Below are 112152 nucleotides of genomic sequence, written 5' to 3'. Positions count from 1 at the left end.
ATGATGCAGGTCAACCCTTTTTTTTGAGATTGAATTTCAGGATGCTGTATAGATTGGCATATCACATGTGTTGACTTATAGTTTTTGTTACATATGTAACAAAATATCAATTTCGAACTACTTAAATTTAAACTATTCGCGACATCAGAACCGGCAAGTACATTCAATTATCAAGAACTTAATTTTTAACCTTAGGAATAAAATTATGAAAAAGATAGGCATTGTCTTAGCAATAGCAGCTATTGTCATCTCTGCAAAGGGCTTTACAGAAAAAACACCAGTTGAAGGGGTCATCTATTATCAGGATGGAAATGATGTATGGATGGCATGGGATGGAATTGTTCAAGCCCCAGGTTATTGTTCTTATGCAGACAGGGATCCATGTACCATTACATTTCTTGATGAAAGTATCCTATTGGAATACCCTTGCTATTTTACGAAAGAAGATCTGTACTCTGGAAACCTATTGGCGACATACGAAGGTGTAGGCTCAGTAAGGCATTACAGGGCAAAACTCTAGATTAAAATGATTGCATTAAAATGAGAGCGGCAGGATCATTTTGCCTGCATGACTAGAATACTTCTTCCATCAATTTTGAACTTTAAATCACCTGTTGCCTCTAATGCAGTTAATAATCCGGAAACTTTATCATATCTGGATACGAAACCACTAAATACCTTGTTCCGAAGACCCTGATCAGTATATATCACCTCTACATTATACCAACGTGCTACTTTCCGCATGATGCTTTCCAGCTCTTCATTTATAAAGAAAAACTCCCCATTCTTCCAGGCAATTAAATCAGCCGGATCAACAGAACGCACATGTAGGCCAGCTGAATTGACTACGGATTGTTGATTAGGTCTTAAAATCACGGACTTTGTAGGGGTACCTACAGATTTAAGAGGGGAAACTTTTACGCTCCCCTCTATTAAGGTAGTCATAACTGAGCGTTCATCTTTATAAGCGGATATGTTGAAATGAGTTCCCAGCACCTCTAGCTTTTGTTTTTCTGTAGTCACAATGAAGGGATGTTGTGTATCTTTAGCTACCTCAAAATAAGCTTCGCCTGAAAGCTCCACATTGCGGGTCCGTTGCTGTTCATTTGAAGCTGGATCATAGGTTAAACTCGAGCCGGCATTCAGCCAAACCTCCGAACCATCAGGCAGGCGTACTTTATAAGTCCCACCCATAGGCGTTGAAATGGTAAAACGCTGAACTTTTTCCTGATTGATCAAACTCCCATCATCATAAGTTAATTTTGTTTGGCCAACGACCACACCTGCTCTGTCATCACTCAATTGAATTTTTTTGCCATTTTCTAAAGTGATGGTTGCTTTATTGCCACCTGGCTCAATAGTATTTGCATATCGTTCTTCCCGCGCTGAGTCAGTTCTTTTTAAAAGGACAATGGAAAGGCTACCAATAAGAATAATTAATGCCGCAGCGAGGAAGATTCTTAACCGCCAATTCCATTTGATCTTCCTTGGCGCTTGCTCTTTTTCGGAAATTAAAGTCTGCAGGAAACGCTCTGTATCATCTTCCCACATATCATCCCTCAATACCGGATCTGAATTGGTATTCGCCTTCTCGCTATACCATTTTTCCAGCTGCTGCACTTCTCCTGGACTACAGGTCCCTTCCAGGTATTTTTTACATAAAGCTTGAAAAGCTTGTTCAGTTTCCATCATCAATTTGGGAATATAACCTTAAGACGATTCAGCAAGTGTTTTACACTACGGCATTTTCGTAAAAACTCAATTCTTTGTCAATACCTCCATCAACATTAAAAAACACAGACCCGGTTGAGCATGTAAGAGTTCATTCTCACGTAATTTCTTCATCGCTTTCTGGATTTGATTGTTCACCGTATTCTCGGAAAGGTTGAGCTTTTTAGCGATCTCCTTCTGAGTAAGAAACTCTTTACGACTGAGTTCAAAGACTTCACGCATTCTGGGTGGCAACTTTTCGATTTCAGATGCAATTGCCTGCGCCAACTCCTTTAAACAGACCTGTTCATCAGCTAATGCAGTGGTGCTTCTGGTAAATTTATAAAAATCCTCGGCATAGTTCAGTTTCACTTTCGAATGCTTGAGGTTGTCAAATACCTTATTACGCACTGCCCTGTATAAATAGGAAGAAAGGGCGGTATTTATTTGGATCAGTTTCCTCTGCTGAAAGAGCCAGGTGAAGATTTCCTGAACCATATCTTTGGCCAGTTCCGGATCACCCATCATCCGCTGAGCATGCAACACCAACGGTTTTCTATAACGATAATAAATAGCGGTATAGGCATCAATCCCCTCTTCTTCTAACTTCATTAAGCCCACAAGTTCCGCATCCGGTAATTCCAAATAACTATTCATAAGCCCAGGGATTAGATGAATTGAAATTTTGTTCAATGCAATCCTGGAGAGCGCATAGTATAAGTTTAAAATTTGGGCAAGGCAATGCCCTAACGATGAATTGTGTTCGTTTTTTCATGAATTTGGGAAGTTTAGTGGTGATGGATGTAAACTACTGGTCTCTTAAATAATCATTATACGTGCTAGATACGTAAAAATAATTGCCCATGGTTTTTATACAAAATTGACAAAATGCGTGAGAAAAAAATTTCGAATACAGTCCACACAAATCCCTAGCGAACAATTTTGTATGATTCAAATATAAAGCTGAAGTGAGGGGACATCCTGAGATTTACCTTGTTCATTTTATTCATTTTACCTATAATTATCATTATTGGATAAAAAATATCTCTTTCAAAACCGAGCTGTTTAGATTATTCCTAATTCGTTAATAAGCATCAGAACGCTGGTTTTATGCAAAAAAAATACCCCCAGAATCATTAAATTCTGAGGGTAATTGCTGTATTTTATGTGCTTAAACGCCCATCCAACCTTTACGAACGGCAACTTGTGTTGCGCTGGCATTCGGATCGATCTCTGCGATTAATTTAATGTTTGGATTCGCCTTTATGGTTACTTTGAAATCACGTATCTCACCATCTCTTTTCACTCTCACTGTGATCACATCACCGACATTGCTTCCGGAAATGACAGGCATACGCTCTAAAGCCGCTTCAACTGGAATGTTGTTTACGCTGATCACCTCATCATTTACATTCAGGCCATCTACCCATGCTGCAGAATTTCTGGATACCGCAGAGATATAGATCTTGCCTTCCGTTTTCTTGGAAGCCACACCGATATAAGGGATTTGTTTTCCTTCGTTTTCATTTTTAACCTTGATACCTGCATAACCCAGGTATTTATCGTACTCCAAAGGATGCGTACCTGTAACATATTTAGCCCAGAAATCAGTAAAGCTTTTTCCACTGATTTTTTCTACCATGGCCTTAAATTCAGCATCAGTATATCCTCTGTTCAGTTTTTTTCCTTGCAGGTACATTGCCTTCATCACATCGTCCAGACTTTTTGCTCCTTTAGTCGCATTGGAAATTTCGATGTCCATTAACAAACCTACTACTTCACCTTTGCTGTAATAAGATACACCGGTGTTGTTAGAATTTTCATTTGGCCTGTATCCTTTGATCCAGGCATCATAACTAGATTCTGCTGCAGATTGCACCTGAGCACCCGGAGTATTCGATACATTTGCTACTGCAGTCACCAATCCATCTACAAAGGCAGGCTGATCAATAAAACCAGCACGCAGTACCAGCTTATTCTCATAGTAAGACGTAAAACCTTCAGATACCCATAGGTTGGTGGTATAGTTTTCATTGTCGTAATCAAATGGACCTAAAGCAATAGGGCGCATTCTTTTCACATTCCATAAATGGTAATATTCGTGCGCCACCAGGTTCATGAATCCCAGATAACCAGCGGTAGTATTGTAAGCATTACGGGAAGCACCAAGAACTGTAGAGTTTAAATGCTCTAAACCACCACCACCTTTTTCGAAGTTATGGACAATAAAAGTATAATGCTGATTTGGATTCTCACCGAAAATGGCAGTTCCCTGCTCCACAACTTTGGCCATATCTACTTTTAAACGTTCTTTGTCGTAGTTACCACCGCCAAACATCGCTACCGTATGTTTCACACCTGAAGCCTCAAAATCAAAGACATCCTGATTTCCTACTTCAATAGGACTATCAAACAATACATCAAAATCTGCTGCTTTATAAGTGAATGGCTTTCCAGCCACAGGCTCTAAACCGGTAGACACCTGGCTCCAGCCTTTATAAGGGATCACTTTTACCGTACTAGGCAAGTTCAACATCCCATCAGGATACATGAAAATTCCTGTACTCGACAAGAAAGCATGGCGATCGTCGATAAATGAAGTACGCACCGAAACCTCAAATGCATACACCCTATATTTAATTTTAATATCTTTTGCCTTTGCGGAGTAGATTCTCCATGCGTTTTTTCTTACTTTCTCAAATTTCGCAGGTTTCCCATTCGCTGTTGCCCTAAAATCTTCTACACTTTTCTCAAATTCGCGAATCAGGTAAGAGCCTGGTGCCCAAACCGGCATTTTCACATCTACATAGTCTTTGCTTAATCCGGAAATGTTCATTTCCATCTCTACATAATGTGCCTGTGGTTCGATAAAGCTCACCTCGAAGCCTACTTTAACCTGCGATTTTGCGGTCATACCTAATGATAGTAAAATTACTAATCCTGTTAATGTCTTTTTCATTGAATTGTTTTCCTGCTTGTTTTAATATGCCCCGACCTTTAATACCAGATCAACCTCCCTATAGCTCACATTTATTAAATTAATAAGAACAGTGCTAAACCATCTGCCTTTTTCATGGTCATACTATTTCGCAAATTTATAATTTATCCTTTTCGCTTGCCTCTAAATTGGCAATTAAGCTGTAACATACTTAATACAAGCTATTAGAGGCGGTTTAATTAAATATTTTTGCTTGTTATATTATCCTATTCACCACACAAATATGAAACTAAGGTACATTATCTATACCCTCATTGCATTAGGCATCGCCTATTTAGTCTACTATCGAATTTCTGTAAATAAGAAAATAGCCGGCGAGGGTCCCGGAATGTCAAAAGGAAAAGGTGGTCCTGCAAAGGGATTACAGGTGAATGGTATGGTAGTAAGTACCGGAGATTTCAGCAGCAATCTGGACATTACCGGAACATTGGAAGCCAATGAAACCGTAGACCTTCGTTCAGAGGTATCGGGTTTGGTTACCAAAATCAATTTTAAAGAAGGTTCTAATGTCAGTAAAGGAAGTTTATTGGTCAAAATCAATGATCGCGACATACAGGCACAATTACAGGACGCGCTAACCAAAGAAAGGCTGAGTGCCACCAATGAAAACAGATCTAAACAACTATTAGATAAGGGCGCAATCAGTCAGGAAGAATATGACACCTCGCTTGCCAGCCTGCAATCGCTGAAAGCACAAACACAACTGGTTAGGGCACAACTAGCCAAAACCGCTATATATGCCCCATTTTCCGGAAAAATTGGTTTACGTTCTATTTCTGAAGGAGTATATTTAACCCCTACCATGGTGATCGCCAATTTATCCAGCATCAACCCTTTAAAACTTAGCTTCTCTGTGCCTGAGAAATACATCGGGCAAATTAAATCAGGTGCAGACATTTCTTTTACTACCGACGGGTATCCAAAAACTTTTACCGGAAGGGTGTTTGCGATAGAGCCAGGCATCAATACCGCCACCAGAACCTTACAGATTAAAGCCCTGGTGGCCAATCCGGATCAGGAACTTCGTCCGGGTTCTTTTGCGAAAATCAAACTCGCACTGACCACTACCAAAGATGCCATCCTGATTCCAAATGAAGCCATCATTCCGGTATTAAAAGGAAAAACGGTATTCATCAGCAAAAATGGAAAAGCTCAGCAAATTCCTGTGGAAGCGGGCACCCGTACTGCGGAACATATCATGATCACCTCTGGATTAAGTGTGGGAGACACCGTGCTGACTACTGGTGCAATGGCCTTAAAACAGGATGCTCCTGTGAAAGTAACAGTGGTTAAAAATTAAGTTTAATTTATGAGTATTTCTACCACCAGTATAAAAAGGCCCGTTCTGGCCATTGTAATGAACTTAATGATCCTTCTATTTGGAGTGATCGGCTATAATTTTCTTGGTGTTCGGGAATACCCAAACATCGACCCCACTGTTGTCTCCGTAAGAACCTCTTATCCAGGAGCGAATTCAGACATTATTGAATCTCAGATTACTGAACCTCTGGAGAAATCCATCAACGGGATCGACGGAATCAGGAACATCTCCTCTTCGAGTAACCAGGGAAGCAGTAACATTACCATAGAATTTAACCTCAATAAAGACATTGATGATGCGGCAAATGACGTCAGAGATAAGGTTTCTCAGGCTGCAAGAAGCTTACCAAAAGACATTGATGGAAATCCGGTGGTAAGTAAGGCGGATGCCAATTCAGATGCGATCATCACCATGACCATTCAGAGTGATAAGCGCAATGTAATGGAGCTGAGTGATTATGCAGAAAACGTAATTGCCGATCGCCTGCAAACCATTACCGGTGTTAGTAGCGTACAAATCCAGGGACAACGTAAGTATGCAATGCGCATCCGGATTTCTCCGGATAAGCTGGCTGCTTACGGTTTAACCACACAAGATATCGTGACGGCACTCAACAATGAAAATGTGGAGCTGCCTTCCGGAAAAATTACCGGTGCAAATACCGAGCTGATTGTAAAAACACTCGGTAAGCTGACAAATGAAGAAGAGTTCAACAACCTGATTCTGAAAAATGATGGTGACCATGTAGTTCGCCTAAAAGACATCGGCTATGCCGCCTTGGGTTCTGAAAACGAAGAAACCATTTTGCGGGAATCGGGAAAACCCATGGTTGCGGTAGGCCTGATTCCTCAGCCCGGAGCCAATTACCTGGAAATCTCCAAAGAATTCGACAAAAGGTTTGAGCAGTTAAAAAAAGACATCCCTGAAGACATCAAGCTCAATATCTCTTTAGACAACACAAAGTTCATCAAGATGTCGGTAACGGAAGTTGCAGAAACGATTATGCTTTCCCTGATTCTGGTGATCCTCATCATCTACCTTTTCTTCAGGGATTGGGCAATTGCTATCCGTCCTTTACTGGACATTCCGGTATCCTTGATTTTCACTTTCTTTATCATGTACATATTCGGTTTTTCGATCAATGTATTGTCGCTCCTCGCGATTGTACTTGCAACCGGATTGGTGGTAGATGATGGTATTGTGGTCACAGAAAATATCTTTAAAAAAGTGGAGGAAGGTTATTCTCCTTTCGAAGCTGCCATTAAAGGCTCCAATGAGATTTTCTTTGCCGTAATTTCGATCTCGGTAACTCTGGCTGCAGTATTCCTCCCAGTGATCTTTCTGGAAGGATTTGTGGGCCGGCTCTTCCGGGAGTTCGGTATTGTAATTGGTGCTGCGGTCCTCATCTCTGCATTTGTATCTCTGACCTTAACACCGATGCTGAATGCTTACCTGATGAAAAAAACAGGGCATGAAAAATCTAAGTTCTACAACCTGACCGAGCCTTATTTTGTCCGGTTAAATGAAAGTTATGCAGAAAACCTGAATAAATTCCTGGATAAAAAATGGCTGGCCATTCCAATTATTGTCATCTGCGTAAGTATCATCGGCTTGTTCTGGCAACTGCTTCCAAAGGAAACAGCGCCTTACGATGACAGAAGTGCCATCAATATGAGAATTACTACACCAGAGGGTTCTTCTTTTGAATATACGGATCGTTTCATGATGAAAATCCAGCAGATGATCCAGGATTCTATCCCTGAAAAAAAGGTAAACATTACCATCACTTCGCCTGGTTTTGGAGGAGGAGCAACCAATAGTGGTTTCATCCGCATGGGCTTAACCGATCCAGGAGATCGTTCCATGACACAAGACCAGATCGCTGCTAAGCTGACTAAAATTACCAGAGGCTATACCGAAGGAAAAGTAGTGGTGACACAGCAACCAACCATCTCGGTAGGCCGTCGTGGAGGATTGCCGGTGAACTATATTATCCAGGCACAAAACTTCGAGAAGTTGCGCGAGAAAATGCCTTTATTTATGGATGAGGTGTCTAAAGACCCTACATTCACGACTTCTGATGTGGACCTTAAATTTAACAAACCGGAAATCGATTTAACCATCGACAGAGATAAGGCAAAAAACCTGGGGGTATCTGTTTCCGATATCGGCCTTGCCTTACAACTGGGATTAAGCGGACAACGGTTCTCTTATTTCTTTATGAATGGAAAACAATACCAGGTAATCGGGCAGTTTGAAATGGACGATCGTAAGGATCCTTTAGACCTGAGTTCTGTATATGTACGAAATGATAAAGGAGAACTGATCCAGATCGACAACCTCGTGACGGCAAGGGAGAAAAGTAGTCCGCCTCAACTGTATAGAAATAACCGGTTCATTTCCGCTACCGTATCTGCAGGTTTGGCGCCAGGTAAAAGTATTGGCGAAGGTATTGAAGCCATGGACAAAATTGCTGCAAAGATCCTGGACGAGTCCTTCTCTACAGATCTGGGCGGTGAATCCAGAGATTTCAAGGAAAGTTCTTCTAACACCATGTTTGCCTTTGGCCTTGCCTTATTACTCGTTTACCTGATTCTGGCTGCACAATTTGAAAGCTTTATTGATCCGGTCATCATTATCCTAACCGTGCCAATGGCGGTTGCCGGTGCATTTTTATCGCTCTGGCTGTTTGGCCAAAGCTGGAACATCTTTAGTCAGATTGGGACCATTATGCTCATTGGACTGGTGACCAAAAACGGGATTTTGATCGTCGAATTCGCAAATCAACTGAAAGAAACAGGAAAAAGTGTACACGATGCCATTCGGGAAGCTTCCGTTTCCAGGTTAAGGCCAATTTTAATGACCAGTTTAGCCATTGCCATTGGTGCATTGCCGATTGCCATGGCCTTAGGAGCTGCAGCAAAAAGCAGAATGGGTATGGGGATTGTAATTGTTGGGGGAACTTTATTCGCCCTGATCTTAACTTTATTCGTGATCCCGGCCATTTATTCTTACTGGTCAAAAGAACACAAAGCAAATACAGATTTAGAACTTTCTTTAAAAGCCGCATTGGCCGAAGAGGAAACCGAAAAAAAAGCTAAAAAATCATGATCCAGTTTTCATCATATCAGCTCCTGAAAAGCAGGAAGCTATTGTTCGCCACTGCCTTACTGCTCCTTTGCAATACGGGCTTTGCACAGCAAAAATTGAGTCTGGAAGAGGCCATCAGTACTGCTTTAAAAAATAATTATGACATTAAGCTTGTCAACAACGATATCCGTATTGCGAAAAATAATGTGAATCCCGGAAATGCAGGTATGCTGCCACAACTGACGGCTGATTATAGTAAAGGAGGCAGCAAACAAAACACCGTTCAAACTGCCGCTACCGGAGTAGAAAAAAAGTCGAACGGCGTAAGGAGTACCAACCAAAGTTATGGGGCTTCATTAGGCTGGACAGTTTTTGATGGTTTCCAGATGTTTGCCAATTACGATCGCTTAAAGGAGCTGCAAAAATTGGGGGAGGTAAATGCTAAAGGAACAATTCTAACTACGGTAGCCGATGTCATCAGTGGCTACTATGCGATCGCCAGACAGCAACAATTGGTGATGGCAGCAGATACTTCGCTCGATATTTCTAAAATGCGTTTAACCATTGCACAAAATAAACTGGCCATTGGAAGGGGATCGAAGCTAGATGTCCTCTCTGCAACTGTAGATTACAATGCGGATACTTCCGCTTACCTGCAACAGAAAAATTTGCTCAGAAATAGCATTGTCAGCTTAAATCAGGTGATGGCCCGTGATCTTAACCTCGTATTTGAAGTGGATGAGGCAATTAACATTACTCAAAATCTGGATTATAACCAGTTGCTCGGATTAACGGAACAATTGAGTCCAACTTTACAATCCGCTTTCATCAATAAGAAAATTGCAGAACTGAATTTAAAGCAGGTAAAAGGACAACGCTATCCTACGGTTGGCCTGAATAGCGGCTATGAATTCTCTAATAGCACGAGTCCGACGGGATTTAACCAGAAGTTCCGCGCACGTGGTTTCACCTATGGCGTAACGGCGAGTCTGAACTTGTTCAATGGTTTTTTACAACGTCAGAATGAACGCAATGCCAAAATACAGATCAATTCTTCAGAGCTTAGTCTGGAAAAAACGCGACTGGATCTGAATGCCCATTTGCTTGCTGCTTTTCAAAATTACCAGACCAATCTGGATTTATTAAAAGTAGAACAGCACAACCTGGATATCGCCAAACAAAATCTGGACATTACCCTGGAAAAATACCGTTTGGGTAGCATTGCCCCATTAGAGCTCAGAGAGGCGCAAAAGAATGCTATAACTGCCATTACCAGGCATCTTGATGCGCAATACCAGGCTAAGCTGACAGAAATTAGCTTAAAAGAAATCAGCGGAACGTTAAATATTCAATAAGATTGTTATTTTTATCGAATGATATTAGTAGCAGACAGCGGTTCTTCTAAAACGGATTGGATGGGATATACCCCGGAAGAAACCATTAGCTTTAGCACTCAAGGCATTAATCCTTATTTTCTAAATGCTCATGACATTTTTAAACTTTTTTCGAAAAAGAAAGAAATTGCCGCTTATGCAGATCAGGTGAAGGAAATTTACTTTTTCGGTGCAGGCTGTTCCTCTCCGGATAAAGTAGAGGTCATTTCTAATGGAATTTCCTCTTTCTTCACCCAGGCCTATGTTTCTGTAGAACACGATTTGATTGGTTCAGCCTATGCTACTTGTGGGGATCAGGAAGGATTAACCTGTATTTTAGGTACAGGTTCCAATATCGCCTACTATGATGGGACTACGGTACACAGTGGCCGCCATGGATTGGGCTATGTGCTGGGCGACGAAGGCTCAGGTACCTTTTTTGGCCGCAAGATGATTACTGGATATCTTTATGCGACCATGCCGGCAGAACTACGTACAGCTTTCGCTCAGAAATATGACCTGGATAAAGAAACGGTAGTCACCAATTTGTACCAGAAACCTTCCCCAAACACCTATCTTGCCTCCATCAGTCGCTTTATGGCAGACCATACAGATCATCCATATATTCAACAGATTTTAAGAGATGGTTTTCAGGAATTTGTGGACACCAATATCAAAGAATACAACAACTATAAAAACCTCGATTGCCATTTTGTGGGTTCCATCTCCTTTTATTATCAGGACATCCTTCGGGAAATCTGTGCAAAGAACCACATTCGGGTAGGCAAGATCTACCAGAAGCCCATCACCGGAATTTATAACTATATTTTACGAAAAGAAGGCATTACAGTTTAAGTAATAGCCGCAACATATCTTTATGCTGTATGCCATCTTCAAAGATGGCTTCGCCATAATTTAAGAGAAAAAAATCCTTGTCAATGCGGTCAACCCTGAATCCTGCACGCTGATAAAAGCTCAACTGGTACCCAAAAGTACCGGTTCCAACTTCGACAGACTCACCTTTTAATTCTTTCACTGTTTCGATCATGTGGTTCAATAGCTTTGTTCCTACACCTTTTTTTTGATGCCCCACATTCACAGCAATATTTTTAAGCTCATAGCGATCATGACCTATGATGACCAGGATATAGCCCCCTATAATTTCATCAGCTATTTTGGCGATATAAACTATGGCATTATGTATATATCCAAGAATTTGGGCTTCCGATGGATCTGCCAGGAGAAACAAGTCCATAGGAATAGACTGCTCTGTCCTTAAGATTTTCATAAGATTCCGATTCTCTTATTCATTTCCAAACGCACCATCATCGCCATTTTTTCCAACTTCTTACGGTCTTCTTCTGTGAACACGCGGGGCTTTTTATCAACGATACAAACTGCGCCTACTCTAAATCCCTCATTAGTGGTAATGGCTGCCGCAGCATAGAAACGCAATCCTGACTCGCCAACATAAATTGGATTGGAAAGCAATGTGGGATCCTGGACTAAATCTTCAAACACAACAACACTGTCATTTGAAATGGCCAGCGAACAAAGGCTTCTTTCCCGATCCATCGCATTTCCACTTTCCCCGTGCTGATCTGCTTTTGTCCAGACCACATCTCTATCCACAAAGTTGATCATCGCAATAGGCGTATTCATCATCGTTGCCGTAATGGCCGCCAGCTGATCAAAGATAGGCTCAGTTTTGGTGTAAAGGATTTTGTATTTCTTTAAGTTTTCCAACCGTGCCTCTTCATCAGTAGAAATCAAGACACCCCCCGTAATATTTTCCAATTTTTTATGATCTAGTTATATACCTTTAACAATTACCATACCCACAGGCATGGCGTATCTCTATGGTACACAGAAGAAAAACACATTATAGATGAATCATAGTCCCAATACCGCTCTGCGCGATTATTCACTCAGATTGGGCATATACCGGCCATCGCTCGTACTCCAGCCAGTTCAAAAAAGGCAGTAAGAATCCCTTTAAACTGGGCACTTATTACTCAATTTGATGATTTTACAGCCTATTTTACTACGCTGTGGTATTTATAAAGTGTTTATAATCCTATATTTAAATAGAGGTGCCCTCACACCAACTCAGCTATCGTACTGAATATCAACCAAAAATAAGAAAATTATCGGTTTTTGTTGAAAAAAAATAATTACAACATTTTAACGACTAACTTTTTTAGATTTGCTAAATTCCCATGCATTTTTAGCAGATTTTAGGTATTCTACCATATAGCTCTCATTAGGGGGTAAAGTGAAGTGAAAAACCAGGATGGTTTCATTAGGATCTTTGGGGATAAAGCCGGGAAGTAAAGTATCCGCAACCATTTGTATGTGACTTTCTGGGTAATTCATATGCAAATTTAAGGATAGAAATTTGCATCGGGTTCATGATCAGTAAAATTTATCTTAGGATTGCAAAACCCCGGTTCATCAGACCAACATGAGCGGGTTTGATGAACCGGGGTTAATTGCAGGATCTAAACGATCAACTTATAACGAGCATACTTGCCTTTAATGATTTATTTCTTCATCACCTTAAATTCGGTACGTCTGTTCAGCGCTCTGCCTTCAGGATTGTCTTTCCCATTCGGTAATTTATTAGGTGCAATTGGCATACTCATTCCATAACCTTTGCTGGTCATACGGCTTGCTGGTATGCCACGGCTGATTAGAAAATCGACACAGGATTGTGCTCTTCTATTGCTCAAATCCAGGTTATATTCAACCGTACCTTTACTATCGGTATGGGCACCCAATTCAATCTCAATAGTTGGGTTGTCTATCATCACGTTATACACATATTCCATTTTCAGTTTAGAATCTTCAGTCAGTTCGGCTTTATCAAACTCATAAAGTACATCCTTTAAAACGATCGGAAGATCAATCGGGTCCAGACAAATGTCTTCTGTAAATAAAGTATCTTTCTGAGCGAGCTGATCATAGGAATACGACAGTTTCTTGGTCAGGTATTTTTCTTTCTCCGCAGTGATTTTTAGCTGGCGGTTGGTATTTAGTTTGAAATTGTATTTTCCATCCGGGCCAGTGGTAAACTTATATTCCTGCAAGGAATCCGAGATGGACACAATTGCATTTTCCAATGGCTTCCCATTATGGCAATCCAGTATCCGTCCTCTGATATTCAGGAATTCGCGTTTGAGGTGAAAGATTTCCAGGCAGCATAAAGACGACCTGTCGGAACTGATATACCCTTCTACATCTTCTGCATCAACTGGCGTGAAATAAAGATCATCTTTAGAGGAATTAAACGGAAAACCAAGGTTACGTGGCTCCGACCAGCTGTCGAAATCCCCTTCACTTTCATAAAAATCAAACCCACCAAGCCCTATTTTACCATTACTGCTGAACAGCAGTTTTTTTGTTTTCACATTATAGTAAGGCGCTTCCTCATCACCGGCCGTATTGACCACATTGCCCATATTGACCGCCTGTCCAAGAGATCCATCTGAACGGATGGCGCAATACCATAAATCATATTTACCAAAGCCACCTGGACGATCTGATGAAAAGATCAGGTATTTTCCATTTCCGCTGACGAAAGGCTGCATGGCATTGAAACCGCTAATGTTCACATTTCCGCCCAGCTCTACTGGTGCAGACCAATCCTCATTGCCTGAAGAATTACGGCTACGTTGATAAATCTTTCTAGTGTCTTTTGCGGTCCAAATCGTTAAATACATCGTTTTCCCATTTGGAAGAAAGGCTGCTGCAGCCAATTCCTTTCCTTTAATCGCAGCAGGCAGCTGGGTAACCCTGATCTTATCCTCCAAAGGACTTCCTGAAACTTCATAGATAGCATTGACATATGGACTTTGCTTTCTAGTTACCCTGGTATTACTTTTATCGTCGGTTAAGACCACACTTTTACCTTCGCTGCCAATCGGCCTGGAAGAAGTAAAAATAAACGTATTTCCTCTCCATACCGGTGCATAATTTGAACCTCCTTCATTCAGGTTATTCTGGACTCTATTTACAGCATAAAGCCTTGGATGGCTCACTTCATACAGTGCGAACTGACAGGAGGCCAGTTCTCTTTTCGCTCTTTCCAGATACTCATCATTTCCTTTATTCTTCTGTTGAAAAGTCTTAAAAGCAACGATGGCCTCATCATAATTCTGGTTTGCCCTTAAACATACGCCATACCAGAAATTAGCCAGGTTATATCTTGGGTTATCAAATCCTATAGCAATGGAATACCATCTTTCCGCATCCTTAAAGTTTTTATATTGCCTTAAGGATTCCGCAAGCCGGTAAACTCCATATTCATAATCATCCTTCTTTGGGCTTTCCTGTTTGATTTTAGTTTCAAAGCCATAGGGCACTACAAAACCGGCGCTATCCGGAGAAATCAGCAGCGATTTTTTATAATATTCTGCCGCGGCATAGTATTCTTTATTTTGATAATATACGTCGGCAACCCTTTTACTATTGGTTACAAACTGAGCAGAAGCCATACTGCCAAGCAGCATAAATACGAGTAATATTTTAAGTTTCATGATACGTAGGGTTATAATCTTGGACAAAAGAAATTAGGACCAACAATTCCTTTTCTTCTGGTGAAGGAGACCGATAATTCCAATCCCCCCTGACCTCTGCTGGCTTTATTGAAAGTTGAGGTATTGAAATCATAGCTCAATCCAAACACCATATTTTTGATGTTCAGACCAAAGAAGGCAATAGCGGCATCATCGAAGCGATAGTTAGAGCCAAACATCAGATCTGCCTCTGTATTGAGCATCACTTTGGCATAGGCTCCAACAGAAGTTTCACGGGCTGTTCCTTGTTTCATATATAAAGCATTAGGAGTAATGTCCAACATATCGGTTACCTTTACTCTTGCCCCACCGTGAACTGCGTATCGAATGGGCATTTTGACATCTGTTCCCAAAAATTTATCTACTGGCCGGGTCAGGTGGGCAGCCATCGCCCCTCCAAAAACATTGACAGACTGGTTAGGATTTCCATCAAAATACATGAAACCCACATTCACATCCGGTACAAGGGAATTGGTGGCCGAATAATTTTCATTGATACCGAAGCCCGGATCGAAGCCGGTTACCGGATTGAACTGACTACCGAGTGTAATTTTGGAGGCATCAAAGCTCTTGTTCAACACCCCTGCCTGTACACCGAAATTGATCATATGCAATCCCGTTTGTCCAAAATGAATACGGTAAGCCGCTGAGACCAGGGCCGATAAATTATTGTAACCAATGTCTCCCGCATTCTGATTTAAGACCATTGCTCCAAAAGCGAGGTTTTTAACGGGGGCCATATCAAATGACGCGCCCCCGGTTAAAAACGAATTAGAAACAGTCCCCCACTGTTGCTTTGCATTGATAGAAACTCTGTAGTCTCCATCAATTACCCCTGTTAATGCAGGGTTTAACCATAAAGGATGGGCGTAATATTGTGAGAAGTGAGGGTCTATCTGTGCGACAACCCTTTCCACTCCTAAGTTTAAAAACGCGCTTACTATAATAATTCTTACTAGGTTCTTCATAACAAATGTGTTTTTAATTATCTCAATAGGGTTATTGTTCCTTTTTTAGTTGTTTTGGTACCATCATTTAAGTCGGCTTCAAATTGGTAGACATAAACTCCATTCGGCTGTACTTCGCCTTTGTAAGTTCCATCCCATCCATTCTGAATATTATTGGACTCGAAAAGGAACTGTCCCCATTGGTTATAGACGCGCAGCTTCATTTTCGCAATTGTATTTCCATACACATAGAAAACATCATTTTTACCATCATTATTTGGCGTGAAGGTATTTGGGATAAAGATTTGATTCCCGATCGGATTATCCGATTTGGAACCCAATGAACCTGCATCACTCAGCTGACATGCCAGCTGTCCTAGAGCCCTCACTCTAATATTGACGATCTGATCAGGTTTCAGGTTTTCAATACGGTGCGTAGTTCCGGTTGCACCTGAACTAGGTGTAATCCAGGTGATCGCCCCATCCACAGAAAGCTCGTAACCTGTTGCGCCTGTTACTGCAGCCCATGCAAAAGTGACGCTAGTTGCAGTGGCAGATTGTACCGTAACTACAGGAGCGCTAAGTTTTGGAAGGATAGTTACCGTTACTGCAGTACGGGTATTGCTCACACATCCGCTAAGCGTGTTGATACTGGCTACATAATAAGTGGTGGTAGCTGCTAACACAGGTGTAGTAAAGCTGATTCCTTCAGCCAATTGAGTACCTCCACTTTCTGCATTGTACCAACGGTAGGTCAAGGCAGGATCTGGATTATTTACCCTTAATACGCTGGTATTTCCAGAACAGAAAGGATCTGTTGCACCTGAAATTGAACCTGGAGCTGTTGGTAATGCAGCTGGTGTTACCACTACTGCTGTACGGCTATCACTGGTACAGGTGGCTGTAGCTGCTTCTGCATAGAAGGTAGTGCTACTGTTAATCGGACCTGTAGTAAAATTAGCTCCAGAACCCAAAGCTGTACCACCTGTAGCACTGCTGTACCAATTGTAAGTAATTCCATTTTGAGGACTGGCAATAGAGAGCACTGCCGAACTTCCAATACAGGCATTTACAGCAGCGGATACTACCAGAGGCACATCTGGTTTCACATTCACTGTTACCGTTACTTTGATTCTTCCCGTTGCCAGACCACATCCCGAAGCGTTGCTGGCCAGCAGATAGAAATCCGTAGTGCCCATTAATACACCAGTTGGTAAACTGGAACCGCTGCCTAACAAAGTACCTCCTGTTGCTGCATCATACCATTGGTAGACGGTCCCTGTTCTTGGACTTTGTACAGATAAAGTCGTGGCTCCACCCGCACATAATCCAATGCTGGCTCCATTCACAATCACCGGTACTTCTGGCAAAGCATTCACAGTTACAGTGACTACTTTAGCAGTTCCAGGTAGATTCTCACATTTATTGGCTCCTTTAACTGTTACATAGTAGGTGGTTGTACTGCTGAACACTTTTTGCAATACCGGACCGGTAAACACTGCATCCGTTAGTGCTGCATCACTGTACCAGGTAAATACCGGGCTCGTAATGGTAGTATTACTTGCTGTTAATGTAACTGAAGTATTTTCACAAACCGGCGTCTCTGCACCTGACACGATCAGGTCTGTCACCGTTGCGGGATTATTGACTATCAGGGTTACGACTTTAGCATCTCCCGATACATTCTGACATTTATTGGCACCAGATACGGTTACATAATAAGTCGTCGTACTGGTCACCACTGGCTCGAATACCGGACCATTGGCAGCTACAACTGTAAGTGCCGCATTGCTATACCAGGTAAATACAGGGCTCGTGATCTTATCACTGCTTGCGGTAAGCAAGGCTTTAGTGCCATTACAGAATGGAGCATCGTTACCAGCAATGGTTATATCGGATGCAAGTGCTGACGGGTTTACCACGATGGTCACCACTTTGGCTCCTCCTCTTACATTCGCACATTTATTACTACCGCTAACAGTTACATAATAAGTAGTGGTGGCATTTAATACTGGTTCAAACAAGGGACCGCTAAAAGCTACATCTGTCAGATCCACATCATTGTACCAGGTAAACACCGGACTATCTACAGTAAAACTGCTTGCGGTAAGACTTACTTTTGAGCCTTTGCAGTAGTTCCCATTATTGCCCGCGATATTGATATCAGCAGCGGTTGCCGGTGTATTCACCGTAACAGTAACCACTTTTGCATTTGCCACATCGTTAACACATTTGTTATCACCACTAACAGTGACATAGAAATTAGTAGTTAAAGTAACAATCGGTTCATAAGTTGCACCTCTGAATACTTCCTGAGTTAAGGCCGCATCACTGTACCAGATAAACTGGGGTTTAACCACGCTGATACTGCTGGCTGTTAGTGTTGCTTTTGAACCTGCACATAAAGGAGCACCATTTCCAATCACAGTAATATCCGCAGCAGTAGCAGGTGTGTTTACAGTAATTGTTACTGCTTTACCTGTATTTGGAAGATTTGGACATTTATTAGTTCCAGTCACACTCACATAGAAGGTGTTAGTTGCATTCACAATAGGCTCATACAATTCACCTCTGAACACTTCAACAGAAAGTGCTGCATCACTATACCATATAAATGTAGGGTTGATTACTGTAGTACTCGCAGCCCTTAAGCTTGCTCTTGTTCCTGCACAGAATAAACCATCAGCACCAGAAACAGTTATGTCGTTAGCCGTTGCAGGAGGATTTACCGAAATGCGGACTACTTTTGCATTTGCAGCATTACCCAGACAAAGATTATCTCCAAATACGGTTACATAGAAAGTGGTATTGGCGGTAATAATAGGTTCATACACTGCAGTGCTTGCTACCAGTTGTGTTAAGGCAGCATCAGTATACCAGGCAAATTTAGGGTTGTTTACTAAATCGCTGGATGCTGTTAGGGTAGCCTGCGTATTGTTACAGAAAGCAAGATCTGCTCCTGTTACTTTAATGTCGGCAGGTGTTGAAGAAGGGTTTACTGTAATGCTGATTTTTGTCCTGGCCAGCGTACTGATACAAGAGTTTGCATTTACAGCCTCCACGTAGAAATCATGGTTACCCAGGCTGAGGTTTGCAGCAGTGGTATAAGAACTCGTATTTGCTGCCAACTGGTTTCCTCCGGTTAAGGCATTATACCAATTATAAGTTACCCCTGCTTCTGCCGTTACAGCGAGGGTAACCGGTACATTCGGACAGGTAGTTTTAGGATTTCCTTCTACTGCTACCGGCGCAACTGGTGCTGGGAGTATTGTCACATTCACCTTAGTTTTTGCACTTTCACAATTGTTGCGCGTCGCGGTGACATAGTAATCATAGCTACCCACTGCAAGCGTAGTTTCGGTCGTAAAAGTTGTCTCTGTTCCTGCCGGAGTAGTTGCTGTTCCCTTATACCATTTATAAGTGAAAGCAGCATCAGGGTTTTGTATGCTTAGTACTGCAGCTGTACCTACGCAGGCAGTGGCTGTCGCATTTGCTACTTTTGGTGCCACTTGTATACGTTGAACATAGTTAAGATCTACAGAGCTCAACACTGCTGCCAGTCCAGATCTCAACCTCAACTCTACCCCATCAAATTGCTTTTGAGGTACAAAGGAAATAATACGATCTCCGTCATTGCTCAAAACATCAAGTATAATTAAAGGATTGCTCGCTGTCATCATATCGTTATTACTCACCAGGTTATTATAGGTGGTCAGTTCGATTGAAGAAAGTACAGCAAGATTCAGGAGTTTACCTGGAGATGTCAGACGGATACGAACCGTATCTCCGATAGAAGATAATGTAGTAAAACCTACTGTTTGATAAACAGAGGCACCTAAAGCACCTACTGGCATCACCAGTGAAGAAGCACTGTTTGCATCATTATCAACTGCTTTTTCAGGATTAAACACACCTGTAAGAATGGCTGCACCATCTACACCTGACCTAAGTTGAACTGAAGCGAGCTCACAAGGTCCATCTATTGGAGTTCCAGCAGGTAAAACGGTTACCTCAACTTTGGTTGCTGAAGAAACACATCCACCTGGAACGGAGGCAGTCACATAGTAATTAATGATCAGGTTCGTTGCTCCATTATTAATTAAAGGATCAGTCTGGAAAATACCATTACCAGATATCTTATTGATTAAGGCAGGATCTTCATACCAGCTAAACACTGCACCTGAAGTACTTGAAGTCGCATTCAACACTGCCGGAGTACCGGAAGCTACGGTTAATGAGGCCGGGATAACGATAGGGTTATCTAAAGTACCTAATGTAATTGTTGCCGGAGTTTTTGCTGCTGACACTGTACCGCAGGCCGTTAGCGAGGCTTCTACTGAATAAGTGGCAGGAGCCGTAACTGATAGCAGGGTCAAAGTAACTCCATCCCTACCTATCATATAATCACCATTATTGTCGTACCATTTGTAAGTCACACCTACTATCGGGTCTTTTACAGTAAGTACCACATCACTTCCTGGACAGGTATTGACATTACTCGCCAATAATGTAGGGTTAGCAGGAATCGGAGTGACTGTTACTGCCACTTTAGTTTTATAACTGGTACAGGTAGCTGTACTCGCCGAAACATAGAATATCGTGTTGGCGTTTACAATGGGACTGTAGCTTGGGCCGGTGAAAAGCACCGTTGCTCCCGTGGCATCATACCATTTATAAGTAATTGCCGGATTTGGATTCTGCACATTTAAGGTTAGGGCCTGACCAGCACAAGCTTTTGGATTTGGAACCATTAATGTTGGTGCCAATACGATTCTTTGTGCATAATTTAAGTTAATGCTAGTCAATACACCAGCAAGACCACCATTTAGACGGACTTCTACCTGATCAAAAGCAGCGGTAGGCACAAAAGTAAGGAGGGCTTGCGTATCACCACTTAACAGTTCCAGACTAACTAGGTTATTATTGATCGAAACTGCATCATTGTTACTAATAGCCCCATTGTAGGTTCCGATCTGAACATTCGACAACAAACCAAGCGTAAGCAATTTACCTGGCGCATTCAATAATACCTTAACAGTATCTCCAATGCTGGACATACTTCCAAAATTCAATCTCTGATAAACGGAAGCACCTAAAGCAGCTACCGGCATGACCAGTGATGCCCCTGTCTGGGTATCATTATCAATTGCCAATTGTGGGTTGAACACCCCAGCAAGCAAGGCAACTCCAGTTACACCATTCGTCTCTGATAATGCAGCTTCACAAGGCACTGGATTTGGATTCCCTCCATTGTTAACAGTTATTGAAACCTGAACACGAGTAACAGAAACACAACCAGTTAAGTTCGATTTTGCTTCTACATAATAAGTAGAATTAGCCAATAGTGGGGCTGTAACATAGGTTGGACCGGTATAGATCGGACTGGTTGCATTTGGAGCATTGAACCAGTTGTAAGTAATACCTGTTTCTACCGGGTTTACGTTTAAAATAACTGTTTGTCCGGCGTTTACTGTTGTTGCAGAGGCTTGAACCTGTGGGAGGTTGACGATCGGGTTGACCGTTATCGGCACAGCAGTACGGCTAGAGCCAACGCATCCAGGGCTCATTGCTTCTACATAGTAAGTGGTATTTGCCAATAAAGCAGGACTGGTAAAAGTTGGCCCTGTGAAAACGGATGTACCTCCGGTTGAGGAAGTATACCAGTTATAATTTAAACCGGCAACCGCATTGTTGACGGTTAAGCTCGCATTACTACCATAGCAAACTGGCAATACAGTAGCCAACACCGGCGCTTCAGGTGCTGAAGTTACTGTTACTATAACCGGAATACGTTCCGTATTGGCACAGGTTCCTTTACTTACCTCAATATAATAAGTGGTTGTTGCATTTAAGACTGGTGTCGTAAAAGTTGGACCAGTTGCTAGTACGGTACCGCTGTTTGGAGTAGCATACCATTTTAAAGTTGTTCCTCCATTAGCAGTGGCAGTCAAGGTAGTAGCACTACCCGCACAGGTCGTTTGTCCTGCCGCAGCTACTGTTGGGTTTGGATAGATCACTGTAGCACCATAGATATTCATAGTGCTCAATGAAGATACCAGGGCAGCCAAACGAATTTCTACACGGTCATATATACCGCCGGCAACAAATGTCGCCAACAGTCTCGATGGGTTTAACAAGTCAAGATTGATTAATGCCGAATTTAACGGCTTGACATTCACTATTGTCGATCCGTTATACACAGTTACAGTAGCACCACTTAACACGCTAAGATCAGCAATCCCAACCGGGAAACCCAGATCCAGTCGGATGCTATCTGTAGCTGTACCAGGATTTGCAAAAATCAGTCTCTGGTAACCAGTTGCTGCTACACCAACTGTTAAACGAATACTGGTAAAAGTTGCAGGGTCTGCATCTGTAGATGCCCCTGCATCGGTGATTCCACACAACAGGCAAATGCCATCAATTGCAGTCTGCTGACCGGTTGCTGCATTACAGTTTACATTGCCTGGTAAACCAGTTACAGTTACGGTGACCGGAACTCTGCTGATGCTTACGCAACCAGATGTATTTTGGGTTTCAATATAATAGGTGGTTGTGGTATTTAATTGCGGGGTAGTAAAACTACCGCCGGTTGCCAGAGCAGTACCTCCAGTAGAGTTGCTGAACCAACTTATGGTATTTCCAGCGTCAGCAGTAGCTTGTAAAGTTGCCGTTTGTCCAGCACTGATGATTTGATTTACTGTCAGCACCGCTAGATTTGGAGCTGGCTTAACCGTCACTGAAACGGCTGTACGGTCACTAACTTCCGTCCCAGAAACTGCTTCTGCATAGTAAGTGCTATTGTTCGTTAATATAGGTGTAGTAAAAGTATTGCCTGTAGCCAAAATGGTATTTCCAGTTGCACCATACCAATTATAGGTAACATTTGGCAGAAGATTACTGACCGTAAGCGTCGCAGTTGTTCCTGCGCAGATGCTGTTAGAAGCGACGATGGGTTGACCTACTTTAACTTTAATGACAAAATCTGTTGTGGTGGTATTATTGGAAGCATCTTTTGCAGTCAGCTGAAAGGTGAATATCCCCCCAATTCCTGGTGTTCCTGAAAGACTTCTTGTAGCTGGGTTAAAGCTCAGGCCCAAGGGTACATTTGCTGAGGTATAAGTATACGGCCCTGTCCCCCCGGTTACCTCAGGTAGAGTTACTGCAGGATATGTAGTGCCTACGGTTCCATCAGCTAATGTTGCAGATGGTAAAGAGAGCGCACCAATTACTCTTAAAGCATAAGTATTGCTCGCTTTAGTACCCACATTATCGGTAACAGTTACCCCAATGATATATAATCCAGATTGTGCTGGAGTTCCTGAGATCACCCTTGTAATTGGATCAAAACTTAGATTTAAAGGCAGATTAGTAGCCACATAGGTATAGGGAGAGGTTCCACCTGTAGCAGCAGGAATAGTTTGAGGGGTATAAGCCACGTCAACATTACCGTTTGCAAGTGTAGCTGGCGGAAGCACAAGCGCAGAGCCGATCGTTAGGGGATAGGTATTGCTTGCCGTTTTACCTTCGGAATCTGTTACCGTTACCAGTACTGAATATGGACCAGCTGAGGTAGGTATTCCAGTGATTTCACGGGTACTCGTATTAAAATTATGTCCTGGAGCAAGACCTATGGCAGTATAAGTATATGGTCCGGTTCCCCCTATTGCTTCCGGAATTTTCTGTGCGGGATAATTGATACCTACCGTACCATTCGCCAATGTTGCCGGAGGTAGTACCAGCAGGTCTTTGACTACAATAGTATAATTCTGATTGATGGAATTTCCGTTGGCATCAGTTACCATTACGTTTACAGGGTAGCTGCCTGCGAGTGTTGGTGTACCGGAAATTCCTGGATTCGTTTCATTAAATATTAATCCCGGAGGCATATTTGTAGCCACATAGGTATATGGCCCCGTTCCTCCTGTAGCTACAGGAAGAACCTGATTAGGATAGAGAACAGTTACAGTTCCATTAGGAAGCGCAGCTGGAGAAAGCGCTAATGCCGGCGTTACCTTTAAAGTAAAGGCAGTAGTAACACTACATCCCTTACTGTCTTGCGCCTGGATTGAAAAAGTGTAATCGTTAGGAATTGCAGTTGGCGTTCCAGTGATCAATCCTGTGGCCGACAAGCTTAGACCAGTAGGCAGGTTACTTCCCGGACTTAGGCTATAACTAAAAGCAGGTGTTCCACCGGAAGCCGGGTTAATTTGTTTTGAATATACCGAAGCCAGAGATGCATTACTTAAGGTCATACTTGCAAATACAATCGCAGGGTTTACATTTACGGTAACTGGTACACGTGTAGTATTAGCACAACCACCCTTGCTTACTTCTACATAATAAGTTGTACTTGTAGTTAAGCCAGTTGGCGAATAGGTATTCCCAGTGGCTAATGCCACTCCTCCAGTTGAATTTGCGAACCAACTCAGTGTAGTACCTGCAACAGGTGTTGCGGATAAAACAGTACCCGCTCCAGAACAGACATTAAGTCCGGTAGTTGCAATCAACGGGTTTGGATAGATCACCTCTGCATTGTAAACATTCAATGTGCTCAGTGCCTGTACTACTCCTGAGACTCTCAGCTCTACCCTATCGTAGACCGCTCCGGCAGGAATCGTAGCACTCGCCGTTCCACCTTGTAACAACTTCAGATTAATCAAACCCGAATTCAATTGGTAAGTACTCACTATATTATTGCCATTCATGACATTAGCGGTTACTCCACCTAACACGGCCAGATCAGTCAATCCACCCGGTATACCTAATATTAAACGTATACTGTCTGTCGCAACACCTGTTGCTGGAAAAATCATGCGCTGATAGGCAGCAGCAGCTACATTCACTGTGACGCGAATTGAGCTGAAAGTACTTAAATCTGCATCTACAGCTTGAGTTGGATTACTTACACCGCAGCCAATACACAATAAGCCATCCACACCGTTAGTTTGTGCATTTGCACTTTTACAATTCAATGGTGGGATTCCATCAGTTACGGTTACAGTAACAGGTATGCGGTTTAAACTCAAACAACCACCAATTCCCTGCGTTCCCACAAAATAAGTAGCATTTGCGGTTAATGGCGGAGTGGTGAAACTGTTTCCAGTGGCAATAGGAACACCTCCATTCAAAGTGGTAAACCAATTAATAGTACTTCCTGTTGTAGATGCAATGGCATTTAAAGTTGCGGTTTGTCCGCTGGTAATCGTGACATTGTTAGCAGAAACCTGTGCATCAGCAGGGATTCCATTCACCGTAATCGTGACTGGAGTACGAGTTGCACTGATACACGTACCACGTACACCTTCCACATAATATGTCGTATTTTGTGTTAAGGCACCAGTGGTAATGCTATTGCCGGTAAACACCGGAGCACCTCCGCTGGAAGCAGTATACCAATTGTAGATCACCCCAGTTTCGGCATTTGTCACTGTAAACACACCAGGTGATCCCGAACAAATCTGAGCTGCACTCGCAATGGCCGCAACTGGAATACCCGTTAGAGTTACTGTTGCACTATCTACATCCGACTCCACTACACAACCAGCCTTAAAAGCGGACACATAATAAGTATAAATACCTGGGGTAATGGTTTCTGAAAATACTCCACCAGTAGTTGTATTCAGTAAAATTCTTGAAGCACCATCTTTACGGTACCATTTATAATTAAAGCCACTATTAGGACTAACCACACTTAGATTCACATTATTTCCACAAATTCCTAAAGCCCCGCCAGTAACTCCTGCGAAAGTTGGTTTTGGTACCGTTATTTCTACTTCATGGATATTTAATCCCCCGAGTAAATCATTACCTCCTACGGCGAGTAGATTTCCCAGACTAACTGTGACACGATCAAAAGCTGCCCCTGGTGCAAAAAAAACAGGGACAATTCTTGAATTGGAGAATAAGCCGAGAAGATCCAGTCCTCCCAATAAAGAGCTGGCAGCTACCGGAACACCTACTGGTGTATTTCCGTTGAAAGCCTGAAATTTAACTTCATTAAATAAGTTAAGGGTTAATATACTTGCTGGAACAGATAGCCATATTTTCGCTACTGCATTTAAATCCGATGGATCATTAAAAAAAACAGTTTGAGAAGTGGTATTTCCAGCGCCTACCAATCCAGCCTGAATCTGAGAGAAAGTATTTAAATTATGATCCGCGGCAAAAGAAGGGTTTTTAACGAGTGGGCTTAAACTGACATTTAAACCCGTGCTTTCTCCTACACTAGCGGCGAAAGAAGAACCACAATTTCCAATTCCAGAAGTGGTAAAGGCCTCATAGACCTTCATACTAATGGTCCCATTTAAATTGATATCTAAAAGTTTCGCTTTTAAACTTAATCTAATACGAACGGAATTATAGGCAGCTGTTGAAGTCACCGCAAAATAAGTAATACCCTGATCATCCTGAACAATTTTAGAAGTCACATTTTCAGGGGCCACCAGAGTCCCATTTCCAGCTGCAGACGCACCTGAATAAGCCTCCAACCTCACAATATCTTTTTTAAACAATCCAGTCAGATCACCAACAATTCCCAATACACTCACATTAACGCCTGTTGTTGTGGGTGAATCAAAGCGGATGTAGGTCGTTTTCCCAGCATTTATTGGCTGAGGAAATTTGACTTGCAGCCAAGCCTCCCCCATTGTTCCGGTAACTAAAAGTGCGCTGAAATTTGCGGTAAGCGTTGCGAAAGTCTGATCTCCACCTGTTGCCGCAGCAGCGGGATTGCTGACCAAGCCACCATTGGGATCATCCTTGGGCTGCCCTACACCGAGTAAGCCAAAGTCTGTGGTCATCGCACCGGTTGATGGTGTTATTGTTGCATAATTTTTTGCTTGTGCATACGTTTTGAAATTATTTAACGTTATAAAGGCACAACTTATGAGAATAAAAATTATTACCTTTAACTTTCTAAGCTTTCCTGAGAGAGTAGATGTAGATTTCATAGGAGCGGAATTGGGACGATTAAATTTTACTTTATTGCAATTTTAGTCATACCTGCGTTCCTAAGACCTATTCGAATTGTTCATTTAAGCAAACTTAGCTGCTCGCCTTGTTCATTTTGTTCATTTTATCGTGCACAAAAAACCATCCAGACACAAAGTCACAGGTAATAATCTATAAATCAATCACTTAGATGTAAGTTCTCTATTTATATCATTTTTTACTCTATTCAATGCTGTTCATTATTGTCCTGAAAGCATTATATTCGTTTAGTTGAAGAAATTAACGCCCACTCAGCCTAATTATGGAGGACACATTTACCCTAAACGAAGTGAAGAGTCTGATCCTGCAAAAAACAGGAATTCGAAACATCACTCCTGCTGATTGTAAAAGGATCTCCATTGAAATCAGCAAAACACTCAATAAAAATGTAAGTGAGACCACAATTAAACGATTATTTGGTTTTGCTGTAGTCAAACACAATTTTTCAAAATTTACGCTTACGACCCTTACTGAGTACGTTAATAAAGAAGACGAACAGAATTGGTCAAACACACCGCTGGTCTCCACACAAGCTACAGTACGGAGCTGGTCCGATATCCGAAGAAATGCTAGGAAGATCACAAACTTCATGTTAAAGGGCATTAAGAACAGGTCTGGGATTCCATACGAAATGACCATCAGTAGAAAATTTGCAGAGCAGGATTTTGAGGAATTTTATAAGAGCAAACAAAGTTTTACCTGCTTTATTTCCCAGCCGGGTTATGGCAGAACTATTCTATTAAGCCATTTAGTAGAACATTTTTTCCAAGGTGAAACGCCCGTACATTCAGATTCAACTGCATTATTTATTTCAGCTGTCAACCTCTTCCACCCGGATCAACATCAGCTCAGCTTTGAAGACCGCATAAAGATGCAATTGGGCATCCCGCATCATGAAAGTCTATTGGAATATATTAACGAAAACCATAATGCCAATGATAAAAAATTCGTAATTATCATTGATGGTTTTTCTGAGGTGCTGGTAAAACGCGATTTGAAAAGACATATGTTTGAGAACATCATCAGCTTTATTTGCGCTATTGAACACAATGAGAAGATAAAAGTAGTGATGAGTATGCGTTCTTCGACCTGGATGAGGTTTTATGATTGTATGAGACATTCGGCCTTTTTAAAATCTAAATGGTTTACCGGAAATTATTTCAATCACAATGAGATGTCCAATGTACCACCCCTCACCGGAAAGGAAATAGACCGAATCATTCATCGCATCAACCAATCAGATATTGATGAACTCAACCCGAAACTTAAATCTCAGTTAAAATTTCCTTTATACATTCAGCTTTATTATCAGCTAAAAGAAGAAGATCCTCAATTTAATTATTCCAGCAGCATTACTTTTCATGAACTGATTTCCAGATTCATTCAGGAAAAAATATATAAATCAAATTACTATACGGAGAAAATTTTGTTCCTGAAAAAAGTAATTCAGCTCACTGAATACGGTAAAAGAACAAATGTAGTTCCTAAAGACTTATTGATTGCGGAACTGTCTGCTTTTAAAAATGCTTATATGGAATTGGTTTCTGAAGGTATTTTGGTGGAAGAGAAAAGTCAGGATGATTACCAGCCAAGAGAGTATGTACGTTTTATCTATCCACATATTTTTGAATATTTCTTATTTATAGAGCTTTTGGAGAAATTCCATTTACAGGTAAACTGGACTTTCTTCGAATATATTCAGCGTAATTATGAGAATAGCAACATCCGCTTTCATTTACTACAATGGACCATTCGTTTTATCATCAGGATTGGGGATTTCTCTTCGTTAGCCCATGTTTTTGATTTAGAGCTCAACCATTTTGAACGCAATTATCTCATCTTATTTATTGCAGAAAACCTTCGTTTCCGTGCCAGATACAGTCAAGACACCCTTAAATTACTCTCAGAACATAAATTACATGAGACCCTGATCAAACAACTGATCAATTTCGATTTTGTAGACTCCTGTTATAAGGAGGCGGTCAATGTACTGGCAGACATCGCTGATAATGATGAGAGCAGAGCCATCTACCAGAGCATATTGGTCATTTTTGATGTACTAAGTATGGATCAGGACCAGCTTTCTTTAAGGTTGACAAAAATAGCATCCATAGACCTGATGGGCTGGCCAATCAGTCCATATGAAGTATGCCGGCTGATCTATATGAAACTCAACAACCAGCCAGAAACCGAACACGCCTTAGTTAAAGACTTAGGGCATTTCAATTATCCTTTTCCGGAAACCTTAACTGTATTAGATACCAGACAAGGTGTTTCTTATCTGCTCCTCCTTTTACTGAACACTTTTTATGGTTCGGATGAAGGAACATTAAAAATTATTCACTCCATTAGAAAGCTACACCCGGGCATCTTTTCTAAAAGGACTGCTTTTTCCATATTTATGATGAATGTATTTGGGATTGCCTGCTCAAAGATGAATCCCGGAAAAAAAACCAATCAGTTGGAGCGCATTTTATTTGAAGTTCATCAGCATAAAACCAGGTATAAGCTTACTGAATACTCAGAATGTATGTTTCGAATGATGCAGGCCAATCAGTTGAGGTTACGCCAGGAGTTTGTAAAAGCATATGAATATTCTAATGAGAGTTTACAGATTTTCAAAAGAAACGATCTGAATTTAAACTGTATCATGATCTACGATATCATGATTGCTATTTTTAAGGATCTAAATGATGCTGTCAAGGTGAATGAATATAAGTACGAAAGACTTTGCTTTATGGAGGAAAGAAAAATTCCTCACCGCCTATTGGTATCCACAGGCTAACTTAAAATAAAAAATGGCCTGCTTTTTAAACAGGCCATTTTGATAAAATCGACTAAATTAGTCCTTCCCTCACACATAAACTGATCAGTTCAGAACTGGTTTTTACTCCAGATTTCCTAATGATATTTTTACGGTGAGAATGTACCGTGTGTAAAGAAATAAATAGCGTATCCGCAATTTGTTCACTCTTATAACCTAGTGCAATCAGCTTGATAATTTCCATTTCTCTTTTGCTGAATTGCAAATTTAAGGCATGGCTTTCCGTTTCAGCGCCCAGATTTACTGGCCATACTTTTTTCGTTCCTTTTGTATCTACCAGAGAAGGTATATAATTGTTGACCGAGGTAATGTGATTCACATTTGTATGGATATGTAAAACCTGAGAGATTCTACCGGAATCATCTTTGGAAAGATAAACAGATTCATTATGAAACAATTCATAGCTTCCATCTGCCAGTTTAAACCTAAAACAATAAGAGGTTTTATAATAGCTTTTGATACTTTCCTTGTTCATTTGATCAAGCATAAAGCGGACACCTGCAGATTCAGTTTGAGCCACATAATTGACATCCTCAGGATGTATGAGCCCTAGAATATCATCTACAGTTGCAGTTATAGGATCCAGGCCCAAAACATCAGCAATTCCAGGGTCTATGTACTTGATTTTTTTATCACAAAAATCTACCAGGTAATAAAAGTTTCCTGAGCTAAGAAATGAGGGCAAAAAACGATCTAAATTCACTTCAGGCAAGGCTATAGTCGAACGTGTATAAAAATCACTATACCTGTTCCAGGTATCGTGTATGACGTTGTTATTAGATTCCATAAGGTTAATTAAATAGATTAAAAAAATAAAAAACGTGTTCTTTATCCTTTTTAAAAATGTAAAACATGAAGCGTTGGGAGGTTAAGTAAATACTAACCTCTAGATGCTACCAGATACAATTATTCATTAACAGAATGACATCTAAAGACCGGGCTTTGTAGTGTTGACTGGTTTCGCTGACGACTCGTGAAGCGGAATTTTTAAGAAAATAATTTAACATTGTAAATAGGGATTAGATTAATAATTATGGATTGATTAGATTCATATTTAAAAGGAAATAATTTGTTCTTTTTTTAAGCAGCATCATCTTGATTTAAATCAGAAAGCATCATTTTTACCTGATAAGCACACAAATATATATGACTCATCACAAAGTATCAATAAAGTGACAATTGAAAAACGATTCAAATGGAAGATTATTGCTTTCAATTATGCGCAATAATGATTTGAAAGGATGTAATTTAAAGATGGGCATCAGCATAAACAAAGACAATTTTAATTTAAAAGAAATTCAAATGGTTCACAACCCTTTGGAATGTAATATTCCTAAGGGATTGAATTTCTAACAGCCCATTAACAACAAAAATTAATCCAAGTACCCAAAAAAAGCATCCCTATAACTAGTGATTTTATTGAACATATGCTCAATAAATGAATAACACACAGTTAAAAGGATGCTTTTATAATTATTTATGAAAAATTATCTGATTTTATTCCGAACAATTACAATGTTTCTGAAATATTGTCGTTTATAAAACACTAAAGTTGCATCAAATAGCTGCAAAACTGTAGCAATATCCGACAATCAACACACAAACACGTCATATTCTTATTAAAGAAAATCCATTAGAGAAAATACGATTAAAAATATTATATACTATTCTGAAAAAACGGAAACAAAATAGTTAAATAAAATACACAAAACTTCTCTACTTGATCATTTTCAATAGGTAACCACCATAGCCACTCTTTACCAAAGGTGTAGCGATCTTAGACAACTGTGCTTTGTCAATAAAGTTCATTCGATAGGCAACTTCCTCAATGCAACCGATCTTTAATCCCTGACGCTCTTCTATGACCTGCACAAACTGTCCCGCCTGCATCAAAGAAGCAAAAGTACCCGTATCCAACCAGGCAGTCCCTCTACTCAAGACACCAACTTTAAGTTTACCTTGTTCCAGATAGACCTTGTTTACATCTGTAATTTCATACTCTCCTCTTGGAGAAGGTTCGATATTTTTAGCAATTTCTACCACGGAGTTATCGTAAAAATATAACCCTGGAACGGCATAATCAGATTTAGGCGCGGTAGGTTTTTCCTCTATAGACACCGCATTTTTATTTTCATCGAACTCTACCACTCCATAACGTTCAGGATCTGACACAGGATAGGCAAAAACAACGCCTCCTTCCGGATCTGCGCTACTCTGCAAAAGCTTCGTCATGCCATCTCCATAGAAGATATTATCCCCTAATACCAATGCTACTTTGTCTGTTCCAATAAAATCTGCACCAATCACAAAAGCTTGTGCCAAACCATTCGGTTCATGCTGTACAGCATAAGAAAATTTACAGCCTAACTGACTCCCATCACCTAGTAATTTTTCAAAATTAGGAAGATCATGAGGTGTAGAAATGATCAAAATTTCATTAATTCCGGCAAGCATTAAAGTAGACAGGGGATAATATATCATCGGCTTATCATAAACCGGCATCATTTGTTTACTCATCACCAGGGTTAAGGGATGTAAACGGGTACCACTCCCCCCGGCAAGTATAATTCCTTTCATGTATTCTTATTTTATAGCGTGAATACACTTAACCAAACTGTCTCTCCAATAAGGAATCTCAAGGTTAAATGTAGTTTTTATTTTAGTCTTGTCCATTACCGAAAAGGCCGGACGTCGGGCTTTAGTGGGGTAAGCACTGGTAGGAATAGGATTAACCTTTACTGCTGTTCCACTGATCTCGAAAATTGCTTTCGCGAAGTCGTACCAGGAGCACAGGCCTTCATTGCTATAATGATAAGTTCCGTAAGCAGAGTGATCATCATTTGCAATGAGCATTAAGATGACACCGGCAAGATCTACACCATAAGTTGGAGTTCCCACCTGATCCAGAATGATACTTAACTCCTCTCGTTCTGCCCCCAATTTAAGCATCGTCTTTAGGAAATTTCCGGCAAACTCTGAATATAACCAGCTTGTTCTTAAAATATAATGAGCATCGAGATGTTTAGCGATCTCCAATTCACCCTGCAATTTAGTTTTTCCATAGACATTGATGGGTAGTGCCGGATCAGCTTCTTTCAATAATGCTGGTATATTACCCTCAAAAACAAAATCCGTAGAGATATGGATCAGGGTAGCTTTAAATTCTGCACAAATTTTAGCCAAATTACCGGCGCCTGTACTGTTAATTTTCTCACAAAGCTCATACTCATCTTCGGCTTTATCTACTGCGGTATATGCTGCACAATTGACCACAAAATCAGGCGATTCGGCAACAAACAAAGTGCTTAACAAGTCCATATCCAGGATATTCCCTTCAATTTCATCCAGAAAAACAAAGTCAAGACCTTTACTTAACTTACTAAGACACTGTCCTAGTTGACCTATTCCTCCAAAAACCAGTACCTTTCCTTTAATCTTCATGATATGCATATTGTTGTTTATAATAGTCCTGATAAGTCCCTGAAGTTACTTTTGCTAACCATTCGTCATTTTCAAGGTACCAATCTACAGTTTTAGCAAGCCCTTCTTCAAATTGTAAGGAAGGTGTCCAGTTCAATTCATTCTGTAACTTACTAGAATCAATAGCATAGCGAAGATCGTGCCCGGCCCGATCCGTTACATAAGTGATCAATGCAGCAGATGTTCCGGTTTCACGACCTAATTTTTCATCCATAATATGGCATAGCAAATGAATCAGGTCTATATTTTTCCATTCATTATGTCCCCCGATATTGTAGGTATCACCAGCTTTAGCTTGATGAAAGATTCGATCAATAGCTGCAGCATGATCTTCTACCCAAAGCCAGTCCCGGATATTTTCCCCCTTTCCATATACAGGCACAGGTTTGTTATTCTTGATATTGTTGATGGCTAAGGGGATCAATTTCTCAGGAAAATGATGAGATCCATAATTATTTGAACAATTAGAAATCACGGTATTTAATCCATAGGTGTCGTGATAAGCACGAACAAAATGATCAGAACTTGCTTTTGAAGCAGAATATGGACTATGTGGGTCATAAGCCGTCTTTTCGGTAAACAGACCAGTTTCTCCTAACGAACCATATACTTCATCAGTGCTTACATGATAAAAGCGATGATTGTCATAATCCCCTTTCCAGTTATCCTTTGCAGCATTCAACAGGTTCACAGTCCCAATCACATTTGTCATCACAAATTCCATGGGGTTACTGATGGAACGGTCTACATGCGATTCAGCAGCAAGATGAATCACTGCATCTGGTTGCTCCATATGAAAAAGTTCTGTGATGAATGCCGTATCCGTGATATCTCCTTTGATAAAACGGTAATTAGGTTCATCCTCTAAATCGGTCAGATTTAGCAGATTCCCGGCATAAGTTAATTTATCCAGGTTAATAATCTGGTAATCTGCATAATTCTTAATAAATTGTCTGACTACATGAGAGCCAATAAAACCCGCTCCCCCGGTAATTAAAATCTTTTTCATCATTTTTATTATTAGTAGGCGTTATCCTCTCCTTTGATCATATTGATAACAGTCATAAAGACAATCTTTACTTCCAGCATTGCAGTCCAGTTTTCAAGGTACCAGATATCGTGCTGTACACGTTTTTGCATAGCTCCATCTTCCTTGGTTTCTCCTCTAAGCCCATTGACCTGTGCCCAACCGGTGATTCCCGGTTTCAGGAAATGCCGTACCATAAACTGATTGATAATGGCACGATATTCCTCCGTATGTTTCAACATATGGGGTCTTGGGCCTACTACACTCATACTTCCCATGAGCACGTTGAAAAACTGCGGAAGCTCATCCAGGCTTGATTTACGTAGAAATTTTCCAATATTCGTGATCCGATCATCGTCTTTAGTGGCTTGCTTCTGATCACTATCATTATTCACCTTCATACTTCTAAACTTATAACAATAGAACGGCTCATCATTCCGTCCACTTCTAAGTTGCTTGAACAGTACCGGACCTCTATTTTCCATCTTGATCAGGATTGCAATTATCGGATACAACCAGCTCATCAGGAATACGATCACTGCAACACTAAAAATAATATCAAAAGCCCGTTTTTTAAAACGATTTCCAATACTTTCCAAAGGCTCCTTTCTTAGTGATATGACCGGAAATTCTCCCCCCACATAACTGATGGTATAAGGCGAACTGATGGTTGTAGCCATATCTGGAATAAATTTTACCCGCAGGCAGTGTTTATCTGCTTCCTGTAAAAAAGGCTGTACTAAAGCCATTTTATGTGGCTCTAAAGCCACATATATATCCTTCACTCCATTTAGAGCTGCCTTTCCCATTTTTGAGATAAAGTTTGTAGGTAATAGCCCATTTTCATCTGCATAAATCCGACTGCCATCATCAAGATAGCCATAAAAATCTATATTATATTGACGGTCAAAATAGTGTGCAAGGCGCAGGCCAGTTGGGTTAACTCCAATCAATGCAACCTTCTTGCTCACATTAAATTTATGTACCAGAAGTGATTGAAAAGCAGTACCTAGAAAACGATTCAATACAAAGCCAAAGACTAATAAGGCATAGAATACTACTAAAAAAGTTCTGGAAAATTCAATATCCCTGGAAAACAACAGATATAGTGCAAAGATCACCCCATGCAAGGCTACACTACGCCAGGTTCCCCTATAAATTCTTTCCAGTCTTCTTGATCCATAATCTGTATATAATCCAAAAATTGCAGAGTTAAACAACCACGCAAGGTTACAAACGACCATATAATGCCGCCATAATTCGTAAGAAACGGTTTTTCCAAGATATTCTGTAAGATAATAGGCTAAAATATAGATCAAATTAAGCATTACGACATCCGTAATAGGCAAAATATATCTAAGCAAGTATAAATAACGAGTCTGCATCTGATTTTGGATAAATTAAGATTAAACTATCAACATATTATTAATAAATAATGCTCAAAAAAACGCCAGTGATTAGAAAACAACCACAAACAATTCGGTTATTTTAAAAACACAATAACATTTACCAAAATTAACTCCATTATGGAATAAAAAGCTCCCCACAAATAGGTATTTTAACAAAAACAACAACATTAACAACATCCGCAGCACTTCATTTCGCAAAATGATGGGTATTTTTACAATAAATAAGATTAAAAAAATAAATCATTTATGAAAATCGCGGTAATAGGAACAGGATACGTCGGTTTAGTAACCGGTACATGTCTCGCTGAGACAGGAAACGAGGTGATCTGTGTAGACATTGATCAGCTTAAGGTTGAAAAAATGCAGCATGGGATTATTCCAATTTATGAACCAGGTCTGGACATATTGTTTCTGAGAAACATATCACAAAAGCGACTGAGTTTTACCTCTGATTTGGCCATGGCGATTAAGGAGGCACAAATCATCTTTATGGCATTACCGACCCCTCCAGGAGAGGATGGTACAGCTGATCTTTCTTATATACTAGGTGCTGCAGCAGATGTTTCGAAATTGATCACTTCCTATAAGGTAATTGTAAATAAGTCTACGGTTCCGGTAGGTACGGCAGACAAAGTAAAGGCCGTATTCAGTGCCAATACCGCAATTGAAGTAGATGTCGTTTCTAATCCTGAATTCCTAAGAGAAGGAGTCGCTGTAGAAGACTTTATGAAACCAGATCGTGTTGTGATTGGTACAGAAAGCGAAAAAGCAATGAAACTAATGAGCGAACTTTATGCACCTTATGTAAGGTCAGGCAATCCTATTTTGTTTATGGATGAAAAATCATCAGAACTGACAAAATATGCTGCCAACGCCTTCCTGGCAACGAAAATCACCTTCATGAATGAGATTGCTAATTTATGTGAGCTAGTTCATGCAGATGTTGATGCAGTTCGATTGGGAATTGGTTCAGATGACCGTATCGGAAAACGCTTTTTATTCTCTGGACTTGGTTATGGTGGTAGCTGCTTTCCAAAAGATGTACAGGCATTGTCAAAATCTGCTGAGGAGCACAAATATAATTTCCAGATTTTAAAAGCGGTCATGACCGTAAATGAAAAACAAAAGACAGTATTGGTCGATAAAGTGCTTAAGTACTATAAAGGCGACCTAAAAGGGAAACATTTTGCCTTATGGGGCTTAGCATTCAAACCGGAAACCGATGATATCCGTGAGGCACCAGCTTTATACATCATCAATAGGTTATTACTAAATGGCGCTACCGTAACTGCTTTTGATCCTGAAGGAATGGACAATATTAAGGCTTTACTAGGTGATCAAATCCACTATGCGGCTAACCAATATGATGCACTAAAGGATGTAGATGCCTTATTAATCGCTACAGAATGGTCTGTATTTAGAAATCCTGATTTCGAAAAGATGGAAGAAATCATGACCAATAGAGTGATTTTTGATGGACGCAACCTTTATGATCTGCAAAAAATGACTGACCATGGCTATTACTACAACAGCATTGGAAGGTCTTTAATCACACAAAATACAGCAACTGATGGGACTAACTCCAAAAAAGAAATGCCTACTCCAAACGAGCTTGTGTCTTTATAACTCCTGAAAAACATGAATAAAAACAATTATGTATTGATTATGGCTGGTGGCGTAGGCAGTCGCTTTTGGCCAAAAAGCCGTAATCATTTTCCAAAGCAGTTTTTAGATATATTGGGAACAGGGAAGTCATTATTGCAAATCACTTATGAGCGTTTCCTGAAATTATGCCCGCCATCACACATTTTCATTGTCACAAACAGTCAATACAGAGACCTTATATTAACGCAGTTATCAGGCATATCACCAGATCAGCTCATTTGTGAACCAAGTAGAAACAATACGGCTCCCTGCATTGCGTATGCCTCGTTTAAATTGGCCGCACTTGATCCGGAAGCAAATCTCGTAGTTGCACCTTCTGATCATTTCATTCAATATGAAGGTATTTTTGTAGAAAAAATCCAGGCTGCTTTAGCATATACGGATAGCCATCGAGCATTAGTCACTTTAGGAATTAGTCCAACTCGTCCAGACACCGGATATGGTTACATTCAGTACGCTGAAGAAACTGAAAAAGGAATTTATAAAGTAGAAAAGTTCAGAGAAAAACCAAACCTTAGCACGGCAATGAAATACCTGAAAGAAGGAAATTATCTTTGGAATGCAGGAATTTTTATCTGGAAAGCCCGATCGATTATTCAGGCTTTAAAACAACATGCAGGGAGCATACACGATTTATTTGAAGCTGGAAACACCTATTACAATCAACCAGAAGAACAGGATTTTATTGACCAGCATTACCCGAAATCTCCGAATATCTCTATCGATTATGCAATTATGGAGCAAGCTGACAATATCTACACCATTCCGGCAGATTTTGGCTGGTCTGATCTGGGGACCTGGGCTTCCCTGCATGAATCAGCTGATAAAGATGCTTCAGGGAATGTCGTATCGGCAAAACAGATCAATGTAAAGGAAACCAAAAACAGTATCATTCAAATCAACGAGCATAAACTGGCTGTCATCAGAGGTCTCGACAATTTCATTGTTGTCGACGATGGCAATGCCTTATTGATTTATCCTAAAGACCAGGAACAAGAAATCAAAGAGGTGGTAAAGACAATGGCCGAAACTTATGGGAATCAGTATGTATAAACCGAATAAAACCTAAACACCATCCATATGAATGGCATCCAACAAGTTAAACAAACGCTGCTCCCGACACTATTGCTTTTAACCCTCTCCAGTACCCTTCAGGCACAAAAACCTGAAATCAAATATTCACTGGAGGCACAAGCCATAGGAACGACGAACCAGGTTGTTCCTTTCTGGATGCGATCCAACCAGTTTGGCTCTATCCCTCTTTCCGGCATTTCCGGAAGTTTTATTGGAAAAGCAGAAAAAGGGTATAGCAATTACCAGCCTTCTGACACGCTGAAAAGGAAGCCCCTCTTCGACTGGGGTTTTGGTTTTGAGGCCAGAGCCAATGCGGGTAAGGATGCTAACGTTCAGTTGATTTCCGCCTATGGAAAAGGGAGAATTGGTATCTTTCAACTTAAAGCCGGAAGAGCAAAAGAGGTAATGGGTTTAAACGGGGATACTGTATTGAGTTCAGGTAACTTTTCAGTATCGGGAAATGCCCCTGGAATTCCAAAAGTGGAACTTTCAATACCTAATTATTACAGCTTACCCATATTCGGTGAATTATTTGCTGTTAAAGGGAACTTTGTTCATGGCTGGTTAGGAAGAACAAGAATTCTGGACAGCATCATTGCCGGCCCTACTATTAAATACTACATCAATGATGCAAAACCAATCAGCTATTTTCATCAGAAATCATTGTATGTGAGGCTAGGAAAAGCAGATTGGCGCTTTAAAGCATATGGAGGATTTAATCATCAGGTATTCTGGGGGAATGAACAAGCAGCATATGGAAAAAATTTCAAACTAACGCCCATAAAAACTTTCTGGCATGTGGTAACGGGAAAATCTTACGGTACAAAAGGTGTTCCCACTTCCAAAATAGGGAATCAATTAGGTTCCATAGATCTTGGTATGGAGTACGACTTCAACAATTACAAAATAATGCTTTATCGCCAGACATTTTATGATGTTGGAGCTTTATCCAAGCTAGCCAATATCAAAGATGGTTTAAATGGAATTACGGTTGAGAATAAACGCTTTAAACCAGAAAGCAAGGGCTTTAGCTGGAAAAAGATCCTGGTAGAATTATTCTATTCAAAAGATCAGGCAGGTTATCCATGGTCTACGTTTACAAAGTCCGGGGATGAAGATTATTACAACAACTTTTACTATAAAAATGGCTGGTCTTATCAGGGATTCGGGATCGGCAACCCATTGATCACAACTAGGCATGATGCCAGGCCGGGACAGGCTGTAAAACCCGCAGACTACTTTATCAATAATCGGGTGGTGGCCTTTCATACTGGTCTTACTGGAAGACTTTACAACTGGGACTTCATAACCAAAGTAACCTATTCAGATAATTACGGGACTTTTGGAACCAGCATTTATGGGAATTCTACAGGAAACATCAAAAGTCCGATAAACAATGAAATATTTGAGACTGTCTCTCAGTTTTCTTTCTATCTAGAGGCTACTAAACGGTTAAAAAATGGGTACAGTACCGGTTTCGCAACCGCTTTAGATCAGGGAAAATTACTGAACAATTCTTTTGGATTGATGCTGAAACTGAAAAAAGATTTCCGGTAATAAGGCTTTTCCTTTATGTTATACAGGAAGAGGAATTCCAGGCAGTATTGCAGCGTATTTAATTATTGCTACAATACTGCATCAGCCCCCCGGCGTCCTACAAGTTATCCTTCGCCTTATCTGGTCAACACACCTTTCACCCCTAGAAGATGTTGTTCGTACTGCTCTACAATCAATTCCCAATCGTAGATCCTGGTTATTTTATCGCAGTTATTTCGTCTCATCAATTGATATTTTTCCTGCTCGTACCGAACACTTTTCAAATGATTAGCCACTTCATCTGCCGTTCTAAAATAAATAGCATCTTCCCCTAAGATATATCTGTTAAAAGGATTGTCATTGGCACATATTAAGCTATTAGATGCCATCGCTTCCAATAAGGAAGGATTGGTACCACCAACAGTATGGCCATGAAAATAAATATTGGCGTAATAACGTAGATTATTCAAAATATCGATGTTATAAATGCCTCCAATGAACTTAATCTGCGGATATGAACCAAATTTCTCCTTTAAATAATTACCATATGTAGTCTCGTGTTTTCCTACCACCAGAAAGGGGCGCTTCACATTTGCTTTGGCAACACCATCCAGGATTATTTCAATACTGTTTTCTGGCTCCAATCTGGCAATGAGCATATCATATTGACACGCAAGCAAGTCGTAACTTTTCAGTACCCCAACATTAGGCTGTTCAAACAAGGTTGCACCATAGGCGATAAACGTTGAATCTGCATTGTATTTCTCTTTCAGATAGTCCTGGATCCCAATGGAGTCGGAAATCAGGTGGTCGCTATATTTTACACCCAATTTTTCTGCCCATTGTAAGAACTTTCTTACTTTGTTAGAATATTTAGTACGTTTCCATTCCAGTCCATCCATATTAGTGGTCACAACCACCTTCTTTGGCAGTAACCATCCCCATACTGAACCGCTGGTATAACCCAACTGAAGAATCACATCACATCCTTGTTTCCTGACATCTAGAATACAGTTTAAATCATAAATAAATTGGCCGGCGGTACCAAGTTTGTACTCGGGATCAAAGCAATGACGTAGATCAACCCCCTCCCATTTAGACTCCTGATAGGGGTGATTATGCGAATTGTAAACCAGGACTTCATGCCCTTTTTTCACCAAACCCAAGGCTAAATATTCTGCGCATTGCTCAAATCCCCCATAATGATTTGGGATACCCCGTGTACCAATAATTGCTATTTTCATTATAGTTTACTTAAAAAAGTGTTGTATTTCATTCCAGATTCTATTTGCTATATTTTCCATTCCAATATCCGAAGGGTGCATCCCCACTCCTTGATTCTGATATTCCTGAATGGCTGTATTTTTATCTCTTTCTTTATAAAGCCCCTGAAGATCTACATATATCCAATTGTTGCGGATACAGGTCGCCTGCATAATTTTATCTATATGCTGATTTGGCCAGAAGTTACCAACCAGACAAACTTTAAGTTCTTTTTTTCCTGATAATCCCTTCACAAAACGATCAAGATGTTTACCCAACTGATATCTTACAGCTAATGTATCATTGATGTTTTCTCCTATTTCTAAGACCAAAAGGTCAGGACTCCAATCTTTAAATTTCTTAAAATCCCAATCAGTGTATTTCCAGAATTTTCTTTCAAAGGAATCTGCGATGTTGCCGAATTGAAATGCCGCTTGAGGACTCTTCATCTTTATCCTTGATTGCAGGAGGTGCACAAAATCCTTTTCGGCAGAAGTCGCCGCCATTCCCCAATTGCCACTCCAACCAAGCTCAGGTTTTGCCCCATGCCAGGTAATACTATTGCCTAGGATCAATACTTTTAAAGGAATAGAATCCGATAAATTACGCCCGTAAGCCTTACTATTTAAAGTTAAAATCAGGATAGAAAAAACAATTAATGTTATATTTTTAAATATTGTCTTCTTGCTCATGGTTATTCTTTTAAATATCTATTCTAATCGTAAATTCCTTTAATCACTCGGGCAGGAACGCCGGCTACAATAGAATTTGCAGGCATACTTTTGTTGACCACCGCTCCTGCAGCTATGATTGAATTATCCCCAATGGTGACACCCGCCAGAATGGTCACTTTTGCTCCTATCCAGCAGTTCTCCCCAATAGTAATTTTAGCACGTGTAGTGCCTTGATTTTTGATCAGCCTTGTAGAATCATTGTAATTATGATTTTCTGGATGACAGCTAAAATATTGTCCAATGATTGTATGATCTCCTATAGAAACACCCCCAGAACCACCGATACTGGCAAATTGCCCAATTCCAACTTGTTTGCCTATATGTATAAACTCCCCCAAATTATTAAATGAGGTAGAAATGATCAATTGTGAATACGCACCAATTCCGGAGGAATCCCCAATCATCAGTTTTCCTTTTCCTAATCCACTCAGATATACCCCTGTATCAATTTTAACCCATTTCCCAATACTGATGTGCTGACTATTGAAAGTTCTTACCCCTGGGCCTAAAAATATTGGCTTCGGTTTTTTTAGATGAGAAACCTGGAACAACACTCCCCTTAAAAGCTCAATGCTCTTGCAAACTGCTAGATTGAATAAGGTTCGGCTACTGATGTTCTCATCAAATTTGAAAGCAGGGTTTCTCTTCCTGATGATTGATTGAAATATTGTTTTCATTAACGTATTAGTTTATTAAAGCTCTTTTAACAGCTTCTAAAAGTCCATTTTTATAAGTGACTGATGGGGTTAACCACGCTCCCTCCCCATATTCGTTCCAGGCATACAGAACTGCAATCTGATCATCTGATCTACCAGGATTATTTTCCAGCACCCAATCTTTCAGGCCTTTAACAGATTGAAAAACTGAAGCAGGGGAAAAACCTTTAAAATGAGGTGAAGGCTTATCAATTCTATTCATTTCGTCCCAGGGACGTGGATCCCAGTTCAGGGTACTTACCGGAATATAGGGCATTTCAAATTTTAGAAACTGAGACCATACTGCCTTTTCACGCTTACTCAGTACGGTAATTGGGCTAACAGATTGTCCATTGATTAATGTTTGATCGTGGTAATTATAACCTGTTAAGATGTCAAAGCCACATTGCTTAGCCAGTACGACCTCTTTTTCATCAGGTGTAATACTGATTCCAATACTTAAACCCTTTAAGCCCCTACTTACCGCAGCTGCTTTCAATTGATCCAAAGCCGATTTGATTTTTGCGGCTGAACCAAATGAACTCATGAGCATCTTTAAACTTAGAAAGGTAATCAGAGGTTTCTCATTAAATTTCAAATACGCATCATTTTCAAAAAGATCTAGCCATATTTTTGAAACCTTAGTCCAGTCGGCAGGCCCAATGATATACCCATAATGATTGGCTACAAGCAAATTGAATTTCAACCCTCTTTTATCATTTGAATTGACAAATAGGCGAAGTGCATTATTTCTGGGTTCCTCCAGGTTCTTTTTAGAAAGCTCAGAATAATACCAGCAAAAGGTGAAGAAATCAAGATCAGCCTTTACTGCAACCGCTACCTGTTTAGACATAATTTCAGGAGTACTGGTGATCCAACCCCAAATTGGAGCCCTTTCTTTATAATTTGCTGTTAATGAGCTCGAAATATGGCTTGTTTTACCAGTCCATCCATCAAAATAATAAGCGCCAACTTTCAAATGAGGAGCTGTATTATTTTGCCCAAAAACAACAGTTGCAGGGCTGGTACCTAATGCCAGAGAAACCAAAAAGAAGTAAAAAATTATCTTTTTCATATGATCTTATTTCATTTTCAATGTTGCTGTTTTAATCAGATTTTTTGGCGAACCATTTTAGTTGTACCCGAATTAACAATCAGTTTTAATCTTGAAAAGCTTCGTCTAATTTTTTATGAAATCCGGTTAAAGAGAACTTTTCTTCATAGACCATTTTGGCGTTCTTCCCATGTCTTTTTAACAAGTCAGGATCATTCATATATTGGCTGATTGCAGCAATAAATTCAGCTTTATTATTTGGCTCAAACAAGAAACCACTATACCCATGCTCAATGATTTCTGGCAAGCCACCATGATTCGCTGCAATTACTGGTTTACTTAAACTCATCGCTTCTATTGCAATCCTGCCAAAAGGCTCTGGTCTTGTACTGGGTACAATTGCGACATCCGACCAGTTGTAAATTTCAGCCGTATCTGAAACAAAATCCAAAAACTCTACCTGATCATTTAAGCCCAGTTGATCAACCTTTTTCTTTAGCTCTTGTACCATTTCCTCATTTCCGGCAGAAGTACTGCCAACAATCCTCAATATTACATTTTCATTGGCTAGGGCTGCCAGCGCGGCTATAGCAAAATCTTGTCCCTTCCAGCTATTGATCCTACCAATCAACAACATCTTTAAAGGAGATTTTTTTGGAGGCAATTCGATTTCGGAAGCAGTCAGTGAGACTTCCAACAAACCCTTTGTGGCAAAGCCTTCAAATGCATTATGGATGACCAAACTTTTAGCTAAAGGAGCAAAGCTATTTAAGGTAGACTGAGAATTAAATATGATTTTAGCTTTCGAATATTTCAAAAAGAAAGACAGCAGCTTACTCAAAATACCATTTGGAATTTCCCGGATGTGAATCATTTTCATTTGCTTCAGAAAGGGAGCCAGTAAATAAAAGTCAAGGATAACAGAGGTATTTACATAAACCACATCATACTGATCAAGTAATTTCTTTTTCCTGGAACAGGAAAACAAAGGAAAAATGATCTTTCCCCATTGGAGTTTCATTAAATAGGTCTTACTTAATAAAGAGAGATTCATGAAAAGAATTTCGACATTTAATTTTTCCAGTTCCTTAACTAATGGACCATTTCTAGGAAGAATAACCGTGATTTTTTCAAAATTCGGCGACAGGCTCAGATAATTTACCACCTGTAAAAAACTCCTGTCGGAACCATACATATCAGCACTCTGGTGTAAACAAATAATATTCATGATTTATATTTTAAATGACCTATTTCAATAGTGATCAAGATCCCTCATTGTGGCCAGTACTGTTATTCCGTTCGATGTCTTCATGACTATCAGTATCACGAATACCGATAGTCATGAAGGATTAAAAATTATTTTAAAAACCTCAGATCCTGGTATTTTAGCGCCAGCTTAAAAGACACAGCCATACTATAAAAATAAACGAGCAACCTTGCTACCGGCCTATCTGACAGAATCTTCGGCCATGTACTTTTTAAATTTCTAAAGCGGCCAAGCATCATATCGGCGGAAGGGTTCGACCATAATACGGTATCATGATCAAATTTGATAGGCAATACATACAACTGCTTTTCAAATCTGGAAAAGTTGAGCATAAATGCAGTATCAATTCCGTAGAGGCTTAAGCGTTCATCAAATTTCAGCTGATGGATAGAAAATACCTTAGCAGAGATCACCATGCCACTAGTAATGGCCAATACATTCTTTGATGGAATAACTCCCGTCCTGATCTTTTTCCAGTGTTTTCCTTTGAAATAAACCCATGCTCCAGGACTCACTACTTTTTCTTTATGGAGCACAAGCGGTAAAAACAGCGCCAGCCTGGGAAATTTAAGCAGTGCTTCATTCAGCTTATCAAAATAATAAACTGGTATTTCCGTATCTTGATCCAACAACATAGCATAATCATAAGTATTCATGGAAAGTACCTGATTATAGAGTTTGGATAACCAGGTATTTTCTTCTGTCCAGTGGTATTGGAACTGACCGAAAATCTTTTCCAGCGCCATGATTTCCGCTTCGGAACACTTATTCGGGCTATTATCCCAAATCACTAGTTCCAGTTCAAACAAATGCCTACGCTGTTCCAACAACGTTTTTATTGTTGGAGATTCTGAAATCGTTTTCTTATACAGTACCACCAATACGAGTATTTTTGGTTTAGAAAAGGACTTATTTCCTATCATGAGGTCATGTTTTTGGTGAATCAGGGCCGATTGTTTTTCCATATTTTTCATTTATCTCAATTTGTCTGCTATTCCTGTAATTCCCTTACTTATCCAGGCCATAGAAGTCCTTAATTGTATATAGCCAACCTTTTACTCATTAACTTTTCGTAAGAGTTCTCTTCATTTAAAGAATTCAATGCATTTTTAGCCAGGCAAATGCCCAAACCTTCTGATTCTATCAGCCTGGCTATAGATGAGCTGAACTCCTGCGCTGTATTACCAACTAAACAATCTTTACCATTTTGAAAACACAAGCCCTCCATTCCTACTTCAGTAGAAACAAATGGTATCCCCATGTTTACAGCTTCAATAATTTTCATACGAATACCACTACCAATACGAATTGGAACGATAAAAATGCTATTTGCCAATACTGAAGACAGGTCTTCTACATAGCCCATAAAGTTTATTGATTCCAACTGACGCTCATATTCGGTGATACTATCCTGATGCCATTTTCCGATTACCAGTAATTCCAGCTGTGGATAATTTGATTTCAATTCTGACCAGCAACTCCTTAAAAACCAATCTAGTCCTTCCTTATTCGGAAAATGATTTTCACCACCCAAAAAGACAAGTTTATGGTCAAAAGAATAACTCAATCCTGGGGCTAGAACTTTAATAGGAACTGGAGAAGAAACTAGGCGTGCTTTTTTTAGATCTTTTTCAAGAATCACTTTATCCACTTCTGAAAGTGTACACACCATATCGTATTTTTCCAGAGCAGATAATTCAAACGATTTGTTCTTTTTATAAACCCGATTTAGAAAAGCCGACTGAAAACTAAAAAGCTCTAATTCTCTTTTTTCCCTGACGAACCGCAATTCATGGTGTACAAAAATGCGATAGGAACTGCGTGGTATATATTTCGCAAAAGAGATCAGTTGATGAAACTCCACCTGCACAAATTCAAAATTATTCTCCAGCAACACATTCCTGAAATGATCAATAAATCCAGGGGGGAATCCAAAACTTTTGGACCTGAAAAGTGTCGTATTTAATTTAAGTAAATGGTCCAAATTTGTTTTACAAAGCGCAGAAAACACGCCTTTTCCAATGAATCGATTTAAAAATTCTGAAAATCGATACAGAATAGAACTAAACTTATCCGACAAAGATTGCTCTGTAATCAGATATGGTTTAAATTTTACATTCGGCCATAATACCTTCAACTGCTCCAAATCTTTTTGATCGCTAGCCTTCATGGTAAATGCAATCGTCATATCAAAATGATGGCGCAACTCGTTATCAAATTCGAATTGGGCAATCCTGCCTCCCGAATTTAGAGGAAATGGCATATAGGGGGTAACAATTAATATCTTCCTCATTGTTGTCTATATTTAATTGAAAAAAAGGTGATGAAAAGAAATATGGGTAAAATAGCCGTGGAGAAGGGTGCCCAACCGGTCAGTCCATAAATAATGTAGGCTATAAACAAGCCGATCATACTTAAGGAAAGAATTTCATTATTTCTCTCACTAATTTCTTTTTTAGCTTTGAAGATGTTGCCAAATAAAAAGCCAAGCCATAAGATCATGCCTAAAATCCCGACTTCAGCAAGGACGATCAGGTGAATGTTATGGATGGGATTGACAGCAAAAAAGTCGTCCATGGTGACTTGATTTACGATACCCAAATGCTGAGAGAGATACGAAAGATGGCTATTTAATCCTACACCAATAACCGGAGAGGCATTAAATAAATGAATAGCCATCAACCAGTGTACCATTCTATTGTCATACTGATCGGAAGAATCGCTTCCCATGAAAAGTTCACTCAAAGGAGAATAGACGATCAGATAAACTAGAGCCAATACCGTTGGCAGCACGAATTTGAGAACGTTCCCAATGGAAAATAAATTCTTATGAGCATTTTTATTGAGATAATAACAGGTAGAGAGTGTAATGATCAATGCCAGATAAGAAGTCCTGGAATAAGTTAAAAAAATAATCAGGATGCATAAAATCAACGCTCCTTTACTCGCTTTTTTTCTGAAATCGTATAAATAAGTCGAAAGAAAAAAGGCAGCTGTAATCACCATAAACAAAGCCAGTCTGCCAGGATGATTAAAAAAACCTACTGCTCCGCTTCTCGTATCCAATCTGGTCGCCCAGATCTCTGCTGATTCATGAAACAACTTCGTGACTGCAGAAATACCGAGAACCGGAAAACATAGGGCCAGCAAAAACTGCGCACATGTCAATAGCATCAATCCATCAAAAAGACCATTCAACACATCCTCCATGCTCAAGAAGCTGCTGAGTAGTTTAAACAAGAGGATATTGGACAAGAAGAATATCGCCAGTACCCAGGTACCTGTAGGAAAAGAATTGAAAGGGTTCAGGAAAGATAAAATCAACAGCAGGCCAACACAGTTGACCCAATTATTTGGTTTAAAGGAATACTCCAACCATCTCCTTTTTGCAAAAGGCAATACCGCCACAATCATCCCTATGGTTAGGGAAATGATATAGATGGGCTGCACTGTTCCAGCTATATCATTTATTTTCGGGGTATTTAATGCTTTTCCAAATTCAAATGGAATGCAAAAAATGAAAAAACTAACCCATAAAAATTTCGTGTCCTTTTTTTTTGTTTTAAGAACTACCGATCTAAAAATATAGCAGAAGATGACAAGAAATAATAATATTCCTTTACCCATAGGTATAGTTATTGGTGGTTTCTAATTTAACGCCATTGATATTTTTTTCAACACAGTCCTGAATCGTGGAAAAATTTTGTGTGAATAAGCGAATCTGTTCTTTTGAATTGTCCAGTTTATCATAATCGATCAAACAAAGCTTCGGATCGATTTCGAACAGCTTCACCATACCTTCAAATTTATTGGCATAAGAAACGCCAAACATTGGCTTGCCATAAGTCAGTCCTGATATCCCCAAATGCATTCTACCGGTAATCGTAAAGTCTACTAGAGCCACATAGCCTTTCAGCTCCACCCCATTTTTGATTTGATCGGTATAGAAACAATCTTCTCCTTTAGCCAGGAAATACTCCTCTAAAATGCGACTAATGGTGCTGTCGCTCGCCTCATCACAAATTGGTCTGATGTCATGATAAAGGAAAACAAAAGCATAATTCCCCCTATCCAGAAACCCTTCTAACAAGTTTTTAAAGCCCGAAAGGTAATTGTCAAAACCAATTTTCCTGGCCTGGATTGCATTCGGACAAACTCCAATTATTGTTTTGCCTTTTGCCTTAACCTGCTCTCCCCATGCCTTATATGTTTCATAAGTTTTACTTTGATAAACACCTGGAAGGTCCGGGCAAATAAAAGCGATATCATTGGTTAAGATCAGGCGGTCAGCAGGAATAAAATCTTTCATCCTGACATAGGATTCTACATCTCTGATTTTCAATTTAACATCTTTTGCTACTGATGAAAATTTAGCCTTCACTTCTGGGAGGATATTCTTGCTAACACTAAAGCCGGAGATCTGTGCTTTCACCCCAATTCGATGAGCGAGCTCAATTACCCTCAGACGATTAATAGAATTATGAACGCGATAGGTTCCATCCATAATATCTGCGCCAATCACATACACCAAAGCACAATCTTTGATCAGAAATAACAGTTTAAGAAAATTCACCTTTTCATTAAATCCATCCAGGAATACGACATTATTGTTGATTCTTCGATAGTCTTCCCGGATGATTTTAAAACCATTTAGAATATTTACCTGCGCATCATTTGCGAAGTTATTGATAAAGGAAGTGATCATAATGTCTTCCCCAAAACCACCATTCAAATTCGCTGCAGGAAGTACCAATACCTTCTTTGCCCCCTTTTTACCCTTCACAAAAAGGGAGAAGAAAAGGGCTAAAAACCAGAAAAACTCAACATAAATTCCTTTAAATACTTCTTTTAACTTGTTCATCAATTATATATTAAAAATTAATTTTATTACCTTACTTCAACGATATCTGTTAAAGGTCTGCGTTCCGAAATTGCCACACTGTAATTGTCTTTGAGATGGCCTACCGCTAAAAACATGATCGGTGCACAATCGCTATCCATTTCCATTGAATTTGTAAATGCTTCATATTGCTTTTTAGCATAACTGGTATTCAGGCAACATACCCCTAATCCCTCTGCATGTAACCCCAAAACAATGGACATTGCGAACATTCCTCCATCGATATATACCTGGTTCCGCTCATAAGCAAAAAAAGAAGACAGCTTTCCGGTGATCACAATTAAAGAACTAATTTGCTCGCCAAAACCTTTATTACCATTCTGTACATTTAGAAGTTTACGCTTCAGTTCGACATTAGAGTGTTCGATCACATAGACCTTCCATGACTGCCTGTTACACACTGATGGGGTATACCTTGCTGTATCAATTACTTTCAGTAAGGTTGCTGTTGACACCGGCTCATCAGAAAAATCTCTTACACTATTTCTGGATTTAAAGAAACGTTCAAAATCAAAATCTAAAGCAGCCATAATGTCCTGCTTAGGAACCAATTTTGTCCCTCCCGTTTTATGGAATCTGGATTCATCACAACGCAATAGCAAACGCTCTAGCTTATCTTTTAATCCCGGTGCTACCTGAGCGTGGCCCTCATCAAAATCCAGATATTCACGAAGCGTATCTGCAGTCATATCAGTAATGGCATCTACACCATACTTTGTCAAATAATCTTCCACGATATCAGCTAATGCCCCAATCCTTGGCCCCCCAAACCCCGGACGCGGTTCAGACAAAGCCAGTCCCTTTTCCACAGCATGATATTCCTTCAGGATATAGGCCTGCATCATTTCTTTATTCCTCAACTTGAATGAAGCAGATTCTCTTTTAAACTTCCGATAATCATATACATAATCTCTAATAATCGAAAACTGAGTTTGCTTCGATCTGTAAAGTCTTTTAGCTGATTTTGGAACGATTTTCTTAATTAAATTTTTCATCCGGAGTGTTATTTTTTAATGTTGCTTTTACTTAAATGCGCCGAAATCTTTATTTTTCGGCGCGGGTTAAGTTCATTCTCTGTTTATATTTGGTTGGTTTTATATGTGTTTCAATTGTTTCTTTGTATGCAGCTTATCCAGAAAGCCAGACATCATCTTCTTCAGGAAGAATTTCTCATCCTCACATAATCCGAAAAGGTAAATGCTTGTTGCAAAGACCAGAACCCCAGCGGCCCCTGTAAAGAAAAAACGGAACTCAAAATGGAGATAAGAAACCGACAAATAGCAGGTTAGTATCAGTAAACAAAGGGGGACGATGATCTTATAGATGACATTTGAGAAGTAGAGAGAAATGGAAAGTCCTGCAATACTTTTCAAGAAAAACAACCTCAATGTGCAGGCGATCAATTCTACAAAACAGTAACCTACGAAGACATAATATGGAGCATACCCAAGTTTTAACAGCAGATAAGCCAGTGGTAACGCAAGGAGTAAAACAGAGCCGACGACCATCTGATAAGCTTTCACCTTTCCTGTAGCCTGTACTGCCGACTGCAAACCAATGGTAAGTTGATTAATTAAAGTAGCACACAACATTAAGGAGCAAAAAACCACAGTATATTCCGGAACTTTTGTTAGCCATAACCTAAGAATGGCATTCATTTCGAAAATGCAGGGAACAGCAACAAAGGCCAATAAAAAAAAACCGAATTTGCTGCCGATCATCGATAGTCTCAACATTTTTTCACGATTGGCAGCCCCTTCGCTTTTCATAATCTGAGGATTGATCGCCCGAAGCAGGGTAAAGGAAAAAAAATTCAATTGGGCCGCCACTTGATTGGCAATTCCAAAAGCAGCATTTACTATCGTTCCTAAAAAGATATTCAATAAAATTGCCAGGCCTTCTGCTCTTCCCAATGCACACAATGAACCGAATAGATTCCAACCGGCAAAAGAGGTCAACTCTTTTATCAATTTAGTATCCACAGAAAATATGCCTTCTAAGGTACAGTCGGGGTACTTCCGGAAGCAATAAACAGCATACAGTAAAAAACTAACGATACTAATTCCGGCAGTCAACAAGCCATAAACGGCTAGTTTATCCTCGGATACTAAATATAATAGATAAGCAATCCCCAACTTTAAAAGCGTCTCTACCACATTCACCACTGCTACCCAAAGCATGTTTTCATGTGCAACCAGGGAACCGGTAAAAGGAACCGCAATCACTGTAAAGAAAACTGTTAAAGACATAAAATGATAAATCATCTGAGCAATATGAATTCTGTCCTGAGGAATATTTAAAAAGCCATCGAACAAGAATAAACCTGCAATTTCCAGACCTGCAACAATCACAATTCCAATTCCCAAATGCAGGATCAGGCTATTTGAAAAAACCTTTTTCTGCATGCCAAGATCATCTTTCCCCTGATAAAAGGAAAGAAACCTTTGGGTAGAAGTTGCCATAGCGGTATTCAAAAAGGAAAGCATCGCAATCAGTCCCGCAATCAGGTTAAAAAGCCCATAATCTGCTGCACCCAATGCTGTTAACACTAAACGTGTAGCATACAATGAAATCCCCATGGTAATCAACATTCGGGCATACAAAACACCCATGTTCATCACTACCTTATTTCCTGATTTCATTTGATCTGATGGTTATTTTGTTTTAAATAATTTGTTAAAAAAGCCTGTTTTCTGGGGATTGGCCCCATAGTCACCATAACTATAACCATAACCATATCCTTTGCTGGCCTGTATATCGTTGATCACTATACTTAAGTTTTTCATTTTCTGACTCTTAACCAGGTCCTCCACAATAGTCAATTGTTGTTTCAAGGTGTAATTTTGCCTCAGCACATAAATGCAGACATCCGCGTAAGAAGCCATCAACTGTGCATCCGTTACAATGCCGATCGGAGGTGCATCAATAATGATGTAATCAAATTGCTGTTTCAACTCTTCCATCAGCGACTGTGTCCGTTCACTGAGTAATAATTCTGCCGGGTTTGGGGGAATCGGGCCTGAACTTACCATAAACAAGTTTTCCTGAATTTTCAATGGCAAGATGATATCTGCTGTTTTTAGCTCAGGATTAGCAATATAATTGGTGAATCCAACGGTACCCGGGAGCTTTAACTTCGCAGAAAGACCCGGTTTACGTAAATCCAACTCCATCAATAGCACCTTTTTATTGGCCAGGGCAAGAATATGTCCAAGGTTGATGGCAATAAATGATTTCCCTTCTCCAGACATACTACTGGTCAGCAGAATTACTTTCTCATTTTTGTTTTTGAAGAAAAATGAAAGATTGGTTCTCAATGCCCTGAACTGTTCAGAGATAACTGAACGCGAACTGTTGGCAATAGCCATATCCTCGTCCTGGTGACTGATTTCTCCGATCACTGGTGCATTTGTAGCCTTAGTAACATCTTCTTTAACTTGTACCTTATCATTCAAAAGATCTTTCAGGTACATCAATCCTAATGGGATAGCCAACCCTGCAATTAACCCAAACAGATAAACAAAGGCTTTTTTAGGGCTGAAAGGTTTGATTTCAGATTTAGCCGGATCTATAGTTCTTGAATTTGCAATATTAGCTGTTTTTGAAATCGCCGTTTCCTCACTTTTTTGCATCAGGAAGATGTACAATTCCTGTTTGATCTGTTGTTGCCTGGCAAGATTTAGGTAATTCCGCTCCATCTGGGGAACATTTCTCACCTGAGCTTCTGCCTTTTTCATCTGCTCATTAATCCGGTTTCTTGTAATCTGAAAACCATTTAGCGTACTGGCAATATTAGTTTCAATATCTGTTCTTGCATTGCCAATTTCCTTATCCAGTAATTGGATACTTGGGTTGGATTCTGTAACACCGATCATCCTTCTTGCCCTTTCCAAAGTCAAAGCATTGTATTTCTCTACCACTCCATTGAATACCATATCAGTAGGAATCAATGAACTTGGCAACACTTTTTTATTCTTCCCTTCATCTTTCAAATAGTCTTGGAGACTACTTAAAACACTAATCTGAGTTTCTATTTTCCCCAATTCATTGACGTATTGCCCGGTAGTCTGCACCAATAATTTAGACTGTTCCGACATGTCTGCGAGGTTATTTTTCTGCTTGAAGTTTTGAATATTTCCCTCAAGACCACCTAGCTCACCACTGATATGTACCAAACGATTTTGAATAAATTTCACAGTACTATCGGCCACTTCATTTTTATCCCTAAGGTTGGCCTCCACATACTTTTCTATCAGTTTTCCTAAAATATCCTCTCCTTTTTTAGGAACCGGATGATTCAGAGCAAGGTCAATAATTGTCACCTGTTTATTTTTCACTTCTACAGTTAGGGCAGTCATCAGGTCAAGCACCCTGGCATCAACAGACATAATTTTAAAGTTGTAATGCTCATTACCAGGAGAAACCCCTGGATTTTTCAGGATCTGAACCAAACCTACTTCTGGAATGGTAAAAGAATGTTCAAACGCAACCAATGTATCCAGACCGTCTGCAGCAATTGCTACTTTTCCATTTTCCACAAAGCTCACCTGTACTTCGGTAGCCTTAATGGTATCCAGAGGTGTGATCACTTTCAGTAAATAAGGAGATTCATATAATTCTACGTTCTTAATGGCCCCCTTTCTAAAATAGGTAACGTTCAGGTTCATATCCTTAACTACCTCTTCCATCAGATCTCTGGTTTTAAGGATTTCAGCTTCATTGTCTACCGTACTCTTCGTCCCTAATAGTCCTCCAATGTCGCCCAATAGATCTCCGCCACCAGATAGTCCGGAGCCTTTTTTCTCGTCGTTTACCAGTACCCTTGCCGAAATTTTGTAATAGGGTGTTTTATACTTTCCATATAAATAAGAAAGCGCCAGACAGAGGAATACGGATAACGCAATCCAATACCAATTGTCCAATAAGCGTAGTAGGAGTTGTTTAACATCCAGGCCATCTGAATTTTCATGCGCGGTTTTATCTTCAGAATTTATGTTCTTCATCTATAATAGTCTAGCGGTTAATAAAGTAATGGGGGGTTAAAGCCTCGAGAACAACACAATTAAAACGGACAATGCAGTTCCAATAACCGCAAAAGTTTGTGTTCTTGCCTGGTTTAATGAGGCAGCTTTTCCCTTGTTAGGCTCCACATAGATCACATCATTTTGTTTCAGGTAATAAAATGGGCTGTCAAAAATCCTGGAGGAATTGAGGTCTAAACGAGCAAATTCCTTTTTTCCATCATGATCTCTGATCAATAGAACATTCTCTCTTTTCCCAAAAATAGTGAGGTCACCAGCCATTCCGAGTGCATCCAGTACGCTTACCTTTTCATTTGGCAGGATATAAGAAGATGGTTTTGCGACTTCGCCCAACACTGTTACTTTGAAGTTTGCATACCGAACCTGCACATTAGGATCTTTATAAAAAACAGCAGCTTTAGTTTTTAGGAGATCACGTGCCTCGTATGTGGTTAATCCGGCCACTTTCACTTTGCCAATAATAGAAAGGTCTATTTCTCCGTTTTTATCTACAAGGAAACCATTGGAAGCAGAAGTACTACTACCAGCGGTAGCCACTGCAGCAATTGCATTGCTATTTGCCTGCTGACTTGCCAATTGATTCACTGGCATACCAGTCGTTGGATCTACAGTAACCAGTAAAATGGATAAAATATCATCAGGATCAATAGTTAATCCCTTAAAAGCTGCAGTATTTTGAACTTCAGAGCCACCATTAGCAGTTATATCCTGAAAATAAGGAACTTTTTTTGTCGTAGAACAAGAATTCAGTAAAATAATAGAGAAAATAGCCAAATAATTCAGGTATTTTCTTGACAACAAAACTTTAACCATAGTAATTTCGATCTAAAAAACGGCTTAATCACCAGAATCACGTGAAAGCAAAAATAATCGTTTTAAATTTCAATTACACCTAGCTACAAATGGGTATTTAGCTAAGAAAACAGCTCCATATTCCTAAAACAGACATTTTCAAGCTTGGAAAATAAACGTCCGGAACGAATCTCAGTGGTCAAAGCATTTAAATGTTTGTCATGATGCAAATCAGTTCCTGCTAAATCATAATATTTTTTCTGGAGCAGGTATTCTGCAAGTCTCTTCACTTCTTTTCCATAATAACCAGAAAGAGAAAGCAGGTTCAACTGGAACAATACGCCCATTTCTTTGAAACGATGAAAACGCTGATGTCTATCCTGATAAAAGCTATAACGTTCCGGATGTGCCAGAATCACCACATAACCTTTTACCTGAAGGTTGAATATGACCTGTTCAATATTTAGAACTTCTGAAGCATAGGACATTTCAATTAAGATGTGTTTATTAGGCAGACATACCAGGTCATTTGTGATTTCAAAATCTTCATTCACCATATGCTCTGCAGCAGCTCCCACTTCTATTTGTAGAGATGCATCGGATAAGGCTTTTCTGGTACTCTCCAAGGTGTTTGATATAATCCGCTGATCATTTGGATACAGTCCGGCAAAAATATGAGGTGTGGCCAGCAATTTTTTAAAACCTAATTCCTGTAAACTTTTCATAAAATTTATAGCCGAGTCCATATCTTTAGCACCATCATCAATAGCAGGTAACCAATGTGCATGCATATCTACACCTAACCACTCCATATGGTCGATGTGCGTTTTTTTGTTAAAAAAAGAAAACATCTTAGAATTTTTAATTTTTTTGAAAAACAAGCCTGCATTTCATAACCCCATACAAAATCTGCCTGTCATTTTAACAAAAATACAATAGCGATAGATTATCTACGTTATATTTCATTGATTCAGCTTACAATTAAGGAAATATACCCAATTATAGGTAGTTTTTTCAGGCAAAAAAATAGCCTGGCATCTATTGATGTCAGGCTATTTTTTTTAGAACTACTACTGAGGTAGAGAAAACAGATTTAATTACTTCTTATATTCAGCAGCTAGTTTAAGCGCATTATAGGCATTAACAACACCTCCACTAATACAAAGGTCTGCAAAAGGAATCTCCTTCACCACATCGCCTTGTTCGACCTTAACTACCTGATCAACTTTTACCACAGACTTCATAATAATGTCTTTCACTTCCGAGGCACTTAATTTTGGGTAGTAAGAACGGATCAGACCTGCCAGACCTGCTACAACCGGAGCGGCCATACTTGTACCATTCAGTTTCTGATATTTAGAATTCGGAGTAGTTGAATTGATATTTACCCCAGGTGCAAATACATCCACTTTGGTCTTTCCATAATTAGAAAAATCGGCTTTTATGGTTTCGTCATTTTTCCAACCTGAAGCTCCCACAGTAATCCAGGAAGCAGCAATACCACCATCCTGATATTCAGGATTAGGGAAATTCTGAGCATCATCCAGATTTTTATTATCATTTCCCGCTGCATGAACTAAAAGCACATCTTTTGATACTGCATACTTTACCGCATCATCCACTACTTTTTTATCCCAAGAATAACCTTTTCCAAAACTCATATTGATCACCTTAGCGCCGTTATCAACTGCATAGCGAATACCATTGGCTACATCTTTATCACGCTCATCACCATTTGGAGTATTACGAACCGGTAAAATCACCACATTATCTGCTACGCCATTGATCCCAATTTTGTTATTCCTTACTGCGCCAATAATTCCAGCAACATGGGAGCCATGTAATGCATCTGGTCCGGCCACATCGTTATTACCATAAAAACGGTCTTTCACATCGTTAGGATCATCTCCTACTATAGATCTTGGATCGAAATCAAGATTCAGATTGTATTCTACCTGAGTTTTGAAGTGGTCAACACCGTCTACGATTTGTTCCGCGTAAAAATCCTTGAAATTGGTATCCTGCAATTGCTGAACCAGAATTCTCTGTAGGTTTTTTTCCATATCATTGGCTGGGACAAAATTCTGGAAGTCGGCCAAAGTAGGATTTTCCTTCCCAATCTTTTTAACCAGCTCATCAATCGCCATTTTCAATCCAGAATAACGTACCAGATTATCTTTGGCCTCTGCCAGTTCTTTTTCGAATTCAGCTTTATTCTTTTGATAAGCTTCAAAAGCAGCAAGATCTGCTGGTTTGATTGCAGCCAGGTCCAGGTTAGCAAATTTTGCATTGTCTCTGCGCACCAAACGCGTCAATTCTAAAGTTTCATAATTGATAGAACCTTTATCAGAACCTAAAAAACTCCAACCATGAACATCATCAATATATCCATTTCCATCATCGTCTTTTTTGTTTCCGGCTTTCTCTTTTTTATTTAACCAGATGACACTTTTCAAATCTTCATGATTAATATCCACTCCCCCGTCCAATACTGCAACAATTACAGGTTTAGATTTCTTTCCTTTTAACAATTCGTTATAAGCTTTCTCAGTACTGATTCCAAAAGTGGTATCTGTTTTAAGATCCAGATTTTGCCAGTTTGGTTTTTGGGCTACCGACACAAATGGAACGATCGCCAATAAAGACAAACTTAATATTCCACGATAGCAAAAGCTCGCTTTCTTCTTATTCATATGATATAGATATTTTGTACAAAGTTAAATAATAAATAAGGAATGGCGTTCGTATCAAATATGCGACGATCACCTATCCACTCCCCATAAACGAAAAAAAGCCAGATAGAGATATCTGACTTTTATTAAAGATGAAAAATTGATACTATTTTGACTACTCCATTGCCATCAACTCGTAGAAGTTTTTGATCCTGTCGAAAGAAGGATGCAAAGAAACCACATCTCCAAAGACCAATAAGGCAGGAGCCGAAATAGAGTGGTCTTCAATCAATTCGGCAATCGTATCAACTACCCCAATTTTGATATTTTCATTCACAGAAGATCCATTTTCAATAACGGCAACAGGCATTCTGTTTTTTCCTTCCCGCTGAAAGACAGCACTGATTTCTCTAATTTTTTCAATCCCCATGAGTACCACTACAGTTGCATTGGATTTTGCCGCAACTTTCAAATCCGGAGAAAGTTCTCCTGCAGCATTTGTACCACTCAGGACCCAAAAACTTTCACTAAGCGGACCGAAAGTCATTGGAATTTTATGTAAACCAGGGACGCCCAAAGCACTGGAAATCCCTGGGATGATTTCTGTTTGAATATTATAGGATTCTGCATAATCAACTTCCTCAAATCCACGGGCAAACACAAAAGGATCACCACTTTTTAAGCGTACCACATGGCCAAAGTTCAAAGCGTAATCGATCATTAACTTATTGACTACATCCTGCGAGAAGGATTCATCATCAGATTTACTACCCACAAATATTTTGATTGCTTTTTCAGGTGCATGATTTAACAAAGCTTCATTCACCTGTGCATCATACAACACTACATCGGCTGTGTTGATGGCTTTTACTCCCTTTAAACTGATCAGTTCAGGATCACCCGGACCAGCGCCTACTAATGTAATTTTAGGTTCTTTTACACCACTTTCAATCTTATTTAAAATCATAGTCTTAGGTTTAAAGGGATTATATATTTGTATTAATGATACAAATATATAAAAAGACTATAGAAGTAGTAGACTTAATTTGAGATTATTTATTTACTCCATGAAATTGCCATCTGATTCACGTGCAATTACATCAGCAATAGAGGTTTGGGCCAACACTTTCAGTGTAGCATCGCGGACATCGATAAAAGTTTTTCTAATCCCACAAGTGATTTCATCGTGGCATTCATCACATTTACGATAAAATTTAAGACTAGCACAAGGTACCATGGCAATAGGCCCATCGGTGATACGAAGAATATCTGCCAGATAAATATCACCCGGTTCTTTATTCAGGCTATATCCCCCACCTGCACCTTTCTTACTATATAGATATCCTGCATTACGCATATCCAATAGAATCTGCTCTAAGAATTTACGAGGGATCATTTCCTGTTCTGCCAACCTTACGATTTGCATAGGAGGATTTCCAGCATTTTTTCCGAGCGCAACAAGTGCCTTTATTGCATATTTAGTCTTCTTAGATAGCATAAAGCAAAGTTAAGAAAAATCCATTACTTTCTCAGCAGGTAATCATTTGTCAGAAATAGGGAGTAAAACCTTGCTTTAAATTCAAATTTGCATTTACTATACCTTATACTAGCAGCTTCAGCTATTAGTTTCCCTTGTATCTTTTGGCCACAAATTGTGGAATAATGCAACAGTCCTGATTTTAGCAAAATCTAGCTAAACACTGTCTGAAAGCGCTTTAACTTAAATTCAAGGATTCTGGCACCATTATGAACCTGATCTAATCGTATTTGAAACAAAAGAATTTAAATTAAAATAGAGAGTTATGAAAAAGATCATTTTATCAGCAGCATTTTTAGCATTCGCAGGATTAACACAAGTAAAAGCAACTGACCTTAAAAACCCAGTTATCATCAGTGTAAAACAAGATAGCACTACAAAAACTCCGGTTGAATTGAAAGATCTTCCAGATGCAGTAAAAGCAACATTGGCTTCCGACAAATACAAAGAATGGACTCCAACAGCTGCATTCCATATCGTAAATGCAGACAAATCTGAATTCTTCCAGGTAGATGTTAAAAAACAAGAAGAAACCGCTTCTTTAAAATTAACTAAAGACGGTGCTATTATTGAGTAACCATCAATAAATAACAATTAATATAGTGTACGAAAGCCGGATGTCCCCCGGCTTTCGTATTTTTGCTATAATTACAAGCGAGATTCTTATGGCAAAAATACTGATTATTGAAGACGACCTTACCTTTTCGCAAATTCTTGAAGGCTTTCTAACCAAGCACGGTCATGAGCCTAAAGCGGTTAACGAGGTCAGGAAAAGTCTGAAGTTAACAGAAGAACAAAATTTCGACCTATTTCTTGTAGATTACCGCCTTCCGGATGGAACAGGTCTAGATGTACTTTCTCATATCCGCGGAATGGGTATGATTCAGCCAGTCATCATTATGACCAGCTTTAACGATGTCAGAACCGCCGTAAAATCCATCCAGTTAGGAGCTTTCGATTATATTACCAAACCGGTAAATCCTGATGAATTGTTGATGATCATCAACAATGCTTTAGGTAAAAAAGAAAAACCAGGCAGCAGCAATTCTATCGAACATGCAGATGCTATCAAAGGAAAAAGCAGTAATGCTGATAAATTATACGAACACATTAATCTGGTTGCACCAACAGATATGTCGGTCATCATTCAAGGTGAAACCGGAACTGGGAAGGAATATGCAGCCAGAGCTCTGCACATGCACAGCAAGCGTAAAGACAAACCTTTTATCGCTATAGATTGCGGAGCCTTATCAAAAGAATTGGCGGCAAGTGAGTTGTTCGGTCATGCCAAAGGTGCCTTCACTGGCGCACTAAATGATAAAAAAGGTCAGTTTGAAGCAGCGAATGGGGGCACCTTATTTTTGGATGAGGTAGGAAACCTGAGTTACGAAGTACAGGTGAAAATGCTAAGGGCCTTACAGGAAAGAACCATTCAACCATTAGGCAGTACAAAAAACATTAAAGTAGATGTCAGGATCATTACTGCAACCAATGACGACCTTAAAAATAGTGTCAGCAATGGTGATTTCAGAGAAGACCTTTACCACCGTCTAAATGAGTTCAAAATCCAGCTATCCCCACTAAGAGAGAGAGGAAAAGATGTAGAATTGTTCATCAGCCATTTTATCAAATTATCAAATGAAGAGCTGAACAGGAATGTTCAACACCTTTCTCCTGCTACAAAAGACCTGTTACTTCAATACGATTGGCCAGGCAACCTCAGAGAGCTGAAAAATGTGATCAAGAGAATGGTCTTATTAACCCCAAATGAAACTGCAGAAATTGAATCTTTGCCGGAGGAAATGATCATTTCCATTAACCAGGTTCCTAAACCTCAGGGCTCCGACCTTAAAGCCATCAATGAAATCAACGAAAAAATGTTGATCATGGAAACACTGGTTAAAGTAAAGTACAACAAATCAAAGGCGGCTAAATTACTGAACATCGATCGTAAGACACTATATAGTAAAATGGAACGCTATGAAATAGAATAGGGCGATGCGCTACGACTGAATTTGCCCAATCAGTCTTTTTAGATTTTCGGAGAGTTTCATTAAAGACTGTTTGCTTTTTTCATCAGGAACATCTTGTTGATGAAACAAAAGCTCCATCTGCCTGAAATCTGCAGCCAGTTTTCTGGCACCAATCTGTGCAATACGTCCAGCCAGTCGATGACTCAATAAAGCGAGTCTTGAAGCATCCTCTTGTATTGTCGCTTGCTTCAGCTCCAACAGGTCATTTTCACAATCGGTTATAAATCGGCTTAAAATCTTCTTCAGTTGTGCTTCATCATCAAAAGTCATCTTCCGCAATGGACCAAGATCCAATTCAATTTCAGGCTCGATATTTTCTACGACTTGGTTTTGATCTTCTGCATCAGACTGAGTCTCTTTTGAAAAGGAATCCGCGTCCAGTTCTTCAGAAAATACTGCCAGCAATTCATTTTCACGGAAAGGTTTCATCACCAGGCCATCAAAACCATTATTCAACAAAAAGTCTCTTTCATCAGGTAATACCTGTGCGGTAATGGCAAAAACCTTAATGCTCCTTCCCAGCTTCTCCCTTAAAAGCCGACAAAGTTCAACACCATTCATTTCCGGCATTCTCATATCCAGAAGTATATATTTCAGGTCTTCAACTGAAGCTGCTTCTTTGAGCAATTGTACAGGAGAATGAAAACTTCTGTAATCTATATGATTTCTTTCAAAAATAATACTACATAACTCTAAAATTAGTGGATCATCATCTACCACCCATACTTTAAATGGCTTCCAGCTCAATCGATCTTTTGATTGCGACAAAGCCTCTTCTATTGGTTTTTCAGCAATTTGAAAAGTCAGATAAACCGTAAAAACACTACCTTCTCCTTCCTTACTCTTCACATAAATACGTCCGCCCTGATTCTCCACTAACGATTTAATGATCGTTAGACCTAATCCGGTTCCAGATTGATGTAGCACTTCCTGATCATTGGCATTTACCTGCTCAAATTCATTAAATATAACTGCCTTTGAGGCTTCAGAAATTCCAATTCCAGTATCTCTTACCATAAAAGTAAAATGAAGATGATCACCTTGACGTTTGTAAAAAACCGAAAGGACCACCTCTCCTTCATGCGTGAATTTAATCGCATTGCCCAATAAATTATAAAGAATCTGCTTTAGTCTAAAAGGATCTCCACTCACATATTTTGTCCCATGCAAGGAAATTTCTGTTTGCAGATTCAGAGATTTCCGTTCTGCCTGAGGTCTCATCACAAAGACCACTTCATCCAGTAATTTCGCAATATCAAAAGGTTTTTCCAGGAAGGTAAACTTCCCGGAGATGATCCGATTATAATCCAACACCTCATTTACAATCTGCAACAAATGTTCGGAAGAATGATAAATGGCATCAATGTCTTTAGCTTTAGGCTTTTCCTCCTGACGAATCAGCTCAGCATAACCAATAATGGACTGCAAAGGAGTTCTTATTTCATGACTCATATTAGAAAGAAAGCGCTGTTTCGCCATCCCATGGTATTCTGCCAAATCTCTGGCTTGCTCCAGTTCGTTCTTATAGCGATTACTTCGGGTAATATCAATCAAAATAAAATAAAGCATCAACAGCATTAACAGGAAAAATACCAGCATGATGATACTGATGGTAGTGATTCCAGTGTTTACCACATGCTTGGCCTGAATGCCGTTAAGTTCGATCTGTGTGACTACCTCAGTTTCTACCTTACGGAGAATATCCAACATCTGATTGATCAAAAGATTGTTGGCATTGGCCAGCTCCGCTTCTTTATCAAGAAAGCGGGCACTGTTTCTACGCTGTTCTTTTTCGATATTCCGAAGGGTCTCCTCCAGACTTTTAGAAGTTTTATCCTCATTTGAAAGCGAAATGGTGTCTACTTTCAAATTCTTTTCATTGATAATTTTATAGGATTTATTGTCCTCACTATCTTTCTTCTTGCCAAACAAACGACCAAAGAAACCCCTGTTTTTATCCTCTGAGGAGTAAATAGTGGTGGTAGAAGTTTGTAACTGAGAAGCCAGAACAGTACTGTCGTTCGCAGATTTGTTCACCAATTCACTCAGATTTTGTACCTGAGTTGAAAAAGATTTGTTGTTCACCAGTCGCTCTCTTACCTTCAGATAATTGACAAACTGATTATCACGCTCTTTCAGTAATTTCTGAATGCTACTGATCCGCTGCAATTGCACTGAATCCTTCGCATATAAATGGGATAAAGAATCCAGGGAAGCACGTAGTTCCCTGGACTCTTTTAACAGCTTACTATAATTTTTTGGATCATTGGAGGCTTGCGTTTTCTGCAACTGATCCAATCTACTGATTCGTAAAGAAATCAGATTTACCAGCCTCAATCGCTCACTAGGTGTGGAAATGTTCTCTACTGTAGTCAGCATTTCATTAAAAGCTACTTTACTTACTGCCCAGGCCATGATCAGTGCGAAACAGGCGAGTAACAAAGCTATAATGACTTTTCCTTTTATTGCTTTAAATAAACTTTTCTTTGGGGCATCACTCATTTTAACAAACAAATCTCAAATGTACAGATAACCATAGCAAGGAACCTGCCATGATCTCTGAATTCAAAAATTTTAAGGATCCCAACAAAGAAACTAGCTGCTTCCGAATAAATAGAAAGCGATAACCAGTGTAATGATGACATTGAACAATTGAGCAATCAGAAAAGCATATAATGGTTTTTTACTCTGGTTCCCAAATAAGTCTTTAAAATTAGTTTCCAGACCGATACTGGTAAATGCCAAAGCAAACCATGCGCCCTGCAGATTTTTCAAGCTGTCTTTGACATTGGCAATCGTCTCCTGTGGCAGGAAAAACGAAAACAATAGAGAAGCACCAATGAAACCCAATACGAATTTAGGAAAGCGCTCCCATATTACTCCAATCGTTGGTTTCACTCTTTCTCCATTTTCATCTTTATGGTTGGTATAAGACCAATAAATACTAATGGCAAAAGCCGCGATTCCAAGCAATACATTTTGAGAAAACTTAACAATGGTACTGATCTTTAAGGCCTCTTCCCCTACTAAACTCCCTGAGGCAACCACAGCACCTGAGGTATCAATACTTCCGCCCAGCCAGGCACCGGTTACCGCCTGTGGAAAAGAAAAATAATTTGCAATGTATGGCATAAAAATCATCATTGGGATGGCGGTAATCAATACCATAGAAATCACATAAGAAAGCTTTTTAGAATCCCCCTTGATTGCTCCTGAAGTAGCGATAGCAGCTGAAACACCGCATATAGACACCGCACTGGAGATCATCATCGTCAATTCATCATCCACTTTTAATTTCCGGCACAGCCAATAGGCAAAATACCATACAGAAACCACTACCACCAATGCCTGAATTAAGCCCAGGGAGCCTGCTTTTAAAATATCTGCAAAAATCACGGTTGTTCCTAATAACACCAAACCGATCTTTACAAAAAGTTCTGTCGATAAAGCCGATTTAAACCACTGTGGAAGCGTAAAAAAATTGCTGATCGCCAGACCAATCATCAGGCTAAAAATTACGGCTTCCAGATTTAATGCCCGCATACCGGAACTTCCTGCAATTAACAGGGCAACGATGGTGAGTATATAGACCACCGGGAAGCCAAATAGAAAATTCTTGACGGATTTCCCCATAATGAAGGCACCTATTGCGCCAATGATACACATAAATACAAACTGAATCAGCATCGCAATTAAATTATCCAACTGAAAAATTTTATCAGTTAAACTGGCGGTATCTTCCCATTTAAAAACAGGAATAGGTAACAGGAAAAAGAAAAGACTACTAAAGACAACTAGTGTCCCCAGAATCACGACAGCCCAGTCTTCATGAATTTGAAGCTTGCTGACTTTGGTTGAATTTTTGGTCATTTTTAGGTTCATTTATATGTGTCCCGTAAATTAATAATTAATTCTATAATGATTCATCCTAAAAAAATGAACCGTTAAAGGTCGGACATTTAAAAAGCCAGGTCATCCAACCTGGCTTTTAACCAAACAAAACTTAGATCTAACCAAACATCTAATATTTTTAAAGCATCAGTCCGGACGACTGAGAATCAAATTCTTAAAGCTTTCTGAGTTCAAATATAATAAAGTCTACTAATTTAATAGAATATATTTAAAAATAGTTCTATCAATCTGGAATAATAGCCTTAAACAGTTATAACAGGGCATATCAAACCTTTTTCGCTGACTGATAATGATAGAATCACTGATGATTTAGTCAGACAAACTGAATGATTAGTCTCGGATTCCCATAAAAAACAGAAAAAAAAAGCCGCGAAATCAAATGGTTTCCGCAGCTTCATTATTAATTCTGACTTAGGCTTATTTTTTACACTCCACAGGTGCAAAAGTAAACCTCCCTTTATCGAAAGAAATTGGTTTTCCCTTCACAAAATACGATCTGCCAACAGAAGTTTCAATCTGCCCAACACCTAAAATCAGCTTACCATCTTTCTTTAAAAATGCCAATGGGTTCTTATAAATAGTTGGATTAGCCGTACCTATTTTGAAAGTATAATCAACAAATAAGGTATCACCACTAAATTTCCCGGCAACTTCCCCAATATTATCTCCTTTATCCTTGTAATTGATTAGCAGATGCCCGGTAATTTTCCCTGCTGCACTTGTATTCAGGTGAAGATCCGCAGTATCCAAAGCATCAATTGCTACATAGCATTCGCTACTCACTGTCGTATCTGCCTTTGCAACGGCCTTTTTTTCAGAATTGGTACAGCTATATACCAAGGGTACTGCCATACAAGCTAGATAAAGAATTGATTTTTTCATGTTAAAATGATTTCGATAAGTAAATAGTTAATGCCTAATATTAACTCAATATAATGAATAATTATTTTTAATGAAACCACTTACTTTAATAAATAGCAGATTCATTATCGAAACAAACAAGAAAAGGATAGTATTGTTCTATTTTTTTAAAGCAAAAAGCGCCCAGCTGATCACAAAGAAACCAAGACCAGTAATTACCGGTGGCAACATGAATTTTGGTCCGGATAATCCGACAAAAATAATCGCGATACCTAAAATGATCAATAAAAATGCAGAGATGCTTAAAATGGTTCTTTTTTCCATGGCTTTTTGAGTCAGTTGGCAATATATTGAACTTTTATGAAGATGAGGGAAGCATTTTTTTCAATGGAAATGGTATTAAAGCAAAAAACCTCCCTACAATCGTAGAGAGGATCTGTAGTCCGTAGGGGAATCGAACTAAATTCGCAACCTATTAGTAGTACAATTTGGAATAAAATAACCAAATCAACTTTTAATAATGCTGTCTTTGCCTATAGTTATGCACATTATTTACGGTTTTGGCATAGCAGAATACCTAACGGCCCCAATACATACCGATATTTTTCAATGAAGAAAATTCACTACTTCCACCGTTTAGGAAGGAAGCCATATCTTGAAGGTGATTACTCATTTTGATCCGCGATTTTTATTGCCTTTTCTAATATTTCATCTCTCCCTTGAGCTAAACCGCTCTTTGTAACTTGTACTTCAAAATCTGGCTTTATGCCAATCATATGATTCTTTGTCCCATCTGGATTGGTAACCTTTGTACCACTATAAAAAACCCTGAAGTCATCAAGTAAGTAAATATTCTGCATATCGCCATTTGCTCCTGAAGTAGGCCGACCAACAATTAAACCAAGTTTTAAGCCTTTGATATACCCTAATATACTCTCTGCGTAACTTTGTGAGCATGCATCCGAAAGAAAAATGATTTTTCCCTTTAAAAAAGGATTTATCGGGGATAAATCCCAGCCACTGCTAATATTAGCATTTGCTTTTAATGGGTCTTCAATAAGGGGTATATTCATCCACTTTGTATGCTCTACGCACTTAAGCAGATGACCAATTATGTTATTGATATTCTCTGCGGGATAACCCCTCATGTCGAAAATAATGGCTTTTGCTTGAGAAAGTGTTGTAATTGAGTCTTCGATTTTTTTAAGGACTGAGTCTTTGGTTAAATTATAGTAAAAAACTCTTTCTTTAATTAGGCCGTCCTTTGGAACATATTTATCGAGCGCCTGTGGCCTATATTCCAACTGCTCCGAGCTGCGGATTCCTTTTATAATTTCTCTTTTATTATTATTCCTGACAACTATCGAAACAGAATCTTTATCACTATCAAAGAACCCCAGTAGCACTTTGTAATTTCTCCATTGTGGCGACCCAGAAACTAACTTATATCTCCTGGCATAAATTGCGTCGGCCGGCTCTCCATCTATTGAATCTATTATGATTCCGCTGGTCAACTTTTTGAACATAGGGTCTAATACATGTTTAACCACTATCTCATTATCTATTTTTTCCAATGAAACAGAGATCGACTTTTGCTTTTTTCTATCATTTCCAGAATAACTTACAAACATGTGTCCGTCATTCATTTTAGACGCAGTTGTTTGTAGTGTATTCAGAAAATCTTCGTTAGTTTTATCCAACATCGCTTTTCGCATAAGCTCTTTATAAACATCCTCATAGTCTCCACTCACATCGTCCCAGTAAGGAAAGCCGTACCGCAAAACATTAGACAGGACAATCGCGTTGCTTATTCTCGAGGCTGTTTTATAATCATCATTTTTTGTTCTATAAAACGACCTGAGCCTATTAATAAAAGAACTAACCACTGCAGTATCTAGATGAGGATATGTTTCCTTCCCAACGGCATATAGCGTTTTAGGTACGGTGCAGAAAACACCCTTAATCAGCTGACGATTAATCATATCTTCAATTTTTGGATCTTGCCCGCGAAATAAAATACGATCACCAACATCTATGAAAATCCTGGAATTTGTGTGGGTAATCTTCGAGTTACTTACAGCTTGGTCAAAAGTTAGTGTTTTTTTCGCGCCGGCTATTGAAAAAGTGATTTGTGGTTTTTTTACGCTAACTCGACGAGTTTTAGAAATCCTTAGAATAATATTTACAGTGTCTTGCTGAAGGGGTATTTTTCCACTAAATTTAAAAACAGAGTTCTTCTCTGGGAGGTATTTTTGTACGCTTACAAACTTTATAGCATTGTCTGGATGTACAATGTTTATTGGGAGGGTATTGGTAAAACAGTCTGAAGAATCCCCTTGCAATTCTATACTAAATTCGAAATCCTTACCGCGGTAGTTCTTGAGGGATAGAGCCGCAACTGGATATTCATCAAAATCTTTCTCGAGAGTATCAATGTTCAATCTTTGGCTCTTATAAATTGGGATTCCATTGGGTAGTGCAAGGCCCCTGTTTATGAGCTTGGTTTTCTTATAAGTGATCAATTCTCCAGGAGTTATATTTTGTATTATTAAATTGTTTTTGACTGGCTGTTTGCCAATATAAACACTTGGAGAAATGTACTTAAATAAGTCTTTCATAATGACGATCAATGAATCATTATTTTTTGCTTGTAAAACTTTATCAGTACCATAAAGGGTAAATAAACTCCAGTTTATCCGCTGGCTTTCGCTCGATGGATGGAAAAACCTTACATAACCACAAAGCTCCGTAAAAGCTTTTACATTTTTTTTCCGCTGCTCCAAATTTTGGGCGGATACCATTGTGGGTAAAATAATCATGAGGAGGCTTAAAGCAAAGAAAATAGGATTAACGATTTTTAAGAATCTAGTGTAACCGGTAACGCTTGTTTTCATGGTCATAGTTTTTAAAACTTAATTGTTTTTTTATAAATCTGGAATGATGCTCTCTCCCCCAAAGAATTACTCTCTTCTATTAACGTTTTCTCTTTGTCGAGATTATTGAATATAAATAGGAAATTATCTAAAATATACCAGATAAAAAAGTATAAATACCTTTGAATAACTAGATATCTACTTTTCGCCATCAATCCCTACCGCGATTTCAGATCGTCTTAATTTTTTAACATCCTATCGCAACCTTTTTATAGTAAACTTTTTGGCTATAATGTTAGCTAGCTCTTCTTGAATAAGATAGGCGCGTTCCTTGGCTTCACTTACAATTTGCCCGTAAATAATGTCCAAAATTGTTAATGAAAGCATAATTCAGTTCATAATCTCGATATCATCTTTGGCGTATTGTTTCCGAATGAAATCGATGAAGTGTTTTTCAGAAATAATGTAGCCTTTTAATGTATTGGTTTCAAAGACATCCCCGATGAATTCTTTTAACCTCGAATTATGTTCTGCAAATATCCTCATTAAATATTTGCAATTTTTGCGATTTGCTTTAAAGTGAACAAAAATAAGGCAGCAGCTTTTCGCATCTAGATGTGTAATGGCTGAATATATTGGTGTTCAATTTGTTATTGAGAATTCGGTGTATAGTGTTTTCCCTTTTTAGATCCGCAACGAAATACACAATTTTTATTGTGATTTGATGTAAATATTAGGTTTTTGACATCAATAAAAAACCCTGCAAATATATGATTTGCAGGGTTTTAAGATCAATTGATATTGATTTTTGTAGCCCGTAGGGGAATCGAACCCCTATTTCCAGAATGAAAATCTGGCGTCCTAACCGGTAGACGAACGGGCCATTTAAGGTTGCCATCAACTTAACGTTGACGAACCTCTTTGGTAGCGGGAACCAGACTCGAACTGATGACCTTCGGGTTATGAGCCCGACGAGCTACCAACTGCTCCATCCCGCACTCTATGTTATTACTATCCTACCACTGTAGTCAAGTTTGTTAATCTTCGCCTTACAAGTAAGGAAGATTGTAGCCCGTAGGGGAATCGAACCCCTATTTCCAGAATGAAAATCTGGCGTCCTAACCGGTAGACGAACGGGCCATTTAAGGTTGCCATCAACTTAACGTTGACGAACCTCTTTGGTAGCGGGAACCAGACTCGAACTGATGACCTTCGGGTTATGAGCCCGACGAGCTACCAACTGCTCCATCCCGCACTCTATGTTATTACTATCCTACCGCTGTAGTCAAGTTTGTTAATCTTCGCCTTACAAGTAAGGAAGATTGTAGCCCGTAGGGGAATCGAACCCCTGTTTCCAGAATGAAAATCTGGCGTCCTCACCCCTAGACGAACGGGCCATTTTGATTGCCTTCAACAACGTGTTGACGAATCTTTTTTTGGTAGCGGGAACCAGACTCGAACTGATGACCTTCGGGTTATGAGCCCGACGAGCTACCAACTGCTCCATCCCGCACTATATACAATTCCGATTGTGTTAATTAATTGGTTAACTCTTCCTCCGAATTGGAATGCAAAGATATAATTCGTTTCTTTGTGGTGCAAATTTATTTCAAAAAATATTTTCATGTCACATAAAGCAGGTTTTGTAAGTATAATTGGTAAGCCCAATGCGGGTAAATCAACGTTAATGAATGCCCTGGTGGGTGAAAAGCTTTCTATCATTACTCCGAAAGCTCAGACTACCCGTCACCGTATTCTGGGAATTGTCAATGAAGAAAATTATCAAATCGTATTTTCGGACACGCCGGGAATCATAAAACCACGTTATGGTTTACAAGATTCTATGATGAGTTCTGTAAAAGGAGCACTTACTGATGCGGATCTGATCCTATTCGTTACTGACATTAACGAAACACATGATGAGAATGATGTATTGGATAAGATCATGGATACGACCATCCCGATGATTGTCCTGATCAATAAAATCGACAACGCCACACAAGAAGAAGTGGAAGCGAAGATGGCTTTCTGGCAGGAGAAATTAAATCCTAAACGTATATATGCAATCTCTGCATTACACTTATATAACTTAGATGGTATTATGGAGGAGGTATTAGCGTACCTACCTGAACATGCGCCTTTCTATGATAAGGAAGATTTGACAGACCGTACACAAAGATTTTTTGTTTCCGAAATCATCAGAGAGAAGATCTTCAACAACTACCAGAAAGAGATTCCTTATAGTACAGAAGTAGTGGTTACTTCCTTTAAAGAAGAAGAAAAAATCACCAGGATCAGCGCAGAGATCATCGTAGAACGTGATTCTCAGAAAAACATCCTGATTGGTAAAGGTGGAGCAATGCTTAAAAAGGTTGGTACTGAGGCCCGTAAGGATATTGAGAAATTCCTGGATCAAAAAGTCTTTTTAGAGACCTTTGTAAAGGTGGTTCCAGACTGGCGCAGTAAAAAGAACTATTTAAAAAGTTTCGGGTACGAAAATTAAGCTTACCTTTGCAACCCCTTAATAATTAATACAATTCATAAATACACATGAGCAACATTATCGCAATCGTCGGAAGACCAAACGTAGGCAAATCTACCCTATTTAACCGCTTAACAGAGAGTCGTAAAGCCATTGTTGATGATTTTAGCGGTGTAACCCGTGATCGTCATTACGGATCGGCAGAATGGACTGATAAGCAGTTTACTGTTATTGATACCGGAGGCTATGTAGCCAATTCCGAAGATTTATTTGAAGCAGCTATCCGCGAACAAGTGGTAATTGCAATCGAAGAAGCAACTGTATTGTTGTTTATGGTGGATGTCGTAACCGGCATTACCGACCTGGATGACGAAATTGCACAGTTACTTAGACGCAGCAATAAACCTGTATTCATTGTTGTAAATAAAGTAGACAATACTCAATTACAAAATGATGCTTCCGTATTTTACGGATTTGGTTTAGGTGAGATCTATCCGATCTCTTCTATGACTGGTTCTGGAACAGGTGATTTATTAGATGATGTAATCAAACACTTCGAAGATGTAGTAGAAGAAGAGAATACCTTACCTAAACTCACTATTGTTGGCAGACCTAACGTTGGTAAATCATCACTAATCAATGCACTGATTGGTAGAGAAAGAAATATTGTAACCCCAATCGCTGGAACTACAAGAGATTCTATACATATCCACTACAATCAATTCGGACATGAATTCATGTTCATCGATACTGCAGGTCTTCGTAAAAAGACTAAAGTAAAAGAGAATATTGAGTTCTATTCAGTAATGCGTACCATCAAAGCTTTGGAAGAAGCAGATGTCGTGATCTTAATGATCGACGCAATGGAAGGGTTAGAATCGCAGGACGTTAACATTTTCCACCTTGCAGAGAAAAACAAAAAAGGTATCGTGATCCTGGTGAACAAATGGGATTTAGTAGAAAAAGACAGCAAAACCACTAAGATTTTTGAAGATCAGATTCGTACAAAATTGCAGCCATTCACTGATGTGCCAATTGTTTTCACCTCAGCATTAACAAAACAACGTATTCACCAGGCTATTGAAACTGCTTTGGAAGTACACAAAAACAGAGCGAAGAAAGTTCCGACCTCTAAATTAAATGATGTGATGTTGCCGATTATTGAAAAATATCCGCCACCAGCATTAAAAGGAAAGTACATCAAGATCAAATACATTACGCAAATCAATGGTACTTCACCAATGTTTGCTTTCTTCTGTAACTTACCTCAATATATCAAAGAACCGTATAAACGTTTCATTGAAAACAAGCTACGTGAAAACTTCGACTTTAGCGGAGTACCAATCCAGATCTATTTCAGACAGAAATAATCTATAAATTACTGCAAACTGGATAATGCCTGTTTGACCATCGCATCATTTAAATTGAGTGCTTTGTAATAACCGGCATCACCCAGGTGGTATTTACAAAGCAAAACTTTAACATCATTCAGGATCAAAGGTTTCGCTGCCTGTAGTAATTTAGGCTCTATGACAATATTCCTACTTTGAATATATTTAATCAAATCCTTGTAATCTGTATCATTTATGGTAAAGGTTGCAAGGTTTTGTTCTATAAAGGAAGAGGTGTAACGGTTGCCCAATACGTCATATACGAAATCAAACAAAACTTTCTTTGCTATCAGCTTGGCATAAAAACCATTAAAACCACTGGTATCCATTTTCACATAGATATCCGGCTGGATGCCACCTCCTAAAAAGGCTTTCCCTTTCTTTAGGCTATCTTTAACACTTACTGAAGTCAACTCTCCATCATTAAAACGGTCTTCAATCTCATTCTGATAAGCATTGTAACCTTTCTTATAAGACTTCTGGATACTTCTTCCTGATGGGGTATAATATCTGGCAATCGTTAAGTTCAGGGCAGAGCCATCTAAAAATGGGAATTGCTCCTGCACTAAACCTTTCCCAAAAGAACGACGTCCGATGATGATCCCACGGTCCAGATCCTGCACAGCACCTGCAAGAATTTCACTGGCAGAAGCAGAGTTTTCATTGATCAATATAGCCAGCTTACCCTGTTCAAATTCTCCACCACCAGTACTAAAGTAATCCGTACGTGGCTCATGTTTTCCCTGGGTGTAGACGATCAGTTTATTTTCTGAAAGAATCTGATTGGCCAGCCCTGTTGCCGCAGTCAGGTAACCTCCCCCATTGTCGCGAAGGTCCAAAACTAACTTTTTCATTCCCTTTGTTTTCAGGTTACGCACAGATTCTACGAAATCTGAATCCGTATCTGCACCGAACTTGCTAATACGCAGGTACCCGGTTTCCGGATTCAGCATATAAGCCGCATCAATACTGCTTACTTTTACACGGGCACGGTTTACACTCAGCAATACCGGCAGAGGGTTTCCAGGATGCAGAATAATTAATTTTACCGCAGTCCCTTTCTTACCCTTAATTTTACCCACCATTTTCTCTCTTGGCAGCTCCCTGCCACTCACAAACATGGTGTCTATTTTAAGGATTTTATCACCCTGACGAATCCCGGAAAGAAATGCCGGACCATCTTTCACTACATTGGTCACCAATAAGGTATCATTCAAAATGTAATATTCGATACCAATACCCTCAAAATTACCCTCTAGTGTTTCTGCAAATTCATTGGCTTTAGCCGGTGGTAAATAAACACTATGCGGATCCAGCTGATGCAGCAAACTATCAATCGGTAAATGATGCATACTGTCTGCATTTACCTCATCAACGTAGTTTTTATTGATAATATGAATGATTTCATCCACCTTCCTGCTGCTATCCGCAGCATATGCCAATGGCTTTTGAAGCTGATAACCCTGATCTTTTAAGAACTTATACCCAACAAACATCCCCCCTATTAAAGTTAAAGAATAGGTAAGCGCGAGTAACAGGTGGTTGCGGGTGGTCTTTTTCATGGTTTATTGCTGCGTAAAGTTATAAAATAACCCTATCATTTAGTAAATTAAGTCCTAATCATTGACAATTGTTTACGCTTTATAGGAATTAACAAGAATGTTGCAACTTTGTTCCTCTAAAAGCCATATCAAAGGCAAATATTTCGCGTTTAAAAAGATAATACCCAATTTTAACAAAAAAAACATGATCAGAGTAACCGAACAGGAATCAACATACCACCACATCGATCAGATGTCTGTCCTTGAAATTCTTCAAGGCATCAATAAGGAAGACCAGACGGTTCCTTTGGCAGTCGAAAAAGTGATTCCAGAGATAGAAAAACTTGCGATTGCAGTGACAGAACGCATGAAAAATGGCGGGCGCCTATTTTACATTGGTGCAGGAACCAGTGGCAGACTGGGTGTAGTCGATGCCTCAGAATGTCCGCCAACATTTGGTGTGCCATTCGACTGGGTTGTGGGGATCATTGCCGGAGGTGATACCGCCATCAGAAAAGCTGTAGAGAATGCGGAAGATGATGCAAAGCAAGCCTGGATCGACCTTCAAGCATATCAGATAAATGAAAAAGACTGTCTAATCGGATTGGCTGCATCGGGTACTACACCTTATGTAATTGGCGGATTAAATACCGCGCGCCAGCATGGCGTCCTGACCGGATGTATCGTTTGTAATGCAGGCGGTCCTATTGCTGCAGAAAGTGATTATCCTGTAGAAGTTGTCGTAGGCCCGGAATTCCTGACCGGCTCTACCCGCATGAAATCCGGTACCGCCCAAAAACTGGTGTTAAATATGTTAAGCACCACGGTCATGATTAAACTCGGACGTGTAAGAGGGAATAAAATGGTGGATATGCAACTGACCAACCATAAACTCGTAGATCGTGGCACACAAATGGTAATGGAAGAATTAAACATTGACTATGCAAAAGCAGAAGACTTGCTGCTACGTTACGGCAGCGTACGTAAAGCAGTTGAAGCTGGCCATAAATAACAGCAATTATTATGCACGAAATCGAACCTTTCTACCTCTGGCGGGATGATTACATCGCAGCGGAAGATGAACGTTCCCCCTTTTATGATACAGAATATTCAGAATTCTATTTTGACAAACAGCTGTACAATTTCCTGATCCACCCGCAATGGGATGATTTTGGATCCAACACGCTATACCTAAAAGTATTGTATGCGGATTACGACAGGAATTATGCCATTATCGAATTCATTGGAGAGTGGAATGATGCCATAGATAATGATATCATGCTACTCAAAAGAGAGATTCTGGAGCTTATGATTGATGAAGGCATCAACAAGTTTATCCTGATCGGAGAAAACATCCTCAACTTCCATGCTTCCGAAGACAGCTATTACGAGGAATGGTTCCAGGATGTGGAAGATGGCTGGATTACTGGCATCAATTTCCAGGAACATGTGATTGAAGAATTCAGAAGCGCTAATCTGGATTATTACATCAATTTTGGCGGTCAGCTTGACGATTTGGCATGGAGAACTTTAAAACCACTTCAAATTTTCAAGAAAGTAGAGGAAACGCTGACAAAAAGGCTTGGGGCATAAGTTTTGTAAGAACATAAACTAATTAGTATCTTTATATATAAAATTTAATAGAAAAATGGATAACAACAATAATTACGAATGGGCACACAAAACCGTATTTGTGGAGCAGCAAAGAGGCGTCGTTGCTAAGAAATTCTTCGCAAATGTATTCCTATGGATGTTCATTGCCTTAAGTTTATCGACTTTATCGGCATTGTATATCGCAAACTCTCCTGCAGCTTTGAGCCAAATGATCAATCTTGAAACAGGAAAAAGTACCATCCTTGGGTATATCGCGATGTTTGCCCCGCTAGGTTTAGTGATGATAATGGGAGCCGGATTTAGCCGTCTTTCCTATTCTGCGCTATTGGGTGTATTCGTGCTATTCTCTATCTTATTAGGGATCAGCTTAAGTTATATCCTATTGATATATACCGCCGGATCAATTGTAGCCTGTTTTGGTGCTGCGGCTGGTATTTTCGGAATCATGGCCTTTTTAGGTTATACTACAGAATTAGACTTAACGAAATTTGGTCCCATCTTAGGTGTAGGTGTGATTGGTTTATTTATCGCCAGTCTTATCAATATGTTCCTGGGTAGCCCAACTTTCAGCTATGTGATGAGCTTCTTTGGTGTAGCTATCTTTACTGCTTTAACTGCTTATGACGTTCAAAAACTGAAACGCATCGGTGCAGGTCTGGAAGAAAGTGGTGACCCAATTGTACAGGCTGATGGTAAAAAATTAGCGATCATGGGTGCATTGTCACTATACCTTGACTTTATCAATATCTTCCTGTTCTTATTGAGAATCTTCGGAGATAGAAAATAAACAAGTATAAAATTATAATACGAAGGGCTGTCAAAAATTTGGCAGCCCTTCTTGCTTTCTGATACTTTCCTAAACTTCCCTGAAATTCACCTCCCTGTTCTACCCTAAAGTAATTTGTATTTGCACACAAACCCGCAGATATTCAGAATATTATTCCGAAGCACTCTTCAATTCAACCAAGTATTGCAATATTATATGCTTTAAGTGCTGTTTTTTTGGAAATGATTTTTCTTTGTTGCACTTTTGCAGAGCTTATAGAGAAAGACGGAGGGATTAGACCCTGCGATGTCTTAGCAACCTGTGCTTACAAGGTGCTACATTCTACTGGAACCGAACCACTGGCTCCCGAAAGATAAGTTAAAGTCGACCCAATACCGGACTTTTCAATAAGCATTTTAACTGCGTATAAAGCTGAACCAAAAGGGCAGTCCCTTCTGGAGATAAAAGACTTACGCGTTACCGGAGAAATAAAGAAAATGGATATTAGAGCAGAGTTAGAAAAACGCATATTAATTATTGACGGAGCCATGGGTACCATGATCCAGCGTTACGTTCTGACAGAAGAAGATTTTAGAGGTGAAAGATTCAAAGATCACCCTTGTGATGTAAAAGGCAATAACGATTTGCTGAACCTTACCCGTCCAGATATTATTAAAGCGATACATACAGAATACCTGAAGGCTGGTGCAGATATTATCGAAACCAACACCTTCAGTACACAACGCATTTCCCTGGCAGATTACCAGATGGAAGAGCTGGACTATGAGATGAGTTTTGCCGGTGCCAAAGTGGCGCGTGAGGCAGTAGACGAATTCATGGCGGCAAATCCAGACAGGAGATCTTTCGTTGCAGGTGCTGTTGGGCCAACTAACAGAACACTTTCCCTTTCACCTGATGTAAACGACCCTGGATACAGGGCGCTCACCTTCGATGAACTGGTGTCTGCTTATGATCAGCAGGTACGCGGATTGGTAGACGGTGGTTCTGATGTGTTATTAATTGAGACCATCTTTGATACACTGAATGCGAAAGCAGCCATCTTCTCGATCAAAAAATACGAAAAAGAAATTGGTAAAAAGATAGAGATCATGATCTCCGGAACCATTACCGATGCTTCAGGCAGAACCTTATCCGGTCAGACAGTAGAGGCATTCTTAAATTCTGTGATTCATGCCGACCCGATCAGCATCGGTTTCAACTGTGCTTTGGGTGCAAAAGACATGAGACCTCACATTGAAGAACTTTCTGCAAAAGCCACCTGTTATGTATCTGCCTATCCAAATGCTGGCTTACCTAACGAGTTTGGTGCATACGATGAAATGCCTCATGAAACGGCCCACCTGGTAGAAGATTTCATCCAGCATGGTTTCGTAAATATTGTAGGTGGATGCTGTGGAACTACGCCTGAGCACATTGCCTGTATCGCCGCTAAAGCCAAAAAAATCAGCCCAAGAAAGATCCCTACTGTACCTCCATATTTAAGATTAAGCGGATTAGAAGCGGTAACCGTTACTCCGGAAAGTATTTTCGTGAATATCGGAGAGCGTACCAATATCACGGGATCTCCCAAATTCTCCAAACTGATTCTAGGTGGTGATTATGAAGCCGCTTTAACTGTTGCCCGTCAGCAGGTAGAAGGAGGTGCTCAGATCATTGACGTCAACATGGACGAGGGGATGTTGGATGGCGAAACGGCTATGGTGAAATTCCTGAACCTGATTGCTTCGGAGCCCGACATTTCTAAACTTCCAATCATGGTCGACTCCTCAAAATGGTCGGTGATTGAAGCCGGACTAAAATGCCTGCAGGGAAAAGGGATTGTGAATTCCATTTCCTTAAAAGAAGGCCCGGAAAAATTCATTGAGAGTGCTAAAAAAATCATGAATTATGGCGCCGCTGTAGTAGTGATGGCATTTGATGAACAAGGACAAGCGGATAACTTTGAGCGCCGAAAAGAAATCTGTAAGCGCTCATACGACATCTTGGTGGATGAAGTAGGCTTCCCTCCTCAAGACATTATATTTGACCCGAATATCCTGACCGTTGCAACAGGTCTGGAAGAACATAACAACTATGCAGTTGATTTTATCAATGCAACACGTTGGATTAAAGAAAACTTACCTTACGCCAAAGTAAGTGGTGGGGTATCTAACATTTCCTTCTCTTTCCGCGGAAACAATACCGTGAGGGAAGCAATGCACTCTGCCTTCCTTTACCATGCCATCAAAGCAGGCCTGGATATGGGGATTGTAAATGCCGGGATGCTGGAAGTCTATCAGGAAATTCCTAAAGAATTGCTGGAACGTGTAGAAGATGTGCTGCTAAACCGCAGAGAAGATGCAACCGAGCGTCTGGTAGAATTTGCAGATACCATCAAATCTAAAGGCAAAGAGATTGTCAGAGATGAAGAATGGAGAAAAGGCACTGTAGAAGAAAGACTATCCCACTCTCTGGTAAAGGGGATAATTGAATACCTGGATGCCGATGTAGAGGAAGCCAGACAAAAATACCCAAAACCAATCCATGTGATCGAAGGTCCTTTAATGGATGGGATGAACATCGTGGGAGACCTGTTTGGCGCCGGAAAAATGTTCCTGCCACAGGTGGTAAAATCTGCAAGGGTCATGAAAAAGGCCGTAGCCTACCTTCTTCCGTTCATTGAACAGGAAAAACTCGACAATCCAGATGGGAACACCAGCTCTTCAGCAGGAAAAATCCTAATGGCTACTGTTAAAGGGGATGTTCATGATATCGGTAAAAACATTGTAGGTGTAGTACTGGCCTGTAACAACTTCGAAATCGTAGATCTTGGAGTAATGGTACCCGCACAAACCATCATTCAAAAAGCAAAGGAAATCAATGCTGACATCATTGGATTGAGTGGTTTAATTACCCCTTCATTAGATGAGATGGTGCATTTTGCCAAAGAAATGGAGCGTGAAGGATTTACCATTCCTTTAATTATTGGTGGCGCAACAACTTCCAGAATCCATGCCGCTGTAAAAGTAGCGCCAAACTATTCCGGCCCTGCTATCCACGTATTGGATGCTTCAAGAAGTGTAACTGTTTGCAGTACCTTAATGAACCCGGATACCAGAGATGCCTATATCGATGGCATCAAACAGGAGTATGATAAAGCCAGAGAGGCGCATTTAAACAAGCGCTCTGATAAACGCTATAAAACATTGGAAGAAGCCAGAAAGGATCAGTTTCAAATCGACCTGGATCAGGTGGCTCCTGCCCCTGCCTTTACAGGTACGAAAGTATTTGAAGATTATCCACTGGAGGATCTTGTTCCTTATATCGACTGGACGCCTTTCTTTCATACCTGGGAGTTGCGCGGCAGTTATCCGAAAATTTTCAGCGACAAATCCGTTGGAGATGAGGCAAAAAAACTATTCGATGATGCGCAGACCTTACTAAAACGCATCGTAGACGAGAAATTACTAACAGCAAAAGGCGTGATCGGATTCTGGCCGGCAAATACGGTTGGGGACGATATCATTCTCGATGTTGAAGGCAAAGAAGTCACCATTCACACTCTTCGCCAACAAGCGGAAAAAGTGGCTGGGGAACCTTATTATGCACTATCCGACTTTGTGGCACCAAAAGAATCAGGTGTAGCAGATTATTTCGGCGGTTTTGCCGTAACCACCGGTATTGGTTGTGATGAACTGGTGGCAGAATTTGAAGCCAATTATGATGATTACAACAGCATTATGGCAAAAGCATTAGCCGACAGGCTTGCTGAAGCTTTCGCTGAAAGAATGCATGAACTGGTACGTAAAGATTACTGGGGTTATGCCAAGGACGAGCAACTGAGCAATGAAGACCTGATCAAAGAAGAGTACGCAGGTATTCGTCCGGCACCGGGTTATCCTGCCTGTCCGGAACACAGCGAAAAAGGAACACTTTTTGAATTGCTGGATGCCGAAAATAGAATCGGACTTCGCTTAACAGAAAGCTTTGCCATGTACCCTACCGCTGCGGTAAGTGGTTTTTACTTCGCCCACCCACAGTCGAGATACTTCGGATTGGGAAAAATCACCAAAGATCAGGTGGAAGAATATGCCAGCAGAAAAAACATGCCACTGGAAGAAGTGGAAAGATGGTTGAGCCCTAACCTGGCTTACTAATTAACAGATAACGACACCTAACAAGCAATATTTTAATGAAGATCGTAGACCACATCAGTAACGCAAAAGGAAAAACCCTTTTCTCATTTGAGCTCCTGCCACCTATCAAAGGACAAAGTATTAAAGGCATTTTTGATGCCATTGATCCTCTGATGGAATTCAACCCTCCTTTTATTGATGTGACCTATTTGAGAGAAGATTACATCTACAAACAACATGCGAACGGCCTGTTGGAAAAAGTTGCTTACCGGAAACGCCCGAGTACCGTAGCCACTTGTGCCGCGATCATGAACAAATATAAAGTAGATGCAGTTCCTCACCTGATTTGCGGAGGTTTTACCAAAGATGAAACTGAAAATGCATTGATCGATCTTCAATTCCTGGGCATTGATAATGTCCTGGTATTACGAGGTGATGCCAGAAAAAGCGACAATGCTTTCATTCCTACTCCGGATGGTCATGCCTATGCTTCAGAATTGTTACAACACGTAGTAGACATGAACAATGGCCGCTACCTGCATGATGATATGGAGAACTCCGAGAAGACAGATTTCTGTATCGGCGTTGCCGGATATCCGGAGAAACATTATGAATCGCCAAACCTGGATACCGATTTCAAATACTTGAAACATAAGGTAGATTTGGGGGCAGATTTCATCGTAACTCAAATGTTTTTTGACAATAAAAAATACAAGGCATTGGTAGATAAATGCCGCGAAAACGGGATTAATGTCCCTATTATCCCGGGATTGAAGCCAATTACCAGCAGCAAACAATTGATCAGTTTACCAAAAATTTTCCATTTGGACATTCCTTTGGAACTGAGCGAAGCCATCCAATCCTGTAAGTCTGAGAAAGACGTAAAAGAGGTGGGAATTGAATGGATGATCCATCAATGTAATGAGCTAAAAGAAATGGGTGCACCAGTTCTTCACTTCTACACCATGGGTAATCCAGAGCCGACCAAGAGGATCGCAAAAGCTGTATTTTAGGCCTTCCTGATAGCCGATTGGTATTTTTTGGAATACTCTTTGTACCTTTCGGCTATCATTAAAATCATAAGGCTATGAAAAGAATAATCCTACTGGCAATCGTCATGACCAGCACTTTCGCTGCGTGTACCACTCTAAAACCTGGATCAATAGGGAATGGTGGCTTGTCTGAGCTGGGAGGAAGCTGGGAGCTGAACTACATCTCCGGCCCTAGAATAGCCTTCAACGGTTTGTATCCGGCAAAAAAACCTACCCTTACGTTCGACATTACGAATAAGAAAGTAAGCGGTTTTACCAGCTGTAATTCATTTTCCGGCAGCTTAGTGGCGGATGATAGCACCATCAATTTCACCCATCCAATGGCCATGACAAAAATGGCCTGTCCCGGTGAAGGAGAGGCCACTTTTATGGAAATGCTAAGAAAAACCAGTAGTTATTCAGTAAGTGACAGCACACTTAACTTTATGATGGGTGACATAGCTATTATGCGTTTTCATAAAATCTAGCCAGGTAATTCTTAAAAGAAGCAAAAGCTGTATCCATTTTCTCTGCGTATTTACCTTTAAGTGCCAAGTCCTGAACGGATGCAGGAATCTTCATCTTTGCGGACAGTTCTGCTGGAAATACATCTGGAAATTTGCAGGCATGAGCAGTAGATAAAAATACCCCCGCAGCCTGTTCTTCCGGATTTTCCTTTTTATAGTCGGCCAGCGCCAATGCCGCTATCGCGGTATGCGGACAAGCGATATAACCATATTGATCATAAATAGACTGTATTCCTGCCAAAGTTTGTTCATCGGTGTAGGTATAACTTTTCAATAGTTTTTTTAAGCTTTCCAGATCCTGATTAAAAAGATCCATAATTCGTACCCAATTACTTGGCGCACCTACATCCATGGCATTTGCATAGGTCTGCACCGATGGCCTGCTCTCATATACACCGGTATTCAGATAACGCGGAACTGTATCATTTACATTGGTAGCAGCAATAAACTGTTTCACCGGTAAGCCCATTTTATAAGCCACTAAGCCCGCAGCGATATTTCCAAAATTACCACTGGGTACAGAGAAGATCACTTCTTTTCTGCCAGCTCTACGCAACCTCGCCCAGGCATTGAAATAGTAGAAAGTTTGGGGAATGAGTCTGGCAATATTGATAGAATTTGCCGAGGTTAACCGTAGTTTTTCATTTAAATCCGGATCTGCGAAAGCCTGTTTCACCAAATGCTGACAATCATCAAAAGTCCCGTCAACTGCTATTGCATGGATATTATGTCCATTCGTACAAAGCTGTAGTTCCTGAATCTCACTCACTTTTCCCTTCGGATAAAGAATAGTCACCCTGGTGTTAGGCACCCCAAGAAAACCCAAAGCTACTGCACCTCCGGTATCACCCGAAGTGGCCACCAATACATCCAGCATTTGCTCCCCATCCTTGAGAAAATAAGCCATCACCCTGCTCATGAAGCGTGCTCCAAAATCCTTGAAAGCCAAAGATGGCCCATGAAACAACTCCAAAACATAGGTGTTCTCTGCCAGCTCCAGCACCGGTGCATCGAAACTAAGGGTATCATCTACAATCTTCTTCAGATCATCCGGCGGAATCGCGCCATCCAATAAAGCAGAGGCCACTTTAAAAGCAATCTCAGGTAAACTGTATTTATGGATATTCTGAATAAACTCTTCTTCCAATAAAGGAATATTTACCGGCATGTATAAGCCCTTATCAAGAGGCATACTGTTAAAAACAGCCGTTGGGAAATCAACGCTTAAATCGTGGTTATTCGTACTGTATAATTTCATCGTTCTTAATCTAAAATAACAGGTCCTTTTTCATTTACAGAGGAGACAAAAGAAAGGCTGTTGATGCCAATTCCTTTTAAATGCTGCTGAAGTTTCTGGCTGATCATGCTGGCCGTCGCTTCGTCTTTTGTTAAAGCAAAGACTGAAGGTCCAGAACCAGATATTCCAAATCCAATGGCTCCGGTTTTCAAGGCCAGAGCCCTCATTTTGTAAAAATCCGGAATCAGAATAGAACGGGTAGGTTCCACTAAGATATCAGTCATGCTCCTTCCAATCAGCTCATGGTCTTTTAAAAACAAACCACTCACTAAGCCGGCTACATTCCCCCATTGCGTTACTGCATCTTTCAACAGCACCTTGGAACGGATCATTTGTCTGGCGTCTTTCGTTGGCACATCTACTTCAGGATACACGATTGCGGCATACAAGTCTTCCGGATGTGGTAACCGGATAATATCTAAGGGTTCATAACTTCTGATCAGTACAAAACCACCCATTAAAGCCGGAGCCACATTATCTGCATGACCATAGCCACAGGCCAGTTCCTCCCCTTTCATCGCAAAAGGAACCAGCTCTTGGTTGGTCAACAATTGATCAAACAGGTTATTAACGGCAAACAATCCGGCAACGGTACTGGCAGAGCTGGAACCCAGGCCACTCCCAATAGGCATTTTTTTATGGAGTTCAATTTCTATTCCGGTATCTGGTTTTCCGATATGGTTTAAATAATGTTGTACACTGGCACTTACCGTGTTTTTTTTCGGATCTAATGGCAGACGGCCATCATCACCCGTAATTTTTGTAATGGTGATTCCTGAACCACCTGTTAATTTCATGATCACTTCATCACCCGGCTCATTGACCGCGAAACCCAGCACATCATATCCACAAACCACATTAGCTACTGTAGCCGGGGCAAAAACTTTTATAGAATCTTTCATCGTTTACCAACGTTTATAATATCAGCGAAAACACCTGCAGCAGTCACCTCTGCCCCGGCACCAGGACCTTTAACCACTAGTGGACGGTCTTTGTAACGATCCGTCGTAAATGAAATGATATTGTCGCTACCCGACAGCATATAAAACGGGTGGTTATCATCCACCATCTGTAAGGTAATTTCCACCTTTCCTCCTTCCAGTTTCCCGATATATCGCAATACTTTTTTATCCTCAGCCGCCTGTTTTTTTAACTTTTCAAAATAAGCCCTATTGTTTTCCAGTTCCTGATAGAAATCGGCTACAGTAGCCGCAGCCAGACAGGCAGGAGGCAGCATACTTTCGATTCTAATGTCGCTCTCTTCCAAAGGATACCCTGCATCACGCGCCAGAATCAACATTTTACGCATAAAATCTTTTCCGTTCAGATCATCTCTGGGATCTGGTTCAGTATAGCCCTTATCCTGGGCTTCCTTCACCACTTCATGGAACAGCTTATCGCCATTATAATTGTTAAAAATATAGGAAATGGTACCTGATAAAATCGCTTCAATGCGGTGAATCCGATCGCCACTCATCATCAGATCCTTTAAAGTACGGATGATTGGCAAACCGGCACCAACATTGGTTTCATAATGAAAATCTACACCATAAGTCCTTGCCGCCTGTTTAAATGCAGCATATTGCTCATAATCCGCAGAGTTGCCAATCTTATTACAAGTCACCACAGAAATACTCGATTGTAACACATCTTTATAAAACTGGATGGGATTATGACTCGCGGTATTGTCCACGAACACACAATTAGGCAGGTTCATCGCCTTCATTTTCTTGATGAAAAGTGGTAAATCTGCGGGCTCACCGTTACGGTCCAGGTTTTCTTCCCAACTGCTCAAGGCAATTCCATCTACATTCTGGTGCATTTTACGGGTATTACAGATCCCCATCACCTTTACCTGAAGATCGTTATTGCTTGCCAGGAAGTTCATTTGTGCTTCCAGCTGCGCGAATAAAGTCTTTCCTATATTTCCGGTACCCAGACAAAAAACATGAAGTGTTCTTTTGAGATCCTCGTAAAAAGCATCATGCACCGCATTTACGGCTTTCGATAAATCTGGTTTAGAGATGATCACAGAGATGTTATACTCTGAGGAACCCTGGGCAATTGCCCTTACATTGACCCCGTTTCTACCTAAAGCATGAAACAACTTTCCTGACATTCCAGGGGTACGTTTCATGTTTTCGCCAACTATCGCCAATGCCGACAAGCCATTCTCCACTTCCGGATACTCCAGTTTCCTGGCTTGTAATTCCAATTCGAATTCTTTATTGATCAAAGACAAGGCCTTTAAAGCATCGCCTGGCTTTACCGCGAAAGTAATGCTGTGTTCGGAGGAAGACTGTGTAATGAGGATTACATTGATCTGCTCCCGGGAAAGCATAGAGAACAATCGACCACTAAAACCCGCCTTTCCTACCATTCCGCTACCGGAAAGGTTCAGCACACTGATCTCATCAATAGAAGAAATTCCTTTGATGGGCAATTTTGAATGACCCGCACCATGCTTGATATAGGTACCAGGAAAATCTGTATTAAAAGTATTTTTGATGACGATAGGGATACGCTTTAGAAAAGCAGGAATCATCGTAGGAGGATAAATCACCTTCGCACCAAAATAAGAAAGCTCCATTGCTTCTGTATAACTCAATTCAGCAAGAGAAAAGGCTTTTTTCACAATTCTTGGATCAGCAGTCAGCATTCCGTCAACATCTGTCCAGATTTGAATTTCGGAAGCATTCAGTGCAGAACCCCAGATTGCAGCGGTATAATCACTTCCACCCCTTCCTAATGTGGTCATTCTACCTTCCTCATTGCTCGCAATAAAGCCTGTTACGAATAACAGTTTGTCGACATTTGCCTCCTGAAAATCTTTGATTAAAGATTCTGTGAGATAGGTATTTACTTTTGCCTGTCCGAAATTATGGTCTGTTTTGATCAGTTCAGAACCATCAACGTACACTGCATTAGGGAAAGTTTGTCTGGCAATATGACTCACCATGACGGTCGAGCATCGCTCTCCATAACTTAGAATCAGGTCTTTCGTTTGCAGGCTCAGTTCTTTCAGGTTGTAGACCGACTGCAGAATATCTTCCAGTTCATTAAAATAGATTTTCAGTTTGGTGAGTACCGGGTTTTGGGCAATGGCCGGCAATAAGGCACGAATCACCTCAAAATGCTTTTTTTCAATAGCCAACATTCCCTCCGCATAACTCTTCCCTTTTCCTGCGTTTTCTGCCATATCAATCAGGGCATTCGTCACCCCGCTCATGGCAGATAAGACGACAATGGGATTTTCAGCGCTTTGCTGCTCCCTTAGGATACCCAGCAAAGCAGTAATGCTTTCCAGAGAACCGACTGATGTACCTCCAAATTTTAGTATGTTCATAGTTTTAGGTTAAAAAAAAAGCGCCTTCCCCGATTAGAGGAAGGCGCTTTTTGTGGTTTTTATTTTTTAGTATTTTATACCCATTAGCTATCCTCCCTCCGAGATATCCCGGTGGTAATAATAATGGAAATAATGGTTGAATTATTAAACATTGTAATTTTTACACTTAGTGCTGTATGCTGTAAAGTAAAGTTATATTTTTCTAATTAACAAATGATTACATAAATATTTAAGAGAATTTTAAAAAAATCACGATTAAAGGCAATTGAAGAGGTTTTTTTCAAAATCACCAGATAAACCACTCATTTTCAATATCAAAAACCAGAAAGCATTAAAATTGAGCGCTGTTTTTTAGAAAGCGATCGCGAAGCGATGCAAACCCTCAATCCGGCCAAACATTTTCTTACCTTTACACCATCATATGCAAGGATTAGTCATAAAATCAACAGGAAGCTGGTATCAGGTACAAGCGGAAGACGGCAACAGATACGACTGCCGTATTAAAGGTAAGTTCCGGATCAAGGGCATTCAAACCACCAACCCTATTGCCGTAGGCGATCAGGTAGAATTTGAGCTGGAGCCCAATTCAGAAAACGGCGTGATTCATAAATTACATGAACGCAAAAATTACATCATCCGTAAATCCATCAACCTTTCCAAGCAGGCGCAAATCATTGCAGCCAATATGGATCAGGCATTTTTAGTCGTGACCCTGGTTTCTCCAAGAACCTCTTTAGGTTTTATTGACCGTTTCCTGGCCACTGCCGAGGCCTATAGCATTCCTGCTGTACTGATTTTCAATAAACTCGATTTGTTCAATGAAGACGGACTGGCAGTCTTAGAAGAATACAAGCATATCTATGAAAACATAGGCTATCCTTGTTATACCGTATCTGCATTGGAAGGCACTAACATTCCGCAGATCGAAAGCCTATTGAAAGACAAAACCACCTTATTCTCAGGACACTCCGGTGTAGGAAAATCAAGTCTGATTAATGCTTTACTTCCAGACAGAAACATCAAAACCGGAGAGATTTCAGAAGCGAGTGATAAAGGACAACATACCACTACTTTTGCGGAAATGCATACCCTGCCTTTTGGTGGCTACCTGATTGATACCCCAGGTATCCGGGAACTGGGTATCTTCGATATCAGACCAGAAGAATTGGGCCATTATTTCAGAGAAATGCGTGCTTTGATGAACGAGTGTAAATTCAACAACTGCAGACACGTCAATGAACCTGGCTGTGCCGTCATCAAAGCGGTAGAACAAGGTGAAATTGAAATCAGCAGGTATGAAAGTTACCTGAGTATTTACCATGGTAATGAAACCCGCGCTTAATCCAGCTTTTAATCCTTTATGAGAGCAATTATACAAAGAGTTACGGCTGCCAGCTGTGTAGTAGACGGCCAGACTACCGGCAGCATCGACACTGGTTTTCTGGTATTGTTGGGCATTGAAGATAGTGATACCTCTGAAGAGCTCGACTGGCTCAGCCAGAAAATCGTCAATATGAGGATCTTTGGCGATGAGAATGGCCTGATGAACAAATCCTTATCGGATGTAGATGGTAATATTCTCCTGATTAGTCAGTTTACCCTCTTCGCAGCTACGAAAAAGGGCAACAGACCTGGGTTTACGAGAGCAGCCAGACCTGACAAAGCCATTCCCTTATATGAGGAAATGATTGCTAAACTATCTGCCCTACTTCAAAAAGAAATCAAAACCGGCATCTTTGGTGCAGACATGAAAATCAGCCTTGTCAACGATGGGCCTGTCACCATTATGATGGATACAAAAAACAAAGAATAACATGACCATAGCAGAAGCACAGGAAACCGTAGACCAATGGATCAATAAAACAGGAATCCGTTATTTCAATGAGCTCACCAATACCGCGATCCTAATGGAAGAAGTGGGTGAAGTGGCCAGAATCATGTCCAGAAAATATGGAGAACAGTCTTTCAAAAAAAGCGATGAAGCTGTGGACCTTGGCGATGAAATGGCCGATGTTTTATTTGTACTCATTTGTCTGGCCAATCAAACCGGAATTGACCTGACCAGCGCATTGGAAAAAAACCTGGTCAAAAAAACCATTAGGGATGCAGACCGTCATAAAAACAACGAAAAGCTGAAGTAAACTTTACTTATCCAGGGTGTAGGCCGTATTGTGCTTGATTTCTGTCATCACAAACAAACTGTTTACATTGGCGATATTTTCAATTGCGGCCAGCTTATTCGTTAAAAAATCCTGGTACCTATTCATGTCGTTGACCACTACTTTTAACAAATAATCGTAGGTTCCGGCAACGTGATAACATTCCATCACCTCGTCCAGCCTGGTCATCGCAGCCTCAAACTTCTTTAACAATGGAAGGGAATGTACCTGTAGCGTCACGTTACAAAATGCTGCCAGGGTTTTACCAATCTTTTCGCGATCCAGCAAGGTCACATAATTCCTGATCACCCCCGTCTTTTCAATCTTTTTCAGACGCTCATAGGTAGGCGTTACAGTGAGCCCTACTTTATGCGCAATTTCCTTTGTATTTAACCTTGCATTCTGCTGTAACGCATTTAATATGCGCTGATCCATCTTATCGAACTGTTCCATCTAGTTTAGTTTTTCTGATTTCTGTAGTAATCCCTCTTCATTAAGATCAATAAAACTACAAAAAACCAAAATTAAGTGTTTATTTTCTAATATTAATCATATAAAAGATCAATTGAATGGAGATCTATAGATTTGCAGTCTGAACCACCTAAACAGAACCATGACTACACAACTTTCCAGAGAGGATAACAAAAGATTGTCAGACTTATACGAAAAAATACAGGACAGAACGCGCCTGTTTCTAGGCTACCCGGTAGCTAAGGACTTTGACTATACAGCATTGATGCCCTTTCTTCAATATCCAATCAATAACCTTGGAGATCCTTTTACCGAATCTACGTATGCGGTAGACACAAGAGAAATGGAAAGAGAAGTCATTGCGTTCTTTGCAGGACTGTTCCGTGCGCCGACCGACAATTGGTGGGGATATGTGACTAATGGTGGCTCTGAGGGTAACCTATATGGGCTTTACCTGGCCAGAGAGCTGTACCCAAAGGCTATGGTGTACTATTCTGATGCTACTCATTATAGTGTGCAAAAGAATCTGTTACTGCTAAACATGCCAAATATTGCCATTAGATCACAGGAAAATGGCGAAATTGATTATGAAGATCTGCACAATAGTTTATTGATGAACAGGCATCTTCCGGTAGTGATCTTTGCCAATATTGGGACCACCATGACTGAAGCAAAAGATGATGTGAAAAAGATCAAAGGTATCCTGAAAAACCTGGCGATCAAGAACCATTATATTCATGCAGATGGTGCTTTATCCGGAAGTTATAGTGCTTTTATTGAGCCCAGACCGGCTTTCGACTTTGCCGATGGCGCAGACAGTATAGCCATCAGCGGTCATAAATTTCTTGGATCACCGATTCCATGTGGACTGGTAATTGTAAAGAAAACCAACCGCGACAGGATCGCGCGTGCTATTGATTATATTGGAAGTGTAGATACCACGATTACAGGCTCCAGAAATGGTCATACGCCGTTGTTCCTCTGGTATACCCTCAAAAAACTAGGTCTGCAGGGTTTAAAAGAAAGGGCATTACATAGCCTAAGTATCGCTGCTTATGCGGAAGCAAAACTGAAAGCGCTGGGAATAGAAGCCTGGAGCAATCCAAATGCAATTACAGTGGTTTTCCCTGCCCCATCCAAATGGATTTGTCAGAAGTGGCAACTGGCCTCAGAAAACGGCCTTTCGCACCTCATTTGCATGCCCAATGTGGACCATGCTCAAATTGATGAGCTGATCGCTGATCTGCTTTCCAATCCGGAAGGCATCAATTACAGCTTCCAACAACAAACTGCCCCTACATTTACCCCCCTATAAAAACCGGCTGCCCAGAATTCCTGGGCAGCCTTCATTTTTTGCCCTTAAGAAAAGAAGAATTCAAGTCTGAATCTCATCTGTATAAACGCTGAAAAAAATGCCAAAATCGTCCTGACAAAGTCTCGGGTTCGGTAGGTCTTGAGTAGGAGTTCAGAAGGAGTTCAGTTAGTCAAACCCTACACCAACCCTACGGCAACTCCTGGGCAACCCCTGCTGAACCCCTACTGAACCCGCAACTCTTCCCGAACACAACCCCTTCTCATTCCAAATTCATTTTCAAAAAAAAAAGGGCGCCTAAAGACGCCCTTTTTTTGGGTATACACCCCAGTCATTTATCTATTAAGCAGTAGTCTCATTCAAGGCTGCTTTGATCTTTAATGCGGCTTCCGCCAATTCTTCCTGTGAGGGCTTCAGTTTTTCTTTACTAAAGTTCATATCATTCACTGCATTCATAGGGATCAAATGGATGTGTACATGTGGTACCTCCAGGCCGATAACGGCTACGCCTACTTTTTTGCAAGGGAATGCTTCTTTTAACCCTGTTGCCACAATTTTAGCAAACATAGTTAGTCCAACATAGCTTTCCTCCTCCATATCAAAGATATAGTCAATTTCCTTTTTAGGAATCACCAGGACATGGCCCATGGTCAGGGGATTAACATCTAAGAAAGCCAGGAATTCGGTGGTTTCTGCAACAATGTGTGCAGGGATTTCACCAGTTACTATTTTTGAAAATATACTTGCCATGGAATGGGGAATTAAATTGTTATCGTGTAATCTCTAATATTTCAAATTCAATCATTCCGGCAGGAACCTGAATTTCAATTTTATCACCTACTGATTTACCTAATAATCCTTTGGCAATCGGTGATTTTACAGAGATTTTTCCGGTTTTAAGATCAGCTTCACTTTCTGCTACCAACTGGTAAGACATCGTTGCACCGTTCTTTACATTTTTGATCTTAACTATAGATAATGCCAATACTTTAGAAGTATCCAGCTTTGATTCATCAATTAATCTGGCGGTTGAGAGCGTAGTTGCCAATTTTGCTATTTTAGCTTCATGCAAACCCTGCGCTTCCTTCGCTGCATCATATTCCGCATTCTCGGAAAGATCACCCTTATCTCTTGCTTCGGCAATTGCCTTAGAGATTTGTTGTCTTCCGGTCGTCTTCATATGATGTAATTCTTCCTTTAGTCTGTCTAAACCATCTTGGGTATAATAGGTAACCTCTGTCATAGCTCAATTTATTTTATGTAGTACTATAAAAACAAACAAGACTATATAGGCTGTTAAGCCTACATAGTCTTGCTTCAATAAAAACGAAGATAATGTGGTCTAGCCACAAAAACAAATTATTTAATTTGATTTTCGGCAGATGATCTAAAATGTCAGCTTAAATGATAGCAGAAAGCTTTTCTGCTAAAACCTCAGATATTTTGCGATAAGATTCAAAGGTCCAGCCCCCAACATGCGGGCTCAGGATCACCTTCCCGGATGATTTAAGCGCCTCAAACCAGGGGGTATTTTGCAAAGCCGGAAATTTCTCTACCTCCAGCACGTCTAAACCTGCGGCCAGAATTTTACCCGACTGGATGGCTTGCAGAACGGCTGTGGTTTGAACAATTTCACCCCTGGCAGTATTAATGAAGAAAATAGGCTTACGGAAATGGAAGAAGTACTCTTCATCTACCATCTGACGGGTTTCAGGGGTCAATGGAATGTGCAGACTCAATACATCGCTGTATTTCACGATCTCTTCCATGCTCACTTCTTTGGCATAAGCATCGCTAAAGCCAGTCTTATATTTATCATAAGCAATCACGTTTACCTCAAATCCGGCCAGTTTCTTTGCGAAACTCCTGCCCATAAATCCGTAACCGATGATGCCTACCGTTTTACCTTTCAGCTCATAACCGCGGTTGCCTTCTCTGTCCCAGCTGCCATTACGGACTTCCTGATCTGCATTTCGCAAATTGTTCATCAAAGACAGCAGCATTCCTGTTGCATGCTCTCCTACCGCATCCATATTGCCTTCCGGCGCATTTAACAACTCGATGTTACGACTCCTTGCGTAATCCACATCTATATTGTCTAATCCTGCACCTGCTCTGGCAATAAACTTTAGGGTAGGCGCTGCGGCCATCAATTCCTGATCTATTCTGAATTTTGTTCTTACCGCGATACCCTGATAGCCGGAAATTGCAGCTAATGTTTGTTCACGTGTATACAATGGCTGATCCTCCACCTCATATCCTAAAGCGATGGCGCGTTCCTTGAAAACAGGATGCAACTCATCCACGATTAAAATTCTTCCTTTACTCATATAGTGATTGCTCAATTATTCTTTTTACCTGATGATCTTTTGGGGTTCGGTTTAGGCAGTAAATTTTATTGCGAAAGCTGGCTCAGATGTTGGGTCAGCTCAATAAACTGTGCTACACTCAACTGTTCCGCACGCTTGTCGAAAAAAATATGGTCGTCCATTTTCTCTTTTGAAACTACTCCGGATAATGCATTTCTGAGTGTCTTTCTGCGTTGGTTAAAACCAGCTTTCACCGTACGCCAGAAGAGTTTTTCATCACATGGAAGTGTTTCCACTTCATTACGGCTCAACCTGATCACTCCAGAGTTTACTTTCGGTGGCGGGTTAAAGGTGCCCGGCTTCACGGTAAACAGATACTCTATATTATAGTAAGCCTGAATCAGGACACTCAAAATTCCGTATTCTTTAGTTCCTGATTTGGAAGCGCATCGCTCTGCCACTTCTTTCTGGAACATCCCTACCATTTCTACCACCTGATTTCTATTTTCAAGTACCTTAAAAAGAATCTGGGAGGAGATATTGTATGGGAAATTGCCAATAATGGCGTATTTTTCTTTGAAGATGGCAGACAGGTCGAGGGCTAGAAAATCGCCATTAATCAAACGGTTTCCCAATTGCGGGTATTTCTCCTGCAGGAAATGGTAAGATTCCACATCGATATCGATCAGGAAAGTTTCCAGATCTTCTCTCTCCAACAGGATATCCGAAAGAATCCCCATTCCTGGTCCAACTTCCAGTACCTGTTTGTACTGATCGGTATGTACCAGCCCGTTCACGATTTTCGCGGCAATCTTTTTATCCGTTAAAAAATGCTGTCCTAAATGTTTTTTTGCCCTTACCAAACTCATATATTCTCCTACTAAAAGCTGCAAAATAAGCAAAGTTTTGCGAGTATCAGATCAACAATCGGCTAAAACAGGCTCTACACCCTAAAAAACAGGGATAACATTTTGAGATTTAAATACTAGCACAGGAAAAACCAACCATTTTAAAATGAATTCTGTAATTTGCGCTAAATTTTTTTGAAGTATGAGCAATAAGATTAAAATTGGAATCAGCATAGGAGATGTAAACGGCATAGGCCTGGAGGTTATCCTTAAGACTTTAGCCCAGAGCAAGATTCTTGATTACTGTACCCCTATCGTATATGGACATACCAAGGTTGCTTCCTACCATCGCAAAGCTTTAGGGCTGAGTGATTTCAACTTCAATGTGATTACAGAGGCTGCATTGGCCAATCCTAGGAAGGCGAATATGATCAATTGCTGGGAGGAAGACGTGAAAATCGACCTTGGCGTAGCCAATGAAACTGGTGGAAAATATGCTTTGATCTCTTTAGAGAAAGCAACAGAAGACCTGATCAAAGGAGAAATTGATGCACTGGTGACTGCTCCGATCAACAAACACAATATCCAGTCAGAGACTTTTAAGTTTCCTGGACATACCGAATACCTGATGGAACGCAGTGGAAGCAAAGACGTATTGATGCTTTTGATCAGCGAAGACATCAAGGTGGGTGTGGTTACCGGACATATTCCAATTACGGAAGTTCCAAAAAGCATCACGATCGAGAAGATAGTGAAGAAACTGGTGCTGATGAATGAGAGTTTAAAAAAGGATTTCTGGATTGAAAAACCAAAAATCGCGGTATTGGGATTGAATCCTCATGCGGGCGACAACGGATTATTGGGCACAGAAGAGGCCGATATTATTATTCCGGCCATTCAGCAAGCCTTCGATAAAGGCGTCATTTGTTTCGGTCCTTACCCTGCTGATGGATTTTTTGGCAAGGGAAGTTACAAACAATTCGACGCGGTTCTGGCCATGTATCATGACCAGGGATTGATCCCCTTTAAAACCATTGCTTTTGGCTCCGGAGTGAACTATTCTGCAGGCATGAAAATCGTGCGTACCTCACCAGATCATGGCACGGGATACGACATTGCAGGAAAGAATCTGGCAGATCCTTCTTCATTTATAGAAGCCTTATTTGCAGCAACTCACATCCTGAGGAACCGAAGAGAACAGGAAGAATTATTGAAAAGCCAGCTGAGAAGTGGTGGAAAAATTATAGAAACTGCAGCGGATATAAAAGACGATGCAAATTAGAATGAAAAAACATTTTAATTCTCTAAAATAATTCCTACATTTGCGGGCTAAAATTTTGTTACAATTGAAACCATTAAAACAATTTTCAATCCCATTTACCGGCCTTAAAATCGGCAAGCATCAGTTTGAATTTGAGGTTGATAACAGCTTTTTCGATGCCTTTGACTACTCTTTAGTAAAAAAAGGAAACTTAAAAGTTGGGGTTGAACTGGATAAACAGGAAACAATGCTACTTTTGCATTTCGATGTAAAAGGAACAATTGTATTGGATTGCGACAAATGTTTGTCGGAATTTAATGCAGCAATAGCCATACAGGAAAGGCAGATTGTAAAATTTGCGGAAGATGAACTGGAAAGCGATGATTTAGAAATCATTGTCCTGAGTAGAAAAGAAAGTGAACTAGATGTTGCACTTCCGATTTACGAACTCATCACTGTATCAGTACCTTATATTAAAGTCTGTGAGCAGGACGGCGAAGGCCAGAAATGTGATCAGGAAATGATTGAAAGACTGAAAAGCTTTTCAATTGATACACAAGAACAACAAGAAGAAAACAACGATGATGACCCGCGTTGGGCAGCATTAAAAAAATTAAAATAATAATTAAACAAATCAGCAATGGCACATCCAAAACGCAAGATTTCTAAAAGTAGAAGAGATAAAAGAAGAACTCACTATAAAGCAGTAGCTCCTTCTTTGGCTACTTGTCAAACCACTGGTGCAATTCACGTACCTCACCATGCATACAACGTTGATGGTAACCTATACTACAACGGTAAATTGGTTATTGAAAACACTTCAATAGGTTAATTTTCTTGAAAAATAGTTTGTGTTTTAAGTTCGCTAACGATTACCTTTAGCGAAGGAAAACAAGGGCAATTTTGCCTTCTAAACACAAACTGATTTTTTACTATGAAAATAGGTCTCGATATAATGGGCGGAGACTATGCTCCTAAAGCAAACGTTTTAGGAGCAATAGCTGCCCATCAATTGTTATCTCCAGGGGAGCACATAGTGCTGATCGGAGATACGCAGCAGATTAAGCCCCTTCTCACTGAAAACGGATTCAATCCGGATCACTTTGAATATGTTCATACCGAAGAAGTGATTGGTATGGGCGAACATCCCACAAAGGCTATTGTTCAAAAGCCTAATTCCAGCATTGCTGTCGGCTTTTCCTTACTTAAAGAAGGTAAAATCGACGCTTTTGCCAGCGCCGGTAATTCTGGTGCAATGCTTGTTGGTGCCGTGTTTAGTGTTAAAACTATTCCGGGAATCATCAGGCCATGTATCACAACAATTCTTCCAAAACTCAGTGGAGGCTTAGGTTTAATGCTTGATGTTGGTGCGAATGCCGACTGTAAGCCTGATACCTTGCTTCAATTTGGTGCTGTAGGTAGCTTATATGCCGAATGTATGTTTGGTATTGAAAAGCCTAAAGTTGCTTTATTAAACATTGGGGAAGAGGATGAAAAAGGTAATATGCTTAGCTTGGCAACGTTTCCTCTAATGAGAGACACCAATCTATTCAACTTTGTGGGTAACGTAGAAGGAAGGGACTTATTCAACGATAAAGCTGACGTAATTGTATGCGATGGATTTACAGGAAATGTGATGCTGAAACTGGCAGAATCATTCTATGTACTGACACTAAAAAGAGGTTTAAAGGATGAGTTCTTTGACCGCTTTAACTATGAAAACTATGGTGGAAGCCCGGTTTTAGGTGTCAATGCTCCTGTGGTCATAGGTCATGGCATTTCAAGTCCGACAGCTGTTAAAAACATGATTCTTCAGTCAAGAGACATGATTACTACTGGCTTGGTAGGTAAAATTCAAGCTGCATTTAAATAAGAACATTGAAAATGAATAAAATTCACGCTGCGATTACGGCTGTTAATGGTTACGTACCAGATTACGTACTGACTAATAAAGAGCTTGAATCCATTGTAGAAACTACGGACGAATGGATTTTATCCAGAACCGGGATCAAAGAGCGGAGAATATTGAAAGGTGAAGGATTAGGTACTTCAGACATGGCAGTTCATGCCGTGAATGGTTTACTTGAGAAACGTGGAATCAGCGCAGAAGAGATCGAACTGATCATCTTTTGTACCACTACCCCTGATATGCCTTTCCCTGCTTCAGCAAATATTCTTGCCGATAAGATTGGTGCAAAGAATGCCTGGGGTTATGACCTGCAGGCAGCCTGTTCAGGATTCATCTTCGGATTATCTACAGGGGCTCAGTTCATCGAATCCGGTAAACATAAAAAAGTATTGGTTGTTGGTGGCGATAAAATGTCATCTATCATCAATTACCAGGACCGTACTACCTGCATCATCTTTGGTGATGGTTGTGGTGCTGTTCTTTTAGAGCCAAATGAGGAAGGAATGGGCATCCAGGACTCCATCCTGAAAAGTGATGGTGCCGGTCGCCAGTTCTTACACCAAAAAGCTGGTGGTTCTGCCAGACCAGCAAGCCATGAGACGGTCGACAATAATGAGCACGTTGTGCATCAGGAAGGTCAGGCAGTATTCAAATTTGCAGTCACCAATATGGCAGATGTTGCGGCCGAAATCATGGAACGCAATGACCTGAGTTCTGATGATGTGACCTGGTTGGTTCCACATCAAGCCAATAAAAGAATCATCGATGCTACGGCATCCAGAATGGGTCTTGGCACGGAAAAGGTAATGATCAACATTCAACGTTACGGAAATACCACTAATGGAACAATTCCACTGTGTTTATGGGAATGGGAAAGCCAATTGAAAAAAGGCGATAACATCATCCTTGCAGCATTTGGAGGCGGTTTCACCTGGGGTTCCGTGTACTTAAAATGGGCTTATTAATTTTATAAAATAATTAATCTTAACTTAGATAATTGTTAAGACATACTGTTTTCTCTAAAAAACACCAAAAAATGGATATTAAACAAATTCAGGAACTTATTAAATTTGTTTCTCGTTCGGGCGTAAATGAAGTCGCTATTGAGCAGGAAGATTTCAAAATTACGATCAAGACCAATCAGGCTCCTACCTTCGTTCAGGCAACGGTACCAGCACAGATTGCTCCAGTAGCAGCACCGGTAGCAGTAGCACCAGCAGCAGCTGCCCCAACAGAAGCTAAAGCACCTGTTGCTGCGGAAGATGATTCAAAATACATCACTATCAAATCACCAATGATCGGTACTTTCTACCGTTCAGCGAGTCCTGATAAACCTTCTTTTGTAAACGTAGGTGATGAATTCCCAGTTGGTAAAGTGATCTGTATCATTGAAGCGATGAAATTGTTCAATGAAATCGAAAGTGAAGTGTCTGGTAGAATCGTTAAGGTTTTAGTAGAAAATGCTTCTCCGGTAGAATATGACCAACCGTTATTTTTAGTTGAACCTATGTAATTCCCTGATGGGATTACTTAATATGCCCAGGGCTTAGTTCTGGGGGGAAAAGAAAAAATATATGTTTAAAAAGATACTAATTGCCAACAGGGGCGAGATCGCTTTGCGTATCATCCGCACCTGTAAAGAAATGGGCATCAAAACCGTAGCTGTTTACTCTACTGCAGACAGAGAAAGTTTACATGTACGTTTTGCCGATGAAGCCGTTTGTATAGGGCCACCTCCAAGTAAGGATTCTTACCTGAGCATCCCGAATATTATTTCAGCTGCAGAATTAACAAATGCAGATGCCATTCACCCAGGTTACGGTTTCCTTTCTGAAAACGCTAAGTTTTCTTCAGTTTGCCGTGATTATGGAATTAAATTTATCGGTGCTACACCGGAGCAGATCAACTCAATGGGTGATAAAGCTTCGGCAAAAGAAACGATGAAAAAAGCAGGCGTTCCAACGATTCCAGGATCACAGGGATTGCTTGAAAATTTCAAAGATGGTATTGAAATGGCCAATGAAATGGGCTACCCTGTAATCCTTAAAGCAACTGCCGGTGGTGGTGGCCGTGGAATGCGTGTAGTCTGGAAAGATGAAGATTTTGAAAATGCATGGGATAGCGCCAGACAAGAGTCGGGTGCAGCCTTTGGAAATGATGGTCTTTATTTAGAGAAATATATCGAAGATCCACGTCACATTGAAATCCAGATTATCGGTGATCAATATGGTAAGGCTTGTCATTTGTCGGAACGTGATTGCTCGATTCAACGTCGCCATCAAAAGCTGGTTGAAGAAGCACCATCTCCTTTCATGACTCCTGAACTTCGCGAGAAAATGGGTGAAGCAGCCATCAAAGGTGCCATTGCGGTACAATATGAAGGTGCCGGAACAATTGAGTTCCTGGTAGACAAACACCGTAATTTCTACTTCATGGAGATGAATACACGTATCCAGGTAGAACACCCGGTGACAGAAGAAGTAATCAACTACGATTTGATCAAAGAACAAATCAAAGTGGCTTCCGGCGTACCGATCTCAGGAAAAAATTATTCACCAAATATGCACGCTATCGAGTGCAGGATCAATGCTGAAGATCCTTTTAACAACTTCAGACCTAGTCCTGGAAAAATTACCAACTTCCACTCTCCAGGTGGTCATGGGGTAAGGGTAGATACACATGTGTATGCAGGTTACCAGATTCCTTCTAACTACGATTCTATGATTGCTAAACTGATTTGCGTGGCACAAACCCGTGAAGAAGCCATCAGTACCATGGAACGCGCATTGAGCGAATTTGTAATCGAAGGTGTGAAAACAACCATTCCTTTCCACCTTAAATTAATGAAAGACCCTAACTTTAGAGCTGGTAATTTTACCACTAAATTTATGGAGACATTTGTCTTTTAAGACTAAGGATATGTCATAGTATTAGCGGGATTTATACTTGTTACAATGCAATTACCCGCTAATAAAAACTATTTAGTAGATTTAAAACGTAAATACCATTCTAAACAAAATAGAATGGTATTTTTGTTTTACAAATAACGTACATGAGTGATACTAAGAAAAGGGACCTTATTGGTGCTATAAAAGAAAAAGGAAAAACTTTAGAGGCAGAAATGTCATTCTTTGACCATATCGACATCCTCCGTAAACATCTGTTGCGCGCATTAGCAGTAGTCTTATTATTAACAGCAGGAGCATTTTATTTTACTGACTACATCTTTAATACCATCATTATGGGGCCTAAAAACCCAAATTTCTGGACTTACAGAATGATGTGTAAACTGGTAGAAAAATTCCCTTCTCTGGGTCAGGACTTGTGTATCACAAAGATCGATGCCAAAATTATCAATACTGAAATGGCGGGACAATTTACCCTGCAACTGAATTCCTGTGTGATGGTTGGGATTATTTTAGGTATCCCTTACCTCCTATTCGAAATTTGGTTGTTTGTGAAACCTGCACTTCATGACAATGAAAGAAAATCTGCAAGTGGTTTTGTCGCATTTGCCTCTTTCCTCTTCTTCCTGGGTATCATGTTCGGTTACTTCATTATTTGTCCGCTTTCTATCAACTTCCTGACCAATTTTACCGTGAGTCCGGAGATTCAGAATACCTTTACCATTGATTCTTACCTGTCTTCGGTAATGACACTGACCATCGGTTCTGGTGTGATTTTCCAATTACCTGTAATCATTTACATCCTGTCTAAACTGGGTGTCATGACACCAGCATTTATGCGTGCCAGCAGAAGGTATTCTACCGTATTGATCCTGATTGTTGCTGCAGTGGTTACCCCAACAGCAGATCCATATACCATGCTAATTGTAGCTGCACCTCTATTCTTACTATATGAATTTAGTATTTATATCTCTGCAGCCATTGAGCGTAAACGAAATAAAGAGCTTTACGGTGTAGCCAGAATTAGAAAAAACTAACCATTACCATATATTTTTGAAGATGTCAACAGCCCCAAAAATGAAAATTGCGATCGGTGCGGATCATGCCGGTTTTGAGTACAAAGAATTATTAAAAACTTTTCTGTCGGATTATGAAGTCAAAGATTTCGGGACACATTCCACACAATCTGTTGACTATCCTGACTTTGCTCACCCTGTGGCTTTGGCCGTAGAAAGCCAGGAATATACCTTTGGTATCCTGGTTTGTGGTAGTGCTAATGGCGTTGCCATCACAGCAAATAAACACCAGCATATCCGTGCAGCCATCTGCTGGTTAAACGAAATTGCTGAACTGGCAAGAGTCCACAACAATGCAAATGTGTTGTGTATTCCGGCAAGGTTTGTTTCTGAAGAACTGGCCAAAGAAATGACCAGCACCTTTTTAAATACCGCATTTGAAGGTGGCAGACATGAGAACAGAGTGAACAAGATTTCCTGTTAAATACTAACCAAAATAACCAGATGAAGAAACATTTATTGTACGCTAGTTTCGTACTCACAATGGCTTGCTCTGCGAACGCCCAAAATAAGGATGCCGTACGCTTTAGTAAAACCGTTAACAAAGAGAATGCCTACAAACACCTTTCCGTGCTTGCTTCAGATGCCTATGAAGGTAGAGAAACAGGTAAAAAGGGAGGCTGGATGGCTGCTGATTATATCAAGAACTTTTTCAAAAGCCTGGGACTAAAAGGACCAGTTAATGGCGACTATTTCCAGCCTATTGACATGGTCAATATCACGCTCTCACAAGTATTAACCATCAATGGTGAGCCAGCAGAAGCTTTAAAAGAATTTTACATCCTTCCACAAACGGTGGCTGCAGCAGGTTTCGGTTTTAATACAGGATCTGTGTTATTTGCAGGCTATGGCATAAATAAGGAAGGTTATAATGACTACGAAGGCGTAGATGTTACCGATAAAGTGGTGATGATTTTTAAATCAGGTGAGCCAAATGGAGGAAATTCTTCGAACAGCAGATCTGCCATGATGGCGAAAGTAAAATACTTAACGGAGAAAAAAGCCGCTGCTATCTTACTGATCGATCCGACCATTGAAGTGATGCCGGAAAACCTTAGAAATTACCTGACTGCACCTAAGTTAGTCATGAAAACTAAGGAAGAGCTTGAAAAAATGAATGCACCACAGGAAACTCCCGTAATTTATATCGGTTCTGGTATTGCCAATAAAATTCTTGCAGCAGCAAAAACTAACCTGACTGACCTTAAAAAGAAAATCTCGGAAAGTGGAAAACCTGCCAGTCAGGAAATCAATGTTGCAATCTCTGCCTCTGCGAAAAGAATCGAAGAAAAAGTGAGAGCAGAAAATGTGCTAGGATTTCTGGAAGGCTCTGATCCTAAACTTAAGCATGAGGTATTGGTGGTGACTGCTCATTACGACCATATCGGTATCACACCTGAAGTAAAAGGTGAAGATAAAATCAACAATGGTGCAGATGATGATGGATCTGGAACAACAGGCGTACTATTGATGGCTGAAGCTTTTGCCAATGCGAAAAAAGCAGGTAAAGGTCCGAAAAGAAGTATTTTATTCATGACGGTTACCGGTGAAGAAAAAGGACTTTTAGGATCAGAATGGTATTCTGAACACCCTGTTTTTCCTTTGAAAAATACCATTACCAACCTGAACATTGATATGATCGGTCGCGGTGATAAGGACCATGAAAAAGACAATAACTTTGTTTACATCATTGGTTCGGATATGCTGAGTTCCGAATTGGATCAGATTGGTAAAAAAGCAAATAAAGATTATGTAAACATTCAGTTGGATGAACGTTATAACAATAGAAGCGATCCTAATCGTTTCTATTACCGCTCAGATCATTACAACTTTGCCAAACATGGAATTCCTGTAATTTTCTATTTCAACGGAGTTCATGAGGATTACCACCAGCCTGGAGATGAAATCAGTAAGATTGATTTCCCTATGCTGGCAAAAAGAGCAAAATTGGTTTATTTTACCGCATGGGAACTAGCAAATCGTGCCACTCGTCCCAAAGTTGATAAAAACGAAGACGGAACCAAAAAGAACTAAAAAAAGACCTGCCTCGCGCAGGTTTTTTTATGCCACAAAAAAACCGCCCTGGTGGAGAGCGGTTCTCTGTCAATTTGGTTCCTATGTCTCTGGATCCTATATGGTAAGCCCAAATCTTAAAGGGCTGCTTATTTTTTAGGAATGCTTTAGCTTTATTTTGCTTTAAAATCGCTGATCATTAAAGTTTAGCGATCACAAAATCATTCAGGTTCAATTTTGAAACACCATTTCTTACCAATTGGTGTTCAATTGATGATCCTGCCAGTTTTAAATCAGATTCATCGCTCATATTCGTATAAAGACTCGCTACTTTCGCATTTACATTTGCTTTTGCTTCGTCTTTTAAGAAGATCTGAAGTACGGCTAAGTCAAATTTGCCACTGGTTTTAACACTTGCTGTGTTGGCCACATCAATTCTTTGCAGGTCTTTCACCTGAACATAGATGGTACTGTTGTCAGTAGAATTGATATACAAAGTGTAGCCCTTTTGTTTCACTGTAGTATTCATTTCTTCTATAGTATCGTAGCTTCTGATGCCTTCCTTGTTTCCTTGTACCAGTATTACTTTAGCATTACCGGTTACTACGATTTTATTGAACTGTAAAGTAGCTGCCATTTCCATTGGTGATTTCTCTTTGGCAATAGTTGTAAAAGCTGAAGAAGTTAAAACGATAGCTGTTAAAGTTGAAGCGATTAGAGTTTTGATTGCAGTTTTCATATCTTTTTGTTTTTAAGTTTTTAAGGTTGTTTTGTAATTAAGACGCCTTCATGTTGGAAACGTTTCAGCGGTTTTTGGCGCATTAGACCACGAGAGTATGGCTCTCGACGAACTCCCTAAACTTCTCGACCAATCGACGAAATAATTTCGTCGATACTCCTATTCCTTTCCTTATCTTGTGTTTTGTGCATGGAAATTCATTCAAAGCGCCTAAAACCCTTTGAGAGTGAAATAAATGATGCAGGTCACAACCGAAGCTTAATTATTTTTATATTTGATGACGATGAAGAGATCTGATGAATTTTTGGTTAAGGCCGATGAAAAAGCCTTTGATTTAGGGCATCGCAAGACAATTAATCATAATATTGGCAAATATAATGTTGCGGTAGAGCGGGGTGTATCGAGGTTTGAGAATTTAGAAAACTCAAAGAAGAAAGCGCATGTGATTAAATGGAGGGTGATGGAGAACCTGGATAAGTATCTTCCTGAATTTGAATCCAATTTTCAACGCAGAGGCGGGAAAGTGATCTGGGCTAATGATGTAGAAGAAGCACAGCGGGAGATTCTAAACATCATTCAGAAAAGCGGTGGAAAAACGGTGATCAAGTCGAAATCAATGACTACCGAAGAAATTCACCTCAATGATTTCCTGGAAAAAAACAACATTGAATCCTTAGAGAGTGACCTTGGCGAATACATTGTTCAGCTATTAGGTCAGGCTCCATACCATATTGTTACCCCTGCAATGCACCTGAGTAAAGAGGAAATTGCAAAGCTGTTTCATGATAAATTTGGCACACCAATAGACGCCACACCTCAACAACTGACCCAGAAAGCAAGAGAATTGCTGAGGGAAAAATACCTAAGGGCAGACATTGGCATCTCCGGAGGAAACTTCCTAATTGCAGATACCGGCAGTATTGCCCTAACTGAAAACGAGGGAAATGCAAGGTTATGTACGACCTTTCCTAAAATTCACATCGCCATTGTGGGCATTGAAAAAATGATTCCTTCTATGGCTGACCTGGATTTGTTCTGGCCATTATTATCCAGTCATGGTACCGGACAAAACCTGACCGTTTACAATAGTATTTTGAGTGGTCCGAGACAAGCAGGAGAAACTGATGGTCCGGAAGAAATGTATGTGGTATTGCTGGATAATGGGCGTACCAATTTACTTGCACAAAAGGAACAGCGGCAGGCATTATATTGCATTCGTTGTGGGGCTTGTTTAAATGCTTGTCCGGTGTATAAGAATATAGGTGGACATACTTATAACACTACTTATAGCGGACCGATTGGTTCCATCATCAGCCCGCATTTACAAGGGGTAAAGGAGTTCAAACACCTGAGTAATGCTTCCAGTTTATGTGGAAAATGCACAGAAGTTTGCCCGGTGAAAATCGATGTGCATAAGATGCTATTGCTCAACAGAAGAGATGCTGTTGCAGATCATCAAAACACTAAAATAGAGGAAATCGGATGGAATGCCTTTAGCACAGCGATGCAGAAAAGATCCAGAATGGATATGATAGGTGGAAAAATGAAAAACTTCTTCCTCCGCTTTCTATTCAAAAAAAGCTGGGGCAAATACCGGAATATGCCAGAAGTTGCTCCTAAGTCTTTTGCGAAGCTTTATGAGGAGAAAAAGAAAGCCAACAAAAACCCTTAAATATGCAGTTCGACAGAAAAGATAAGAACGATGCGGTATTATTAAACTTGTACACGCAATTACTTTACCCCAGAATGGTAGAGGAAAAAATGCTTATCCTATTACGTCAGGGCAGAATTGGCAAATGGTTTTCTGGTATCGGACAGGAGGCCATTGCCGTAGGTAGTACGCTCGCCATGGAGGAATCCGAGTATATCCTCCCTATGCACAGAAATCTGGGGGTATTTACTGCACGTAATATCCCTTTAAAAAAACTAATGGCCCAATGGCAGGGGAAACTGGAGGGCTTCAGCAAAGGTCGGGATCGTTCCTTCCATTTCGGCACACAGGAATATAAGATCATCGGAATGATTTCCCATCTGGGGCCTCAAATGGCTGTTGCGGATGGTATCGCACTAGCCGACCTCATCTCCGGTCAGGAGAAAGCAACCCTGGTCTTTACCGGCGAAGGTGCCACAAGTGAAGGTGATTTCCATGAAGCCATTAATGTAGCTGCTGTATGGAATTTACCGGTTATCTTTCTGATCGAAAACAATGGCTACGGCCTCTCTACCCCCACTAGCGAACAATATAAGTGTAAGGACCTGGTGGACCGCGCAGCAGGTTATGGTATCGAGGGTATTCAGATCGATGGCAATAATGTCCTGGAAGTCTACGACACTTTAGCCGCCATTGTAACCAGGATAAGGAAAGATCCCAAACCAGTTTTGGTAGAATGTTTAACCTTCAGGATGAGGGGCCATGAAGAAGCTTCAGGTACGAAATACGTTCCTCAGGAGCTCATGGATTTCTGGGCAGAGAAAGACCCCGTAATGAACTTCGAGCGATATCTATTGTCGGAAAATATATTAACAGCCGCCATCATTGCCGAAATTAAAGCTGATTTTAAAGCTGGTATCGAACTGGAAATAGAAGCCGCATTTCAAGAAACAGAACCTGTTGCCAATACCATCGTAGAACTGGAAGATATGTACGCACCGGTTCCTTTTGAACCTGTTAAACTTCCGGAAAACAGCCCTTCTTCAGAAATCCGCTATCTGGATGCCATTACAGATGCCTTGAAAATTGGCATGTATAAACATGAAAATCTGATATTAATGGGCCAGGATATTGCAGAATATGGCGGTGCTTTTAAGATTACAGATGGTTTTACCCGTCTTTTTGGGAAAGCGAGGGTCAGGAATACACCAATCTGCGAGTCTGCAATTGTGGGCAGCGCATTAGGCCTTTCGATCAATGGTTTTAAGGCCGTAGTAGAAATGCAGTTTGCCGATTTTGTCACTTGTGGCTTCAATCAGATTGTCAACAATCTGGCAAAAACCCATTACCGTTGGGGAGAAAAAGCAGATGTGGTGATTAGAATGCCCACAGGCGCCGGAACTGGTGCAGGTCCATTTCATTCTCAAAGCAATGAAGCCTGGTTTACGAAAACACCAGGACTAAAAATTGTATATCCGGCTTTCCCCGATGATGCAAAGGGCTTGTTACTTTCTGCAATTGATGATCCTAATCCGGTTCTATTTTTTGAACATAAATACCTCTACAGAAGTTTAACTGGTCTGGTACCAGAGGCTGAATATCATACTGAAATTGGTAAAGCCAAGGTATTGAAAGAAGGTAAACAACTGAGCATTATCACCTACGGAATTGGTGTTCACTGGGCGCTAGACTACCTGGAATTGCATCCGGAATTGAGTATTACCTTATTAGATCTTCGCAGCTTGCAACCCTGGGATAAGACAGCGGTCAGCGCAGCAGTTAAGCAAACGGGCAGGGTATTGATTCTTCATGAAGATACTTTAAGCAGTGGTTTTGGTGCAGAACTCGCCGCATGGATCGGAGAACATTGTTTCAACGATCTGGATGCCCCTGTAATGCGTTGTGCCAGCTTAGATACCGCGATCCCAATGAATAAGGTACTGGAAGATGATTTTCTGGCGAAACGTAGATTATCCGCGACAGTCGACAAATTACTTGCTTATTAAGTGAAGAACATATTAAATCCCCCCTTGCTCTTAATGGCACGATAATCGCATTTTAATTCCTTGAATTATTAAGGAATTCTATGAAGCATACTTATCTATTATTCATTCTCCCTATAGCCCTGGCCATATTTGGTTGTAATCAGCAACCCAGGCATCCCCAGGCAGAGCTGATCCAGCAAGCCTCAGCTACCGCAATGACCGATAAATCAATTCTTCAATACGTGGATTCTATCCAGGCAAATCTTGCCAGTCTTGAAAAACAAAGTAGTCTCATTTACCTTCAGGGAGAACAATCTATGTATGTAGAAAAGTACAATTCCAATGGGAAACCAGTACTTTATGAGGAAAATATAGACAATAAGCTGATTAGCAATCGCATTAGAAGATATTACCTGAAAAACGACAGCCTGATTTTATTAGAGGAAAGAACTAAAGACAATAAGGGTATCACAGAACTCCGCAGGTATTTCAGGAATAATATTGCATTTAAGCAGGAAAAGCGGACTGCAGCAGAGGAGAGTGGATTGAAAAAACAAGCCTATGCCACAATTACATCAGGCAGTTCCGAAGAAAACACAGCGCCAACAGATACTGAACAAGCTTCCACCACTCAAACCGCATCAAAGGAAGTTCAGCAGTTGAAAATAATGGAAGATGCCATTGCCCAAAATGGTTCGTTTACGCTGTATTTTGACCAATTCATAGATATCCCGGAAGAAAGTATCATCCAGCTGAAGAGCAATGCAAGAAACGGCTATACCGCCAATGTGATCGTGAGAAAAAATGATGCGCTGACCGATAGTCTACAGCATCAAGCCGAAGAGTTCAAGAATAAACGCCTAAATTTTAAATGGGTAATAGCGGATAAAGAGGCCGTTTATGTACCCGTTGCGGCCAATGTCACTTCAGCCAAAGGATTAAACAAATAAGTATTTCCGTTATCCAGACAAAGGCAACGGTATCTTTTCCTAAGCTTCTCCCCTTTCTTAAAGCGTCTTCCATCTTTAATGGTAAATACCGTATGTAAGGGCAATTCTTCCAAACGGGAAGCATCCTTCAGGAGATCATGTTTTTTTAGGGCCCTGGAGAGTTTTAAATCTGTACAGCTGGCAGCAGAAGGGTTATGGAGGTAACTGACAATAGCGAATTCCACATCCTGAGGGAAGATTTTTTGCTCAATAAAGGGGGCCATCATCCGCTTAAAATTGTGCTTCCACTCTCCACCATGCGGCTTCACTTTATTCTTATGGTCATTCCAGGTCAGTAAATGTGCAAATTCATGTACTGTAGTTACCAGAAAAGCAAATGGATTCAGGTCGTTGTTGACAGATATTTTGTGCCCCTGTCCCTGGTAAGGATGGCGGTAATCACCCAATTTGGTCGCCCGGTTTTTAGATATTTTAAACTCACATTGAAAATAATCTATCCATTTCGCGATAATTGGTGCCGCTGCCGGGGGCATATACTGTGCTAAAACATCCTCCTTCTTCACCTTCCCAAGATAAGTAATTTACTTCAAAAACTGGTAGGCGATCAGACTGGCTACATAGGCCATTGCAGTCATATAAGTCAACTGAATTAAAGGCCATTTCCATGATTTTGTTTCCCTGAAAACCACTGCAACAGTACTCATACACTGCATCGCAAAAGCATAAAACAACATCAATGAAAATGCAGTCGCAAAAGTAAACACAGGTAAACCTGTATCCGGATTGACCGCAGCTCTCATCTTTTCACGGATCGTTCCTACTTCCTCATCACCACCATCTACACTATAAATCGTAGCCATGGTTCCCACAAAAGCTTCTCTTGCTGCAAATGAAGTAATCAATGCAATTCCAATTTTCCAATCAAAACCCAATGGTTTGATGACTGGTTCTATGGCATGACCTAAAATCCCGGCATAGGAATTTTCCAGCTTTTCTGCCGACTTATCTCTTTCCAGGGTAGAAATCTGTACGCTATCTTTTTGAGCCTCTATGGCTTCATATTTTTTATCAATTTCCGCAAAGCGATCTGAAGGACCATAAGAAGCCATTACCCAAAGGATAATAGAAATGGCAATGATCACCTTACCCGCTTCGAAAACGAAGGTTTTAGACTTCTCATACATGGTAAAAAGTACATTGCTCCAACGTGGCATTCTGTACACGGGCAACTCCATAATGAAATAAGATTTCTCTTTTGCTTTGATGATAAACTTCATCACAAAAGCCACCAATACCGCTGCTACAATACTGATCAGGTACATTCCCATCAGGGTTAAGCCTTGCAGGTTGATAAAGCCCCAAACCATTTTCTCAGGAACAACCAAACCAATTAATAAGGTGTATACAGGTAATCTTGCTGAGCAACTCACCAAAGGTGCCACCATAATCGTAATGATTCTGTCTTTCCAGCTTTCAATGTTTCTGGCACTCATGATTGAAGGAACGGCACAAGCCAGACTACCAATCATCGGTACCACAGACTTACCGCTTAAGCCGAACTTTCTCATGATTCTATCCATCATAAAGGTGACTCTGGCCATATAGCCGGTATCCTCCAATATGGAGATAAAAGCAAATAGAATAGCGATTTGTGGAATGAAAACCACCACACCGCCTAAACCTGCCAACACCCCATCGAGTAATAAATTCGTCAGTATTCCATCTGGTAAATATTCATGCCCCAGCTCTGTTAGCTTCATAAAACCCAGCTCAATCATCTCCATTGGGAAGGTAGACCAGGAGAAAATAGAGTTAAAAATGAAGAACAGGATACCAATAAAGATCAGAAATCCCCAAAATTTATTGGTCAGTATCGCATCGATCTTATCGCTGAATGCAAACTTTTTAGCCGCACCAGTATCCTGAATTACACCACTTAGCACCGTACCTAAATGGCGGTACCTTGCAATGGTTTCTGCAGTCTGTATCTTTGAGGTTTCAAAATCATGTGCTTTTTTGATCTTTTCAAAAGCACTGTGATCTTCTTCAGAAAAGATATCCAAATGCTGATGCTGGTGTAAAACCTGCATGGCATAGTAATCATTATCTGTGTTTATTCTAGCTTTTACCTCCTGAATCGCCTCCGGGGCTAAAGCCATAATATCAGCACCTTTTGCCTGGGTGGCAATTTTTGTGGTGTTTTCTATCGCTTGTTTTAATTCCGTTAATCCGGTTTTGCTTCTTGCCGAAATCGCTACCACCTGTATCCCCAATCTTTCTGCAAGTAGGTTCACATTGATGTCAATTCCTTCCTTCTGCGCCATATCGGTCATATTGAGCGCCAAAACCATTGGTAAATCCAGATCCGCAACCTGAGAATACAACAGTAAATTTCTTCTTAGGTTGGTTGCATCAGCCACCAGCACAATTACATCCGGGTAGCTGGAATTCGCTTTATCTGCCAATACCTGGAATACAATGCTCTCATCCTTACTTTTAGGATATAAGCTATACGTTCCAGGGAGGTCAATTACTTCCGCAACTTTACCGTTTGTAAGTTTACAGAAACCAACTTTCTTATCAACAGTGATACCCGGAAAATTACCGATCTTTTGATTCAAACCTGTCAGCAGGTTAAAAAGAGTAGACTTGCCTGTATTGGGATTCCCAACCAGCGCTATTTTCAAATCCTTAGCCAATATGATTACTGAATTATGATAACAGATGCTTCGTTCTTACGCAAACAAAGTTGATAGCCTGACACACGGATCGCG

The 112152-nt window shown here is 40.2% G+C and carries 86 protein-coding genes, 6 tRNA genes and 1 riboswitch (1 of these 93 only partly in view); of the genes, 36 read left to right on the top strand and 56 right to left on the bottom strand.

The window, feature by feature from the left end; genetic code table 11:
- Positions 1 to 205 precede the first annotated feature (205 nt).
- Complete coding sequence (locus tag R2Q94_RS03105; RefSeq protein ID WP_316819963.1) at positions 206 to 520, top strand: hypothetical protein; 315 nt, start codon at positions 206 to 208, stop codon at positions 518 to 520.
- Between the two features lie 35 nt (positions 521 to 555).
- Here the strand turns inward: R2Q94_RS03105 and R2Q94_RS03100 are convergent, their stop codons facing one another.
- The 3 genes from R2Q94_RS03100 to R2Q94_RS03090 all read right to left on the bottom strand — a co-directional run bounded on the left by R2Q94_RS03100 (position 556) and on the right by R2Q94_RS03090 (position 4669).
- A complete protein-coding gene (locus tag R2Q94_RS03100) occupies positions 556 to 1692 on the bottom strand; it encodes a FecR family protein (RefSeq protein WP_316819962.1) in 1137 nt (378 codons plus the stop codon).
- 66 nt (positions 1693 to 1758) lie between these two features.
- Positions 1759 to 2367 (bottom strand): RNA polymerase sigma-70 factor, encoded by a 609-nt coding sequence (locus R2Q94_RS03095; protein ID WP_316819961.1) that lies wholly within the window; start codon positions 2365 to 2367, stop codon positions 1759 to 1761.
- A 514-nt stretch (positions 2368 to 2881) separates the two neighbouring features.
- The gene (locus R2Q94_RS03090) at positions 2882 to 4669 is read right to left on the bottom strand and encodes a M61 family metallopeptidase (protein ID WP_316819960.1); all 1788 of its coding nucleotides are present in this window, start codon (positions 4667 to 4669) and stop codon (positions 2882 to 2884) included.
- A gap of 262 nt (positions 4670 to 4931) precedes the next feature.
- Here R2Q94_RS03090 and R2Q94_RS03085 point away from each other — a divergent pair, with 262 nt between their 5' ends.
- The 4 genes from R2Q94_RS03085 to R2Q94_RS03070 are packed head-to-tail and all read left to right on the top strand — an operon-like array spanning position 4932 to position 11347.
- A complete protein-coding gene (locus R2Q94_RS03085) occupies positions 4932 to 6008 on the top strand; it encodes an efflux RND transporter periplasmic adaptor subunit (RefSeq protein ID WP_316819959.1) in 1077 nt (358 codons plus the stop codon).
- Between the two features lie 9 nt (positions 6009 to 6017).
- Entirely contained in the window at positions 6018 to 9140 is a 3123-nt protein-coding gene (locus tag R2Q94_RS03080; RefSeq protein WP_316819958.1) for an efflux RND transporter permease subunit, read from the top strand.
- Positions 9137 to 10474 carry a TolC family protein gene (locus R2Q94_RS03075; protein ID WP_316819957.1) on the top strand — a complete coding sequence of 446 codons (1338 nt, stop codon included), beginning with the start codon at positions 9137 to 9139 and terminating at the stop codon, positions 10472 to 10474. The genes R2Q94_RS03080 and R2Q94_RS03075 overlap by 4 nt, the downstream gene beginning before the upstream one ends.
- Positions 10475 to 10492: 18 nt before the next feature.
- Positions 10493 to 11347 (top strand): N-acetylglucosamine kinase, encoded by an 855-nt coding sequence (locus tag R2Q94_RS03070; RefSeq protein WP_316819956.1) that lies wholly within the window; start codon positions 10493 to 10495, stop codon positions 11345 to 11347.
- On the opposite strand, the gene R2Q94_RS03065 is transcribed toward R2Q94_RS03070, so the two are convergent.
- The 6 genes from R2Q94_RS03065 to R2Q94_RS03040 form a co-directional block, all read right to left on the bottom strand.
- Positions 11337 to 11780 carry a GNAT family N-acetyltransferase gene (locus tag R2Q94_RS03065; protein ID WP_316819955.1) on the bottom strand — a complete coding sequence of 148 codons (444 nt, stop codon included), beginning with the start codon at positions 11778 to 11780 and terminating at the stop codon, positions 11337 to 11339. The two genes, R2Q94_RS03070 and R2Q94_RS03065, sit on opposite strands and share 11 nt — an antisense overlap.
- Positions 11777 to 12289, bottom strand: a complete 513-nt coding sequence (locus tag R2Q94_RS03060; RefSeq protein ID WP_316819954.1) for a GAF domain-containing protein — start codon at positions 12287 to 12289, stop codon at positions 11777 to 11779. The genes R2Q94_RS03065 and R2Q94_RS03060 overlap by 4 nt, the downstream gene beginning before the upstream one ends.
- Positions 12290 to 12676: 387 nt before the next feature.
- Positions 12677 to 12868 carry a hypothetical protein gene (locus R2Q94_RS03055; RefSeq protein WP_316819953.1) on the bottom strand — a complete coding sequence of 64 codons (192 nt, stop codon included), beginning with the start codon at positions 12866 to 12868 and terminating at the stop codon, positions 12677 to 12679.
- Positions 12869 to 13035: 167 nt separating this feature from the next.
- Positions 13036 to 15030 (bottom strand): OmpA family protein, encoded by a 1995-nt coding sequence (locus R2Q94_RS03050; protein WP_316819952.1) that lies wholly within the window; start codon positions 15028 to 15030, stop codon positions 13036 to 13038.
- An 11-nt stretch (positions 15031 to 15041) separates the two neighbouring features.
- On the bottom strand, positions 15042 to 16037 hold the full coding sequence (locus R2Q94_RS03045; RefSeq protein WP_316819951.1) for a PorP/SprF family type IX secretion system membrane protein: 996 nt from the start codon (positions 16035 to 16037) through the stop codon (positions 15042 to 15044).
- Between the two features lie 17 nt (positions 16038 to 16054).
- Positions 16055 to 26818: a putative Ig domain-containing protein gene (locus R2Q94_RS03040; protein WP_316819950.1), complete on the bottom strand. Its 10764-nt coding sequence runs from the start codon at positions 26816 to 26818 to the stop codon at positions 16055 to 16057.
- Positions 26819 to 27270: 452 nt separating this feature from the next.
- Here R2Q94_RS03040 and R2Q94_RS03035 point away from each other — a divergent pair, with 452 nt between their 5' ends.
- On the top strand, positions 27271 to 29793 hold the full coding sequence (locus R2Q94_RS03035; RefSeq protein ID WP_316819949.1) for a hypothetical protein: 2523 nt from the start codon (positions 27271 to 27273) through the stop codon (positions 29791 to 29793).
- A 52-nt stretch (positions 29794 to 29845) separates the two neighbouring features.
- Here the strand turns inward: R2Q94_RS03035 and R2Q94_RS03030 are convergent, their stop codons facing one another.
- The 5 genes from R2Q94_RS03030 to R2Q94_RS03010 form a co-directional block, all read right to left on the bottom strand.
- Complete coding sequence (locus tag R2Q94_RS03030) at positions 29846 to 30619, bottom strand: LuxR C-terminal-related transcriptional regulator (RefSeq protein ID WP_316819948.1); 774 nt, start codon at positions 30617 to 30619, stop codon at positions 29846 to 29848.
- Between the two features lie 929 nt (positions 30620 to 31548).
- A complete protein-coding gene (gene rfbA / locus R2Q94_RS03025) occupies positions 31549 to 32409 on the bottom strand; it encodes a glucose-1-phosphate thymidylyltransferase RfbA (RefSeq protein WP_316819947.1) in 861 nt (286 codons plus the stop codon).
- A gap of 6 nt (positions 32410 to 32415) precedes the next feature.
- Positions 32416 to 33273, bottom strand: coding sequence for a dTDP-4-dehydrorhamnose reductase (gene rfbD / locus R2Q94_RS03020; protein ID WP_316819946.1), 858 nt, complete (start codon positions 33271 to 33273; stop codon positions 32416 to 32418).
- Positions 33263 to 34321, bottom strand: a complete 1059-nt coding sequence (gene rfbB / locus R2Q94_RS03015) for a dTDP-glucose 4,6-dehydratase (RefSeq protein WP_316819945.1) — start codon at positions 34319 to 34321, stop codon at positions 33263 to 33265. Before rfbB ends, rfbD begins: the two co-directional genes overlap by 11 nt.
- Before the next feature lie 11 nt (positions 34322 to 34332).
- Positions 34333 to 35667, bottom strand: a complete 1335-nt coding sequence (locus R2Q94_RS03010) for an undecaprenyl-phosphate glucose phosphotransferase (RefSeq protein ID WP_316819944.1) — start codon at positions 35665 to 35667, stop codon at positions 34333 to 34335.
- A gap of 327 nt (positions 35668 to 35994) precedes the next feature.
- Between R2Q94_RS03010 and R2Q94_RS03005 the strand changes: the two genes are divergently transcribed.
- From R2Q94_RS03005 to R2Q94_RS02995, 3 genes are read left to right on the top strand one after another with little or no spacing between them, the layout of a single operon-like run.
- Positions 35995 to 37374 carry a UDP-glucose/GDP-mannose dehydrogenase family protein gene (locus R2Q94_RS03005; RefSeq protein ID WP_316819943.1) on the top strand — a complete coding sequence of 460 codons (1380 nt, stop codon included), beginning with the start codon at positions 35995 to 35997 and terminating at the stop codon, positions 37372 to 37374.
- A 12-nt stretch (positions 37375 to 37386) separates the two neighbouring features.
- A complete protein-coding gene (locus R2Q94_RS03000; protein WP_316819942.1) occupies positions 37387 to 38466 on the top strand; it encodes a mannose-1-phosphate guanylyltransferase in 1080 nt (359 codons plus the stop codon).
- 27 nt (positions 38467 to 38493) lie between these two features.
- Positions 38494 to 40044 carry a capsule assembly Wzi family protein gene (locus R2Q94_RS02995; RefSeq protein WP_316819941.1) on the top strand — a complete coding sequence of 517 codons (1551 nt, stop codon included), beginning with the start codon at positions 38494 to 38496 and terminating at the stop codon, positions 40042 to 40044.
- Positions 40045 to 40160: 116 nt separating this feature from the next.
- On the opposite strand, the gene R2Q94_RS02990 is transcribed toward R2Q94_RS02995, so the two are convergent.
- The 17 genes from R2Q94_RS02990 to R2Q94_RS02910 form a co-directional block, all read right to left on the bottom strand.
- The gene (locus R2Q94_RS02990) at positions 40161 to 41267 is read right to left on the bottom strand and encodes a DUF1972 domain-containing protein (RefSeq protein ID WP_316819940.1); all 1107 of its coding nucleotides are present in this window, start codon (positions 41265 to 41267) and stop codon (positions 40161 to 40163) included.
- Positions 41268 to 41273: 6 nt separating this feature from the next.
- Positions 41274 to 41978, bottom strand: a complete 705-nt coding sequence (locus R2Q94_RS02985) for a hypothetical protein (RefSeq protein WP_316819939.1) — start codon at positions 41976 to 41978, stop codon at positions 41274 to 41276.
- A 23-nt stretch (positions 41979 to 42001) separates the two neighbouring features.
- On the bottom strand, positions 42002 to 42697 hold the full coding sequence (locus tag R2Q94_RS02980) for an acyltransferase (protein ID WP_316819938.1): 696 nt from the start codon (positions 42695 to 42697) through the stop codon (positions 42002 to 42004).
- Positions 42698 to 42704: 7 nt separating this feature from the next.
- Positions 42705 to 43790 carry a glycoside hydrolase family 99-like domain-containing protein gene (locus R2Q94_RS02975; RefSeq protein WP_316819937.1) on the bottom strand — a complete coding sequence of 362 codons (1086 nt, stop codon included), beginning with the start codon at positions 43788 to 43790 and terminating at the stop codon, positions 42705 to 42707.
- Between the two features lie 85 nt (positions 43791 to 43875).
- Positions 43876 to 44997 carry a glycosyltransferase family 4 protein gene (locus R2Q94_RS02970; protein ID WP_316819936.1) on the bottom strand — a complete coding sequence of 374 codons (1122 nt, stop codon included), beginning with the start codon at positions 44995 to 44997 and terminating at the stop codon, positions 43876 to 43878.
- A gap of 128 nt (positions 44998 to 45125) precedes the next feature.
- A complete protein-coding gene (locus R2Q94_RS02965; RefSeq protein WP_316819935.1) occupies positions 45126 to 46001 on the bottom strand; it encodes a glycosyltransferase in 876 nt (291 codons plus the stop codon).
- 68 nt (positions 46002 to 46069) lie between these two features.
- Entirely contained in the window at positions 46070 to 47329 is a 1260-nt protein-coding gene (locus R2Q94_RS02960) for a glycosyltransferase (RefSeq protein ID WP_316819934.1), read from the bottom strand.
- Positions 47326 to 48486 carry an O-antigen ligase family protein gene (locus tag R2Q94_RS02955; protein WP_316819933.1) on the bottom strand — a complete coding sequence of 387 codons (1161 nt, stop codon included), beginning with the start codon at positions 48484 to 48486 and terminating at the stop codon, positions 47326 to 47328. The genes R2Q94_RS02960 and R2Q94_RS02955 overlap by 4 nt, the downstream gene beginning before the upstream one ends.
- A gap of 169 nt (positions 48487 to 48655) precedes the next feature.
- Complete coding sequence (locus tag R2Q94_RS02950; protein ID WP_316819932.1) at positions 48656 to 49897, bottom strand: polysaccharide pyruvyl transferase family protein; 1242 nt, start codon at positions 49895 to 49897, stop codon at positions 48656 to 48658.
- Positions 49898 to 49923: 26 nt separating this feature from the next.
- The gene (locus R2Q94_RS02945; protein ID WP_316819931.1) at positions 49924 to 50931 is read right to left on the bottom strand and encodes a nitroreductase family protein; all 1008 of its coding nucleotides are present in this window, start codon (positions 50929 to 50931) and stop codon (positions 49924 to 49926) included.
- A gap of 99 nt (positions 50932 to 51030) precedes the next feature.
- Positions 51031 to 52578 carry a hypothetical protein gene (locus R2Q94_RS02940; protein WP_316819930.1) on the bottom strand — a complete coding sequence of 516 codons (1548 nt, stop codon included), beginning with the start codon at positions 52576 to 52578 and terminating at the stop codon, positions 51031 to 51033.
- A 12-nt stretch (positions 52579 to 52590) separates the two neighbouring features.
- On the bottom strand, positions 52591 to 54939 hold the full coding sequence (locus R2Q94_RS02935; protein WP_316819929.1) for a polysaccharide biosynthesis tyrosine autokinase: 2349 nt from the start codon (positions 54937 to 54939) through the stop codon (positions 52591 to 52593).
- 36 nt (positions 54940 to 54975) lie between these two features.
- Positions 54976 to 55791, bottom strand: coding sequence for a polysaccharide biosynthesis/export family protein (locus R2Q94_RS02930; RefSeq protein WP_316819928.1), 816 nt, complete (start codon positions 55789 to 55791; stop codon positions 54976 to 54978).
- A gap of 101 nt (positions 55792 to 55892) precedes the next feature.
- The gene (locus R2Q94_RS02925) at positions 55893 to 56621 is read right to left on the bottom strand and encodes a tyrosine-protein phosphatase (protein WP_316819927.1); all 729 of its coding nucleotides are present in this window, start codon (positions 56619 to 56621) and stop codon (positions 55893 to 55895) included.
- Between the two features lie 246 nt (positions 56622 to 56867).
- Entirely contained in the window at positions 56868 to 58463 is a 1596-nt protein-coding gene (locus tag R2Q94_RS02920) for a S8 family peptidase (RefSeq protein WP_316819926.1), read from the bottom strand.
- 154 nt (positions 58464 to 58617) lie between these two features.
- Positions 58618 to 59409: a uroporphyrinogen-III C-methyltransferase gene (gene cobA / locus R2Q94_RS02915; protein WP_316819925.1), complete on the bottom strand. Its 792-nt coding sequence runs from the start codon at positions 59407 to 59409 to the stop codon at positions 58618 to 58620.
- A 93-nt stretch (positions 59410 to 59502) separates the two neighbouring features.
- Positions 59503 to 59940 carry an Rrf2 family transcriptional regulator gene (locus tag R2Q94_RS02910; RefSeq protein WP_316819924.1) on the bottom strand — a complete coding sequence of 146 codons (438 nt, stop codon included), beginning with the start codon at positions 59938 to 59940 and terminating at the stop codon, positions 59503 to 59505.
- Between the two features lie 304 nt (positions 59941 to 60244).
- Between R2Q94_RS02910 and R2Q94_RS02905 the strand changes: the two genes are divergently transcribed.
- Together R2Q94_RS02905 and R2Q94_RS02900 are read left to right on the top strand one after the other, a co-directional pair.
- Positions 60245 to 60556: a hypothetical protein gene (locus R2Q94_RS02905; protein ID WP_316819923.1), complete on the top strand. Its 312-nt coding sequence runs from the start codon at positions 60245 to 60247 to the stop codon at positions 60554 to 60556.
- A gap of 88 nt (positions 60557 to 60644) precedes the next feature.
- A complete protein-coding gene (locus tag R2Q94_RS02900) occupies positions 60645 to 61973 on the top strand; it encodes a sigma-54 dependent transcriptional regulator (RefSeq protein ID WP_316819922.1) in 1329 nt (442 codons plus the stop codon).
- Between the two features lie 9 nt (positions 61974 to 61982).
- Here the strand turns inward: R2Q94_RS02900 and R2Q94_RS02895 are convergent, their stop codons facing one another.
- The 12 genes from R2Q94_RS02895 to R2Q94_RS02840 form a co-directional block, all read right to left on the bottom strand.
- A complete protein-coding gene (locus R2Q94_RS02895) occupies positions 61983 to 64514 on the bottom strand; it encodes an ATP-binding protein (RefSeq protein WP_316819921.1) in 2532 nt (843 codons plus the stop codon).
- 93 nt (positions 64515 to 64607) lie between these two features.
- Positions 64608 to 65882, bottom strand: a complete 1275-nt coding sequence (locus R2Q94_RS02890) for a YeiH family protein (RefSeq protein WP_316819920.1) — start codon at positions 65880 to 65882, stop codon at positions 64608 to 64610.
- Between the two features lie 459 nt (positions 65883 to 66341).
- Complete coding sequence (locus R2Q94_RS02885; RefSeq protein ID WP_316819919.1) at positions 66342 to 66806, bottom strand: hypothetical protein; 465 nt, start codon at positions 66804 to 66806, stop codon at positions 66342 to 66344.
- Between the two features lie 138 nt (positions 66807 to 66944).
- Positions 66945 to 67109, bottom strand: a complete 165-nt coding sequence (locus tag R2Q94_RS02880; RefSeq protein WP_316819918.1) for a hypothetical protein — start codon at positions 67107 to 67109, stop codon at positions 66945 to 66947.
- A 341-nt stretch (positions 67110 to 67450) separates the two neighbouring features.
- Positions 67451 to 69679 carry a S41 family peptidase gene (locus tag R2Q94_RS02875; RefSeq protein ID WP_316819917.1) on the bottom strand — a complete coding sequence of 743 codons (2229 nt, stop codon included), beginning with the start codon at positions 69677 to 69679 and terminating at the stop codon, positions 67451 to 67453.
- Positions 69680 to 70048: 369 nt separating this feature from the next.
- Complete coding sequence (locus R2Q94_RS02870) at positions 70049 to 70204, bottom strand: hypothetical protein (protein WP_316819916.1); 156 nt, start codon at positions 70202 to 70204, stop codon at positions 70049 to 70051.
- A 265-nt stretch (positions 70205 to 70469) separates the two neighbouring features.
- A tRNA-Glu gene (locus R2Q94_RS02865) sits at positions 70470 to 70541 on the bottom strand.
- A gap of 39 nt (positions 70542 to 70580) precedes the next feature.
- A tRNA-Met gene (locus tag R2Q94_RS02860) sits at positions 70581 to 70656 on the bottom strand.
- A gap of 70 nt (positions 70657 to 70726) precedes the next feature.
- Positions 70727 to 70798, bottom strand: a tRNA-Glu gene (locus tag R2Q94_RS02855).
- A gap of 39 nt (positions 70799 to 70837) precedes the next feature.
- Positions 70838 to 70913: transfer RNA gene (locus R2Q94_RS02850), tRNA-Met, on the bottom strand.
- Positions 70914 to 70983: 70 nt separating this feature from the next.
- Positions 70984 to 71055, bottom strand: a tRNA-Glu gene (locus R2Q94_RS02845).
- Positions 71056 to 71095: 40 nt separating this feature from the next.
- A tRNA-Met gene (locus R2Q94_RS02840) sits at positions 71096 to 71171 on the bottom strand.
- A 111-nt stretch (positions 71172 to 71282) separates the two neighbouring features.
- Between R2Q94_RS02840 and era the strand changes: the two genes are divergently transcribed.
- Together era and der are read left to right on the top strand one after the other, a co-directional pair.
- On the top strand, positions 71283 to 72161 hold the full coding sequence (gene era / locus R2Q94_RS02835; protein ID WP_316819915.1) for a GTPase Era: 879 nt from the start codon (positions 71283 to 71285) through the stop codon (positions 72159 to 72161).
- Between the two features lie 47 nt (positions 72162 to 72208).
- Complete coding sequence (gene der, locus R2Q94_RS02830; protein WP_316819914.1) at positions 72209 to 73510, top strand: ribosome biogenesis GTPase Der; 1302 nt, start codon at positions 72209 to 72211, stop codon at positions 73508 to 73510.
- A gap of 8 nt (positions 73511 to 73518) precedes the next feature.
- On the opposite strand, the gene R2Q94_RS02825 is transcribed toward der, so the two are convergent.
- Positions 73519 to 75093 carry a S41 family peptidase gene (locus tag R2Q94_RS02825; protein WP_316819913.1) on the bottom strand — a complete coding sequence of 525 codons (1575 nt, stop codon included), beginning with the start codon at positions 75091 to 75093 and terminating at the stop codon, positions 73519 to 73521.
- 184 nt (positions 75094 to 75277) lie between these two features.
- Between R2Q94_RS02825 and murQ the strand changes: the two genes are divergently transcribed.
- From murQ to R2Q94_RS02795, 6 genes are all read left to right on the top strand, one after another.
- Positions 75278 to 76084 (top strand): N-acetylmuramic acid 6-phosphate etherase, encoded by an 807-nt coding sequence (gene murQ, locus R2Q94_RS02820; RefSeq protein WP_316819912.1) that lies wholly within the window; start codon positions 75278 to 75280, stop codon positions 76082 to 76084.
- An 11-nt stretch (positions 76085 to 76095) separates the two neighbouring features.
- A complete protein-coding gene (locus tag R2Q94_RS02815) occupies positions 76096 to 76665 on the top strand; it encodes a hypothetical protein (protein WP_316819911.1) in 570 nt (189 codons plus the stop codon).
- A gap of 55 nt (positions 76666 to 76720) precedes the next feature.
- Positions 76721 to 77473, top strand: a complete 753-nt coding sequence (locus R2Q94_RS02810; RefSeq protein WP_316819910.1) for a Bax inhibitor-1/YccA family protein — start codon at positions 76721 to 76723, stop codon at positions 77471 to 77473.
- Between the two features lie 249 nt (positions 77474 to 77722).
- Positions 77723 to 77832, top strand: a riboswitch (SAM riboswitch).
- A gap of 117 nt (positions 77833 to 77949) precedes the next feature.
- The gene (metH, locus tag R2Q94_RS02805; RefSeq protein WP_316819909.1) at positions 77950 to 81609 is read left to right on the top strand and encodes a methionine synthase; all 3660 of its coding nucleotides are present in this window, start codon (positions 77950 to 77952) and stop codon (positions 81607 to 81609) included.
- A gap of 35 nt (positions 81610 to 81644) precedes the next feature.
- Positions 81645 to 82601 (top strand): methylenetetrahydrofolate reductase, encoded by a 957-nt coding sequence (locus tag R2Q94_RS02800; protein ID WP_316819908.1) that lies wholly within the window; start codon positions 81645 to 81647, stop codon positions 82599 to 82601.
- Positions 82602 to 82675: 74 nt separating this feature from the next.
- Complete coding sequence (locus R2Q94_RS02795; protein ID WP_316819907.1) at positions 82676 to 83107, top strand: META domain-containing protein; 432 nt, start codon at positions 82676 to 82678, stop codon at positions 83105 to 83107.
- Here R2Q94_RS02795 and thrC read toward each other — a convergent pair.
- The 3 genes from thrC to thrA are packed head-to-tail and all read right to left on the bottom strand — an operon-like array spanning position 83085 to position 87789.
- On the bottom strand, positions 83085 to 84404 hold the full coding sequence (thrC, locus tag R2Q94_RS02790; RefSeq protein ID WP_316819906.1) for a threonine synthase: 1320 nt from the start codon (positions 84402 to 84404) through the stop codon (positions 83085 to 83087). The genes R2Q94_RS02795 and thrC overlap by 23 nt on opposite strands.
- Positions 84405 to 84409: 5 nt before the next feature.
- Positions 84410 to 85345, bottom strand: a complete 936-nt coding sequence (locus tag R2Q94_RS02785; protein ID WP_316819905.1) for a homoserine kinase — start codon at positions 85343 to 85345, stop codon at positions 84410 to 84412.
- The gene (gene thrA / locus R2Q94_RS02780; RefSeq protein WP_316819904.1) at positions 85342 to 87789 is read right to left on the bottom strand and encodes a bifunctional aspartate kinase/homoserine dehydrogenase I; all 2448 of its coding nucleotides are present in this window, start codon (positions 87787 to 87789) and stop codon (positions 85342 to 85344) included. Before thrA ends, R2Q94_RS02785 begins: the two co-directional genes overlap by 4 nt.
- Positions 87790 to 88210: 421 nt before the next feature.
- Between thrA and rsgA the strand changes: the two genes are divergently transcribed.
- From rsgA to R2Q94_RS02765, 3 genes are read left to right on the top strand one after another with little or no spacing between them, the layout of a single operon-like run.
- Complete coding sequence (gene rsgA, locus R2Q94_RS02775; protein ID WP_316819903.1) at positions 88211 to 89131, top strand: ribosome small subunit-dependent GTPase A; 921 nt, start codon at positions 88211 to 88213, stop codon at positions 89129 to 89131.
- An 18-nt stretch (positions 89132 to 89149) separates the two neighbouring features.
- Positions 89150 to 89602, top strand: a complete 453-nt coding sequence (gene dtd / locus R2Q94_RS02770; protein ID WP_316819902.1) for a D-aminoacyl-tRNA deacylase — start codon at positions 89150 to 89152, stop codon at positions 89600 to 89602.
- Between the two features lies 1 nt (position 89603).
- On the top strand, positions 89604 to 89930 hold the full coding sequence (locus R2Q94_RS02765) for a nucleotide pyrophosphohydrolase (protein WP_316819901.1): 327 nt from the start codon (positions 89604 to 89606) through the stop codon (positions 89928 to 89930).
- A 3-nt stretch (positions 89931 to 89933) separates the two neighbouring features.
- Here R2Q94_RS02765 and R2Q94_RS02760 read toward each other — a convergent pair whose 3' ends face one another.
- On the bottom strand, positions 89934 to 90401 hold the full coding sequence (locus tag R2Q94_RS02760; RefSeq protein ID WP_316819900.1) for an Lrp/AsnC family transcriptional regulator: 468 nt from the start codon (positions 90399 to 90401) through the stop codon (positions 89934 to 89936).
- Positions 90402 to 90561: 160 nt separating this feature from the next.
- Here R2Q94_RS02760 and R2Q94_RS02755 point away from each other — a divergent pair, with 160 nt between their 5' ends.
- Positions 90562 to 91734, top strand: a complete 1173-nt coding sequence (locus R2Q94_RS02755; protein ID WP_316819899.1) for a histidine decarboxylase — start codon at positions 90562 to 90564, stop codon at positions 91732 to 91734.
- 339 nt (positions 91735 to 92073) lie between these two features.
- Here the strand turns inward: R2Q94_RS02755 and R2Q94_RS02750 are convergent, their stop codons facing one another.
- The 4 genes from R2Q94_RS02750 to rsmA form a co-directional block, all read right to left on the bottom strand.
- Complete coding sequence (locus R2Q94_RS02750) at positions 92074 to 92481, bottom strand: HIT family protein (RefSeq protein ID WP_316819898.1); 408 nt, start codon at positions 92479 to 92481, stop codon at positions 92074 to 92076.
- A gap of 19 nt (positions 92482 to 92500) precedes the next feature.
- Positions 92501 to 92974 carry a transcription elongation factor GreA gene (gene greA, locus R2Q94_RS02745; protein WP_316819897.1) on the bottom strand — a complete coding sequence of 158 codons (474 nt, stop codon included), beginning with the start codon at positions 92972 to 92974 and terminating at the stop codon, positions 92501 to 92503.
- A 157-nt stretch (positions 92975 to 93131) separates the two neighbouring features.
- On the bottom strand, positions 93132 to 94061 hold the full coding sequence (locus R2Q94_RS02740; RefSeq protein WP_316819896.1) for a 2-hydroxyacid dehydrogenase: 930 nt from the start codon (positions 94059 to 94061) through the stop codon (positions 93132 to 93134).
- Positions 94062 to 94126: 65 nt separating this feature from the next.
- Positions 94127 to 94909 carry a 16S rRNA (adenine(1518)-N(6)/adenine(1519)-N(6))-dimethyltransferase RsmA gene (rsmA, locus tag R2Q94_RS02735; protein ID WP_316819974.1) on the bottom strand — a complete coding sequence of 261 codons (783 nt, stop codon included), beginning with the start codon at positions 94907 to 94909 and terminating at the stop codon, positions 94127 to 94129.
- A 181-nt stretch (positions 94910 to 95090) separates the two neighbouring features.
- On the opposite strand from rsmA, the gene pdxA reads away from it, so the two are divergent.
- From pdxA to R2Q94_RS02685, 10 genes are all read left to right on the top strand, one after another.
- A complete protein-coding gene (gene pdxA / locus R2Q94_RS02730; RefSeq protein WP_316819895.1) occupies positions 95091 to 96170 on the top strand; it encodes a 4-hydroxythreonine-4-phosphate dehydrogenase PdxA in 1080 nt (359 codons plus the stop codon).
- A gap of 64 nt (positions 96171 to 96234) precedes the next feature.
- Positions 96235 to 96771, top strand: a complete 537-nt coding sequence (locus R2Q94_RS02725) for a DUF177 domain-containing protein (RefSeq protein WP_316819894.1) — start codon at positions 96235 to 96237, stop codon at positions 96769 to 96771.
- Positions 96772 to 96789: 18 nt separating this feature from the next.
- Complete coding sequence (gene rpmF, locus R2Q94_RS02720) at positions 96790 to 96981, top strand: 50S ribosomal protein L32 (RefSeq protein WP_073238280.1); 192 nt, start codon at positions 96790 to 96792, stop codon at positions 96979 to 96981.
- 102 nt (positions 96982 to 97083) lie between these two features.
- On the top strand, positions 97084 to 98022 hold the full coding sequence (plsX, locus tag R2Q94_RS02715) for a phosphate acyltransferase PlsX (RefSeq protein ID WP_316819893.1): 939 nt from the start codon (positions 97084 to 97086) through the stop codon (positions 98020 to 98022).
- 11 nt (positions 98023 to 98033) lie between these two features.
- Positions 98034 to 99023: a beta-ketoacyl-ACP synthase III gene (locus R2Q94_RS02710; RefSeq protein ID WP_316819892.1), complete on the top strand. Its 990-nt coding sequence runs from the start codon at positions 98034 to 98036 to the stop codon at positions 99021 to 99023.
- Between the two features lie 71 nt (positions 99024 to 99094).
- Complete coding sequence (gene accB / locus R2Q94_RS02705; RefSeq protein WP_316819891.1) at positions 99095 to 99571, top strand: acetyl-CoA carboxylase biotin carboxyl carrier protein; 477 nt, start codon at positions 99095 to 99097, stop codon at positions 99569 to 99571.
- Positions 99572 to 99632: 61 nt separating this feature from the next.
- Positions 99633 to 100967, top strand: a complete 1335-nt coding sequence (accC, locus tag R2Q94_RS02700) for an acetyl-CoA carboxylase biotin carboxylase subunit (protein ID WP_316819890.1) — start codon at positions 99633 to 99635, stop codon at positions 100965 to 100967.
- 143 nt (positions 100968 to 101110) lie between these two features.
- Positions 101111 to 102001 (top strand): twin-arginine translocase subunit TatC, encoded by an 891-nt coding sequence (gene tatC, locus R2Q94_RS02695; protein WP_316819889.1) that lies wholly within the window; start codon positions 101111 to 101113, stop codon positions 101999 to 102001.
- A 22-nt stretch (positions 102002 to 102023) separates the two neighbouring features.
- Positions 102024 to 102464: a ribose 5-phosphate isomerase B gene (gene rpiB, locus R2Q94_RS02690; RefSeq protein WP_316819888.1), complete on the top strand. Its 441-nt coding sequence runs from the start codon at positions 102024 to 102026 to the stop codon at positions 102462 to 102464.
- Between the two features lie 20 nt (positions 102465 to 102484).
- Complete coding sequence (locus tag R2Q94_RS02685; protein ID WP_316819887.1) at positions 102485 to 104074, top strand: M28 family peptidase; 1590 nt, start codon at positions 102485 to 102487, stop codon at positions 104072 to 104074.
- A gap of 178 nt (positions 104075 to 104252) precedes the next feature.
- Here R2Q94_RS02685 and R2Q94_RS02680 read toward each other — a convergent pair whose 3' ends face one another.
- Entirely contained in the window at positions 104253 to 104792 is a 540-nt protein-coding gene (locus tag R2Q94_RS02680) for a GIN domain-containing protein (RefSeq protein WP_316819886.1), read from the bottom strand.
- A 283-nt stretch (positions 104793 to 105075) separates the two neighbouring features.
- Between R2Q94_RS02680 and R2Q94_RS02675 the strand changes: the two genes are divergently transcribed.
- From R2Q94_RS02675 to R2Q94_RS02665, 3 genes are all read left to right on the top strand, one after another.
- The gene (locus tag R2Q94_RS02675) at positions 105076 to 106464 is read left to right on the top strand and encodes a LutB/LldF family L-lactate oxidation iron-sulfur protein (protein ID WP_410478516.1); all 1389 of its coding nucleotides are present in this window, start codon (positions 105076 to 105078) and stop codon (positions 106462 to 106464) included.
- Between the two features lie 2 nt (positions 106465 to 106466).
- The gene (locus R2Q94_RS02670) at positions 106467 to 108449 is read left to right on the top strand and encodes a thiamine pyrophosphate-dependent enzyme (protein WP_316819884.1); all 1983 of its coding nucleotides are present in this window, start codon (positions 106467 to 106469) and stop codon (positions 108447 to 108449) included.
- 80 nt (positions 108450 to 108529) lie between these two features.
- Positions 108530 to 109378, top strand: coding sequence for a hypothetical protein (locus R2Q94_RS02665; protein WP_316819883.1), 849 nt, complete (start codon positions 108530 to 108532; stop codon positions 109376 to 109378).
- On the opposite strand, the gene R2Q94_RS02660 is transcribed toward R2Q94_RS02665, so the two are convergent.
- The 3 genes in view from R2Q94_RS02660 to R2Q94_RS02650 are tightly spaced (at most 18 nt apart) and all read right to left on the bottom strand, a layout consistent with a single transcriptional unit that may run on beyond the window.
- Positions 109327 to 109941 (bottom strand): SprT-like domain-containing protein, encoded by a 615-nt coding sequence (locus R2Q94_RS02660; RefSeq protein WP_316819882.1) that lies wholly within the window; start codon positions 109939 to 109941, stop codon positions 109327 to 109329. The two genes, R2Q94_RS02665 and R2Q94_RS02660, sit on opposite strands and share 52 nt — an antisense overlap.
- A gap of 18 nt (positions 109942 to 109959) precedes the next feature.
- Positions 109960 to 112065 (bottom strand): ferrous iron transport protein B, encoded by a 2106-nt coding sequence (feoB, locus tag R2Q94_RS02655; protein ID WP_316819881.1) that lies wholly within the window; start codon positions 112063 to 112065, stop codon positions 109960 to 109962.
- 17 nt (positions 112066 to 112082) lie between these two features.
- On the bottom strand, positions 112083 to 112152 hold the 3' portion of the coding sequence (locus R2Q94_RS02650) for a FeoA family protein (RefSeq protein ID WP_316819880.1). The gene runs 146 nt beyond the window's last position; 70 of the gene's 216 nt are visible here — the last part of the coding sequence; its start codon lies beyond the right edge, outside the window; its stop codon occupies positions 112083 to 112085.

Origin of the sequence: Pedobacter gandavensis, assembly GCF_032678465.1 — a bacterium.
GTDB lineage: Bacteria > Bacteroidota > Bacteroidia > Sphingobacteriales > Sphingobacteriaceae > Pedobacter > Pedobacter gandavensis_B.
This window is presented reverse-complemented; position numbering and strand designations above follow the sequence as displayed.

Bases quoted from the DNA above. Each gene is read 5' to 3' on its own strand.
- R2Q94_RS02665 (WP_316819883.1), top strand. From the start codon at position 108,530: ATGAAGCATACTTATCTATTATTCATTCTCCCTATAGCCCTGGCCATA.
- cobA (WP_316819925.1), bottom strand. From the start codon at position 59,409: ATGATTTTAAATAAGATTGAAAGTGGTGTAAAAGAACCTAAAATTACA.
- R2Q94_RS02740 (WP_316819896.1), bottom strand. From the start codon at position 94,061: ATGAGTAAAGGAAGAATTTTAATCGTGGATGAGTTGCATCCTGTTTTC.
- accB (WP_316819891.1), top strand. From the start codon at position 99,095: ATGGATATTAAACAAATTCAGGAACTTATTAAATTTGTTTCTCGTTCG.
- R2Q94_RS02985 (WP_316819939.1), bottom strand. From the start codon at position 41,978: ATGAGCAAGAAGACAATATTTAAAAATATAACATTAATTGTTTTTTCT.
- rpmF (WP_073238280.1), top strand. From the start codon at position 96,790: ATGGCACATCCAAAACGCAAGATTTCTAAAAGTAGAAGAGATAAAAGA.
- R2Q94_RS03030 (WP_316819948.1), bottom strand. From the start codon at position 30,619: ATGGAATCTAATAACAACGTCATACACGATACCTGGAACAGGTATAGT.
- R2Q94_RS03080 (WP_316819958.1), top strand. From the start codon at position 6,018: ATGAGTATTTCTACCACCAGTATAAAAAGGCCCGTTCTGGCCATTGTA.
- R2Q94_RS02960 (WP_316819934.1), bottom strand. From the start codon at position 47,329: ATGAGGAAGATATTAATTGTTACCCCCTATATGCCATTTCCTCTAAAT.
- R2Q94_RS02965 (WP_316819935.1), bottom strand. From the start codon at position 46,001: ATGGAAAAACAATCGGCCCTGATTCACCAAAAACATGACCTCATGATA.
- R2Q94_RS02675 (WP_410478516.1), top strand. From the start codon at position 105,076: ATGAAGAGATCTGATGAATTTTTGGTTAAGGCCGATGAAAAAGCCTTT.
- pdxA (WP_316819895.1), top strand. From the start codon at position 95,091: ATGAGCAATAAGATTAAAATTGGAATCAGCATAGGAGATGTAAACGGC.
- thrA (WP_316819904.1), bottom strand. From the start codon at position 87,789: ATGAACATACTAAAATTTGGAGGTACATCAGTCGGTTCTCTGGAAAGC.
- R2Q94_RS02795 (WP_316819907.1), top strand. From the start codon at position 82,676: ATGAAAAGAATAATCCTACTGGCAATCGTCATGACCAGCACTTTCGCT.
- R2Q94_RS02760 (WP_316819900.1), bottom strand. From the start codon at position 90,401: ATGGAACAGTTCGATAAGATGGATCAGCGCATATTAAATGCGTTACAG.
- R2Q94_RS02815 (WP_316819911.1), top strand. From the start codon at position 76,096: ATGCACGAAATCGAACCTTTCTACCTCTGGCGGGATGATTACATCGCA.
- rpiB (WP_316819888.1), top strand. From the start codon at position 102,024: ATGTCAACAGCCCCAAAAATGAAAATTGCGATCGGTGCGGATCATGCC.
- R2Q94_RS03085 (WP_316819959.1), top strand. From the start codon at position 4,932: ATGAAACTAAGGTACATTATCTATACCCTCATTGCATTAGGCATCGCC.
- R2Q94_RS02905 (WP_316819923.1), top strand. From the start codon at position 60,245: ATGAAAAAGATCATTTTATCAGCAGCATTTTTAGCATTCGCAGGATTA.
- der (WP_316819914.1), top strand. From the start codon at position 72,209: ATGAGCAACATTATCGCAATCGTCGGAAGACCAAACGTAGGCAAATCT.
- R2Q94_RS03075 (WP_316819957.1), top strand. From the start codon at position 9,137: ATGATCCAGTTTTCATCATATCAGCTCCTGAAAAGCAGGAAGCTATTG.
- R2Q94_RS02970 (WP_316819936.1), bottom strand. From the start codon at position 44,997: ATGAATATTATTTGTTTACACCAGAGTGCTGATATGTATGGTTCCGAC.
- R2Q94_RS02885 (WP_316819919.1), bottom strand. From the start codon at position 66,806: ATGAAAAAATCAATTCTTTATCTAGCTTGTATGGCAGTACCCTTGGTA.
- murQ (WP_316819912.1), top strand. From the start codon at position 75,278: ATGATCAGAGTAACCGAACAGGAATCAACATACCACCACATCGATCAG.
- R2Q94_RS02975 (WP_316819937.1), bottom strand. From the start codon at position 43,790: ATGAAAAAGATAATTTTTTACTTCTTTTTGGTTTCTCTGGCATTAGGT.
- R2Q94_RS03000 (WP_316819942.1), top strand. From the start codon at position 37,387: ATGAATAAAAACAATTATGTATTGATTATGGCTGGTGGCGTAGGCAGT.
- era (WP_316819915.1), top strand. From the start codon at position 71,283: ATGTCACATAAAGCAGGTTTTGTAAGTATAATTGGTAAGCCCAATGCG.
- R2Q94_RS02900 (WP_316819922.1), top strand. From the start codon at position 60,645: ATGGCAAAAATACTGATTATTGAAGACGACCTTACCTTTTCGCAAATT.
- R2Q94_RS03070 (WP_316819956.1), top strand. From the start codon at position 10,493: ATGATATTAGTAGCAGACAGCGGTTCTTCTAAAACGGATTGGATGGGA.
- metH (WP_316819909.1), top strand. From the start codon at position 77,950: ATGGATATTAGAGCAGAGTTAGAAAAACGCATATTAATTATTGACGGA.
- R2Q94_RS02935 (WP_316819929.1), bottom strand. From the start codon at position 54,939: ATGAAGAACATAAATTCTGAAGATAAAACCGCGCATGAAAATTCAGAT.
- R2Q94_RS02910 (WP_316819924.1), bottom strand. From the start codon at position 59,940: ATGCTATCTAAGAAGACTAAATATGCAATAAAGGCACTTGTTGCGCTC.
- R2Q94_RS03065 (WP_316819955.1), bottom strand. From the start codon at position 11,780: ATGAAAATCTTAAGGACAGAGCAGTCTATTCCTATGGACTTGTTTCTC.
- tatC (WP_316819889.1), top strand. From the start codon at position 101,111: ATGAGTGATACTAAGAAAAGGGACCTTATTGGTGCTATAAAAGAAAAA.
- R2Q94_RS02925 (WP_316819927.1), bottom strand. From the start codon at position 56,621: ATGTTTTCTTTTTTTAACAAAAAAACGCACATCGACCATATGGAGTGG.
- R2Q94_RS02755 (WP_316819899.1), top strand. From the start codon at position 90,562: ATGACTACACAACTTTCCAGAGAGGATAACAAAAGATTGTCAGACTTA.
- R2Q94_RS02895 (WP_316819921.1), bottom strand. From the start codon at position 64,514: ATGAGTGATGCCCCAAAGAAAAGTTTATTTAAAGCAATAAAAGGAAAA.
- R2Q94_RS03005 (WP_316819943.1), top strand. From the start codon at position 35,995: ATGAAAATCGCGGTAATAGGAACAGGATACGTCGGTTTAGTAACCGGT.
- R2Q94_RS03105 (WP_316819963.1), top strand. From the start codon at position 206: ATGAAAAAGATAGGCATTGTCTTAGCAATAGCAGCTATTGTCATCTCT.
- R2Q94_RS03045 (WP_316819951.1), bottom strand. From the start codon at position 16,037: ATGAAGAACCTAGTAAGAATTATTATAGTAAGCGCGTTTTTAAACTTA.
- R2Q94_RS03100 (WP_316819962.1), bottom strand. From the start codon at position 1,692: ATGATGGAAACTGAACAAGCTTTTCAAGCTTTATGTAAAAAATACCTG.
- R2Q94_RS03055 (WP_316819953.1), bottom strand. From the start codon at position 12,868: ATGAATTACCCAGAAAGTCACATACAAATGGTTGCGGATACTTTACTT.
- R2Q94_RS02750 (WP_316819898.1), bottom strand. From the start codon at position 92,481: ATGGCAAGTATATTTTCAAAAATAGTAACTGGTGAAATCCCTGCACAC.
- plsX (WP_316819893.1), top strand. From the start codon at position 97,084: ATGAAAATAGGTCTCGATATAATGGGCGGAGACTATGCTCCTAAAGCA.
- R2Q94_RS02765 (WP_316819901.1), top strand. From the start codon at position 89,604: ATGACCATAGCAGAAGCACAGGAAACCGTAGACCAATGGATCAATAAA.
- R2Q94_RS03040 (WP_316819950.1), bottom strand. From the start codon at position 26,818: ATGACCACAGACTTTGGCTTACTCGGTGTAGGGCAGCCCAAGGATGAT.
- R2Q94_RS03035 (WP_316819949.1), top strand. From the start codon at position 27,271: ATGGAGGACACATTTACCCTAAACGAAGTGAAGAGTCTGATCCTGCAA.
- rsgA (WP_316819903.1), top strand. From the start codon at position 88,211: ATGCAAGGATTAGTCATAAAATCAACAGGAAGCTGGTATCAGGTACAA.
- R2Q94_RS02875 (WP_316819917.1), bottom strand. From the start codon at position 69,679: ATGAAAACAAGCGTTACCGGTTACACTAGATTCTTAAAAATCGTTAAT.
- R2Q94_RS03010 (WP_316819944.1), bottom strand. From the start codon at position 35,667: ATGCTTAATTTGATCTATATTTTAGCCTATTATCTTACAGAATATCTT.
- R2Q94_RS02930 (WP_316819928.1), bottom strand. From the start codon at position 55,791: ATGGTTAAAGTTTTGTTGTCAAGAAAATACCTGAATTATTTGGCTATT.
- R2Q94_RS02940 (WP_316819930.1), bottom strand. From the start codon at position 52,578: ATGAAATCAGGAAATAAGGTAGTGATGAACATGGGTGTTTTGTATGCC.
- R2Q94_RS02980 (WP_316819938.1), bottom strand. From the start codon at position 42,697: ATGAAAACAATATTTCAATCAATCATCAGGAAGAGAAACCCTGCTTTC.
- R2Q94_RS02870 (WP_316819916.1), bottom strand. From the start codon at position 70,204: ATGAGGATATTTGCAGAACATAATTCGAGGTTAAAAGAATTCATCGGG.
- R2Q94_RS02945 (WP_316819931.1), bottom strand. From the start codon at position 50,931: ATGAAAAATTTAATTAAGAAAATCGTTCCAAAATCAGCTAAAAGACTT.
- R2Q94_RS02995 (WP_316819941.1), top strand. From the start codon at position 38,494: ATGAATGGCATCCAACAAGTTAAACAAACGCTGCTCCCGACACTATTG.
- R2Q94_RS02890 (WP_316819920.1), bottom strand. From the start codon at position 65,882: ATGACCAAAAATTCAACCAAAGTCAGCAAGCTTCAAATTCATGAAGAC.
- rfbA (WP_316819947.1), bottom strand. From the start codon at position 32,409: ATGAAAGGAATTATACTTGCCGGGGGGAGTGGTACCCGTTTACATCCC.
- dtd (WP_316819902.1), top strand. From the start codon at position 89,150: ATGAGAGCAATTATACAAAGAGTTACGGCTGCCAGCTGTGTAGTAGAC.
- greA (WP_316819897.1), bottom strand. From the start codon at position 92,974: ATGACAGAGGTTACCTATTATACCCAAGATGGTTTAGACAGACTAAAG.
- rfbD (WP_316819946.1), bottom strand. From the start codon at position 33,273: ATGAAGATTAAAGGAAAGGTACTGGTTTTTGGAGGAATAGGTCAACTA.
- R2Q94_RS02785 (WP_316819905.1), bottom strand. From the start codon at position 85,345: ATGAAAGATTCTATAAAAGTTTTTGCCCCGGCTACAGTAGCTAATGTG.
- R2Q94_RS03090 (WP_316819960.1), bottom strand. From the start codon at position 4,669: ATGAAAAAGACATTAACAGGATTAGTAATTTTACTATCATTAGGTATG.
- R2Q94_RS02710 (WP_316819892.1), top strand. From the start codon at position 98,034: ATGAATAAAATTCACGCTGCGATTACGGCTGTTAATGGTTACGTACCA.
- R2Q94_RS02990 (WP_316819940.1), bottom strand. From the start codon at position 41,267: ATGAAAATAGCAATTATTGGTACACGGGGTATCCCAAATCATTATGGG.
- R2Q94_RS03050 (WP_316819952.1), bottom strand. From the start codon at position 15,030: ATGAAACTTAAAATATTACTCGTATTTATGCTGCTTGGCAGTATGGCT.
- R2Q94_RS02825 (WP_316819913.1), bottom strand. From the start codon at position 75,093: ATGAAAAAGACCACCCGCAACCACCTGTTACTCGCGCTTACCTATTCT.
- accC (WP_316819890.1), top strand. From the start codon at position 99,633: ATGTTTAAAAAGATACTAATTGCCAACAGGGGCGAGATCGCTTTGCGT.
- R2Q94_RS02920 (WP_316819926.1), bottom strand. From the start codon at position 58,463: ATGAATAAGAAGAAAGCGAGCTTTTGCTATCGTGGAATATTAAGTTTG.
- R2Q94_RS02670 (WP_316819884.1), top strand. From the start codon at position 106,467: ATGCAGTTCGACAGAAAAGATAAGAACGATGCGGTATTATTAAACTTG.
- R2Q94_RS02800 (WP_316819908.1), top strand. From the start codon at position 81,645: ATGAAGATCGTAGACCACATCAGTAACGCAAAAGGAAAAACCCTTTTC.
- R2Q94_RS02950 (WP_316819932.1), bottom strand. From the start codon at position 49,897: ATGAACAAGTTAAAAGAAGTATTTAAAGGAATTTATGTTGAGTTTTTC.
- R2Q94_RS02685 (WP_316819887.1), top strand. From the start codon at position 102,485: ATGAAGAAACATTTATTGTACGCTAGTTTCGTACTCACAATGGCTTGC.
- R2Q94_RS02810 (WP_316819910.1), top strand. From the start codon at position 76,721: ATGGATAACAACAATAATTACGAATGGGCACACAAAACCGTATTTGTG.
- R2Q94_RS02680 (WP_316819886.1), bottom strand. From the start codon at position 104,792: ATGAAAACTGCAATCAAAACTCTAATCGCTTCAACTTTAACAGCTATC.
- R2Q94_RS02880 (WP_316819918.1), bottom strand. From the start codon at position 67,109: ATGGAAAAAAGAACCATTTTAAGCATCTCTGCATTTTTATTGATCATT.
- thrC (WP_316819906.1), bottom strand. From the start codon at position 84,404: ATGAAATTATACAGTACGAATAACCACGATTTAAGCGTTGATTTCCCA.
- rsmA (WP_316819974.1), bottom strand. From the start codon at position 94,909: ATGAGTTTGGTAAGGGCAAAAAAACATTTAGGACAGCATTTTTTAACG.
- R2Q94_RS03095 (WP_316819961.1), bottom strand. From the start codon at position 2,367: ATGAATAGTTATTTGGAATTACCGGATGCGGAACTTGTGGGCTTAATG.
- rfbB (WP_316819945.1), bottom strand. From the start codon at position 34,321: ATGAAAAAGATTTTAATTACCGGGGGAGCGGGTTTTATTGGCTCTCAT.